The sequence below is a fragment of the Paenibacillus sp. FSL A5-0031 genome, from assembly GCF_001956295.1.
Classification (GTDB): Bacteria; Bacillota; Bacilli; order Paenibacillales; family Paenibacillaceae; genus Pristimantibacillus.
Genome location: NZ_MRTD01000005.1, coordinates 230685 through 346027, shown reverse-complemented (window position 1 = coordinate 346027; position 115343 = coordinate 230685). Strand labels below are relative to the sequence as shown.

Annotated in this window: 94 protein-coding genes (2 of these 94 cut by a window edge); 19 read left to right on the top strand and 75 right to left on the bottom strand. The window is 44.0% G+C overall.

What is annotated here, in order from left to right; translation table 11 throughout:
- Window positions 1-358: the end of a helix-turn-helix domain-containing protein gene (locus BK120_RS11850; protein ID WP_076267692.1), read on the top strand. Its footprint begins 1814 nt before the window's first position; only the last 358 of its 2172 coding nucleotides appear in the window; its start codon lies beyond the left edge, outside the window; it ends in the stop codon at window positions 356-358.
- Between the two features lie 82 nt (window positions 359-440).
- Here the strand turns inward: BK120_RS11850 and BK120_RS11845 are convergent, their stop codons facing one another.
- The 4 genes from BK120_RS11845 to BK120_RS11830 are packed head-to-tail and all read right to left on the bottom strand — an operon-like array spanning window position 441 to window position 5356.
- Window positions 441-1457: a metallophosphoesterase family protein gene (locus BK120_RS11845; RefSeq protein WP_076267691.1), complete on the bottom strand. Its 1017-nt coding sequence runs from the start codon at window positions 1455-1457 to the stop codon at window positions 441-443.
- Window positions 1454-2284: an alkaline phosphatase family protein gene (locus BK120_RS11840; protein WP_083681882.1), complete on the bottom strand. Its 831-nt coding sequence runs from the start codon at window positions 2282-2284 to the stop codon at window positions 1454-1456. The genes BK120_RS11845 and BK120_RS11840 overlap by 4 nt, the downstream gene beginning before the upstream one ends.
- A 21-nt stretch (window positions 2285-2305) precedes the next feature.
- Window positions 2306-3160: a DMT family transporter gene (locus BK120_RS11835; RefSeq protein ID WP_076267689.1), complete on the bottom strand. Its 855-nt coding sequence runs from the start codon at window positions 3158-3160 to the stop codon at window positions 2306-2308.
- Window positions 3161-3217: 57 nt separating this feature from the next.
- Entirely contained in the window at window positions 3218-5356 is a 2139-nt protein-coding gene (locus BK120_RS11830) for an alpha-amylase family protein (protein ID WP_076267688.1), read from the bottom strand.
- A gap of 292 nt (window positions 5357-5648) precedes the next feature.
- Here BK120_RS11830 and BK120_RS11825 point away from each other — a divergent pair, with 292 nt between their 5' ends.
- The 3 genes from BK120_RS11825 to BK120_RS11815 all read left to right on the top strand — a co-directional run bounded on the left by BK120_RS11825 (window position 5649) and on the right by BK120_RS11815 (window position 9792).
- Entirely contained in the window at window positions 5649-7538 is a 1890-nt protein-coding gene (locus tag BK120_RS11825; protein WP_144376735.1) for a DUF6259 domain-containing protein, read from the top strand.
- Between the two features lie 127 nt (window positions 7539-7665).
- Window positions 7666-9159 (top strand): cellulase family glycosylhydrolase, encoded by a 1494-nt coding sequence (locus tag BK120_RS11820; RefSeq protein WP_076267686.1) that lies wholly within the window; start codon window positions 7666-7668, stop codon window positions 9157-9159.
- Window positions 9160-9219: 60 nt separating this feature from the next.
- A complete protein-coding gene (locus BK120_RS11815; protein ID WP_076267685.1) occupies window positions 9220-9792 on the top strand; it encodes a TetR/AcrR family transcriptional regulator in 573 nt (190 codons plus the stop codon).
- A 528-nt stretch (window positions 9793-10320) separates the two neighbouring features.
- Here BK120_RS11815 and BK120_RS35245 read toward each other — a convergent pair.
- The 3 genes from BK120_RS35245 to BK120_RS11805 all read right to left on the bottom strand — a co-directional run bounded on the left by BK120_RS35245 (window position 10321) and on the right by BK120_RS11805 (window position 12405).
- Window positions 10321-10464: a hypothetical protein gene (locus BK120_RS35245; RefSeq protein ID WP_179089783.1), complete on the bottom strand. Its 144-nt coding sequence runs from the start codon at window positions 10462-10464 to the stop codon at window positions 10321-10323.
- Between the two features lie 202 nt (window positions 10465-10666).
- Complete coding sequence (locus BK120_RS11810) at window positions 10667-11905, bottom strand: anti-sigma factor (RefSeq protein ID WP_076267684.1); 1239 nt, start codon at window positions 11903-11905, stop codon at window positions 10667-10669.
- A complete protein-coding gene (locus BK120_RS11805) occupies window positions 11902-12405 on the bottom strand; it encodes a sigma-70 family RNA polymerase sigma factor (RefSeq protein ID WP_076267683.1) in 504 nt (167 codons plus the stop codon). Before BK120_RS11805 ends, BK120_RS11810 begins: the two co-directional genes overlap by 4 nt.
- 282 nt (window positions 12406-12687) lie before the next feature.
- On the opposite strand from BK120_RS11805, the gene BK120_RS11800 reads away from it, so the two are divergent.
- Complete coding sequence (locus tag BK120_RS11800) at window positions 12688-13044, top strand: hypothetical protein (RefSeq protein ID WP_076267762.1); 357 nt, start codon at window positions 12688-12690, stop codon at window positions 13042-13044.
- A 112-nt stretch (window positions 13045-13156) separates the two neighbouring features.
- Here the strand turns inward: BK120_RS11800 and BK120_RS11795 are convergent, their stop codons facing one another.
- Both BK120_RS11795 and BK120_RS11790 read right to left on the bottom strand, forming a co-directional pair.
- Window positions 13157-13363: a hypothetical protein gene (locus tag BK120_RS11795; RefSeq protein ID WP_076267682.1), complete on the bottom strand. Its 207-nt coding sequence runs from the start codon at window positions 13361-13363 to the stop codon at window positions 13157-13159.
- Between the two features lie 123 nt (window positions 13364-13486).
- Window positions 13487-14305 carry a MerR family transcriptional regulator gene (locus BK120_RS11790; protein WP_076267681.1) on the bottom strand — a complete coding sequence of 273 codons (819 nt, stop codon included), beginning with the start codon at window positions 14303-14305 and terminating at the stop codon, window positions 13487-13489.
- 158 nt (window positions 14306-14463) lie between these two features.
- Here BK120_RS11790 and BK120_RS11785 point away from each other — a divergent pair, with 158 nt between their 5' ends.
- Window positions 14464-15975 carry an MFS transporter gene (locus BK120_RS11785; RefSeq protein ID WP_076267680.1) on the top strand — a complete coding sequence of 504 codons (1512 nt, stop codon included), beginning with the start codon at window positions 14464-14466 and terminating at the stop codon, window positions 15973-15975.
- A 154-nt stretch (window positions 15976-16129) separates the two neighbouring features.
- Here the strand turns inward: BK120_RS11785 and BK120_RS11780 are convergent, their stop codons facing one another.
- The 18 genes from BK120_RS11780 to BK120_RS11695 form a co-directional block, all read right to left on the bottom strand.
- Window positions 16130-19831, bottom strand: a complete 3702-nt coding sequence (locus tag BK120_RS11780) for an S-layer homology domain-containing protein (RefSeq protein WP_076267679.1) — start codon at window positions 19829-19831, stop codon at window positions 16130-16132.
- 309 nt (window positions 19832-20140) lie between these two features.
- A complete protein-coding gene (locus BK120_RS11775; RefSeq protein ID WP_083681904.1) occupies window positions 20141-21877 on the bottom strand; it encodes an ABC transporter ATP-binding protein in 1737 nt (578 codons plus the stop codon).
- A gap of 43 nt (window positions 21878-21920) precedes the next feature.
- A complete protein-coding gene (locus BK120_RS11770; RefSeq protein ID WP_076267677.1) occupies window positions 21921-23684 on the bottom strand; it encodes an ABC transporter ATP-binding protein in 1764 nt (587 codons plus the stop codon).
- A 94-nt stretch (window positions 23685-23778) separates the two neighbouring features.
- On the bottom strand, window positions 23779-24213 hold the full coding sequence (locus BK120_RS11765; protein ID WP_076267676.1) for a MarR family winged helix-turn-helix transcriptional regulator: 435 nt from the start codon (window positions 24211-24213) through the stop codon (window positions 23779-23781).
- A gap of 174 nt (window positions 24214-24387) precedes the next feature.
- Window positions 24388-25464, bottom strand: coding sequence for a hypothetical protein (locus BK120_RS11760; RefSeq protein ID WP_076267675.1), 1077 nt, complete (start codon window positions 25462-25464; stop codon window positions 24388-24390).
- A complete protein-coding gene (locus BK120_RS11755; RefSeq protein WP_256710859.1) occupies window positions 25424-27088 on the bottom strand; it encodes a glycoside hydrolase family 3 protein in 1665 nt (554 codons plus the stop codon). Before BK120_RS11755 ends, BK120_RS11760 begins: the two co-directional genes overlap by 41 nt.
- 13 nt (window positions 27089-27101) lie before the next feature.
- Window positions 27102-28127 (bottom strand): zinc-binding dehydrogenase, encoded by a 1026-nt coding sequence (locus BK120_RS11750; protein WP_076267673.1) that lies wholly within the window; start codon window positions 28125-28127, stop codon window positions 27102-27104.
- A 74-nt stretch (window positions 28128-28201) separates the two neighbouring features.
- A complete protein-coding gene (locus tag BK120_RS11745; RefSeq protein ID WP_076267672.1) occupies window positions 28202-29005 on the bottom strand; it encodes an ABC transporter permease in 804 nt (267 codons plus the stop codon).
- 12 nt (window positions 29006-29017) lie between these two features.
- Complete coding sequence (locus BK120_RS11740; RefSeq protein WP_076267671.1) at window positions 29018-29827, bottom strand: ABC transporter permease; 810 nt, start codon at window positions 29825-29827, stop codon at window positions 29018-29020.
- Window positions 29824-30807 carry an ABC transporter ATP-binding protein gene (locus tag BK120_RS11735; RefSeq protein WP_076267670.1) on the bottom strand — a complete coding sequence of 328 codons (984 nt, stop codon included), beginning with the start codon at window positions 30805-30807 and terminating at the stop codon, window positions 29824-29826. Before BK120_RS11735 ends, BK120_RS11740 begins: the two co-directional genes overlap by 4 nt.
- A 16-nt stretch (window positions 30808-30823) precedes the next feature.
- Window positions 30824-31999: a radical SAM protein gene (locus BK120_RS11730; RefSeq protein WP_076267669.1), complete on the bottom strand. Its 1176-nt coding sequence runs from the start codon at window positions 31997-31999 to the stop codon at window positions 30824-30826.
- The gene (locus BK120_RS11725; RefSeq protein ID WP_076267668.1) at window positions 31971-33077 is read right to left on the bottom strand and encodes a glycosyltransferase family protein; all 1107 of its coding nucleotides are present in this window, start codon (window positions 33075-33077) and stop codon (window positions 31971-31973) included. Before BK120_RS11725 ends, BK120_RS11730 begins: the two co-directional genes overlap by 29 nt.
- A gap of 22 nt (window positions 33078-33099) precedes the next feature.
- On the bottom strand, window positions 33100-34575 hold the full coding sequence (locus BK120_RS11720) for an ATP-grasp domain-containing protein (protein ID WP_076267667.1): 1476 nt from the start codon (window positions 34573-34575) through the stop codon (window positions 33100-33102).
- Window positions 34562-34837 (bottom strand): acyl carrier protein, encoded by a 276-nt coding sequence (locus tag BK120_RS11715; RefSeq protein ID WP_076267666.1) that lies wholly within the window; start codon window positions 34835-34837, stop codon window positions 34562-34564. The genes BK120_RS11720 and BK120_RS11715 overlap by 14 nt, the downstream gene beginning before the upstream one ends.
- A 442-nt stretch (window positions 34838-35279) precedes the next feature.
- The gene (locus tag BK120_RS11710; protein WP_076267761.1) at window positions 35280-36632 is read right to left on the bottom strand and encodes a lytic polysaccharide monooxygenase; all 1353 of its coding nucleotides are present in this window, start codon (window positions 36630-36632) and stop codon (window positions 35280-35282) included.
- A 543-nt stretch (window positions 36633-37175) separates the two neighbouring features.
- Window positions 37176-37979: a carbonic anhydrase gene (locus BK120_RS11705; protein ID WP_076267665.1), complete on the bottom strand. Its 804-nt coding sequence runs from the start codon at window positions 37977-37979 to the stop codon at window positions 37176-37178.
- A 271-nt stretch (window positions 37980-38250) separates the two neighbouring features.
- Window positions 38251-39576, bottom strand: a complete 1326-nt coding sequence (locus BK120_RS11700; RefSeq protein ID WP_144376734.1) for a DUF4179 domain-containing protein — start codon at window positions 39574-39576, stop codon at window positions 38251-38253.
- Window positions 39569-40087: an RNA polymerase sigma factor gene (locus BK120_RS11695; protein WP_076267663.1), complete on the bottom strand. Its 519-nt coding sequence runs from the start codon at window positions 40085-40087 to the stop codon at window positions 39569-39571. Before BK120_RS11695 ends, BK120_RS11700 begins: the two co-directional genes overlap by 8 nt.
- Before the next feature lie 304 nt (window positions 40088-40391).
- Here BK120_RS11695 and BK120_RS11690 point away from each other — a divergent pair, with 304 nt between their 5' ends.
- Genes BK120_RS11690 through BK120_RS11675 form a run of 4 tightly spaced genes read left to right on the top strand, consistent with a single transcriptional unit; the run spans window position 40392 to window position 44498 of the window.
- Window positions 40392-41894 (top strand): spore germination protein, encoded by a 1503-nt coding sequence (locus BK120_RS11690; RefSeq protein WP_076267662.1) that lies wholly within the window; start codon window positions 40392-40394, stop codon window positions 41892-41894.
- The gene (locus BK120_RS11685) at window positions 41891-43111 is read left to right on the top strand and encodes a Ger(x)C family spore germination protein (RefSeq protein WP_076267661.1); all 1221 of its coding nucleotides are present in this window, start codon (window positions 41891-41893) and stop codon (window positions 43109-43111) included. The genes BK120_RS11690 and BK120_RS11685 overlap by 4 nt, the downstream gene beginning before the upstream one ends.
- Window positions 43112-43123: 12 nt before the next feature.
- Window positions 43124-43357, top strand: coding sequence for a hypothetical protein (locus tag BK120_RS11680; protein WP_076267660.1), 234 nt, complete (start codon window positions 43124-43126; stop codon window positions 43355-43357).
- Between the two features lie 13 nt (window positions 43358-43370).
- A complete protein-coding gene (locus tag BK120_RS11675; RefSeq protein WP_076267659.1) occupies window positions 43371-44498 on the top strand; it encodes a GerAB/ArcD/ProY family transporter in 1128 nt (375 codons plus the stop codon).
- Window positions 44499-44599: 101 nt separating this feature from the next.
- Here the strand turns inward: BK120_RS11675 and BK120_RS11670 are convergent, their stop codons facing one another.
- The 7 genes from BK120_RS11670 to BK120_RS11640 all read right to left on the bottom strand — a co-directional run bounded on the left by BK120_RS11670 (window position 44600) and on the right by BK120_RS11640 (window position 56632).
- On the bottom strand, window positions 44600-50041 hold the full coding sequence (locus BK120_RS11670; RefSeq protein WP_076267658.1) for a glycosyl hydrolase family 8: 5442 nt from the start codon (window positions 50039-50041) through the stop codon (window positions 44600-44602).
- A gap of 506 nt (window positions 50042-50547) precedes the next feature.
- The gene (locus BK120_RS11665; RefSeq protein ID WP_076267657.1) at window positions 50548-51126 is read right to left on the bottom strand and encodes an LOG family protein; all 579 of its coding nucleotides are present in this window, start codon (window positions 51124-51126) and stop codon (window positions 50548-50550) included.
- A 147-nt stretch (window positions 51127-51273) separates the two neighbouring features.
- Window positions 51274-52074, bottom strand: a complete 801-nt coding sequence (locus BK120_RS11660) for an ABC transporter permease (RefSeq protein ID WP_076267656.1) — start codon at window positions 52072-52074, stop codon at window positions 51274-51276.
- A gap of 15 nt (window positions 52075-52089) precedes the next feature.
- Window positions 52090-53088, bottom strand: a complete 999-nt coding sequence (locus BK120_RS11655) for an aliphatic sulfonate ABC transporter substrate-binding protein (RefSeq protein WP_076267655.1) — start codon at window positions 53086-53088, stop codon at window positions 52090-52092.
- A 12-nt stretch (window positions 53089-53100) separates the two neighbouring features.
- On the bottom strand, window positions 53101-53880 hold the full coding sequence (locus BK120_RS11650) for an ATP-binding cassette domain-containing protein (RefSeq protein WP_076267654.1): 780 nt from the start codon (window positions 53878-53880) through the stop codon (window positions 53101-53103).
- Window positions 53881-53933: 53 nt separating this feature from the next.
- Entirely contained in the window at window positions 53934-55082 is a 1149-nt protein-coding gene (ssuD, locus tag BK120_RS11645) for an FMNH2-dependent alkanesulfonate monooxygenase (RefSeq protein WP_076267653.1), read from the bottom strand.
- Between the two features lie 104 nt (window positions 55083-55186).
- Entirely contained in the window at window positions 55187-56632 is a 1446-nt protein-coding gene (locus BK120_RS11640) for a 4-hydroxyphenylacetate 3-hydroxylase family protein (protein WP_076267652.1), read from the bottom strand.
- Between the two features lie 304 nt (window positions 56633-56936).
- Here BK120_RS11640 and BK120_RS11635 point away from each other — a divergent pair, with 304 nt between their 5' ends.
- Window positions 56937-57539, top strand: a complete 603-nt coding sequence (locus BK120_RS11635; protein ID WP_076267651.1) for a TetR/AcrR family transcriptional regulator — start codon at window positions 56937-56939, stop codon at window positions 57537-57539.
- 186 nt (window positions 57540-57725) lie between these two features.
- On the opposite strand, the gene BK120_RS11630 is transcribed toward BK120_RS11635, so the two are convergent.
- Window positions 57726-58805 carry an ABC transporter substrate-binding protein gene (locus tag BK120_RS11630; RefSeq protein ID WP_076267650.1) on the bottom strand — a complete coding sequence of 360 codons (1080 nt, stop codon included), beginning with the start codon at window positions 58803-58805 and terminating at the stop codon, window positions 57726-57728.
- A gap of 372 nt (window positions 58806-59177) precedes the next feature.
- Here BK120_RS11630 and BK120_RS11625 point away from each other — a divergent pair, with 372 nt between their 5' ends.
- Complete coding sequence (locus BK120_RS11625) at window positions 59178-59660, top strand: CcdC family protein (RefSeq protein WP_076267649.1); 483 nt, start codon at window positions 59178-59180, stop codon at window positions 59658-59660.
- Window positions 59661-59745: 85 nt separating this feature from the next.
- Here BK120_RS11625 and BK120_RS11620 read toward each other — a convergent pair whose 3' ends face one another.
- The gene (locus tag BK120_RS11620; RefSeq protein ID WP_076267648.1) at window positions 59746-60618 is read right to left on the bottom strand and encodes a DMT family transporter; all 873 of its coding nucleotides are present in this window, start codon (window positions 60616-60618) and stop codon (window positions 59746-59748) included.
- Between the two features lie 306 nt (window positions 60619-60924).
- Here BK120_RS11620 and BK120_RS11615 point away from each other — a divergent pair, with 306 nt between their 5' ends.
- Window positions 60925-62634 carry an alpha-keto acid decarboxylase family protein gene (locus BK120_RS11615; RefSeq protein WP_076267760.1) on the top strand — a complete coding sequence of 570 codons (1710 nt, stop codon included), beginning with the start codon at window positions 60925-60927 and terminating at the stop codon, window positions 62632-62634.
- Window positions 62635-62790: 156 nt separating this feature from the next.
- Here the strand turns inward: BK120_RS11615 and BK120_RS11610 are convergent, their stop codons facing one another.
- From BK120_RS11610 to BK120_RS11530, 17 genes are all read right to left on the bottom strand, one after another.
- Entirely contained in the window at window positions 62791-63672 is an 882-nt protein-coding gene (locus BK120_RS11610; protein WP_076267647.1) for a polysaccharide deacetylase family protein, read from the bottom strand.
- A gap of 131 nt (window positions 63673-63803) precedes the next feature.
- Window positions 63804-65555, bottom strand: a complete 1752-nt coding sequence (locus BK120_RS11605) for a glycoside hydrolase family 35 protein (RefSeq protein ID WP_076267646.1) — start codon at window positions 65553-65555, stop codon at window positions 63804-63806.
- A 31-nt stretch (window positions 65556-65586) separates the two neighbouring features.
- Window positions 65587-67248: a DUF4091 domain-containing protein gene (locus BK120_RS11600; protein ID WP_076267645.1), complete on the bottom strand. Its 1662-nt coding sequence runs from the start codon at window positions 67246-67248 to the stop codon at window positions 65587-65589.
- A 15-nt stretch (window positions 67249-67263) separates the two neighbouring features.
- On the bottom strand, window positions 67264-68526 hold the full coding sequence (locus tag BK120_RS11595; protein ID WP_076267644.1) for a Gfo/Idh/MocA family protein: 1263 nt from the start codon (window positions 68524-68526) through the stop codon (window positions 67264-67266).
- 31 nt (window positions 68527-68557) lie between these two features.
- Window positions 68558-69445: a carbohydrate ABC transporter permease gene (locus BK120_RS11590; protein ID WP_076267759.1), complete on the bottom strand. Its 888-nt coding sequence runs from the start codon at window positions 69443-69445 to the stop codon at window positions 68558-68560.
- A gap of 18 nt (window positions 69446-69463) precedes the next feature.
- Complete coding sequence (locus BK120_RS11585) at window positions 69464-70354, bottom strand: ABC transporter permease (RefSeq protein ID WP_076267643.1); 891 nt, start codon at window positions 70352-70354, stop codon at window positions 69464-69466.
- A 90-nt stretch (window positions 70355-70444) separates the two neighbouring features.
- Window positions 70445-72172, bottom strand: coding sequence for an extracellular solute-binding protein (locus tag BK120_RS11580; protein WP_076267642.1), 1728 nt, complete (start codon window positions 72170-72172; stop codon window positions 70445-70447).
- A 116-nt stretch (window positions 72173-72288) separates the two neighbouring features.
- Entirely contained in the window at window positions 72289-73623 is a 1335-nt protein-coding gene (locus tag BK120_RS11575) for a response regulator transcription factor (protein WP_076267641.1), read from the bottom strand.
- On the bottom strand, window positions 73623-75365 hold the full coding sequence (locus BK120_RS11570; protein ID WP_076267640.1) for a sensor histidine kinase: 1743 nt from the start codon (window positions 75363-75365) through the stop codon (window positions 73623-73625). The genes BK120_RS11575 and BK120_RS11570 overlap by 1 nt, the downstream gene beginning before the upstream one ends.
- A gap of 409 nt (window positions 75366-75774) precedes the next feature.
- Window positions 75775-77007, bottom strand: coding sequence for an aminopeptidase (locus BK120_RS11565; protein ID WP_076267639.1), 1233 nt, complete (start codon window positions 77005-77007; stop codon window positions 75775-75777).
- A gap of 17 nt (window positions 77008-77024) precedes the next feature.
- Window positions 77025-77540, bottom strand: coding sequence for a GNAT family N-acetyltransferase (locus BK120_RS11560; protein ID WP_076267638.1), 516 nt, complete (start codon window positions 77538-77540; stop codon window positions 77025-77027).
- 136 nt (window positions 77541-77676) lie between these two features.
- Window positions 77677-78066 carry a MerR family transcriptional regulator gene (locus BK120_RS11555; protein WP_076267637.1) on the bottom strand — a complete coding sequence of 130 codons (390 nt, stop codon included), beginning with the start codon at window positions 78064-78066 and terminating at the stop codon, window positions 77677-77679.
- Between the two features lie 83 nt (window positions 78067-78149).
- Entirely contained in the window at window positions 78150-79136 is a 987-nt protein-coding gene (locus BK120_RS11550; protein ID WP_076267636.1) for an aldo/keto reductase, read from the bottom strand.
- 122 nt (window positions 79137-79258) lie between these two features.
- Window positions 79259-80380: a cysteine desulfurase family protein gene (locus BK120_RS11545; protein WP_076267635.1), complete on the bottom strand. Its 1122-nt coding sequence runs from the start codon at window positions 80378-80380 to the stop codon at window positions 79259-79261.
- A gap of 52 nt (window positions 80381-80432) precedes the next feature.
- A complete protein-coding gene (mnmH, locus tag BK120_RS11540; protein WP_076267634.1) occupies window positions 80433-81488 on the bottom strand; it encodes a tRNA 2-selenouridine(34) synthase MnmH in 1056 nt (351 codons plus the stop codon).
- Between the two features lie 27 nt (window positions 81489-81515).
- Window positions 81516-82565: a selenide, water dikinase SelD gene (gene selD, locus BK120_RS11535; RefSeq protein WP_076267633.1), complete on the bottom strand. Its 1050-nt coding sequence runs from the start codon at window positions 82563-82565 to the stop codon at window positions 81516-81518.
- Window positions 82566-82704: 139 nt separating this feature from the next.
- The gene (locus BK120_RS11530) at window positions 82705-83148 is read right to left on the bottom strand and encodes an Lrp/AsnC family transcriptional regulator (protein WP_256710858.1); all 444 of its coding nucleotides are present in this window, start codon (window positions 83146-83148) and stop codon (window positions 82705-82707) included.
- A gap of 155 nt (window positions 83149-83303) precedes the next feature.
- Here BK120_RS11530 and BK120_RS11525 point away from each other — a divergent pair, with 155 nt between their 5' ends.
- Window positions 83304-84356: an oxidoreductase gene (locus BK120_RS11525; RefSeq protein ID WP_076267632.1), complete on the top strand. Its 1053-nt coding sequence runs from the start codon at window positions 83304-83306 to the stop codon at window positions 84354-84356.
- Between the two features lie 427 nt (window positions 84357-84783).
- Here BK120_RS11525 and BK120_RS11520 read toward each other — a convergent pair whose 3' ends face one another.
- The 5 genes from BK120_RS11520 to BK120_RS11500 all read right to left on the bottom strand — a co-directional run bounded on the left by BK120_RS11520 (window position 84784) and on the right by BK120_RS11500 (window position 91227).
- Window positions 84784-86358 carry an alpha/beta hydrolase gene (locus BK120_RS11520; protein WP_076267631.1) on the bottom strand — a complete coding sequence of 525 codons (1575 nt, stop codon included), beginning with the start codon at window positions 86356-86358 and terminating at the stop codon, window positions 84784-84786.
- A 27-nt stretch (window positions 86359-86385) separates the two neighbouring features.
- Complete coding sequence (locus tag BK120_RS11515) at window positions 86386-87408, bottom strand: FecCD family ABC transporter permease (RefSeq protein ID WP_076267630.1); 1023 nt, start codon at window positions 87406-87408, stop codon at window positions 86386-86388.
- Window positions 87401-88408, bottom strand: a complete 1008-nt coding sequence (locus tag BK120_RS11510; RefSeq protein WP_076267629.1) for a FecCD family ABC transporter permease — start codon at window positions 88406-88408, stop codon at window positions 87401-87403. Before BK120_RS11510 ends, BK120_RS11515 begins: the two co-directional genes overlap by 8 nt.
- Before the next feature lie 34 nt (window positions 88409-88442).
- Entirely contained in the window at window positions 88443-89474 is a 1032-nt protein-coding gene (locus tag BK120_RS11505; protein ID WP_076267628.1) for an ABC transporter substrate-binding protein, read from the bottom strand.
- Window positions 89475-89574: 100 nt separating this feature from the next.
- A complete protein-coding gene (locus tag BK120_RS11500) occupies window positions 89575-91227 on the bottom strand; it encodes a helix-turn-helix domain-containing protein (RefSeq protein ID WP_076267627.1) in 1653 nt (550 codons plus the stop codon).
- A gap of 236 nt (window positions 91228-91463) precedes the next feature.
- Here BK120_RS11500 and BK120_RS11495 point away from each other — a divergent pair, with 236 nt between their 5' ends.
- Together BK120_RS11495 and BK120_RS11490 are read left to right on the top strand one after the other, a co-directional pair.
- The gene (locus tag BK120_RS11495) at window positions 91464-94613 is read left to right on the top strand and encodes a hybrid sensor histidine kinase/response regulator (protein WP_076267757.1); all 3150 of its coding nucleotides are present in this window, start codon (window positions 91464-91466) and stop codon (window positions 94611-94613) included.
- A gap of 180 nt (window positions 94614-94793) precedes the next feature.
- Window positions 94794-95237: an anti-sigma factor gene (locus tag BK120_RS11490; protein ID WP_076267626.1), complete on the top strand. Its 444-nt coding sequence runs from the start codon at window positions 94794-94796 to the stop codon at window positions 95235-95237.
- A gap of 129 nt (window positions 95238-95366) precedes the next feature.
- Here the strand turns inward: BK120_RS11490 and BK120_RS11485 are convergent, their stop codons facing one another.
- From BK120_RS11485 to BK120_RS11440, 9 genes are all read right to left on the bottom strand, one after another.
- Window positions 95367-96980: an AraC family transcriptional regulator gene (locus BK120_RS11485; protein ID WP_256710857.1), complete on the bottom strand. Its 1614-nt coding sequence runs from the start codon at window positions 96978-96980 to the stop codon at window positions 95367-95369.
- A gap of 124 nt (window positions 96981-97104) precedes the next feature.
- The gene (locus BK120_RS11480; RefSeq protein ID WP_076267625.1) at window positions 97105-98139 is read right to left on the bottom strand and encodes an ABC transporter substrate-binding protein; all 1035 of its coding nucleotides are present in this window, start codon (window positions 98137-98139) and stop codon (window positions 97105-97107) included.
- 250 nt (window positions 98140-98389) lie between these two features.
- Window positions 98390-99235 carry a carbohydrate ABC transporter permease gene (locus BK120_RS11475; RefSeq protein ID WP_076267624.1) on the bottom strand — a complete coding sequence of 282 codons (846 nt, stop codon included), beginning with the start codon at window positions 99233-99235 and terminating at the stop codon, window positions 98390-98392.
- A 13-nt stretch (window positions 99236-99248) separates the two neighbouring features.
- Complete coding sequence (locus BK120_RS11470) at window positions 99249-100142, bottom strand: carbohydrate ABC transporter permease (RefSeq protein ID WP_076267623.1); 894 nt, start codon at window positions 100140-100142, stop codon at window positions 99249-99251.
- A gap of 42 nt (window positions 100143-100184) precedes the next feature.
- On the bottom strand, window positions 100185-101516 hold the full coding sequence (locus BK120_RS11465) for an ABC transporter substrate-binding protein (protein WP_179089781.1): 1332 nt from the start codon (window positions 101514-101516) through the stop codon (window positions 100185-100187).
- Window positions 101517-101598: 82 nt separating this feature from the next.
- Window positions 101599-102816, bottom strand: coding sequence for a beta-glucanase (bglS, locus tag BK120_RS35240; RefSeq protein ID WP_179089780.1), 1218 nt, complete (start codon window positions 102814-102816; stop codon window positions 101599-101601).
- 57 nt (window positions 102817-102873) lie between these two features.
- Window positions 102874-104049, bottom strand: a complete 1176-nt coding sequence (locus BK120_RS34885) for a family 16 glycosylhydrolase (protein ID WP_076267622.1) — start codon at window positions 104047-104049, stop codon at window positions 102874-102876.
- Window positions 104050-104412: 363 nt separating this feature from the next.
- A complete protein-coding gene (locus tag BK120_RS11445) occupies window positions 104413-104697 on the bottom strand; it encodes a hypothetical protein (protein ID WP_076267621.1) in 285 nt (94 codons plus the stop codon).
- A gap of 169 nt (window positions 104698-104866) precedes the next feature.
- A complete protein-coding gene (locus tag BK120_RS11440; RefSeq protein ID WP_076267620.1) occupies window positions 104867-105406 on the bottom strand; it encodes an NADPH-dependent FMN reductase in 540 nt (179 codons plus the stop codon).
- 204 nt (window positions 105407-105610) lie between these two features.
- Between BK120_RS11440 and BK120_RS11435 the strand changes: the two genes are divergently transcribed.
- The gene (locus BK120_RS11435; RefSeq protein WP_076267619.1) at window positions 105611-106609 is read left to right on the top strand and encodes an NAD(P)/FAD-dependent oxidoreductase; all 999 of its coding nucleotides are present in this window, start codon (window positions 105611-105613) and stop codon (window positions 106607-106609) included.
- Between the two features lie 39 nt (window positions 106610-106648).
- Here the strand turns inward: BK120_RS11435 and BK120_RS11430 are convergent, their stop codons facing one another.
- Window positions 106649-107302 (bottom strand): helix-turn-helix transcriptional regulator, encoded by a 654-nt coding sequence (locus BK120_RS11430; protein ID WP_144376732.1) that lies wholly within the window; start codon window positions 107300-107302, stop codon window positions 106649-106651.
- Between the two features lie 235 nt (window positions 107303-107537).
- Here BK120_RS11430 and BK120_RS11425 point away from each other — a divergent pair, with 235 nt between their 5' ends.
- Complete coding sequence (locus BK120_RS11425) at window positions 107538-107900, top strand: HesB/IscA family protein (RefSeq protein WP_305953881.1); 363 nt, start codon at window positions 107538-107540, stop codon at window positions 107898-107900.
- 127 nt (window positions 107901-108027) lie between these two features.
- Entirely contained in the window at window positions 108028-108642 is a 615-nt protein-coding gene (locus tag BK120_RS11420) for a superoxide dismutase (RefSeq protein WP_076267617.1), read from the top strand.
- Window positions 108643-108700: 58 nt separating this feature from the next.
- On the opposite strand, the gene BK120_RS11415 is transcribed toward BK120_RS11420, so the two are convergent.
- The 7 genes from BK120_RS11415 to BK120_RS36275 form a co-directional block, all read right to left on the bottom strand.
- Window positions 108701-109474: a polysaccharide deacetylase family protein gene (locus tag BK120_RS11415; RefSeq protein WP_256710856.1), complete on the bottom strand. Its 774-nt coding sequence runs from the start codon at window positions 109472-109474 to the stop codon at window positions 108701-108703.
- A gap of 83 nt (window positions 109475-109557) precedes the next feature.
- Window positions 109558-110259 carry a YhcN/YlaJ family sporulation lipoprotein gene (locus tag BK120_RS11410; protein ID WP_076267616.1) on the bottom strand — a complete coding sequence of 234 codons (702 nt, stop codon included), beginning with the start codon at window positions 110257-110259 and terminating at the stop codon, window positions 109558-109560.
- Window positions 110260-110346: 87 nt separating this feature from the next.
- On the bottom strand, window positions 110347-111183 hold the full coding sequence (locus BK120_RS11405; RefSeq protein WP_083681874.1) for a polysaccharide deacetylase family protein: 837 nt from the start codon (window positions 111181-111183) through the stop codon (window positions 110347-110349).
- A 226-nt stretch (window positions 111184-111409) separates the two neighbouring features.
- Entirely contained in the window at window positions 111410-112300 is an 891-nt protein-coding gene (locus BK120_RS11400) for a transglutaminase family protein (protein ID WP_076267615.1), read from the bottom strand.
- On the bottom strand, window positions 112297-113292 hold the full coding sequence (locus tag BK120_RS11395) for an alpha-E domain-containing protein (protein ID WP_076267614.1): 996 nt from the start codon (window positions 113290-113292) through the stop codon (window positions 112297-112299). Before BK120_RS11395 ends, BK120_RS11400 begins: the two co-directional genes overlap by 4 nt.
- Before the next feature lie 18 nt (window positions 113293-113310).
- Complete coding sequence (locus BK120_RS11390) at window positions 113311-114768, bottom strand: circularly permuted type 2 ATP-grasp protein (protein ID WP_076267613.1); 1458 nt, start codon at window positions 114766-114768, stop codon at window positions 113311-113313.
- A 223-nt stretch (window positions 114769-114991) separates the two neighbouring features.
- Window positions 114992-115343: the 3' portion of a globin-coupled sensor protein gene (locus BK120_RS36275; RefSeq protein WP_076267612.1), read on the bottom strand. The gene runs 656 nt beyond the window's last position; only the last 352 of its 1008 coding nucleotides appear in the window; its start codon lies off the right edge, out of view; it ends in the stop codon at window positions 114992-114994.

Genomic DNA, 115343 nt, shown 5'->3' with positions numbered 1-115343 from the left:
TCTCGTGGCCAAGCGATCCGCCCTGCCGATTACGCCTCTTCTGGAGCAGATCAACCAATATATTGACAAGCATTATGCCAATCCGGACTTATCATTAACGCTAATTGCCGATCATCTGGCTATCACTCACGTGTATTTATCGACATACTTTAAGAAGCACTCCGGCTACAACTTAAACTACTACATGCACCTTGTTCGCATCCAAGCTGCAATCCGCCTTATCCAATCTCATCCGAATATGACCATGAAGGATATCGCGGAACAAGTCGGATACTCGAATGCCGGAACGTTCATTCGGCATTTCAAGAAAATCTCCGGGACGACGCCCACGCAGCATGTCAGGTTACAGCAGGAATAGAAATAAACAGGAAACGATACTAGTAAGGAGGCCGTTGCTTTGAACGGCCTCCTTACTGTTTCGCTCCGGCAGTACCGGGCCTTTATGTCTCGAATTTTATGATCCTGTCTACTCCCGCTCCGAACCGGATAAGGCGCAATTCTCCCTTCGCGTAATCAATGCTGATGAGATCGAACGCCGTCTCAGTCACCGTACCGACCGTCCTTTCGGGGCTTTCGTCATAATTTTTGTAGCTGACCGCATTAAGAGTAGATATCATCGGAATACCGTCATGGTACAGCACCTGATCAATATGAACGTGTCCGAACAGGCAAGCGACGACGTGCTTACGGTTTGTTTTAATGATTTTCCAAATCTTCTCACCGTTCTCAACCTCTCCGTCGACGTACCCTTTAACCCCACGTTGAATAATAGGCAGATGCGAGAATATGACAACTTTCCAGTTTTCGCTTTCCGGTACACCGGTGAAATCGAACACCTTATGTTCGAACCAATCGACCTGCCTGTCCGAGAAGGCGTATTCCCATTGCCCGTTTTGCTGCAGCATCCCGTCCGCTTTTATTTTGTAGAGAATATCGATGCTGTTCAACATTGCGATCCGCGTCTTTTTGTCCGGGATATCATAGTAGTAATAAAGACCGCATTCATTTCCTTTATCGAATGTTACCGTGCCTTCCAACGGTTTAAGCCAATTCTCGTAAGATTCAATCGGAAAGATCACATGCCCTGCGCTTCCGGTTTTTCGATAGAAGTCATGTATGGAATTATCGTCATGGTTGCCTTTCACCGGGAACATGGGACACTTCGGTACTTGAAGCGCATTAAGAATTTCTCTTTGCGATTGCAAGACCTCCTCTTTCGGGCCGTTCTCGCTGAAATCTCCGCCGCACACGATCGCATCAAGTGGAAGCAATTGCGCCAATCGCCTGATGGCCGTGGCCGCTTGAAGCTGATTGCCTCCCGGCATATGATGCGGATCCGTATAGAAGAGCAATCGTACGATCGCATCTCCCTGATCTTTCGTTGCTTTTTGGGCGACTGCCGAAAGCTCGAAACGGAAATACTCTGGCATTTCTCTGTCCTGATTAAGGCGGTTCACTCGACTGCCTCCTTGAACAAGCCTGCGGGAACTTGGCCTGACCAGGTGTTCGGTGCCTCTAAACCGAGTGCTTCAGCGACGACAGCAGCAGTATCTTCTATGCGAATCGGCCTCGCCTCGGTAGGGGTGGATACGTTCGGGCCTGCGCAGCCCCAGAAAATTGTCACATCCTTCGGATGATCGCTGCCGTGATTCATCGGATCCTCGCCGCCCCCGCCATGATCCGCGAGAAATATAATTAGGCTTTCCTCCAACAAGTCCTTATTCCGAAGAAGATCAAGAATGTTGCCCACCAATTCGTCCGTCTCTTCAATGACTTCCAAGTATAGCGGCGACCCATAACCGAAGTTATGTCCCGCCCCATCAATTCCGTCGAATTGGATGAACATGACCTTGAAGTCCGAATGCATTTCGGCAAAGTCGGCAACTTCTCGAACCAGATGCTTATCGGCATGGACGTTTGCAATATACGTCGCAACCCCCTCTTCAATAATTCCGTCATTAATCGGCTTCCATGCGCTGAACGAGGCGATTACAGCAGACGGATCGGCTTCCTTGACGAGTCTCATAAAAGAAGGATAAGGCGAATCGGCTGGATACTTGCTCTTCTCGGCTCTTTCGTTCGTCAGGCCATGCAGCTCTGGCTTTACCCCATGAAACATAGATCCCCAACACTCCCCGCTAATGGTCGGAATCACTGTCTGGGCAGCGTAAGTAATAAATCCGCCGTCCAATGCTTGATCGATATTCGGAGTACGTGCTTGATCGATCATATTTCCGGCGCCATCCAAGCCGATAACAATTACTCTCTTCGTTAATTCCTTCACGTTAATCATCTCCTTTATTTGTTATCCGCTCATTCCAACTACAATAATACCGGCTGTTATCGCGGAAGCTGTCACAAGTCTTCTGAACCCGCTTTTTTCTTTTAATATCCATATTCCCAGCAAAGTAGCCATCACCGTACCCACCTCCCTAATCGGAGCCAGGTGGGACACCGGTGCTAATTCCATCGCAACGAGGAACAAGAAATAAGAACCTGGCATCAGGATGGATCCGAGCAGAATCATTCGTTTATTTCTTCGCCATTCGCCGGTTAGCACTTGTACGTTCAGCATCGTTCGACTATTTCCTAGCATGAACCCAAAGTTGGAAACCGAAATCAGAATCAAAGGAGATACGTATTGCAAAGTCATTTTATCAATGAGCACATAAGAAGTAATACATAACCCTACTCCCACAGCGGTCAATATAGGCTTCATCTGGAAAGCATGACCTGCTGAGGGGACCCTCTTCCATTCACTTAGTCCCAATATGCCGATAAATATAATACTGACTCCAATCCATCCCCATAAAGATAATTGCTCGCCCATAAATATGACGCTAATCAAAGGAATAAGCAGCACTCCCGTACCACGCTGAATCGGATAAACCTGCGACAAATCACCTAACGCGTACACTTTGGATAACATCCATGCATAGGTCGCTTGTGCTGTCATGGACATCAACAATAGAACATAAACCTTCGGCGGATAGCTCCTGCTCACCAATTGTGTCAGTAATAAGGGAATAAGCAGCACGTTCGCCGCAATGACAATGAGGGAGAGATAGGCTTGCTTATGCTTACTTTTCTTAGTGAATAGATTCCATAGAGCATTCATTGTGCCTGAAACGAGAACCAACGATACAGCGATCCACAACATACCCAAACCTTCTTTGCAATTGATTGCCTTAGCAAGACAGCGATGGTCTAATCCGCATCATGTTTTGAAGCTAAGAAAAACTTTTCCACGCTCTGCCTCGAAACGGATGCACAATGTCAACAACCAACCTTCTTCGCAAGCGCTGTCTTCGATCGTAATCGCGAGTCCGATCCCGGAATGCTCCTCAAGCGTGTACGAAGCCGGTACCTTTATCCAGTAGAGCTCTGTCATGCCTCTCGCTCCGCACAGCTCGAGCTGCAAGCGGTTATTGTCCCAGCATTCGTCGAGCACGCTAACCGCATCCATGCTAACGTGGCGGGAAGAACCGATTAATTGTGGTCGGTTTTCGGCTTTACTTAACCCGACAATTTGGCAAGCCCCAAGCTCTAATGGCTCTAATGCGATCGCTATAGAAAACTTGCCCATATAGCTTTGCTTCCAGAAATCAAATGCATGATATGCGTCACTCGGATCCAATGCCAATGCTTCAAGCTCCAGTTCAACCTCAGTTAGCGGAACAATCGCGAATCGGCCAGCTACGCACCAGCGGCGAAATGGAAGGTCGAAATGAATGGCCCAGAGCGATGCCGTCACATACGGTTCCCGCATTCCGTCGTTCAAACCTAATATCGCATACGCATACTCTTCCCTCGTCTGACTAGCATTTTGCTGCGGAAATGATAAATCCAATGGAAAAGTCATATCTAATGGGCCGGTTTCCCCTGTCATCGTCGGCAGCGAAGGGATGCAGCGCTGAATGGAGCGAATCCTCTCGCTATCGTACAGGTCTGTATTATCGCTAATAATCATCAAGCCGCCTGTTAGCGAGACGAGCGAAAGAAGCGTTTGCCCCCAGTCTTTCTCTGTTCGCACGCAAATGTAATCAGGATCGTTCAAAAACAAAATTCGCTGGGTGTGATACCACCTTGCTGTCTCTACCATTTGCTTGCAAATCGCTGTCCAGCTCGCATTGGAATCTCCTGCAATTCTACAAGCATCGACGATTCCAACCGCTTCCGTTAACACACCCCAGCATGCGAGGAAATATGCATCCTCCCCGAGCTGCTCTCGCGCACATTGGAGATACGCTCGCAAGCTGCGAGATGCCTCTTCGCTCGTAATACTTCCTTCATGGACAGCCTTGTGCAAACCTTCGTACAGATAGTGACGAATTTGATCTGTTTTGAAATAGCTGTAGCCTATTTCCTTCAATCCCTTGTACAGTGGCGCAACCTGCTCTGCAAGCGTTTCTGGCACTGCCTTGATTACGTATTCAATCCATTGTCCATATAGCGGATCGCCGTTGATATCCCGCTCGAAACGGTCGCGATGCGCAGCGACGAACTCAGGATTCGTGACCATCGCGCTCGTCCATATGCCCGCCTGAAAATCTCTCCCCACGATGCTGGAAATTATACCATCATGTCCGTCAGGAAAGCGCTCGTTCGTCTGTAGCCAGGCATCAGCAACGATGCCCTCTCTCTCTGGCGGAATTGCCTCACGCTGAAACCCGTCATCAATCTGCATGTGAGTCAGACCATAGGGCTTGAAATGCGTTTCCAAAAATGAAGCCGTATGTTCAATATCTTCCCCGGTTACCTGTTGTGCGAATGCCTCCCATGAACTCCAGCCGGTAATCGGCTGCAATTGCGGACGCCATTGCCAAGGCTTATGGTACTCGTAATGAAGATGCATCCGATAATAGTGCATTCGTAAGTTGACGATCCAAGGCCTTAAGCCCCCTTCTATTTCGAGTTCAGCTTGCCAGTTCCCATCTTCGTTCAGCTCTAAGCGCGATTTTGTCCACTGCCATCCTGCTCCGTGCCAATCGATCAACAAATCCTGTAGAACATCATACAAGCCGTTAACCCCAAAGAGCAGCGGCTTGCCAACCTGTCCAAGTATGGCTTGCCCTCTCATAGCACGATTCGGCCTCATGTTTATCGCTTCTTTACTCAAATAAACGATGACTTTGATCGCAGCTGGCTTATCCAATCCCAAGTAGAGCTGCTGGACCAATGGGCTGCTTTGGATATTGCCGTTCGATACTTCCCGATAATACGGCTTTACCCCTTCTGGAATGCTCATCGACAGTAAGCGACTACCGTTATAATCGTAATTCAGTGACCGAGTGCTGGCATCCCAACTTTGCGATGCATGTGCAACGGGGGGTTCCTTGCCTGATATCAAGCTCATCCAACGACCTCCATATACGATTGATTTCCCCATACTGTCATGCTAATCAAGAGCATATTCAGACACAACATTCATAATTTAATCTGGCACTCGAAAATGCATAAGCACGATATTCAATTATTCATATTCCTTTCAAATTTTTAACCGAACAACCCTGTAGCACCATTTTTTCGTAATGATCTTAATAAAGCGATATAGTTGATTCCCCCTTTAAGTGATAGATTAAGGGACATCACCATCTATTTTAGAAAGGAACAGTGATATGACCATCCAAAATACGGAGCAGTTATTCATGATGGAAAACAATGGCATGAAGGTTTCGCTAGACAAGAGAAGTCTAAGTCTGCGCGTGGATACAGGAGAAACCACGTGGGAAACCGTTCCCGAGGCCGCGAGTATGGCATTAGGATTCGAGGATACTGATCGAGTTCAAATCCCTCTTAGTCAGGCTGAGAACAAAAGTTTCTCACCGATCGTGTCAGGCTACTTCCAAGGCGTCCGCATCCAGCTTAATCATTCTTTCGAAGACGGAATTGCCAGCGGGATTCAAACGGTTGTTACCGTTCTGATGAACACACATCACGGCGAACTCGTGTTTGAAGTGCTTGAAGTTAGCGAAGGTAAAGACGTATGCGAAGTCGTATGGCCTGGTACTTTCCATTACGCCAGTGCCCGCGAGAGTGATTATACGGCCGTGCCAGCCATGCAAGGCTACTTAATTCCGGGAAATTGGCCGCAGCCTATCCGTAGATATCATCAAGGAATGATGTTCAGCAGGGATGCCTATATGCCGTGGTGGGGGCAGGTTAAAGATGGGAATGGCTATCTATCCATCATCGAAACGCCGGCAGACGCCCGATTGTCCATAGAGCATATTCCACTTGTGCACACGCATGCCGAAGTCGTATGGATTCATTCGCTTGAGCGGTTCAGCGCTGCGCGGAGACTGCGCATCCGCTTCGCGAAAGATATGAGCTATGTCGTTATGGCTAAGATGTATCGCCAGTATGTACGCAGCCTAGGAAAATTACGCACATTGACAGAGAAGCAAGTGCAGAATCCACAACTATCTGCATTAATTGGCTCGGCCGTCGTACACACAAGCGTGCATACTCGCATTGCACCGAACTCTTATTATTTTGATAAGGAAAATCCCGAGCTGAACGACTATGCCGTATCCTTCGAAGAGCGGGCCCGACAGCTCACAGCGCTCAAACAAAAATATGCCGGCAAGCTCTATGTCCACGTGGATGGGTGGGGGCATAATGGCTACGACAATCTTCATCCTGACGTCCTCCCGCCAACCCCTAAAGGTGGCGGATGGGCAGGATTCCGAAAGCTTCAAGAGGTTTGCCGGGCGGAACAGATTCTACTTGCGCTGCACGACAATTACCGCGACTTCTATCATGATGCCGCTTCCTACGACCCTAATCTGACGATTAAGGATAGGAATGGAAAGCAGGAATTTTCCGACTACTGGGCAGGAGGCGCCCATAGCTGGCTTTGTACAAGTTTGTCCAAAGGCTATGTTGAGCGCAATCACGATCTGCTGCAAGAAAACGGTATCCACCCGGATGGCGTTTACATTGATGTTTTCGCCGTAGTGCCTGGGGATGAATGCTATGATCCGGGGCATCGGATGACCAGAACAGAATGCTTGGCTTACCGTGCTTCCTGTTTTGAGGAAATCCGCTCTAGAGGGATGCTGGTCAGTTCGGAGGAGCCCGCAGATTGGGCATTACCTGCGCTGGATCTCGTCCATCATGCTCCCTATGCGCTTGATCCGGACCCTGGAGGCGGTAGAAGCATTGGCGTTTCAACCCCTTTATTTTCCCTTGTCTATCATGATGCGATCATTGTGCCTTGGTCTTTGAATAGAGGAGACTGGGGAATCCCAGAAACCGATCTCGGATCACTTCATGGTTTGTTGAATGCCGGCGTCCCTTATCTGTCGATCCAGCCTTCAGACAAAGAGATTCCGATCGTCCAGACGCTAGCTCGGCTTCATCAGCTAGTAGGGGTTCTTGAGATGATGAGTCACGAATTTATTGAAGGAAGCAATTGGCGCAAACAACGCAGCACGTACGCAGACGGTACAATCGTCGAGATTGATCTAGACAAGGACAGCTATACGATCATTCCGGCTAACGAGGAGCCGTTCTCATCAGTAGAACTTCAATAGGCCGATTAACGCCAAGCCGAGCCATAACGAATAACCTTTCTTTCAATTTCAGATTGACATTCCCGGTATCCACCCTTTAAGATTAAACTGACTAGTCAGTACAATTTTAAATAAGGGAGGAATTCATATGAAAAGCATGACAACAAAAGGCTCTCGTTTCATTGATGCTCAAGGACGCCAAGTCATTCTTCACGGCATTAGCATGGTTTGTAAGGACAAAGAAAAAGGATATATCGATGATTGGACACAGACGGATTTTCTAAAATTAAAGCAATGGGGATTCAACGTCATCCGGCTGGGAATTATCTGGGACGGAATCGAACCGTCGCCAGGACAATTCAATGGTCAATACGTAGATAACGTCCGGGAGATGATACGGCTCGCCGATCAATACGGCCTCTACGTCATTCTCGATATGCACCAAGATTTGTATAGCTCGCTATATGCGGACGGCGCCCCTGCATGGGCCACATTGATCGACAACCATGAGTATGCCCGAACCGATCTCTGGAGCGATGCGTATCTGTTCGACCGGGCAGTTCAAACTGCATTCGACCACTTCTGGAACAACACCCCTGCTTCCGATGGCATCGGCTTACAGGATCATTACGTATCGGCTTGGCGTTTCGTCGTCGAAAGGCTTCGCGCCGAGCCTAATCTCATCGGATACGATATGATGAACGAACCCTTCATCGGCTCCAAAGTCGAGGAAATGGTTCAAGGCATGTTTGCTGCATACGGAGAACAGGCAGCAAAACTAACGGGACAGCTCCCCCCTAATATGGAAGAGCTACTGAGCGTATGGCTCGATCCCGAGAAGAAGCTGCAGGCACTAAGTTTGCTGGATTCTATCGATGTTTACCGCCAAGTCATGCATGCGACTGCACCTGCGCAGGTCGTTTTCGAACGGGATGTGCTCTCTCCCTTTTTCCAGAAGACAGGCCAAGCCATTCGCGAAGCCGATCCTGACCGAATTCTGTTTCTTGAAACGAATTACTTTTCTAATCTGGGAGTGACCAGTTCGATCCAACCAGTCGTCGGGCTAAACAGCCAACCAGATGATCAGCAAGCGTATGCGCCGCATGGCTACGATTTGGTTACAGATTCCGATTACGTGCACGTTGCTAATAGCCGTCGTATAGACTTTATTTTCGAAAATCACGCACAAACCCAGAACAGGCTGAACATGCCGATGGTCATCGGGGAATGGGGAGCTTACGGCGAATCCCATTTGGCGGAACAAGCGTGTCTTGATGTTCAGAAAAACTTTGAACGATTGTTATGCGGTGATATTTACTGGTGTTATTTGTACCCCGAGATGGATCAGTTCAGCTCCTTTAACGGCGTGTGCCGCGGCTTTCCTGCAGCCGTCGCCGGGAAAATCTTAAGCTACTCCTATGATCGCAATTACAACCGTTTCGAGATGGAGTGGGATGAGGATGCCGGCGTCGACGTACCGACGAGAATCTATTTTCCGGATATCAAAGCCATGCAGTCCGCAGACTTGATGCTAACCTCCGCTGAGAGTGGATATGAATGGTCTGGCTTAGAAGGATCGACAGCGGGTTATCTTTGCTTGCAGCATTCAGGTGGAGGAAGAAGGACGCTGAGAATCGGTTAATTCCCCGACATATGGTATACTCTAGGGAAAATCAATACCTAGGAAGGGACCGATAGTAAGGTGAGCAGAAATAAAATTATCGATGCCGCAATCAAACTTTTTTCCGAATTCGGTTATCACAAGACGAGCATGGACGATATCGCCAAAGAAGCCAACGTAGCTAAGGGCACGCTTTACTATCATTTCTCGGGCAAAGGGGAGCTGTTCGAGAGAATCGTGACTGACGGACTTCAAATGCTGATGGAGAAAATCGAGGACGTGCTGCAGGAAGACGAGACCGCCGATAAGCAAATCCGGAAAATCGTTAGCAAGCATATCGAGTTGTTCTTACAATACGGTGAGCTTATTCATATTATCTCTAACGAGATTACGAACGGAATCGAGCCAGATATATTGGAGCGGATCGGTGTAATCAAGCAGAATTATATCGTCTTCTTGTCTGGTGTCCTCCGCCAGGGTCATAATGACGGAGAAATAAACAAACTGAACTTCGAGCTCGCAGCTGCCTGCTTACTCGGTATGTTAGAAAGTGCGAGTATCTATGTGGTCCAGCACCCGGAAGCTGTCACAAGCGAGCATTTGCATGAGACGATCAATGCTTTCGTTCTTCCGGCGCTATTGAGAAAATATTAAGTTTCGCTTTGTTAAGAGAAGACTAAGATTGTTGACGGTATCTCTATCATTTGTAATCGAGACGCAATATCCCTATCATCTTCTCTTCATTTTCAAATATTAAGTTACATTCGTGAGCCCTTTTGAAATATAAACTTGAGGCTTGCAGCCCTTTGCCGCAATCCTCTCCATATTGTAGAGGACCTCACGTTTTTTAAAAACGTGAGGTTTCTTTTTTTGCTGGTTGAGGAGAGGCAATAGGTTGTTACACCATGAGTGATTGTTGTTATGGGTAATCCCGAATCACCTTGAACATCCTCTCAGCCATGCTCCACTTGCTGCCGGACAGTGCAATATTCTCAGCCCTCCCATTAAGCAGCCCTTCCTCCCAAGTCATCCAATATCCAATCTTGGCTTTTATTCACTTCTATCAATCGTGCAGATCGTGCTATAATTCCAAAAAAGGGGTGTTATCATTGAGTGGTTTCTTAATTGTTGTCATTATTTTTGCAGTGTTATTTGGTTTTTTCAAAAAGAAGAAGAATTGATTCAATATTCAGCGAATGTTAGTCCGAACAGCCTCATTTGCCCGTCCGCTGAACCAGCGGCCACCTCGTTTATCCAAAGGATTTCGGTCTTGATTTGCCCAGCTTCATCCAATGCTTGCCGCTCTTCTTTATGCCAATGAGACAACGTTAACAGCTGTCAACTAAGCTTATAATACATAAAGGCTCTGCCACAGGTATTATTCCCGGCAGAGCCTTCAATCTTTTTGTTAGATTCCTATGGCTTCATATCACCCATATGTTAGTGAATAAACCCGTAGTGAACCTCTTCACGATACTGGATGATGGTCATCGTTCTTCTCCTTCTTGCTTTTTTAACATCTCCTACCCTACTCGCGCGATTGCCAGTTCCATAGCTGTACTTCACCAACCCTTATATCTCTGACCCACGGCTCCTCACGCAGCTTTAGCAGCTCTTTGACCGGGCCGGTAATAACTGCTCCATACAGCCTTACACCATTTTTTTCCACATAATTGATTGTGTGATCTAACTCTAGAAAAGGAGCTACTTTGGTTGAAATACCTTTATTTTTCTGTAGCATGTATAAGGTTTTCTTGAAGTAGCCATTCCTCTTTTCCCCGTCTCCATAGGATTCGAGTGATGGATAAGATCCTCCACTGGACACCACTTTTCCGAACCATCCCGTCTTTTCTTCTGAGTAAAAGTCCACCGTCATATCATCTGATTGCCAGATCGGAAAATATGGAAAACCCACTGGATTTGTAATGGCTCCACCGCTATCCACCTGCTTCGGATCAAGACCGGTATCCACCGCGAACCAGACTGGTTCCATGTTCTTATGCTCGAATTGCTTTAATAGCTCATCTGTCGAGAATAACCGGTCCAATGATAGATAAGCTTCTGCCACAGTTCCCTCTGGGAGCTTCTCGAGCTTTACCCACTCATTATGGTTAAAGCGCTCCTCTTCCCGGCGGTTAGTCTCCTGCTGTTCGCTTTGATTTGTTAGTTTATAATCGGGATGATAGAAAATACTATTGCCCAGTATAATGTTCCCCTGCCAAGTAATCTGCGGAGCCGAGGCTAGATTCAACAGAAACCGCATCGAAAAATCTGCTACAGCAATCTCTTCGTCACCAACTCTCTTATTCAGCTTACCTGTAAAGTCCATTGTAAAAAAAGCATTGCCTGTTCCATTCATATTGACCTTCAGATTGGGGTGGGAAACTGCGACTGCTGACTCCACAACATCCCGGTAAGCCTTCATCCGGTCCGGCGTGCCGCTCCCATAAAATACGCCAGTAATAATCATACTAATCACAGTCAACACGAGTAGGACTGATAGTACCGTAAAGACATTCATCACCCGCGCCTTCCATTTGCCACGTCGGATAATAACGGCTTCTTTCAATGAAGGTATGCGATTACGCGTCGTCTGTCCATCCTCCCCCTCACGGGAAAGCTCCTGATCTGACTGTGTGACAACTTCCTCCAAATAAGCTTGATAAGCCTCCATCTTCTCCATTTCACGCTCTACTTCCTCACGCTCTTCATTAGTGAGCTTGCCATCAGCATAATCCTGTAACTTCCTTTTGAAATCCTCACTCATTCTGATCCCTCCCCCTTTCTATCCTGCCCCCGTACCGCTTGTCGTGCTCGAAACAGCAAAATCTTCACATGTGATAATCGGATATCCATAATGTCTGCAGCCTCCTGATACGTAAGCTGGTTAAAATCAACGAGCAGCATCGCCTGCTGCTGATTTTCCGGCAATCCGGATAGAGACCGCCCGATTTCGTGCCAACGCTCCTGACGCAACAGCTCATCCTCCGGGGTATGATGATCTGCGAGACGCTGAAAATAATCAGGGGTCTGCAGTGTTGTGCGGCTCTCCTTGCGCTTGTAATCCACATAAGCATTATAGGCAACCCGGAATAACCATGGCTTGATCTTCTCGTCATGACAATTTTCCAAATAAAGATATGCCCGGTAAAAGGTCTCCTGCATTAAATCTTCTGCCGTATGATGGTCGTAGCAGAGGGAGCGCAAGTAGCGATAGACATCCTGCACATAAAGCTGGTAAATATCATCCAGATGGTTTCCCTTCATTTTCTCCCCCCTGCCCTAATCACGAATCAGACGAACTAAAGTTACAGTTTCAGTCAAAAAAACGGAAGTCGTCCAGAAGAATGTAGTTGTGCAATTATCAAATGTTAAGAAATTGTCCTGGTTCATTCCGTTGTAGCTCTCCGTTTTCCCCTTGTATACCTCCAATCAAGAGATAGGATAGACACACTTTAGAAATTGCATTAATGTTGTAGTATGTTACTAGAGGAGCTATTAGAGACAGGACCAAATATATCAATTCAGAATCAGGAAAGGACGTTAACTATGGAAAATGTATCTGATGCTGATAAGTTCGAATCAATAAAATCTTTGCAATCTACAATCAATAAACTCGAGAACGCCTTATCCCAGATGACTCAGAGTGGCGCAAATACTACCTTAGTAAAGAAACGACTTAATGCTGTTTGCATTGGCTTAGCTATTTTAGAGAATGTCTGGAATCAAAAACCTCATCTATACACACAAGAAAATTTAGTAGAAGCTCGCGATGTTCTTTTGGGTTTAACCCCTTCCGTTGAGAACAGTTACATGAAGTCGAAGCCTTGCAGTCCACAAAGAACGCTCTTAGAAAGAAGACTTAAAGCGTTGAGACTAGCTGTTCAAGCCATTGACGAACGATAGTCCAAATAATATGGAATCGAACGACTATTCAAACTTTAATGAATCTGGATATAAAAAAGCCATCTTAGCCCCGTTAACATTGCTAAAATGGCTTATTATTTGCATTCTAATTTCATTCCTCAGATATAAAGCGTTTTGGATAAACCGGAACAATTTTATAAATTTCTTGCCTCGGCAACCAATCCGTACTTTGTGCATTAATTACTTTTACGTAATCTGTGAATTCAGGATCTTTAACATCAAGAAGAACACCCTCATAGGTAACTGTTGAGTCTAACTCTACAACGACTACATGTCCAATAAAATCATCGATCCGCATTAAGCCGCCCTCCTTATTTTAAGCAGTTCGACAAGATCAAATACTATCCTTCAAAGATTGTTGCCTATTTTTTTTACTTTATATCAATTAGAAGTCATTAGGCGCAAAATTCGCAAGCATGTATTAATCAGTAACTTCAACGGAGACCCGAACAACATAGCTATCCGAATCCATCTCTGAGAAGTAGTTGATCAAATCCATTACGTACACATTCCCGCATACTTTCATTCCTTTTCGCTCAATGTATTTTTCAATAATGGAGCAAGCCTCTGAAATGCTTTCGTAAGAACCTTTATGGTCCATAACCGCATAAAAGCCCTTGGGCTTGATAAGCATTCTGTCTCCCAAAATCGGCGCTTTAATCCTATTTGCTACATGGCTCCAAGAAAAGGTGCTGGATTCATAACTTTCTTTGCTTATAAGCGCCCAGATCGGAAATTCGTGATTGATAAAATGTTTTTCACAATAATTGCGATGTTCACTTAACTTAACAGCAAATTCCTCTTCGTCCCCTTTTTCGAGCGGCGTCGCGATTAAATACTCCATTTCACATTCTTCTATAGAAGGATTGTCCCGCAACGTCTCCATCGATGTCTTCGTCATTTGAATGGCATTTTGCAAAATATCCTGCATCCGTTTGATTCGAAGCAGCTCTGATTCCAATTCACGATGCTTTTGATTAAACAGCTCGATGAGACTCGAAGTGTTCCTGTTCTGGATAAAACCTTTGATTTCGTGAAGAGAACTCCCAGCCTTCTTAAGCACATTAATAATATCCAATATATAGGATTGGCGATGAGAATAATAGCGGTATCCATTTACATGTATAAATTCAGGCTTCAAAAGCCCGATCTCGTCATAGTGAAGAAGGGTATGCTTTGTAACCCCGCTTATGCTCGCCAGTTTGCTGATCGTGAGATAACGACCGTTAATATCGGACATGTTGAATATTCCTCCGAGTCTAAAAATCTTATAAACCGATAAATGGATTATCGCTAAATTTTACCTAATGAAATTGGCTTTGACAATAGGGTAACCCTGTAGTTTAGAGTTAAGTCCAGAAGGTTTCTAGCTTTGTATGACATGGAGGGAAAAGCAAGATGAACAGTATCAACCGTTGGATTGTTCTGGCTGTCGTTTCAAGCGCACTTTTGCTCATTGTAATGGATGCGACGATTCTTTATACGGCTATGCCAAGCTTAACTTACGACCTAGGTGCTTCGGCATCGGAAAAATTATGGATTCTGAACGGTTATTCGCTTGTAATGGCAGGTCTGCTCCCGGCGATGGGGGCACTCGGAGATCGTTACGGCCATAAAAAAATATTCGCCCTTGGATTGCTCGTATTTACGGCAACTTCTCTCCTAGCGGCTTTTGCTCCAACTCCGACTGTGTTGGTCGTAGGACGGGTACTCCTTGCTGTTGGGGCATCCATGATGATGCCTGCTACATTATCCATCATTAGAGTCACATTTACCGACCCGCTTGAGCTCGGACTTGCGATCGGCATTTGGGGTTCCATTGCTTCTGGAGGGGCAGGAATTGGTCCCCTTGTAGGCGGACTGCTTATGGAGCATTTTTGGTGGGGTGCCGCCTTTTTGATCAACGTTCCAATCGCGATCTTAGCGTTTGTTTTGACGCTGGTATATGTTCCGAAGCATGAAGGCAATAAGAATACGAAGTGGGATCTTACCGGCTCCATTCAGATTATGATTTCCATGGTGGCGATTGTTTTTTCTATTAAAGAATTTGCAAAGCGCGAAGGGTCCCCCATGCTTGCTGCAATTGCCGCCGTTATCGGGATCGTGGCAATGATTATCTTTATTCGTCGTCAGCTCAAAAGCCCAAACCCGATGCTCGACCTGTCGCTCTTTAAAATATCTCCTTTTATGACAGGATGTATTACAGCTTTAGTCGGTCTATTTGGACAGCTCGGAGTTCAGTATATTGTGACTCAGCGACTTCAACTAGTGGTAGAAATGAGTCCGCTGCAAGCGGGTCTGATCACGCTAAGCGTACCGGCGGCGGCTCTTATTGCAGGTCCACTGATCGGAAAGATATTGCATCGCTATAATGTGATATATATCAAAGGCCTCGCTCTTCTGATTGCCGCTTTGGGAACGATGATTTATGTCTTTCAATTTAATTCCGGCATTGCTGGACAAATGATCGGACTAGCACTCCTCGGAGCAGGCTTAGGAGCAGGAATGACGGCAGCTTCTCACTCGATCATGAGTTATGCACCGCCTGAAAAAGCGGGGATGGCGGCTTCAATTGAGGAAGTGGCCTATGAAGTCGGAGGGGCGTCCGGAATTGCAATCATCGGAAGCATTTCTGGTCTAGTGTATACGCTCGCTATGAATATCCCCGAGGGACTTCAGGTTCCTGCCAATGTAAAAGACAGCCTGGACGAAGCGCTGTTGGTTGCCGATGGGTTGCCTGTTCAGGCATCCGAAGCGTTGAAAGCGGCTGGGCGCTTAGCTTTTGATCAATCCTTTTTCGTCATACTTCTGGGGTTATCCGTATTTTTTACAATAACCTCATTAGTTATATTATGGATAGGAAATCGATCGAAACAAAGTCATTCAGTAAACGTTCAACACAATCATTAAAGTACTGAATAAAGAGGTATGAAAAGATTATATTGTGGAGCAATTAAAGATACATTCCATTCCTACAAACAAAAACCCCGACCTCTTAAGGTCGGGGTTTCACATGCTGATGGCGAACCTTGGTTATGCAACACTACAATTCCATTAACTTTACTTATTGTTCAAGCAATTTATCCAACAAGCGAATAATCATCGCAACTGACTCGGCACGGGAAGCAGATTCATTTGGTTTGAACAATCCGTTGCCTTTACCGCTTACGATACCTGCACTAGCAAAAGCATTAATTGGTTCAGAAGCCCAGTTCGCGACTACATCCGAGAACGGATTGGTTGTACTAGGAACATAGTTCGTCAAACGAGCTAGCATTGCAACGATTTCAGCACGGGAAATTTTTTGATTAGGATGGAAAGAACCATCACTATAACCTGTAATTATCCCATTAGCCTGTAATGCTGCAATCGCTTCTGAGGCCCAATGCCCTTTGGTGTCAGAGAAGGAAGCACCGTCTGAATTCGTTAAACCAAAAGCTTTTGCAAGCATCGTGGCGAACTCGGCGCGAGTTACATTTTCATTCGGATGATAAGAACCATCACTATAGCCTTTTACAATCCCCATCTTAGCAGCACGCTCCACTGCTAAAGCACTCCACGAAGATGCCGGGACGTCCGTAAATTTTAAAGCGGGAGCAGATTTTTCTTTTTCCACGATAGCTTTAACTACATCCACATCGATCTTGTCGTTGAAGACTGGTTTCGTAATCGTTGGTGTAGATGTTGGCGCCGGCGTTGCTTTTGGTGTTGATGTTGGCGTCGATATTGGTGCTGATGTTGAAGTCGGCGTCGGTGTTGGTGTTGGTGTTGGTGTTGGCGTTGGCGTTGGTGTCGGTGTCGGCTCAACTCCCGCTGTTTTCACGACAGTAAACTCATCGATCTTATTACCCGCACTTGTACGTGCTTCCACATGAATCCCGTCCTCAGTAATTTCAATTGCGGAATATACTGGCACGTCCTCATCAAAAATATGTTTCAAATAATTATATTGTGTACCATCATAAAATTTCCAGCCCGATGCACCGCCATCAAGATAAACGGTACCTTCATTTGTATCCTTATTGGGCTTACCATCTTGCATTGGATAGGTACGCGCATACACATGATCATGACCTACTAGAACCAAATCAACTTTTTTCTCTTCTAAAATAGGCGCAAAATACGTTTGTGTATACTCAACAAGGGTTTCTCGACCATTTTCTGTATGGTAAGCAGGACGATGGAACATAACGATAGTCCATTTTTTATCATTTTTATTTAAATCTTCTTCGAGCCAAGCTGCTTGATCTATCATTTGTTCCTCTGTACCCTCTGAGTTCAATACGACAAAATGAGTATCATCAACCTCATAAGAGTAAGCATATTGAAGCTGAGATTCTGGTCCGTTCGTTGGGAAATTCGCCCCTTTGGTAAATACTTCTTTCCCTTCACTCTTCACATCATGATTACCCAATGTTAGAGCCGTTGGAATTTTTGTTGCGTAGACCGCAGATGCTTGCCAGAACTTTTGCCATTCTTCAAAAGCGCCGCCTACATCAACCATATCTCCGCCATGCATAATAAACTGTGTTGATGGATGTTGTTTCAAAGCGTTAGTCATTAATTCTTGATAAGCTTGTATGCCTTGTGATTGATTCGTATGAGAATCTGTAATAAACAAGAATGAGGTCGGTGTTGTTTTATTCTGATCCACTGTCGAATATTCATACCATGCCGACCAATTGCCCTCATAACCTACACGATATTTGTAGGCGGTGTCTGCTTTCAAACCTTCAATCAGAGCATTATGAAACCGGATTTCACCCTTCGTTCCATTTTCCTTCATACTAAGCACTTGAAGCTCACTCTCAGCTTGATGTTGTTTTACATGTTTAATATCAGGGCTTTCTCCTGTTCCCCATTCACTCGCTTCAATGTATTCAAGATAAGTAATGGTTTGGTCTGGCTTGGTTTGCCAAGCAGCGCTCAGTTCAGAAGACATATCTTCTGCCACATAGGTTTGAACATATTGAGGTGTATCTGTACCGTATTGCTCCACGACTTCATAATTGACAACCTTACTGTTCTTATCACCGTTGACCGCTTGAACCTGATAGGTTCCAAGTGCCAATGTAGTTAGGTCTGTCATTAATTGTCCTTTAGCATCTGTTTTACCAAGGCTGCCGTTCAATAACTGACTGCTAACATCCGATTCAGAGATATAACCTGTTGTTTGACCATCTGCGAAAATAATTTCGAATAATCCATCTTCAGCTTTTGCAGAAGCATAGTAACGTTCACCAGCTTTTGCAACCATTAATACCTCAGAAGACGTATCGTCATCCTCATATACATTAGACGTTACGGTGTTAACGGTAACTACTGAGCTTTGCTTTAATAATCCAATGAATACAATGTCCGCACCTTCATACGGCTTGCCCACATGGTCTAATACTGTAAATGTAGAAGGCGTGCCTAAACCAACTCCCGTCATTTCCAGCTGATATGGAAATGCGATGGTATAGTGGATAGGTGCAGCGAGTGGTGAGCTAGTCTGAACTTCGCCAGCTGTTAGATTTGTATTGCTCATGGTTATGGTCTTGTAAGCTTCACCACGCTCCAGCGCAGCATGAGAGCTCACTCTGAAGTTAACCGTAACGGCATTATGGGCTGCTGCTACGTTATTAAGTGATACTTTAACCATCCCGTGCTCATTATCAATATCTGAGGTTAGGGCAACTCCAGTCGCCTGAGTAATGCTTTCAACTTGAAGGATACCTTTATCATAATTTAAAGCAAAATCCGCACGATCTGCATTCAAATAATCTTTGATACCTACTTGCACAGAGTAGATTTCATTGCTTATTGCTTCTTTGTTAGCAGTCATGAACAATCGTTCTCCTGCATTCACTGTGAAGGCGAATGTTTTCCCTGCCGGGTTACCAACCTTATCCTTCACTTCAATCACAAGCTCATGATAACCGCCATCCACATATTTACCTGGATAGGTTAATACCTTTGTATTTTCAGAATAATCCACTTTATCCGTTATATTCGTTCCATCCAAAAGAACAGATAATGTATTCAGATCCAAACCTGATCCGTTATCGTCCAGCTCAACCTTCAATGCATCAAGCGGAGCGTTTAATACTTCATTTGGGGCAGGAGCTATAGGTTTTATGGTTGGAACTTCTTTATCCTCATCAAGTTCCTTATAGATAAAGGTAATATCGTCTACCCAAATCGAGCCTTTATTTTTCTTGCTCATATTCGATTGTTTCAATTGAAAAAACAATTCAAGGACGATCGGACCTGGTTTTCCCTGCGGCACATCCGCCTCAATATATTTCCATCCAGACCAGTCTACACCCATCTGATTTTCACCATAAAATTCTGCTTGAAACGATGATCCGCCTTTATCTCTAAATTTTGTCGTTAGCAAATGTCCTTCATTGTTCCCATAAACCCACATGCCTACTTTGGTAGGGTAGCCTGATACTGGAATATTCCCTGTTTTATACCCGACTTCAATTTGAGAAGGGTTATCTACGATGCCAATCATATCGTAATCAATTCTAGCTGAATATTGTCCATTTCTTACATGCTTCTGGTTGTTCTCCAAGTGCAGCGTTGCCTCATACATGCGTTTAGGATTAAATTTCACATCTGAGATTCCATCTTCAAAATCTTCAACGATAATATTTGGCGATGCTTCATCTACTGCAAAGACATGGTTTTTTTGACCAAAGCCGGTATGTAGTCCCCCTCCTAGCAACGTTATAATGGATGCAATTACTATTGTCTTGCGTAATACTTTTGCTCTCATTACGTTTCCTTCTCCCTTAGTAAAATGGTTAGTCAATGAGAACTATAACAGTGCATTGTAAAATTAAACCTCCTTAACTATTAAGAAATTTTATTTTTATTCACAAAAATTGTAATCAATCGTCCTTTCGAGTTTAGCTGTGATGGAAAAAAAGCGAGTAGGAAATACAAAAAAACCCGATCTCATTCGATCGGGTTTTCTATTTCCGCGGAATTAATTCATCGTACTTGCCCCAGCGCCTCTCTAAGTTCTACACTATGGATTGACGACTATTCCACGATTTTTAGTTTTTTTGGAGTACATGCCCCTTTACAAAGCCGCTTCCGCAGTCTCAAACTGGCTATTGTACAATTCAGCATAGAAGCCGTTTGCCGCAAGAAGCTCGTAATGATTGCCGCTTTCGATAATATCGCCGTCCTTCATGACGAGAATAATATCGGCATTCTTGATCGTAGACAACCTGTGCGCGATAACAAAAGAAGTTCGTCCTGCCATCAACCGGTCCATCGCTTCCTGAATGAGAAGCTCCGTTCTAGTATCGACAGAGCTTGTTGCCTCGTCGAGGATGAGCAGAGGGGCGTTCGCAATGAGCGCTCTTGCAATCGTGATGAGCTGTTTCTGACCTGCGGAAAGGTTCACTTGCTCGTTCAATACCGTATCGTAGCCATTCGTTAAGGTTCGGATAAAATGATCAATACCGACAGCCTTGCAGACGGCCTTCACATCAGCATCGGTAACCCCTTGCTTGTTGAAAACGATATTTTCTTTGATCGTTCCCTCGAACAGCCATGTATCCTGAAGCACCATACAGAATTGTTCATGAACATTTTCCCGAGGAAGCTCATGGATCGGAACGCCATCGATAGCGATTTCCCCGCCATTCAGCTCATAGAATCGCATCAGCAAATTGACGATCGTCGTCTTCCCTGCACCCGTCGGTCCAACGATGGCGATCTTCTGACCAGGCAAAGCACGGGCTGAGAAATCGTGAATGATGAGCTTATTCGGATCATATCCGAAGGAAACGTTCCGGAATTCGACCTGCCCCTTAACATCCTTAAGCACCTTCGATTTATGGTTCTCGTCCTCAAGCTCTTTCTCTTCCAAAAATTCAAAAACGCGCGCGGCTGCAGCTGCAGTCGACTGCAGACTTGTTGCGGCCTGTGCAATTTGCCCCAAGGGCTGCGTAAACAAACGAACATAAAGCATGAATGCAACGATAACACCAAACGAAATATGACCATTCATCGCTAATGCTCCGCCGACAATACAAACCGACACATAACCGAAGTTTCCGACAAACATCATGAGCGGCATCGTCAAGCCGGATAGAAACTGCGACTTCCATGAGCTTTCATATAATTTATCGTTTATTTGATTAAAAGTTTCTTTCGCCTTCCGCTCTCCATTATAGACCTTAACCACATCGTAGCCTGAGTATATTTCTTCGACATGGCCATTCATCGCACCAAGATTCGCCTGCTGGTGGACGAAATGCGTTTGTGATTTTTTGATCATCACGGTCATAAAGGCAAATCCTAGAAACGTCGAAATGATCGCCGTCAACGTCATCCATACGTTCGTATAGAACATCATGACCAAGGAGCCGACCAGCATCGTAACGGAAGTAACCAGCATCCCGACGCTTTGATTCATCGTTTGTCCGATCGTATCGATGTCGTTCGTGACGCGGCTCAGCACGTCGCCGTTGCTCGTGGAATCAAAATATTTGAGCGGAAGCTTATTGATCTTCTGGGAAATGCGCGTACGCAAGCTTTTTGATACCTTCTGGGTTACCGTAGCCATAATATAGCCTTGGAAGAACGAGAAGATGACGCTTAATCCATATAGAACAGCAAGCAATATACCAATGCTGCTAATCGCGTCCATGTCAATTTCGCCCATTAACCCTTTGGTAATATGATCCGTCATATCTTTCAGCTTGCTTGGCCCGACAATCGTAAATATCGTGCCGACCACGGACAGCAGCAGAGCCACGACAATAAGAGGAATGTACGGCTTGCAATAGGCGACAAGCTTGCCCATTGTGCCTTTGAAATCGATGTTTTGCTTGGTAGCAACCTGTTGTTTAGCCAATTTCAAGCTCCTCCTTCGATAACTGAGAGTTCGCGATCTGACGATATACCTCGCAGGTTTGAAGCAGCTCTTGATGCGTGCCTCTTCCTACAATTTTGCCTTCGTCGAGAACGAGTATGAGATCGGCTTCCTTGATCGTTCCGATTCGCTGCCCCACAATCAGGTTGGTAGCTCCAGCTGTTTCTTGATTCAACATGGAACGCAGCTCGCGGTCGGTCTTGTAATCAAGCGCAGAGAAGGAGTCGTCAAAAATGTAAATGTCAGGCTTACGGTGGATTGCCCTAGCGATGGATAACCGCTGCTTCTGTCCGCCGGACAAATTAGAGCCGCCTTGCGAGATCGTGCCCTCATACCCGCCTTCCAGCTTCTCGACAAATTCTTGCCCCTTAGCGATCGCTACCGCTTTCTTCACATCGTCCGCCGAGCCAGCCACATGCCCATTATCACCATAAGCGACGTTGGACGTCACTGTTCCGCTGAACAATACGGCTTTCTGAGGAACATAACCAAGCTTGTTATGCAGATCTTTCAGTGAGTAATCCTTCACATTCATTCCCGCAACAAGCACTTCGCCGTCCGTCACATCGTAAAATCTCGGAATTAAGTTCATCATTGTACTCTTGCCGCTACCCGTGGAGCCGATAAACGCAACCGTCTCTCCCCTGCGTGCAACGAAGCTGATATCTCTAAGTACATATTCATCCGAATCCGCATATTTGAAGCTAACATTCCGGAATTCAATTTCTCCTGCTTTCGCTGCATTAGTTGATTTCGAACTGCCATCCTTGATGCTTGGTTCTGTATTTAATACTTCCATGACACGCTTGGCAGCAACCGACGCCCGCGGCAGCATGAAGAAAACCATCGACAGCATCATAAAGGCCATGACAATCTGCATGGCATAGGACGAGAAAATGACCATGTCGCTGAACAAGCCTAATCTAGCTGCTGTATCCGCTCCATTAATCAGATACGCACCGATCCAATAAATCGCCAAGCTTAATCCGCTCATGATTAGACTCATGACCGGCATCATTAATGCCATTAATCGGCTTGTGAACAGATTCGCATCAGTCAACTCCCGATTTGCGTACTCGAACTTCGCTTCTTGGCTCGGTCCAGCATTATAAGCACGAATGACACGCAGGCCTTGAAGCCCTTCTCTCGTTACTCGGTTCAGTTGATCCGTTAGTCCTTGAATCATTCTGAACTTCGGCATGGCGAACAAAATAACGATCGCGATCATGAGAAGAAGCAGTGCAACCGAAATACCGGACGAGAGCGTCCATTGCCAGCTCTTGCTTGAAATTTTCACAATTGCCCAGCCTGCCAGAATAGGCGCTTTAATCATGACCTGCAGCCCCATCGCCACGATCGTTTGTACTTGCGTAATATCGTTCGTGGAACGCGTAATGAGGCTTGCTGTTGAAAATTGATTCATCTCGGCCATTGAGAATGATTCAACCTTGTCGAAGAGCAGGCTTCTAAGCCTCTTAGCGAGCGAAGCAGCGCTCTTCGCCACCAAATAAACAACGATGAAGGATGCAATTAAGCTTCCAATGGCACACAGCATCATATAGGCGCCTGGCTCCCATACCTCGTTTAAGGAGCTGCCTTCCGTCTGCACCAGCTTTGTGATTTCTGCCAAATAATCGGGAAGCTTGAGATCGAGCCATACCTGGAACACGATAAATGCAGTACTGATGACGATAAACCAAACATTTTTGGGATTGAAATACTTCAAAATCTTAAGCATTTATCAAACGCTCCTTCTCCATGTTGTTAGCCATAGAACTGTAAGCCTACTAACTATATTACAATAATAAAAGCCGCTCTAACAACTTCGACGACTACTCCAAATTCTTTTTGATTTTATCGAGCACATTAAAAAAAGTATCCATCTCCTCTTGCGATAGACCCTTCTTAATTTCACGCTCCAATTCAACGTATTTTAAAATAATGGCTTCATGGTATTCAATAGCTTTTGGCGTGAGAATAATCCTCTTTAGTCTTGCATCATAAGGAACAGACTCTCTCGTTATGAGATTATTTTTCTCCATCAATTGCAAAATCTTACTCGCGGTCGAACGCCGAATCGTGAACTGGCTCTCGAAATCGCGTTGAAAAATCTCCTTGTGCTGGTTCTCAACAAAGTACCTCAGCACCCATCCATGCATGCCAGTCAATTGATCGCCATATTTTTGACTCATAAACCCGCTTACCTGTCTATGCAGCATATTTCTTAGCGTTCTAAGTTCGAGCGCAACCGATCGATCCTTGTTCATTTTCGCCCCCCTTTACCTATCATCTCCAGCTCTTTTCTCTATTTTATCACAATTATTGTTAGTCAACTAACATTAATTATACATTAAAAGCTTTTAACCACAATGAACATCAAAGAGGAGCTGTCCTCGCGGCAGCTCCCTCCTACTAGCTCATCCTTATCGCATTTTAGATAGCTATCTACTTTCTACATAAATCTTATCCGATTTCGATGGCTCTTCTAGAATTTTAATTAATTTACGCAAAAGAACAGGCTCTTCTTCTCGGAATTGGTCAAAGCGGAGCTTCAACCGTTTAAATACTTCCTTATCTTCGCGAATAACATGGCGAATGTATTGATCTCTCAGCTTCATCGCCCGTTTTGTGATATCTTTGTAGCCTTCTACAAGCTCTTCGTCATAAGGGATTATCCCCTCTTCTACAAGATATCCGATTCGCTCGCTCATCATTTTTTTGTGTTCCCAGAGAACGTGAAGATGTCTCGCATCGTTGCGGTCACCGAGCCTAGAATCGTTTTGCTCTACAGCATCAAAGTACATTTGCAGATAGTCATATACCTTGATTCCGAAAGCTTCCTCGTCTGGATTGTAATTAATTCGGTTTAAATGAGTCTCTCCATTAACATAATCGAGCAGTTGGTCGATCGCAGCCGTTTTATCAAATGGATAGGCAGAATGCGGTGCGTATTTATAAAAATACGTATGATGATCAGACGTGAGTTTCTCCTTCAAAAGCTTTCGCATAGAACCTGCAGCATCCTGAAATTCTTGGAATGGGATCTTCACATTACGGTACACCCCTGTATGATCGAACATGGAAGCATCGAACCTATTTTCCTCCCAGTCAAAACCGTACAGAAAAAGATGATGAGGGAACGGCTCCTTCTGATAAGAAGCTGCCGGTGACAGCTTGGCTTCGTCCACAAACACGATGCAATAATAGCCGCTGCGGATCTGATCCGCGAAAAATTTCGGCCAGTCATCCAATGCCAAATTGTCTAGAATCGTATAATTCACAGAGCATGTTAGAAGAAACGGATTATTGAAATTCAACTCGTTTGGCTTGCCCCGAAAAAAATCGATAAAATATTGCCTGCCGTCCTCCAGAAATTTTGTGGTACAGGATAACTGGATAAAATTGCTGTAATACCAAGGGATCGTTTCTTCGTGGACGCTGGTGATTGAAAGGGTGTAAGCCCATCGTAAAAACCCTTTAAGTGGCGGATTCAACACGGGAAGCTGTACCGCGTTCATATGATTCGCCTCCTTCTAATGAGTAATCGGGAAGCGTAACTGGTAAAGTTCCTTCAGGCTCAAGCTTGCCCAGTAAAACGCTTGAAAGGGCCTGCAATGTTAGCGGATGATGCTCATAACAGGCTAGGAAACCTTTAGCTTCTGGAAATGCCGCGAGATCAACGGGGTTGCGAAGGGAGATCGGAATGACTTTGTTCCCTCCTGCCAAAAGCTTGCGAACCAAAACGGTCTGCCCGTGATTAGAAGCCGTATGGAATATTCCCACGATGATCTGCCCATATCCTTCCGCTTCGGAGACCAAGTCCGCAATCTCATCCGTACTAGGACCAGTCCCATACAACCGCTCCATAAACTTTGCTTTCATCAAAGGATTTAGAAAGCTGCCGAGGGTATCATCGTATATCGGTTCGTCCTCAGACTTGCAAGCAGCCGCCATCTGCGGCCAAAGCACAAGCGTGTCGACTTCGGAAGACAACTGGCAAAAATTCGGTTCACGGTTCACCGAGGTGATGCTTTTCTCGCGAAGCAGCTTGATCGTCCGAAGGGTTTGCGAATGATCGAGATAGGTCCGCGTTTCTTCCCAGCTGCGTTCTCGCAGCGCTCCGATGCGGAGCTCCTTCAGGAGAAGAATGCGCTCCACGGAAGCATCAATCCGAGCTTCAGATAGACGCCCGTCTGCTACCGCATGTTCCAGTGCAGCTGCCGCCTCCAGCTGGCTTTCGTACGTATGGCTGACGAGAAGAAGATCTGCTCCAGCAAGTACGGCTCTTACGACTGCCTCCCCGACGCCAATGCCTTGCGTTACAGCGTTCATCTCCATGCAATCCGTCACGATAAGCCCCTTAAAATCCAGCTCTTCCCGGAGCAGACCTGTCAATACTTCATGAGAATGTGTGGCTGGAACAGACAAACCGCCGCTTAGCAATGGAATCCCGACATGGGCAGTCATTACGGCTTCGGCCCCAGCCCGCGCACAGCGCCGAAACGGTACGAGCTCGACAGACCGCAGACGATCAAGTGAATGCCTTACGACCGGCAGCTCAGCGTGTGAATCTACCTCCGTGTCGCCATGCCCTGGAAAATGCTTAATAACAGAGACAATGCCGCCATCCTGAAAGCCAAGCATTGCGGCGATCCCAAGCTCAGCGACAAGTTCAGCTTCGTCGCCGTATGCCCGGACATCAATAATCGGATTTCGCGGATTGACGTTAATATCGACCACCGGTGCGAAATTCATATTGATGCCCAGCAACTTCAGCTCCATTGCCGTTCCCTTTGCAGCTTCATAGAGCAGCAAAGGATCACGTGCCGCTCCCAAAGCCATCGCCGCAGGCAGCTGTGCAATTCCCTGTCTTAATCGAACGACCATGCCACCTTCCTGATCTGTTCCGATCCATAGCGGTATGCCTGTTGCACCCGCAGCCGTTTGTTGGAGTTTCTTCGTTAAAGCAAATGCCTGCTCAGGGTTGTCCAAATTACGGGAAAAGAACACGACTCCCCCGATGAAATGGTTTTGCAAGAGGTTGCCAATATTCGCATCTGGCGTAAGTCCCTCGAAGCCTACCATAAGCATCTGCCCAATTTTCTCTTTCATCGTAAGCTGGCTACAAGCTCTCACCTGCATTCCTCCTCTGACATTACAATTGCGTCCAATCGAATAAAACGCCTAACAAATCAGGCTTACTCCCGGAGAGCCGTGAATAAACCGATACAGCTTCGAGCGGGCTTGCTTCTTCCGTTATGAGACTTGCGACGTCTAGTTTCCCACGACGGATAGATTCGAATATGAACATGTTCATATCCTCCTCAGTCCAGCCTTTAAAACCTTCCATCATTCGGCCGTGAATGCCTAATATGCTGACCGAATTAAAAACGACTTTTGGCCCGATCGTCTGTTTTGAAGGTTCTGTCGAGTCACCTAGCAAAATGACTTTGCCGAGCTCCCGTGTCAGCTGCGTACAGTAGGGCAGTACCGCGTAAGAACCCGTCACATCATATATCGTGTCCAGCATTTTGCCATCAGTAAGTTGTTCTACGCCTCCGAACGCTTCGGCTACCGTAAGATTCAGCAGATCGGTCGCACCGCTTCTGTGGGCTTGGTTCAGGCGGGAGCTTTCCGGAGCAATCGCAATAATCTGCCTTGCACCACTGGAATTCAGATACTGAATGACAAGCTGGCCGATAAGACCGAGTCCAACAACTCCCACTCTTTCTCCAAAAGCGGGTTCTGCGCGCAGAATCCCTAGAAGAGCAACCTTCGCGATCTGCGTAAAAACCGCCTCTTCGTCACGGATTGAATCTGGTATAATTGCCGCTTCCTTATAGTCTGCGAGGAAATATTGTCGGTGACCAGCCGGGCAGATGACCCGATCGCCGGGCTTTATTCCCTCCACTCCAATGCCTGTCTCCAGCACCTCAGCTGCCATCGAGTAACCAGGATAGAATGGGTACCGAACCCAAGAGGACCAGACCGTTCCTTCATCGAAACGCCCCTTTAGACAAGCCAGCTCCGTTCCTGTACTTATTAGTGATTTTTTGGCTGCACATAAAATTTGTCCTCTTCCTGGCTTCGGCACCTGTTCCTCTATAAGCTCAATTCGATCTGGCTCCTGAAAAACGCAATTTATCGAGGTACGGCCTTGCGTTGTCGCCATGTCCGGCATGCGATGACACTTCCTTTTCTAGGCATGGGATATAGATCTTATATTTGTAATTTCCATATGATCGCAAAACCATCTTAACTGCTCGCGCTGCTATATCCCCTCACAGCCTGTTTCCAAAGCAGCCGTACAGCTGCGAAGAGCAGGAGCGATCCGATCAGCGCCATTCCTGCATATAACCAGCTGAGCTGTCCAAGCAAGAACATCGGTCCGAAATTAGTAATAAGGAACAGCGGAATAACGAAGGTCCCGATTCTGCGAACCCAAACAGGATAAATAGCCATAGGGAAATTGTTGGCATCCCAAGCGGAATGGGCGATCTCCGACATAGCCCCCGTCTGGACGAACCAGAATGAAAGCAGCGCTGGGATAATCATTAGACAATACGTGATGACAACGGAGACCAGCAGCATTAAGGCAAATCCCGCAAGTTGAACGAATGACAACGGAATATCCATCGCATGCCAGCCGATACCGATCATAGTGAAACCGACCAAAATATCGGGAATTGGCAGCGCCAGATCGACGTATCGCAATGATGCCATGAACTGCAGGGAAACGGGCTTCGTAATCATCAAATCAAGCGAGCCGTCTTTAATATACTCAGGAATTTTCATGAAATTTGTAAAAAACAACCCGACATACATTCCCGTAACGACGGTGTGCATGCCTATAAATAGAAGCAGCCCTTCGGGCGGTATGCCTTCTACATGCAGATCAGTGCGGAACACGACAAGCACATACAAAAGCTTGGCAAGCAGATAGACAGATTCGACAAGCAGGCTCATCACAAAATTGCCCCGAAACTCCATCTGAGCGATGAGACAATTTTTGATGAACATACCGTACAGGCGCAAATATTTTCTCGCAATTTTAAACATATGGAACGTCTGCTACCCCCCAACCGCCGAATATTTCTTTATGGATACGCGCCACGTCAGACGGGAAATGAACAAGAAGAGCAATATCCATCCACCCTGAATAAACAGCCCCTGATACATAGCCATCGTCCCTGTTTTACCGCTCAGAACATTCACCGGAAAATAAATGGTATACGGAAAAGGAGTATATTGAAGCGCCTTTACAACCGATTCCCCGAAAATTTCCAAGGGGAACATGCCACCGCTCAAAATATTGACTAGCAAACTTGTAATCACAAAAAAGTATGAGATTTCATGCAAATAAAACGCGCTGGCGCAAATGCAGTAGGCGATCAAAAAGTTGAGCAGAAGCGCACCCCAGAGCGTCACAGCGAACAAGATTATACGAACGAATTGGATATCTAGCACTTCCCTAGCGGCTGAAATCCAGATAATACAAATCAGCAAAATTGCAGTAATACCGTAATAGATCGCCTTTTGACCGAAAAAGGACATCAGCCGGTATCCGAAGTAGCTGACTGGCTTAATCAAATATTTGTTAAGACCGCCATTCTTAATATCGTCGGCAATCTGGTGCTCAAACTGGGTAGCAATCAGCTTGGACACCAGCCCTGCCAAGATCGTATACAAAATAATTTGACCATACGAATACGAGAACAACGCCGCCTTGCCGGAATGTTCGTACACCGCCGTCCAAATAAAATATTGAACGAGAATCGGAAAAGCAGCCCCAAGAAGACCAAGAAAGAAGTGAAATCGGTATTCCATCGAATGCTGGACGCCTACCCTAAAAACTGCCATGTACAATCTGCGTCTGTTCATCCTACGGCTTCCTTGCGATAGAGCATGGAAATGCTCTCCTCGATCGGTACGTCTTCTATCGTCCAGTCGATGATTGGAAGCGAATCAAGCAAGGCGCGCGACACTTCCTTCAAGCGATGCTTCGGCAGCTCTAGAACAACGTTGTATTCGTCTCCGCTTACCATTTTCCCGAATTTGGCCAGCCGCTGCTGGGCAACAGGTTCGGAGAAGTGCAGCCTTACAATTTTCTGCTCGCCAAACAGATCGTTGATCTTGTGAAGATCGCCATCGTACAGAAGGCTTCCTTCATTAATAATGATCGTCCGCTTGCAGAGGTCCTCCACATCCTTCATGTAATGGCTCGTAAGCAAAATCGTCGCAGCAAACTGCTCATTGTAGTATTTCAGAAACTCTCTAACCTTCTTCTGGGAGGGGAAATCAAGCCCGATCGTCGGTTCATCGAGATAAAGCAGGCTAGGGCGGTGGATAAGTGCGGCGATCAGCTCCATTTTCATCCGTTCGCCCAGCGACAACCTGCGCACCTGCACGTTCAGAAGATCCTGCACATCTAGCATTTCCGATAGCTCAGCAAGACTCCGATGGTAGAGAGCATCCTCGACGTCATAAATGCATTTGTTCAAATAAATCGATTCACTAGCTGGAAGGTCCCACCAGAGCTGATTTTTCTGCCCCATCACAATGGAAAAAAGCCGTTTGAACTCATTCTTCCGCTCCCATGGCACATAACCAAACACATCGGCTTCTCCGCCTGTCGGATAAAGAATGCCAGACAGCATTTTGAGCGTTGTTGTTTTACCCGCCCCGTTAGGTCCGAGAAATCCGACGCATTCGCCGGGGCCTATGTCAAAAGAAAGAGATTTGACCGCTTCCTTCACCAGCGACTTGCGAGCAAATAAATTTTTCAACGAATTTTTAAGCCCCGCTGCTTTCCGGTAGTACACGAACGATTTGTGCAGCTCCCGCACACGGATATAGTCCATCCCCGTTCCTCCTGGCTTAAACTCCATTGTTGTACAGCAGCACACACTTAGAGCATATCGGCATTAAACCGCAGGCAACAATTTCGCGCTGTTTACGAAGATCTTCACCGTGAAAAACATCGGCTACACTTTCTTCATACAAATTGCCGACGCTGAATTCCGGGAAAAATTTGCATGGATTCACTTTGCCGTCCGGCATCACATCCATCCGATTCGAGATCGAAAAGCACTTCGTACGATTCATAGCCGGTTTCTCGCTGCCCCGAATAAATCCTTCCACCTCTTCGGGCTCCAGTGCAGGCTGATAACGGACACGCACATTCCAAATTCGAGAATTTACGCGTTTAAGCTCTTCGAGCAAAATATCAAAATTGTCTGGCGAGATGTGAAACGTGAAGGAGTGCCAACTGTTCTTGTGAGCGTCTGCAAAGCGGGAGGCAAGGTGCGGGAAATGAGCATCGAAGTAAGTGTCCATTCTATCCGCCGTATCAGAAGGGATATACCAGGGGAAGCAGAAATAGACAGAATCTACGCCCATCTCTTCAAAAAATTCCATAAAGCTGTAAAGCTTGCCGACCATCTGGTCGTTAACCGTCAACGCCACAGAAACCTTGCCTTTATATATACCCTGCTTTTTCAGATCTAGCAGCAACTGGATTGCATGGATTACTTTTTTAAACGTGCCTTTACCTCGGATTGCGTCATTTTCCTTCTCGAAGCCTTCAAGGCTGACCAGCATAACCAGATTTTCTGACATTTTCAAAATGGAATCCAGCTTCTGCTCAATGAGAATCGCATTCGTGCAAATCGTCGTGTACCGCTCTTCTTTGGATAGCAGCTCTGCCAGCTCATCGAATTTGGAGTAAAATAACGGTTCGCCGCCCCACAGGAAAACACGTGATTTGCGTGCTCTTGTTTCAGCCAAAATCTTCTCCACGACGGGAATATCGATTTCATCTTTCTTCACTTCTTTGGCAAAACCGTGATGAAAGCCATCCGGATTCCACTCAAAGCAGTGTGTGCAGCGTAGGTTGCAGCCATTATTAAGCTTGATTCCTATCTCATAAGGCACAGGGGCTGCATAAGTTGGATCATCTCTGCGCTTCCTTCCGGTTTCCGCCAGCGGAACCAGCGTTCTTTTCATATTACGAAACGTGATTTGGTCAAACGTAACTGCTGTTTTCGGCTGCATAGGTGATCCTCCCGAAATGGTTAATTTTTGACCGCTGCTCTAACAATCGTCTGCAAGTCTCCTCGAGCAAATGCTCCGAAAAACGTTGAGTTTTCCACTCCGTAAAGCGGATTCCGAGTCCACATGATTCCCAATAGGTTGAATTATGAAGCTCATGGTCGCCGAACGGCTCCAACATGACAAAAGGGATTCCAAGCGACAACGAGTCGTTCAAAGTCGCTCCCCCTGGCTTACTGATGATCGCCCAGCAATTGCGCATCAGATCGGTGTAAGCTGAGTAATCCTTGAGGGGATACTCCCTGAGAATTCCGTTTTCACGGATATACTGAATCATAGGCGGGAAAGAATGTCTCCCTTGTTTGTCCCTGCTCCACGGGTCCCAGGAGACCTCCATCCCAAAATATCGCATGGTCCCGTCGTCCTCCTCCACCTCTGAAGGATCGTAAACAATGACATCCAGACGGTGTCCGAGCATTCGAAGCTCTGAGATCGTCTTGGCGTAGGTGCCGATTCCCCAGCCACCGCCATGAATCAGAATGCGTCCGGCGCGGTGCCAGAAAGGCAAAGGCTCCGCTTCGTCTGAAGCAATGTAACTGCCCGGAGACATTTTTTGAAGCTCGTAAAACCAAACGTTCTTATAGACGGGGTACAACTGCTTATGCACCTTAAACGATGGGGTATCCCACGCATCCAGTCGGATCAGCCGGATGTCCAATTGCTTGTTAGAATCTGCCTTGTAACGCTCCAGTATAGGCAGCCAGAAACCCGTAAACACCGCAAAACGGGTGACATCGGCCTGTTTCCAAGCGTTCAGCAGTATTTGAACCTCTTCCTCGTCCAAGGAATTGTCAACGGGTTTGGCCAGCTTATGCCCCATAAGAGCAACGGCGAAATCCGCATGAAATGCTTTTTTGGTGGATCTGATCTTGCTTCGCACTTTTTCGTCATACAAGCTCTCCAGAACGTAAATATCCGTTTCGACTCCTATGCTTTGCAGGTACGTATGCAGATGCATAGCCGGAATGTACGCGCCGAGCGAATTACCCGACGCCAGCAAAATAACTGAAGATGAATTCATGCTCAGCTCCCGCGTTCCAAATTTAGTTGTACACTTTAACGGATAAGTCTGCGAGCACCTGTCGCAAGCTGTTAATCAGTTCGCTGCGGTGTTCATCATCTCGGCCTACGACCGAGACATAAAGCCGTCCTTTCGGCATGCCTCGTTTGTTCTGCGTTCCCTCCGCCATTCGGCGGCGAGTCAGAATCTCATTTATCATTACGGTATTGGATGATAGAGGAACAACCCCGTACCCTGAGGGGGTTGTCAACAGAAGTTCAGATGCGTGCAATGCGTGCAGTAGAGTGCCAAACTCGAAGCCTTCCGGTAATCCGAGGGATAAAAACGTAAGCCAGCCGCTATGTCCGTACGTTTCCCAACATCGATCGAGATACGCGTTAATAAGACCCATGGACTTGCGGGCGTTAATTTCTACAATCGATACGACTTTTTCGTCCTCCAATATCATGGAGTCAAAGCAGACAAAGCCGTGGTAGCCGTCTCCCGCCAGCAGCCGGAGCGCCTTCTCCATCACGTTGAAATAGCCAGCGTTCTCCAACATGCTGATAAAAACTTCATCCGCTTTGATAGACCCGCTGTAGTTTTGCTGGTGATTAATCATCCGCTGAACTGAAATGAACGCCGCCTCGCCACTCTCCTTGATGAACCAGTGAGAGCTGAAGTCGGTCTTTTTCTTTAGCAACGGCTCAAGAAGGAATTGAGAGCGCAAACCTCTTTCCTCCTGTTTATGCAAGTGATCCGTTATTCTTCGTTGCATGGATTCGCTGTCAATGAGCATATTGCCTTTGCCAGCAACGCCGAAGGGATCTTTCAATAAATAGTGCCCCTGCTTCAATAGAGCACTTCCGATCGTCTCTATTTCTGCTGCACTGTTCGCCTCCATGCCGTAACACTTCTCGCCTATTCTAGCCAAAAGCTCGTTGGAGTACAGCTTTGAGTTCACACGTACAACCGTCTTTAGATCTGGCAGAGAACCGCTAGATTCAACCGCGTGCAGGTATGCTTCCGTATCCGATGTTATGGCGTACGGGGACACCATTTTAGCACCGCGTGAGAACACCTCTTCACCCTGTGATTTCATCTGCTGCAAAACCACACCCTCGGGGAAAACGGAACCGGTTGTCTGAAGCACTTTATTTGCCGGTTTGTTGAGCCTTGCTTGATCGGCCGCAAGTCTGAACATGCAAGATTTGAATAAGTCCGGTTCGGGCAAGGGATCCTTCTCATCATTCAAATCATAGTGATAGCGAGTTCCAAACGAAAAACCTAGCTTATTTAAATACTCATGCAGTGCTGGGTTGATTTTGCAACGGCTATAGAGGATATCATTAGGCCCGCAAAACGGAAAGAGCAGCTCATCCATGCACAGCACAATGGACTCACTATCCTTGTCCGGCATAGCAGGCAGCCGGGCCAGATCAGGATCTCTCCACCTCGTTTCGGGGTCGAAGGTACCCATAACCATTTTCACAATCACGTCGGCTTTACGACTTAGCATCTTCGTACAACGGCTGGCCTTGCGGCTGGCAGCTTTTCACAAACTGAATAAAAGCTCCGATCGACTGGAGATGCTCATAATCGAATTCGTCATAGTCAATGGCCACATTCAACTGATCCTCGACTTGGAGCATAAATTGGATCATTTGCAAAGAATCAAGGCCAATATCATTGTTCAGATTCGTTTCAGGGGAGAGGGAATGGCGGAGTTCCGGCTGGTCTTCTTTGATCGTGCACAAAATATCAGCGATTTTATCGAACATTACTACACTCCTTTAAAGGTTAAATGTATGAGGACCATCCGAATCCTCACTTTCACAAATTCCAACCAAATAAAAACTAATTCTTTTTCATCCCTCCAATTCCTATAAATTACAATTATTATCATGCTCTAGCAAGAATCTGTCAACGAAAACAGAGTAGATCATTTACACTATTTTTCTATATAATTTCGTGAACACCCTTCGAATAGGTAGCAAGAATCATCTGATTTTGAACCTTGACATTGGAATACGACAAATTCATACATCAATATTGATTGATTATACTCAAAACCGACCACACATTTAGGACTTTTTAACCTAAAATTCAAAAAACTTATCTAAACATTATTTTATTGCAACTATTTTTAGTTTTTTGTACTATTTTCATCTAAAACAAAAAATCCCCCCGGAGCTCCCATTCAACTCCGAGGGCTTAATTCGTTTATAGCTGTAGCTGCCACAACGCGGGAACGTTGCTAGGCTCCCAGCCTGCTAACGAAGTGTGCGGTTGGATACATTTATACGTCGCACCATTGTATGAGACTAGAGCATTCGCTGCATATGCCGTGTTAGCAGCCCATGGTGTAGCGCTTGGTCCTTGAGCCGTCGTAGCGGTAACTGCGTTGCTGTTGCCGGATTCGTTTTGAGATGGATCAATAGCACGAACCGTGAACGTATAGGAAGTATTAGGAGTAAGACCGGTAACGAGCTTCTCAGTAGCTGTGCCCGTTACGGTTGCAACGACATTTGAACCGACATAAATGCGGTAACCAGCGATGCCAGAAGCATCCGTTGAGGCGTTCCACATCAATGTAAGTGAGTTTGAGCCAGCCGCTCCCATGACATGAAGTCCAGACGGATTAGTTGGTGGAGTCGTATCGTTCGGGATCTGAACCGTCGTTATTTGTACGCTATTGCTGGCTGGAGATCGATTACCGGAGGAATCAAACGCTTTGACGGTTAAGTTATAGGTGGTTCCGGCAATCAAATTGGTCAGGTTGACATTTAATTGATTTCCCGGAACGGTAGCTATTGGCGAGGTGTTAGAGCCGGAATAAATCTCATAACCTGAGACACCATTATTGTCCGTTGAAGCTCCCCATGATAGTGAAGCTGTTGTTGTCCCGACTGTACCTGCTGTAAGGTTCGTTGGAGTAGTTGGGGCAACGTTGTCTGAAGCGCCAAACTGAACATCAATTACGTTATACCAAGCGTTTGGCGTATCATAAATATCCCATACGGCAAGGATGATTTGATAACCAGTTCTCTCTGGTACACTACAGGTATGGGACAATGTTGCAGGTGGCTGTTGACCGTTCCCCTGTACCGTACAGAACGGTGTCAGATCAAGCTGTGCACGTGAAAGCGGAGCATTCGGATTCCAATCTTGCTTGGTAATAAAATAGCGATAACTTGTCGTCGCATGACGCGCTGTAAACTTCCAAGTAAATGTATTGGTACCGCTGCTAATATTGACCTTATTCCAGCGTGTAGCTGTTTGTTGGTCAAGATTTGCGAAGGCAGCAAGGCCGGCACTGGCGATTTTACCATCTGCAGGTCCAGCTGCTGGAAAACCTTTTAATCCTTCGAGGCTTTGCGGTTCATAAATAATTGCACCACAGTTCGTATTCAGTCCGTTTTTACATTGTATCGCCCGACTTGCAGGATTATCGATATAACCATGAGCTGAAACTGGCTTAACCAAAGCAATCATACTGGTTAATAGGAGCAGCAGAACAAGACAAGCAACCATCACACGCTTTTTCAAACTCGAACTCCTATGAATCTGATTCATCATCACATTACCTCCTAGGTTTTTGGTCTGGTTTTAGAATCCATCCATTTCCTAACAGCATGCGGATATCAGTATCATTTCCCCCCTCTCATCATAGCTGCGACGTCTATAAAGATAGGTTCACTTTAAGCAACCAACTCCTTTAAAATCCGAATTTATATAAACTCCTAAGAGCTTATACACGCATTAAAAAATGAGCAGTGAAAGCAAAATGGGTATGGTTTGGATTCATGGGAAGGTGTGAGGTTTGGTAAAAAGCCAAAACTTTCCGGATGTTTGTACCGAAGTGTGGTGGAGATGAATGGCCCTAAAATCGGATTGTAGCTGAGGAATGTTCTATGAATCAATCATAATGTAAACGTTATTATTTTGCACTGCTATTTTAGAACTAATATTTTTTACGCTCAAAATAGGTCTTGCACCCAACCCCAACGACCTAAGCTTATGACACAAGGATGTATTTATTACCATTTTTTGTGTTTAAAGACCTAAATTTGTTTTCGCCATTGCAGCGTATTAGGATACTTGCATTGTTCTCCTATGTTAAATTGCTTTTACTTCTATTTCAGCAATGGTACGCTTATTTTGGGGTTGAACAGGACGATGATTATCAGGGAATATCGCTTGAAATGCTTTTATTTGAGCTTTCGACATTTCGATAGGCTTCTCTAGAACAGTCCACTTCACGCCCTCGGAGCAAGGCGGAGTCGTCAGTGATCCTTGGTAGCGATAAGCGTCCAGATCACTAGGAAGCAGCTTGCTGAGAACAATTTTGTTTTTCAAAACGAAATCAACAGCAGTCTTTGTTTTTGGCAGCTTGGACCAAATTTCAGTCAAGGCCGGGTTTCCTTTACCCTCCTTAATAAGTACGCCTAGCACAGCTAAATTTCCAGTCTTGTTCTTATGTACAAAGTGCAGCTCCAAGGGGGATGCTTTTCCGTCTATTAAATGTTCACTCGGTGTATGGAAATGAAATTGAGCCAATGTGTACTTAGAATCGCCAATTGTCAACTGATTGGCAGCTGAAGCTGTATTGGCTTGAATGGTATGTCCGCTATTGCCGAAGGTAAACGAGGTTGGTTTATAATGGACGGTCACCTTCGTTTTGTTGCCGTTTTTATTAGCTTCGTCACTATGGATATCGATTGGTGATTGCTCCACTCCAGCACTGCAAGCCGCATATTCCGCTGTAAGATGAGCCCAATGCTCCGGTCCAGTACTGCCTTCATAGCTCCAATGCGGTGCTTCGCTCTCGGATTTTGATGCTGGTGCTGCATAAGCGACAGTTGAAGCTAGCAGAACTAGCATAGCTGCGCTTGTGAGTAATTTAGTCAAACGTGTGCTCATAAATCAATTCATCTCCTTAATAAGTTATGATTGAATGATACAAATAACGGTACGCTGCTTCGAACACCTCCTACAGTATAGTACCAACAACTTGGCGCACTGTAAATAAATAGAAATATTTTGTGCGTATTGAATATTTTGAACATAAAACTCATATTTTCGTCATGATGATTACTGGCAAATATAAATAATGGAGCAACTGCCGCAGCAGTTGCTCCACTCTCCCGTTTATCATCTACTTTTTAAAAAACTCTTTATCTTACACCAATCATTAAAAATCGATTTCCACACCGTCGATAGTGATGGCTTCAATCTTTGAAATATCTAAAGGCAAAGTAGGTATGAATTTCGCTTTAACCTTCTCATTATCACTAAAGCTAGTCATAGAATCAAATGTTTGAACTGTGCCGTCATACATTTTAGCAGTTACTGCAATTTCACTAGAATTATTTAATTCACCAATTCCGTATAAGGTTACTCCTAATGGTGAAACGGTCATACGATTGGCCATCCACGTCCCAAAATCCTTGGAAAATGCTGCATTTTTCTCTTCACTAACCGACCGCATTTTAAATATAGTATTCCAGTCGCCTACTGTGTAATTGTTATTAGATACAAAATACCCCATTAGTTTTAGATCGTTTATATTTAAATTATCGATGTCAAAGATATATTCGACATATTCGTTCCCGTAATTCGTATTTCCTAAATCATCAATTCCAAAAGATACATTGGAAGTATGTATCTTATTTCCTGAAGGATCAATAAAATAAAAATATCCATGACTATCTATATCATCTCTGGTCCATTTCGTTTGGATGTGAAGTCGATTATCAATAAAACCTAAATTAGATATATGCATAAACTTTATTTCTGGAAGATAAAGTTTGGTTTCATCTGGCTTTAATACCCGTATTATCCCTTGTTCCTTTAATTTTCCAAAAATCTCCCCACCGCCACCAGGACTATTATTTAAATCTAATAATATCGTTTGAGGTGTATTGTTTTTTGCTTCCATAAGATTAGCATTAACCTTCACTTCTTCAAATGTTTGTTTATGACTTAGGAAAGAGTTGAGTCGAAAACTTATTTTTTTATTATTAAGTCGCTCGCCACCGTTAGCTTGCATTCGTAATGTCGCAGTATGAGTGGTTTCATCGTAACCTACCATTTGAATATTAAACATATGACCTTCAGAAAATGAGTAATCATCATAAAGATCAAGAGTTTCATCTATTCTATTGCCTGTAAGATCTTGCATAGTCACATATATAACTGCCATTTCATCATCATTCATCGCAGCGACTACTTCCATCTTAATACCATCATCTTCACTACTCATTTCGATAGGTTGGAGCATTAACGCAATTTGTGGACTAACGATAGATAATAAATTATTAAAACTTGGCATAGTGGCTGCTCCTACTCCAATCGAAAAAACTAGAGATAAAGAAGCTACCACGGGAAAGACTAACCGCTTTTTAAATTTCCTTTTTGGATGTTCAGATTTCGCCATTTTCACCCCAAGTTTCGCTCTCTCATGTAATTCTTTTGGAATCTCGATTCTATCTAATTCTTGCTTTACTATATTACTCACAAATCCCAACCCCCTTAGCTTGTTTACGAAGCTTATCTAATGCACGATATAATATTGATTTTGACGTCCCTAATGGAATATTTAACATCTCGGCTATTTCTTTAAATGAATAGTCTTCGTAAAATTTTAAAATGACAATACTTTTTTCATCTTCATTTAACTCATCCAATAATTGATCAAGTGTTAATGATAGAGGGATAATTTCAACATAAGGATCAATTAACTCCTCATGCTCTGGTCTTAGTTGAACCACCTTGTTGTTTTTTCTTAAACAATCAATAGCACAACTAATGGAAATTTTAATTAACCATGTTTTAAAATACTCTGGTTTTTTTAATGTATCTATCTTTTTAAATGAACGATATGCCACTTCTTGAACGATATCCAAAGCATCATCTTTATTTTTGACATAAACATAAGCCATTCGAAATATATCTTGTTCATATTTTTGGAATAGCTTTAAAAAGGCTTTATCGTCACCCTTTTGAGCTTTTTCTACTAATCTAATAATCGAAACCCACCCTCTTTATTTTTCTTCTTATACCTATTAGACAAAGTAATTAAGCATTTGGCTTAAATTTTATAAAAAAATATCCCTTCTCTAGTAAGCAAGGGTAGGAATGTAAACGGCAGATTTCCTGTTTTATGGTTAGTTGGGATTTTAATCGTGTGGGTATTCGTGAATTTGAGAAATGGATTTGACCTCCTCACTTCCCTTAATAATCCTGTTGCCACAACAAATATGTATCTATATGGGAAATGAGGATATCCTAACTAAACGATACCATATTAACCATCAGATCAGAGGTACTCAGATGATTAATCCAACAAACAACATTGATGACCAGCCGTTGCATTCGGATTTAAAGATGAATTTAAAAATGCTGCAGGATAATCTCGGGCACAGCCCTGACTTGGTTTCACGTCATTTCCAAGTGAATTCAGCAAATAAAATGCCTATCCATGGAGCTATTGTATATATTGAAGGGCTATCAAGCTCAAGCTCTATGCTTCAATCCGTCTATATGGGAAACCATGAGAGCAGTCAATATTTTACCCCGACAGAATTAATGGATTACTACAAGAATAGTGTCATTCCTGAAGGAGCCGTATTTACACTCACTTCATTTAATGAATTATTTGATATGCTGCTTACTGGAAACAGTATCCTTCTTCTTGATAATTGTGCTCAAGCTCTTTCTGTTGACACAAAAGATATTAGAGCTCGCTCGGTTGAAGAACCTAACGTTCAATCCGTGGTGCGCGGTCCCCGTGAAGGTTTTACTGAAGTGTTAAGTTGGAACACCGCTATGATTCGCAGAAAAATTAACAGTCGGCACCTATGGTTTGAGAACTATAAAATAGGAAGTGTCACAAAGACAGATGTTTCGGTCATTTTTATCGAAAATCTCGTTTCTGATAGCGTGCTTGAAATGGTTAGAGAACGATTGCAGAAAATCGATATCGACGGCATTCTTGAAAGTAATTATATAGAAGAACACATTCAAGATAAGAAATATTCACCTTTTCCAACCATATTTAATTCGGAGAGACCCGATGTGGTAGCTGCTGGTTTGCTGGAGGGAAGAGTCGCGATTATGGTCGATGGAACTCCGTTTGCACTTCTGGTTCCTGCACTGTTTACGCAATTTTTCCAATCAAGCGAGGATTATTACGAACGGACGGATTTCAGCACGCTGATTCGTTTGCTCCGCTTTTTTTGTTTTCTTATAGCTACCATTACACCCTCTTTCTATATTGCGATTACAACGTTTCACCAGGAGCTGCTTCCAACGACATTGCTCTATAATCTAGCCAGCCAGCGAGAAGGCGTCCCTTTCCCAGCTTTTATAGAGGCGCTCGTCATGGAGATTACCTTTGAGATTCTCCGTGAAGCCAGTGTACGAATGCCAAAAACGATTGGACAATCGATCTCCATCGTAGGAACACTGGTTGTTGGACAAGCCGCTGTAGAAGCTGGCCTCGTCAGCGCTGCCATGGTAATTGTGGTTTCCATAACGGCCATTTCGAATTTCGTACTCCCTGCTTTCAATCTAGGAATCGCAGCTCGGATTATCCGTTTCTTGCTGATGATCATGGCAGCATCCTTTGGATTGTACGGCGTATTTATCTGTATCATTGGGATCATTTTTCATCTATGCAGCCTCACGTCATTTGGCGTTCCTTATATGGCGCCGCTGGCTCCCTTCAACAGTACAGATCAGAAAGATACTCTATTCCGTATGCCCTTGCGCTCCATGATTACACGCCCCAAAAGCCTTAAACCAAAAAATCTAGTGAGGCAGAAAAAATCATGAAACGTTCTACGTCATTTGTCAGGCTAGTTCTCGTCGTCATCGTTCTTCTAATTTCCGCCATTCTCATGACTGCTTGCTGGAGCAGACATGAGTTAAACGAGCTTAGCATCGTGGTAGGGCTTGCTATCGATAAGAAAGGCGACAAATACAATGTAACCGTACAAATTGTTAATCCAGGTCAGGTAAGCAATAAGCAAGCAGAATCAAACAACTTCAGTCCAGTAGTCTCTTATGAAGCAACAGGCGTTTCAGTACCGGATGCACTCAGCAGAATGACGGTTAAGGCAGCACGACAGCTATATTACCCACACCTGCGGATATTAATTATAGGCGAGGATGTGGCTCGTAGCGGAATCAGTAAGCCGCTTGATTTTATCGCAAGAAACCGTGAGATGAGAACAGACTTTTATCTCATCGTAGCTAAAAAAACAACAGCAAGTGAAATCCTAAACATGTACAGCCCTATTGATCCGATTCCTGCGAATAACTTGTACACCAAGCTGGAGACCTCTGACCGATTATGGGCTGCAACCGGAAAAATCACATTGGACAAGCTGATTCAAGATTTATCCCAGCAAGGAAAAGGGGCGACTTTAACCGCTATAGAAATTGAAGGCAATCCTTCAAAAGGCGATAAAATAACTGATGCTGTAAATGTTGAACCAGAGGTCATCCTCAAATACACCGGTATGGCCGCTTTTAAACGGGATCGTATGGTAGGCTGGCTGAATGAAAACGACACAAAGGCGCTCAATTATCTTCAAAATAATATCGTCAAAACAACTGGCACGATTGCATGTCCAGATAGCAAAGGGAATGTAAGTCTTCAAGTCGTCCATTCTCATACGGATATACGCGTAAATACGAAAAATGAAACTCCTGCATTCGAAGTCATTTTAAAAACGGAGCAGGATATAACAGACATTAGCTGCGAGCTTGATATTACTCAGCCGGAGACGTTAGCCAAATTAAACAAGCTGGCCGATAAGACACTGGAAGAAATACTGAGCCGCACGATTCACAAATTTCAAAAGCAAGTTAAAGCAGATATATTTGGCTTTGGTTCAGCACTTCATCGTTCCAACCCGAAAATGTGGCATGGCATTAACGATTGGGATAAAATATTCGAAAATGTGAATATCACCGTTCAATCTCAGTGCACTATTCGGCGAATTGGAACTACGGTACAGTCTATTAGAAGCACAATTAAAAAATAGGTGGCGGCAGCTATGTGGTTATGGATAGGTGTAATCGGTGCATGGACGTGGGTTTCCATTGTTGAAATCCCTCCCCTATTCGGCAAGCGCAGGATGAAAGAACTTCTGCTGATTGTATTCATTATGATAACAGCAACCTCTGGCAGTCTGATTTTCATGTATATGCACAATCCGCCTAACCCTTTGGAATGGATAGAAAAAATAATATCTCCTTACGCTCGTGCAATCTACTCCTTGATGTCCTGAAAGGAAAAGACCGATGATGAAGCAAGATACTTTAAGTGTTCGCACATTCACGATATTAGTCATTTTCTTCATGATTGGCACCTCCATCCTCATTACGCCTGCAGGACTTACTTTGGTAGCGAAACAGGATGCTTGGCTCGCAGCCATTGTAGGAATCGGACTCAACATTCTAAGCGTCCTTATTTATGTCAGTCTCGGTAACCGATATGGGGACAAAACACTCATCCAGATGTGCCATCTTGCTTTTGGAAAGTGGATCGGCAATGTATTCGGTCTTTGCTTTATCGCTTTTTTCTATTTGCTCACCTCTCTAATGATTGGGGATCTCGGTTTTTTTCTAACCACACAAACCTTGCCGGAAACGCCGATTGAAATATTATTAATTATCTTTGTCATTATTGTTATATTTGCCGTTCGAGCAGGCATGGTCGTTTATTCCCGTGCGGTACAAATATTTTTTCCGATCCTATTTTTTATGCTCTGCTTTCTTATCATACCTATCTTCCCTCAAATAGAAGTTCTAGACTTTGAACCCATACTGGAGTATGGCTTTAAGCCCATTGTAAAAGCTGGCTTCTCCTTTTCCGGATTTCAGGAAATGATTGTGCTGCTCATGATTTATCCTTACGTAGCGAAATCAGCAAAAAGAGGACGAGGCTTTGTATGGGGAACCCTAATCGGTGGAATTGTACTGATCATCATAACTGTGGGATGTATAGGCGTAATGGGAGCTGCCGTCACCGCTAATCAATTATTTCCGGCCTACGTGCTGGCGAAAAATATTAACATCGGCCATTTTCTTGAACGTATTGAAGGGATTATGATGTTCATTTGGATTTTATCCATCGTGATGAAGATTGTGCTGACGTTTGATGCATCGTTGATTGGGTTCAGCCAGCTATTCAAATTGAAGGATCCGAAACCATATGTCATTCCGATGGGATTTGGCTTGATCGCTCTAGCGCTGTTATGTTACACAAATACAATTTCCGTCAATGATTTCCTCACCAAAAACTGGACACCCTTTGCTACGATTTTCACGATTTTTGTCCCCCTGTTCATTCTAGGTATATTACTGTTTCGTGGATCGGGCGAGAGTACAAGTAAGCAGGAGAATACTACTGAGAATGAGCAAGCATAGCTGTGATGGAAAGAAGACAAATCGGAGGTTTGTTTAATAAAACGGAGCCGCCTCAAAAGGCGGCTCCGTTGAAAAGCATAAATAACTGTAAAGCTCAGACATTATTCCCCCAAAACTTCTTTCAATTTCAGCAGCACAGTAACCGCTTCAGCACGGGTAGCAACGCCAGTTGGTTCAAATTTGTTACCGCTGCGTCCTTGTACAATTCCTTGCTTCTTCGCCGTTTCTGCAGCCTTCTTAGCCCATGCAGGTATAGCACTGTCATCAGTAAAGCCTGTTTTACCGGTTGCCTCTGCATCAAGGCCTGTAACTTTTGCGATCATAGCAACCATCTCGGCTCTTGATATGCTTGCATTTGGACGGAAGCTGCCATCCTCATAACCTGTAAGAATACCAGCCTCAACAGCCTGAGCTACTGCCTTTACCGCCCACGCGCCAATAGCAGACTTATCTTTAAATTGCAGCTCACTTCCGCTTGTTTGCGGCTTCAACATTTGCATCATCATCACTGCAAACTCCGCACGTGTTACCGAACTATTCGGCTTAAATGTACCGTCTGAATAACCATTTACAAAGCCTTCTGCCACTGCCTTTTGGATATTCAGCTGTGCCCAGTGACCATCAATATCCTTGAAGTTCAGTTGATTTTTATTTATTGCCATGACAGCAAATTTCGTAAAGTGATCAACTTCAACTTCAATTTTATTACTGTTTATCTTGCCTCCAATGGATACCCATTTCTTGCTCGTCTCATCGAAGTAGAATACAGCTGCCGTTTGATTCTCTTTAAGCAGCGATGAATTAAATTCAAAGACGAGTGTAACATTTTTGCTGAATTTACCCGAACTATTTTTCAACACTTCAAAGACTGAGCTGAGAGAAATATCGTCTTTCGAGAAAAGCTTAGCCGTATCCAGCAGCTCTTCAATGGTCAGCATAATTTCCTGAGCTGTTGCTCCAGCTGGGATCGTGACTTTAATTTTCTCACCTAAACTCACCTTTGCTGAGTAACCAGCCGGTATTGTTGCTTTTCCATTCGTAGATACAATCTCTGTTATACCAGTACCGCCGCCTGAATTACCGCCAGTTGGCGCTTTAGGTGTCGTAATATTTCTCGCATTGCTTGCCTTGGAGAAATTATTCGCATGATCGAATGCGATGACATAATACTGGTAAGCTGTTTCCGAGCTTAACCCTGTATCACTATAAGATGTACTTGTTGTTGTCGCCAGCTCAATACCATTACGGAAAACCTTGTAGCCTGCTACTCCCAAATTGTCAGTAGAAGCAGACCATGTCAAATTAATTTGAGTGCTGGAAACTGCTTCTGCTTTTAAATTCGATGGATCAGTAGGCGCATCCGTATCAACGATAGTTGGTGTCCACCAGTTGCCGGATACGACAATCATACTGAGCAAACGGAGGTTATTGCCAAAATATAAATCATCTTCCGTTTTAACAGCCGTATTATGATCCCAAAGCTTATTTAGCCATTCTTGATTGGATGAATCGATCATTGCACTAACCATTAGCGGAGCTGAGAAAGTGATATCTTGATAATCAGCTATCGCTTCCGAGCCATCCAATTTATAGCCTGCTAAAATATTTTGTGGATCGTTATCCGTCTTTTTACGAATCCACTCATTTAATGTACTTAACTGATCTTTGGCACGTTTTTCCCCTGTAATGAGATAGTCTGTGCCTATGCGCCATGGTGTACGGGATGAATTGTAGCTGTAATCGCCGTCTGTATCTGATTCTAGGAAGGAAGGCGGTGCAGGTATAAAGCTTCCGCTGTCCGTATCCTTCACGACAAAGTCTGGGAGCAGACCAGCGTTCGGACTGAAATTTTTATAAAGGCTTTCCATCACGTTATAGGTTTTGTCGACTACCTGATTCCAACGGCCATCGCCGGAAACAACAGCAAAATCCTTCATATGCTGCAGCATGAAATCCGAAGGACGGGTAGCATTTTCATACTCGCCGCTAGTTGCCCAATCGGCAATTCTTAATACCCAATCCTTTTGGTTGACTTCACTATCCATAATGGCTTTTATTACTTTACGAGCCTGAGCCAAATAATCAATTTCCCCATCATTTCCCCATTGTTCACTCGCAAGAAGAAGCGCATAGGCAATATCCATATCTCCATCCGTAGCTGAATCCACGCCGTTAATATCAATAATTGCTTTGCCATTATCAGCTTGCTGCCAAGCCATGAGGTCTGGATTAATTTCGCTTGGATGTGCTCTGAAATAACGATACATGCCGTCAAAATACTTCTTCGCATCTTTATCATGGCCTGCCATTAAAGCGGTGATCAGCATTCCATAACCATGAGCTTCAGAAACGGTAATCTCATTCTCTTCAAACCAGTCTCCATCCGCATACCACACATAATATTGGCCTGACGTATATGGATTCTCTTTCAAATATTTCGTTTTCCACTCGTCATATAATCTCGACACGGTATTATCCATATCAGCTTGCGTGATATGATTTGGCTTAATTGTGCCGTCCGCATAAGCCGTATGCTGAGGGAAAGCTTTAAGTGGGCCTTCACCCGCAGCAGCTGGCTTCGTCTTCACGCTTATCGAATTACTTGCAAGCGATTCTAGTCCCTCTTGATTAACTGCTTTCACTTCATACGTATAAGTGCTGTTTGCAGCTAAACCTGTATCGGAATAGGATAGCTTTGAGCTTGATGTTGCGCCAACTTTCACGCCATCACGGTACACACTATAGCCTGCCACGATGATGTTCCCAGAGGATGCCGCCCAAGTCAATTCGTTCTGATACGGGGATACGGCTTTTCCAGTCAAGCTTGTTGGTGCTGAAGGCGGCTCATTCTCGGCACCATTTTCAATCGTTGTGACTTCCACCGGAGCGGAGTTGTCTCTCGTTCCAACAGCCTTAACGATAAAATCATATTTCTTATTCGAATTGATGTCTTTAATTTCTAAGCTGTATTCCGTTTGATTGCCAGTTGCCGAAATATATTCGCTCCAGTGTGCTGCTACTTTGTCGTTCTTCTCGTAGATTCTAAATCCTCTAACCGGCTCTGTTCCTGTAGAAGGCTTCTTCCAAGATAAAATCGCTTTATCCCCTTCCACCTTCACCTTGACGTTCTCTACCTTCTCCGGCTTCGTATCCGTTCTTCTGATTCCGTAATCATCATAAGCTTTCAATCCCTTGCCAACTGTATTTTCAGCTTTTTCGTCTGCAACAGCTGCTGTAAATGCGGTAAAAGCAAGTACTTTATCCGAAATAGACACATCCGTAAACATTTTTTTGAATGGTTGAGTGTCTATCTCAGCAAAGTAATCATCATAAGGAATGGGATTGCCGTTCTCATCCTTTACTTCTTGCGCATCCCCATTTTCATCAATATAATGCTGATTATTTTTTTCGTAAAACTTATTTCCGAACGCATTAGACATCAGGTAGACTGTCCCTTTAGGATCGATAGCATTGCCTTCCTCATCGATTTTAAAGTCTTTAATGATCTCATCATTTAACATTTGGAATGATCTCATATACATATGATCATGGGCTTCGAACACCATATCGATTCCCATTTCGTCAAATTCAGGAATGAGATACTTTTTGTAAAATTGAACCCGCTCATCTTCCCACTGCGCTGAATTGTCACCAGCTCCGTAAGGTCCTTTATGGAAAGTGACAAACTTCCATTTCTTATCGCTTTTCGCGACTGTGTTTTGCATCCATTTCACTTGATCCCAGAACTCTTTATCCGCCCATTCTACATCTTTCCCATTCGCTGCAAGTCCGCCTTCATATTGGGAATTGAATACCATGAAGAGCGCGTCGCCATACTCGAAGGAATAAACAGAACCTTCATCCGTACCCGCTACCGTTTGCTTAGGCAAGTTGAAGTGGTTATAGAAATTATTATTAGGCGTCGTTACATCACCGTCATAATCATTCACTTCATGACCGCCAAGTACAGGTACATAAGGAACATTTGTGAGAGAATCCTGTGCTAAGCCCAGCATCCACTGCCATTGCTCCTCCAAATCTCCATTGTCGACCAAATCGCCCGCACTGATCAGAAATTTAGGTTCGAGAGTATAATCGACTGCTTTCCTAAACGTATCTGCCCACGGTTCAAAATCAGACTTATTAGAAGCCTGCGAATCCGATCCTGCAATAAAGCGGAAAGGTTGGTTAGCTGCTGTATCCGTTGTAAATGAGCCAATAATGCTCCAGCTGCCCTCTTCTCCATTACCCACTCGGAATTTATAAGCTGTACCTGGTTTCAGCTCTCTTGCGATTGCTTTATGACTGATGAATTTCGTGAAGGTTTTGGAATCACGATCAGCTTCTGTCATAAAGGTTTCAATTTCCTCCGCCGTTCCTTTATAGCTGACTACTCCAGCTGCCGGGAAGACATTCCCTGACATTTTCGAAGCCTCAACGACTTGAACGACAGAGTCTGTCATCGTATCGGTATACCATGCTAGAGCGATACTCGTCTTGGGATCACCGTTAAATGTCATATTGATCATTTTCGGCAAGAAAGGCGATTGTTGTATGCTAAAGCTCCATGTCAAATCACGAATCTGAGTCACTTCGTCTGTACCTTTGATTAATGATTTCGGAACAGAGATCGTATACGTTTTGCCATAACTAAACTCAGGATGATTAATCTTAAGCGTGTTTCCACCAACAACTTCCAGTGAAACACCGGCTAATGATTTATTCTCATTGTCGACAATGCTTACAGCAGATGCGGTGTCTAAAGAGATGGCCTTATTAAACTTGACGGTCAACGGCGCATCCACCGATACATTTTCAGCCTTGTCCTTTGGAAGCTTAACCAGATCAATAGTCGGTACACGAATGGCCGAGTTATCTATACGCTCCCCTTGAACCAGAATGTTTCTGATTTTGCTGGAGCCTCCGCCTCCAATTCCATCACTATTGCCATTTGTGTTCTGTCCCGAGCTAACGACCCAGCGAAGATACAGAAGCTCCTGATCATTCGCTTCACTTGGAATCGCAACGTTCTTCAGTTTGCATTCATCGTTAGGCGGGCAACTATATACTCCTTTAGTCATTTTAACCGCACCGTTCGGCACATCCGTCCATGTCGCCCGATCCGTACTCATCTGCAGTTTAAAATCACGCGGTCCGGAGCCGGAAGAGGTTTGCTCCGATGACAAGGTTAAATTTTTAAAGCCTTTGGTCGAGATCGTAGCAAGCCAATATTTTTGGCTAAAATCACCGCTCCAGCCTTGATAACTAAGATCCTTGTTGCTCCCGCTATAGTATTCAAACGTTCCACCGACATTTTGGAACAAGGAAGCCGCTCCGTAAGCACCGCCTGTTGCTATGGAGATGCCATTATCCCCTTCATTCGGAAATATCCATTCCGCAACCTTCTCTGCTCCGTTACTCACAGCTGCTGGTTCATCCGCGGCAGCAACAAAGTTAGAGAAAGTGGTGGTCAACATGATGAACGTTAATAATATACAAGTCATTACATGAAATGATTTTTTCCGTTTGTTTCTGCTATGCATATACTTAACCTCTTTTCTTTTCCATAATGAAAACGAATGATCAAAAAGCCCAATTCTTTGAATGCGCTATCATAAATATTTGGTTTTCACAATCACTCTTGGCTCCACCCCCTCTTTCAGGTCGATTTACATTGTCTAAAAGTTTAAACGCTTTAATCTTCAAAAAAGAGTTTATCCTGTAAGGAAAGCCCTGTCAATCACTTCCAAGGATTTTTCTACGAATTTAGTAGTTATTCACCTGTCCAATTCAAATTTTTCTCCTTATTTCGCACTTATCCTCCCCGTTCCTATAAGAAAAACGAATTCATTAATCATTTTAAGTATAAGCGCTTAAATTATTTGTAAATTTGAATAGTGTTGATTTTTCAGATGCATAGACTTCCTAAAATGCATAAAATATACATTAATTAGACTTTGCATTTCCGAGAAAAAGTCAAAAAACCCGATCTCATTGGATCGGGTTTTCCATTTTCCAGACAGCTGGTTCGAAGGGCGGACGCCTCCCTTTAGTTAAGCTGCTTCCATTTTTGTTCAAGCGTTTGAGGAATATAGCTTTCCAATTGATGTAAAAGTTCTAATGGTTCACTGGAAACATTGATAAGACTGAGATGTGAATCATTGGAGAAGCCTTCTTTAATGCTATGGTTAATCAATTGAACGAAAGGATCAAAATAATTTCTAATATTTAGAATACCTACAGGCTTTTTATGTATGCCAATTTGTGACCAGCACAAGACCTCGAAAAGCTCCTCATATGTCCCAAAACCGCCGGGCAAAGCAATAAAACCATCTGCTAGTTCACTCATTTTAGCCTTGCGTTCATGCATATTTTCCACTTCTATTAACTGAGTTAATTCTCTATGCACCACTTCTCCTCTAAACAATCCTTTAGGCATAACTCCGATCACTTCACCGCCACCAGTCATGACAGCATTAGCGATTTCACCCATTAAACCTATTTTAGAGCCGCCATAGATTAATCGATAATTTTTCTTAGCCATGTAATGACCAAGTTCAGCAGCTTTCGCTTTATAATCGTGATGCTCCCCTAAATTTGATCCAGCAAAAATACAAATTGATTTCATATATCCATCTCCAAACTATATATTGATAATTTACATAGTCTAATATACTATATATTGACGATAAATCAAATTAGTAATTCTGAGTTTCACAAACCGCCTCTCAAATTAAAAAAAAGGACAGCTGCTCTCAGCTGCCCTTCAATGAACTCATCCATTACGCGCTTTGTCGTTTCCTGTTCCGAAATCGGTTTGCCAATACAGCAGCTTGGAACCTATCCAAACCATCCCCATATCGGTTAACTTGCCGAATATTGCAAACAAAATTAAGCTTGTCATTATAATTGCCGGACGTCCCGTCGTTTGACCGTCGGTCATGAGAAACCCGAGCCCTTTGCTGGCACCCATAATTTCCGCTGCTACGACGAACATCCAGCCCATGCTGAGCCCGCTTCTCATGCCAACGACCAAGGAAGGCAGCGTAGCCGGCAGAAAAAAATGCCAGATTAATCGGAAGCCTTTGTACCCATGTACCCATCCTACCTCGATCAGCTTGCGATCTACATTTATAATGCCTGTCAGCAAATTCAAATAGACGGGGAAAAATACCCCAATGGCAATAAGAGTGATCTTCGAAGTCTCGTAAATACCGAGCCACAAAATAAATAGCGGAACCCATGCCATAGAGGGAATATTTCTGAGTGCTTGAAGCATCGGATCAAACAAATAACGGAAAAACCGAAAGTATCCGTTTAGAATGCCTAGTACCAACGCGACTGCCAAACCTGCAACAAAACCAGCGAATACCCGGTACAATGTAATAAATAAATGATCACCCAGCTCGCCCGATGCGAGCAGGTCGGTGAAGGTGCCGTAAATCCGGGTAAGCGGCGGCAGTAAGTTGGGGGCTGCATATCCTGTAACGGAAGCATATTGCCATGCGCCGAGTAGGAGTATAGGAACTAGGAATCCCAAAGCGATTTGAAAAATGCGACTGTCCGTGAATTTCAAATCGATGACCTCCGTTTATTGTGCGATCTTTGTGAAGTATTCCGAATCGATCAGTTCATCTACAACTTTGGCAACATCCGTATTATCAGGAATAATTCCACTCTTCAATAAGACGCTACCCGCTGCATTAAGGGCATTCTTCTGTGTATCGCCGATAACAGGATTAGAAAGATCAGTTCTTTCGATCACCTTTTCTACGACTGGCAGCGTCTGCTTGGATTGCTCGCTTACAATTTTTTTGAATTCCTCTACATTGCCGATGGCCCATTTCCGAGCTTGTTCATAAGCTTCAATCACTTTTTTCGTCAACTCCGGGTTATCGTTCGCGAACGACTCTCTTACATTAAGCACCCCATAAGTATTCAAGGAAGCGTCGCGGATAACGAGCTTAGAGCCCTGCTCAACTTCGGTCTGCGCCATAAACGGATCTAATCCCGCCCAAGCATCGACTTCACCTTTTTCCAAAGCTGCTTTTCCATCCGCGTGCTGCAGTTGAACGAGCTCTACATCTTTTTCACTCAACCCCGCTTGATCCAGAATACGCAGCAGGAAAATATACGGGTCCGTCCCCTTAGTAACCGCGATTTTCTTGCCTTTCAAGTCCTGAGCCTTGGTAATCGCAGAATCAGCTTTTGTGACAAGAGCTGTCCATTCCGGCGTAGAATAAACGTAAATCGACTTGATGGGATTTCCGTTTGCTTTGCCTAATAATGCCGCAGCGCCTGCCGTAGAGCCGAAATCTATGCTTTTGCTATTCAAATACTCCAATGCCTTATTGCTTCCCGCGCTAAGTACCCATTCCACCTGAATGCCATCTGCTTTAAGCGCCTCCTCGAGAAAACCTTTCTCCTTCAGCACAAGGCTTACCGGATTATAATAAGCATAATCCAGCTTAATCTTCGTAACACTTGCTGATGCTTCCTTCGACGTGCCGTTGCCGCAGCCCGCCAACTGTAATATGGCCAAAACCATAACAATCGCGAAAGCGATTTGCTTGCCTTTTCCTATTCTCATGTTCATATCCCCTTAAATGGTATAGTTATCGTTTTTACCTGTATTTCCACTTGGCGATTCGGGTTTCTCTTTAGTCAGAATGCGGTCAAGAATCAATTTCTCGTAATAGGCGAAGCCGCTGTCATGCTCTCTCGGTCGCGACAACGTAATCCTAACGTCGAATGCGATCTTTCCGTGCTCAATGAGAATAACCCTATCCGCCAATTGCACCGCTTCCGCAACGTCATGAGTGACCAGCAGTGCCGTAAATTTCTGCTCCGTCCATAATCGCTCTATTAATTGCTGCATTTCGATTCTAGTTAAGGCATCCAGTGCGCCCAGCGGCTCGTCAAGCAGCAGCAACTTGGGATTCCCTGCTAAGGCGCGGGCCAGCGCCACCCTTTGGCGCTGCCCACCGGACAACACGCCCGGCCACTCGGATGCGCGACTACTTAGCCCCACTTGTTCGAGGGCTTTCTCCGCTTTCTGAATGACTCCGTCCTTGACGCCGACTCTGACGTTTTCCAGTACACTTTTCCATGGGAGCAGTCTAGCATCCTGGAACAGAACCCGAGTATCCGGGTGTATAAACCGGATTTCCTCGCTGTCGATATATACGCCGCCTTCTGATGCCTTCTCAAGACCCGCCACCAGTCGAAGCAAAGTGCTTTTCCCGCAGCCGCTCCTTCCTACGATGGCAATGAATTCCCCAGGTTTCCCTTCAAGCTCCACCTCTTGTAGAACCTGCTTATTTCCGTACCGCTTAGCCGTTTTCTTGATTTGCAGATGGCTGCCTAAAGTAGTTTGTTCCACGCTTTACCCTCCTTGATATTTTCTTTTCTCCAGATTCGAAAGAGCGGTCATGCTTAGCGCGAGGAGGTCGTTGTACTCTTCGGAATAATCTGATTGGCAATCATTTCGCCGAATGGACTTATGAAGAGCGGTTGATCCATCTGCTCCTTCTTTTGCAATGGAAGCTTCGGAAACAACAATTCCGCGACCCGGTAAGCCTCCTCCAAGTGGGGGTAGCCAGATAGAATGAAGGTTTCAATTCCGAGCTCTTGATACTCCAGCATGCGAGCGGCTACCTGATCGGGATCTCCTACAAGCGCAGTGCCTGCTCCACCGCGAACCAAGCCGACCCCAGCCCATAGGTTAGGACTTACCACAAGCTTGCTTCGGTCCCCTCCATGCAGCTCAGCCATCCGGCGTTGTCCCTCCGAATCCATCTTGGCAAAAGAGCTCTGAGCCCTCGCAATGGTTTCATCATCGACATGTGAAATAAGTTCATCCGCCGCTTGCCATGCTTCTGCTTCTGTTCTACGTACAATAACATGCAGTCTTATTCCAAACTTAATCGTTCTTCCGGCAGCCTCCGCTAGTCGTTTCATTTTGGTGATTTTCTCAGCAACCTGCTCCAGAGGCTCACCCCATGTCAGATAAACATCGATGTGGTCAGCCGCTATCTCCATTGCCGCATCCGAAGATCCCCCAAAATAAAGTGGCGGATAAGGGGCTTGAAGCGGAGGATAAAGCACTTTCCCGCCCTTCACGCTCAGATGGTCTCCCTCTAAATCCACTTCTTCTCCTTGCAGCACTCGTTTCCATATTTCGAGGAACTCACCGGTTAAGCCGTAGCGATCCGAATGATCTAGGAAAACGCCATCTCCTTCAAGCTCTGCCTTATCGCCGCCGGTCACAACGTTGATAAGCAGCCGTCCATTGGAGAAGCGATCCAGCGTTGCCGCCATTCTTGCCGCCAAAGTAGGAGACATCAAGCCCGGTCTTACTGCAACTAAAAACTTCAGCTTCTCCGTAGCAGGAACTAACGTTGAAGCGACAACCCATGCATCTTCGCATGAGCGGCCCGTTGGAAGAAGTACGCCGCCAAACCCCAGCTCGTCAGCTGCTTGAGCGATTTGTTTGGTGTATGCATAGTTAACCGCTCTAGCACCTTCGCTAGTGCCTAGAAAATGTCCGTCGCCGTGTGTGGGAATAAACCAGAAAACTTCCAAAATATTCAATCTCCTCTCAAATAGAAAAGACACCTGTCCCATGTAGCTGGAGAAAGGTGCCTTTAGTGGTCTAATCGGCTTGTATTTTGATATAGGTTGATCATCTATCCCTTGCTCGTTTCCTGTAATAGCTTCCATATCGGATCGATATAACTGCTTTTATTTGTGTTCAAATACTGATTCGCGTACGAGCGAACGGGATCACCCGCGTAGAAACGTTCATACAATTCATGGCGCGAGCCGAGCGGACTGCCGATTAAATCCCATGCCAGCTTGAACAACTTTACCTTTTTTTCCGAGCTGACAGAGGCGCCTTCGAAATACAGATGCATGAATTTGGAGATCGGACCATAGAAGTCTTCCATACTGGACGGGGTTTGAACGAACCCTCCTCCTCCGACTTGCTGCAGAATCTCAATCGCTCTCGGATAAATTTTCGTTCCAATATTCCTTGCCGTATCGATGAAGGAAATCTCAGGCAACCAAACTCCCGAAGCATTTTGCGCAGCCTTCGTCTCAGAAGCGATCACCAGCGCGCGCATCGTATCGACTTGCGTCAGCAGCTCGCCAAGCTTCTCCTGAATGTGTAGAAAGCCAGTTACCCCAATGGATTCCGATATTGCGAAAGCAAGCCCTGTTACGAATTCAAGCTTTGCGACGGACCTCACAACCGTTTGATGGAAAGCGAGCGAATTCGCCGTTTTGTTGTTCCGCAGACTCAATACAGATTCTGAGTCACCATAAAGCAATACGCGTTCCCACGGAATCAGAACATCGTCGAAAAACAGCACGGCGTCCATTTCCTCATATCGAGAGCTCAAAATATGTTCCTTTTCTCTCGAATCTGCGAACGATTCCCGGCAAACAATATGCAGCCCTTTTGAATTTGCCGGAACAATGAGTACATGCGAATGCTCCTTGTTCTCCTTTTTCAGCTGCAAAAAGGAGAAAATAATGAAATCGTGAGTATAAGGCGCTCCTGTCGCAATCATTTTCGCTCCGCGCACAATAATGCCTTCGCTCGTTTCCTTCACGACATGAAGGAATCTTTCTGAAATACGCTCATCGCTCAGTTCACGGGAACGATCGATCTGCGGGTCCAGTATAGCCGTCGTAAGAAACAAGTCGTTATCTCTGGCCGATTCGTAATACTTCTCGATCTTCGCTTGGAATCCCGAATCCCTCTTGCTGATTTCCTCTCTATCCGCGTACCATCCCGTAATCATGGACCTTCCGTAGTCGGATAAACGACTCATAATGCCATTTGTTTCTTTCGCCCAACAGGTAAAAGCTTTACTTCTTGTTAAAATATCTTCCTTCGAATAAGGCACTAGAAACGAACTGTGAACATATCGGCCTAATGATGGCTGCAAATATCCAACTTCATCTCTGCGATGCGGATCATCCAGCAAATCAAATAGTCCTGTGATGGTTTTGAGCGTGCCTTGAAACGCGGGATGTGTGGGCAAATCATCCACCGCTTGGCCTTCAAGCCAAACCTTTCGACCATCCTTAAGGCTTTTTAGAAACTTTTCACCTCTCGTTGTCATTGAACGGATTCTCCTTGACTTCTTTTTCCGATAAGAATACTATGTTTTTATTCCTGTTGTGATATTATCCAATTTCTTCAATGTTTTCAACCATCAGTTTTAGTTCTTATGTCCTTTAAACAACAAAACAACGATCTATGTTTGATTACTCAAAAACAAACAACAATAGAATATATCTATTCGACCTTTTTATTACTGGCAAGATTTAAAACCATGGAAATTGCTCGCTTAAACATGGATTTCTATTTGTTGGTTAAACAACATATATGACCATTTTGTTTGTTATCTGAAGGAGGATAAAAACATGCTGCAGCCATCGAAAGAAGACCGGAGAATTATCCGATCACGGAAGGTCATAACGGAAGCTTTCGTTTCCCTTCTAAGAGTAAAAGGATTTCCTGATATTTCTGTAGCCGATTTAACGGAACATGCCGAAATTAATCGATCAACCTTTTATGCCCATTACAAAGATAAATTCGATCTCCTTCATGCCGTTATTGAAGAGAAGCTAACCTTGTTATCCGAAGAGCTTGAAGCCTCTAGAGTAAGCCATTCCGTACTTTCTAATACGATAGACAGTCCTCATCCTTATTTCGTCACGTTGTTCGATCATCTTCAAACCCATGCAGGATTTTATACGATCATGTTCAAGCGAATCGAGGATAATGCAGTTCGAAGCCGTATGCTGGAGGTTATTAGAGAAAGCCAGTTCATTATCATCTCCCATTTCAAACTCGAACAAAAGATGCTTATTCCCATGGACGTTCTATTGGATTATCTCTGCTCTTCTATTATTGGGGTAGTAGAGAAGTGGTATGACAACGGAATGAAATACAGCGCTAATTACATGGCTCTTCAGTTGACGAGAATTAGCATGCTCGGCACGGATAAAGCTATGGGGTTATAGAACCGGGGATCAAACTGGAAACTAGAATAGCAGGCAGCTCCAGACAAGGAATAAGATTCATGGATATGAGGAAAAGTGTAGAGTAACTCTAATACATGATGTTTCAGCTGATAATAACGTCATGTAATTGAACAAAATCAAAGGCCGCTTCAATTAAGCGACCTTTGATTCGAGGGACTCATTTTATTATTTATTCGTAACCGCAGCCACTACATCGTCAATGACTCTGCCCTCAGCATTTGGTCCCGAAGACATCCAATGTCTAGCCGATACTTTGAACACATGATTTTCCTTGACAGCAGGCATCGACTTCCAAACACTAAGCTTCTCAACTTCCGCTGAAGCAGCTTCCTCTTTCGCGAAATCCTCCGCTGTGTCGATCGATCCACCATAAATGGCAAATATGTAATCTGCCGTAATCGTAGGCAACTTCTCCAGCGACGTATTTATTCCCCAATCATCGGATGATTCCTTCTGAAACGCTGCAATACTCGTGTCAGGAACTAAACCCAATTGCTCATAGATCAGTTTGTTAAAGCTAGGGAAAAACACCTGCAGATCCTTGACTGATGGACGAATAAAGACTACCTTGTTGTCCGCTCCAACTGCAGAAGATATCGTTGCTTTAGCTTCATTTATTTTATCGTCATACGCCTGAATTACCGCCTGTGATTTTTCCTCCAGCCCCAATATTTTTCCGATTTCAGTTATATTGGTTTTCCAATCATCTGGAGTAAAAGGAAGCGTTGGAGCAATTTTACTAAGTTCATCGTATCCCGCCTGATCGGTAAAATACTGTTGAAGCAGGATTAGATCCGGCTTTGATTCCAGAATCTGCTCCAGATTCTGATTCGTATCTGAGCTGCCAGACATTGGGATTTTCAATTCTTTTAACTGATCTTCTAAATAATAGCCGTTGAATCCATACGCATATACCATCGGTACTCCCAATGACAATGTAATATCTTCAAGTCCGATTACAGCGATCCGTTTTGGGTTTGACGGAACTTTCGTCTCTCCGTACGCGTGCTTGATCGTTTGCTGCTCTTTCTCCTCCGCTTGTGCGGTAGACTGAGGACTGTCCGTTTGTACAGGCTCCGTGGCTTTGCCAGAGTTAGCCTTCTCACCTGCATTCGTGTTATTGCCGCAAGCGCTGATCATTACTGCCAACAGTAATATAATCATTAACCCTGCGAATTTCTGATTCCTTCCTTGATTCCAATTGCCACCCTGACTTACATAATCCGTTCTCTTTCTTTGAAGCATCGTATTCCCTCCGCAATTTATATTGATATTGATTCTCATTATCGACAAATCATTATAGCATACTAATTACGGCTATGAATACAACAAAATTCCACTACTTTGAGCTCTATAAAACTGTTTCTCAACCGAGATTTCTATCGGAATTTCACTTTATCCAGTAGTTTAGCTCTCTCGCAGTGCTTTTACTTCTGATGATGAAAAATAGCCAGAAACAGCCATAAAACACCATCACACGTTGAGATAAGAAATATACTCCAAATGGCTGCCCCATAAAATGACTATCGTCATATTAAGAAAATTACCTTTATCACTAATTAAGGCATGTCAAAACAATTAAGATAAAAGTATCAAATCGATGAGGTGAGCGAGAAAATGAACGGAAACACTTTTTATATGATGATCGCTTTTATAGCCGTTTTAGTTTTGTGGAGAAGGACGAGAAGCATGTACCGTCCAATACGGGGGAACGGGATTCGATTACTGATTCCACTGTTATTCATAATCCCTGGCCTGTCTTTAATTATTAATCCTAACGTGAATGAACCGGCTTGGGCTTTTGGAATAGCCTTCGGGCTTGGCGTTATATTTTCCATCCCATTGATTTGGACTACTAATTACGAAGTGAGAGAAGACAATTTGATTTATTCCAAGAAAAACTGGGGATTTATCGCAGCTTTCATAGGTATTGTGTTCATACGGTTTGCTCTGCGTCAAGAATTGTCCGACTTGGATCCTCAAGGTAAAACAGCTTTATTCATGCTAGTAGCTTTCGGTTATATCATTCCGTGGAGAGTTTTTTCGTTTATCAAATTTCGGCGTGTGGCCAACCAATTGCAATTGTCTAAAATAAACTAAAGTTTGGTTGCCTGCGAATACAAAAAAGAAATTCTCACAATAAAAAAAAGCTGATCGGCAATAGCGCTGATCAGCTTTTTTCGATTCATTGTTCGCGAATGACTAATAACACACCAATAAAAATGAGTATAGTACCTATCCAAAATGATAAACCAATTTGTTCACCTAGCAATAGCCAGCCTAAAAAAGCACCGACTATAGGTTGGAAAAAGAAAAATAATCCGCCACTCGAAGCATTAAGCATTTGCAGCCCACGATTCCACAGTAAAAAGGCACAGGCTGTCGAAATAATTCCCAAGTACAATAGTCCGCCCCATATAGATGGATGCATCAATGCTTGAAAATCAAGCTCTGGCAATCGAGTAACGGTGAAAGGTGTAAGTAAAACAATGGCTACAAGGGTTGTATAAAAAGTTACAACAATTTGTGAATAGTTCCTGGGTACCCGCTTAATAAGAACAGACATAAGCGCCCAAGTAAGGGCGGCAATAAGCAGTGATACACCACCAAGTTGTAGGGATGAATCGATATTGGCGTTTCCGACAATAATGCTTACCCCTATTGTAGCTAAAATAATTGAAATTGCTTTTTTTAACGTAATCTTTTCTTTTAAAATGATACGCGCAAATAGCACCATGAATGCTGGTGTCGTTGAAGTAATAATAGCACCCATTTGTGCTGTAGAAAGCATCGTACCTACTTCTTGGGTAATGATAGAAATGGTATTTCCAATAAGTCCAATGAAGAAAACTAATAATAAATCACGCTTTTCAATCCGCCATGATTGTTTCGTTACAACGCCAATAAATAGCAATGCTAAAATCGCAATTACATAACGAATCCACACTAATTCAAGTGGTGGAACAAGGTCTACCACATGTTTTACAACCACATACATCCCGCCCCAAATGCTAGCAGCGAGTGATAAATATAAAGAACCTAATAAGGTGTTTTTCATTTTGTACCCTCCGTTTTCCTAGACAGTTCCTGTCCTTAACGGAGTTGTAGTTTTCTGCCGTTAAGGAAGAATAACTACAGGTACATCGTTTTCAAAGAGTGGTGACCAGATCATCCGTCTTCAGCTCACTTTCAAAAGAGTAATTTTATTTTATATGAATTTTTTTGATAAGGCTATTAACTATTTTAATTATAACGATGTACCAGCGTATTAGAACAACCCTTAGTGAATAACCAGTCCAATGAAATGGGAATCTTATGCAGGATCAGACTGAAAAGAAATGGGAGTGAGCGGAAATTGAAAACGATGACAGCGGCTGGCAGTGCTAACCTGCAAACTGGCACGACTCAAAAAACAGTAGGCCAGTACTTGTTCGATTGTCTACAGCTGGAGGGCATTACCGAAATTTTTGGCGTTGCTGGAGACTATAACTTTACACTATTGGATACGCTGGAGCGCTATAAAGGCATACGGTTTATGAGTGGACGGAACGAATTAAACTCAGGTTATGCGGCGGATGGTTATGCAAGAGTTAAAGGCATATCCGCTCTTATTACGACTTTCGGAGTCGGAGAGCTTAGTGCTTGCAATGCGATAGCGGGAGCTAACAGCGAGCATGTGCCGATAATTCATATCGTAGGTGCGCCTCCCGATAAGGATCAAAAGCAACATAAGCTGATGCATCACACTCTAATGGATGGGGATTTTGACGTCTTCCATAAAGTGTACAAGCAGATTACGGCTTATACTGCAGTACTGGCACCGGAAAACGCTGAGATTGAAATTCCAGCCGCCATTCGTATTGCGAAGGAAAAGAAAAAGCCAGTGTACCTCGTTGTGGCTGATGATTTAGTGACAATGCCGATCATTACACGAAGTGAGCCGATCCCCCCGCGTCCAATGTCCAATCTGAAAACTCTTCAGGCAGCAACGGAGCATGCCCGCCAACTGCTGGGGCGTGCCCATCGGCCGGTCATTTTGGTTGATGTCAAAACCATGCGTTTCGACCTCGTAACCGCAGTTCGGCAGCTAGCCGACGCGATGAACGTACCTGTTGCAACAATGATGTTCGGCAAAGGGGCATTTGACGAAACCCATCCGAATTATATTGGGATGTACGAAGGTTCATTCGGAAGTTCTGAAGTACAAACCGCAGTAGAAAATGCAGACTGTGTCATTGCGGTAGGCATGGTATGGGCGGACAATAATACCGCGAACTTCACTGCGAAGCTAAACCCGCTCGTGACAATCAATATTCAACCGGACATGGTCAAGGTCGCAGAAGCGGAATATCCGAATGTGTTCGCAGCCGACATGCTGCTTGCGGTGCAGAATATTGGATACATAGGCCAAGGTTTAGCGGGAAAAACAACATTCCCATACGACCAAATAACTGGCAGTGCCGGTGACCCACTAACTGCGGCCAATTATTACCCGCGTTTTCAGAAGATGCTGAAGGAGGGGGATATTGTGGTCGCCGAGACCGGCACGTTTTACAACGGGATGGCGCAGGTGAGACTGCCGCGCAATGCAACATATATTGCACAAGGTGGCTGGGAGGCGATCGGTTATGCCACACCTTCCGCATACGGTGCCAACGTCGCTGCGCCTGATCGGCGGGTGTTGTTATTTACAGGTGACGGCTCTTTGCAATTGACAGCCCAAGAGATCAGCACCATGCTCTATTATGAATGCAAGCCTATTATCTTCATCTTGAACAACGATGGCTACACCATCGAGAAATATTTAAATGTCAAAACAGAGAATCAGCAATATAACAAAATTCCGCGCTGGTCATACACTAAGCTTCCCGAAGTGTTTGGAGGCGATGCGTTTGCCGTGACAGTACAAACCTATGGAGAGCTTGATCAGGCTATAATCCAAGCGGAGAGGGAATGTGCAGGAAGACTCTGTATCATTGAAATGATAGCCGCTGACCCTATGGACGCACCAGAAAATATGCGCCGGATGCGCAATTATTTGGAAATGCAGGAGAAACAACGCAGCCAAAACTAGAATAAGCAGCATCCAGTTTGCTTCTTCTTCCTTCATAAACACTATAAATATTCTCATTATGAGGCCCGGTAGACTCTAGAACCAAGCTATCGGGCTTTAACTTTATTCATGGAATGATCAAAGCTAAACAATACGCTGTTGCCCATTAATTGATCGTTATAGGTCACGAATGTCCTTCCACGAAATGAGCTTGATGTTTTCCTTTAGGAAGAGCTGCTTTAAATCCCAATCACAAAGTAAGCGGAATTCAATTTCCCTTTCCATACAACAGTTTGTGAATTGCTTTAGTTCATCAGTAATGATAGACGGATGAACAGTTAACTGGGTGATACCAGACTTTAGGTTTTTGATCATGGATACAAGCTGCGCCTTCACCGTCTCGTACTCTGCATTCGTGCTACGGCAATAGGGAAGGGAAATAATATCATCAATGAGGAAAATACCGCGCCTGTCCGCTGAAGAAATTCGTTCGGAAAATCTCTCCTTTTGCTCTTCGTTTATAAACGGCTGCATTAGAATTCTTCTAGGCAAATTAAAGGGCAGTTGATACTCTTGGCATAAATCTAGTGCTATATCTAGAAAATCACGTCCTGTGTTTAGACCAAAGATGCTCCCTGCATGACTGTCAAGATGAGTGGGATCAATCCCTTGAGAAATCGCATATGTAATTTGAGCTTGCATTTCAAGCCTAACCTCATCCAGATCAGCATTGGACTCTAAAAATGCGATATCTGTAAAAAATTCATTAGCTGAATTAACAAGGCTGTGGAGCGGATTCTCAAGATACACAAGCTTATATCCTTGATGCTCTGAACTTGATAATGTCAAATGAATTCCGGCGTGCTCGATAGTCTGAATATCACCCCTGCTTAAAGCTTCTTTGGCTGCTCGGCAGGGAATCATTATTGAAGTTGAGGTAATGGCAGCCTGTTGAAATAATGTATGAATAGCCTCATTGGTTCCCCATGTTATTCCATAATCATCCGCATTAATAATTAATAATCGATCTGATTGTTTATATCCTAATTTGGAATTCATTTGCTCTCCCCCTAATTGAAGTTGAAACATAAACAAGGGCGTAAGCACATTTGTGCCTACGCCCTTGCCCAAGTCATTTATTTCCGTTCAATATATACTGGTTATCCAATTCAAGTTATAGTCGTCTTATTTTAAGAGCCTAGATCAGGTTGATCCAAGAAGCTAACGGTGCTATCAGTCGTTCCATGCAATTCAAAGATAATAATCTCATTATTGCCTTGCTTCAATAATGGACCTGGCACATACAATCTCTTCTGCGGTCCAATATCCCAATAACGACCCAGATTGAAACCATTGATGAACACGACCCCTTTGGTCCACCCTTCCAAACTAAGGAAAGTATCACATGGCTCATCCACAATTAACGTTCCTCGGAAGAAGCTCGGACCTGTTTGTTCCGTGATGCTCCCGAATTGCAGACCCGATAATTCCGTTAGAGGTAACGTGTACGTCGTCCAATCCGACAAGAACTGGCGCCCAAAACGTACCCCTTCGGTAATCCCTTTCCGGTCTTTCATATAAGGTCCATAATTAACCCGGCCTAAATTCTCAACAAGGATAGAGACCTCTACTCCTTCAGCAGGCACTTCAAATTCTATTTTCACATCAGTATGGACGCGGTCCAGAACACCAGCCGGCTGTCCGTTAAGGAAAATTTGTGCACGGTCATGCACGTCTTGCAAGAAAAACTGATCTTTAGGACGAGGTCCGCTAATAAACGTACGATAATGGATAAATCCGTAATCCTGCCCCAGCTTTTCCATTGTCTCAGGGTATGCCGTATAAATAGGTGCAGAGATGTTGTCCAAATTAGCCGTTAATGAAGCTTGCTCGGTCATTTTCACTTGTCCATACGCTTTCTTAGCGATCGGAGCTGGCAATTCACATGCAGGTACATCCACATATTTGGAGATAACATCGCGCACCGCATAATATTTAGCGGTCGGTTCACCGGATTCATTTAGCAAAGCATCATAATCATAGCTAGTCACTGTAGGTTCATAGCTATCCGCTGTATGGCCGTTCGCTCCGTTGTAGAAACCAAAGTTTGTTCCGCCATGGAACATATAGAAATTAACGGATCCGTTCAGACTAAGCATTTCATCAAGCACACTCGCGACATCCTCAGCGGGACGGGTATGATGCTCCTCCCCCCAATGATCAAACCAACCGTTCCAATATTCCATACACATAAATGGCGCATCCGGTTGATATTGCTTAAGCTTCTCGAACGCTTCTGCTGGCCGAGACCCAAAATTCACCGTTGCCAGAACACCATCGATCATACCGCCTTGCAGCATCGCATCTTCTGGTCCATCGGAAGTGAATAGCAAAACGTCTATTCCACGAGCAATCATGCTTTCTTTTTGATGAATCAAGTAGCGTTTGTCATTGCTGTAGCTTCCATATTCATTCTCGACCTGCATCGCGATGATCGGCCCGCCACTCGTGCATAGGAGCGGTTTTAATTTCGGAAGCAGCACATCATAATAAGCATCTACATGATCTAGAAACGGCTTATGGTAGCAGCGCAGACGCATATCAGGGTCCGCCAGCAGCCAAGCTGGCAATCCGCCAAATTCCCATTCCGCACAAATATAAGGCGCTGGGCGAACAATCACATGCAGCCCGATTTCTCCAGCCAGCTCAATAAAACGAACGATATCCGCCATGCCTTCAAAATAAAATTGGCCTTTCTTCGGCTCGTGAAGATTCCATGGGACATATGTTTCCACGGTATTGAGACCGCAGGCTTTTAATTTTGCAAGTCGATCTTGCCAATGCTCAGGTACAGTTCGAAAATAATGAAAAGCTCCTGAGAGAAGACGTATCGGCTGATCATTATAATAAAATGAAGATCCAGAATAATTAAATGTAGTCATCTATTTCCCGCCTTATAAAATAGTTAAATCATTAAGCATAATGACTCGCTATAGCCTGATTGATTCTCTCTCTTGCCGCTAACAGCCATTCCCCACTGCCCTTTGGATAAACAGAGAACGTCAATGGTTCTTGCAAACCCTCTTCCAACAGCTTTATCGTCTGTTCTTTGCCAATCTTCTGCTCTAGCAGCTCGAGTGCGCGCAAGTCTTGCATCGCCTCATAGAGAACTTCCAAGCGAATTGACTCGATTGGACCCTCTTCGCCAGGATAAACCAAGAAGGAATCTCCCGAAGGAAACGCAAGCTTTGCATCCGTTGACCGATAGGGATCCAGCTTCTGATCGATGGAGTACTGCGAATACCAGAAATTAAAGCCCCAATGCAGGAAGCCCTTCAATCCAAACTTATACAACTGAAGCCCAATAATCCGGTTTCTAGAGGAAGGCATGTTAAAAAAACGATTGGATACTTCTTGATGCTGCGCACAGCAATAATAAGTCCATAAATCCGGAACGCCATACTCCAGAAACGGTTCGATATGATTGTTTCCCGGAATCGGTCTTTGCACTAGACCCCGCTCATACATATCCAAATCAGACAGCGCGTCCATAATAGGATAATCAGACAAATGCTTACGCACGATCTGGCTGGCAGCCTGATAGGATTCCAATTGACTGAGGTCCGGCTCATCCGAAATATGGAACCAGCTTTGCTCATCCAGTCCATTTTCTTTCAAGTAGCGATCAAGGCTCGGCAAGAATTGATCCAAGAAGCTGCGATATTCTTCTGAAGATGCATCCGTCTCCCAGCCGAATAGCTTTTTCTCTTCTCCTTGTACCGTTCCCATAATTTTCGGAGCGCACTTTGCTCCCCATTGCGTAAACAAATGTGAAAACTCAAAGTATTTCACATCCAACTTCTTGCACATCTTTACCCACCGCGTAAGCTGATCAAAGCCAAATGTATAAGTATCTCCCTCCACATCAACTTTCACCAGTTGGACAGTTGGACGTTCTCCTCCAACAAGGGTATCGAGCGGCGGCGTGAATAGTGGCGTCAATACCATGTTCATGCCGTGCTTGACCATCGCGTCCACATAACGTTCCAGAAGCGTCCAATGCGCTTCACTAAAGACTTCGACACCATACTGTGTTGCAATACAATCCACATGAAACCATTCCGTGTGAATTAACTGCTGCGCGGGCAATGCGGCAGGGATGACTGTCAACTGAAATACATCGGATACCGCTAAGGACTCCCCTTCCTCTGATTGGAAGGAGAATTGAATGGAATGAACACCCGCAGCGACAGATTCATCAAGCTCCACACTCACCCAAATGGAACGCCACTGCTCGGGAACCGCATTAACGGATTGTTGATTCAGCTCATACAATGGATCTGGATATAGTCCCGGTGTCGTGCGCAGGACGTTATCATCAGGATTTTGGAAACAAGGCATCTCCGAAGGAGCCAGACCAACAGATCTAATCAAAATACGGTCTGCAAGGTCGGAGTCGATGTTTACATTTATATTTTTTAAGAGCGTATCTGAGGTGTATGCGACTTGGAAGGAATAGGTTTCGCCGAAAAGCGCAGAAGCGCTTTGAAAGGCTTGTTCGGTTGGCGTCTCATCTGCGAATACTTTTGTCAATGAGCTTAGTAACTTCGTCTCAAATTGAACTGGATTATTCATACATCTTGCACCTCTTTAAATTAGAATGCTTTCTGCAAAATCTTTGAGATTGATACTGTTTCCATCCACTCTAGATTGCTCCGCCGCGAAGGCCATTAAATGGCTTTGAACGGATTGACTTGCCGAGGTAAGCCCCTCACTCTTGCCATCTTCTCTTACCAGCTTTAAGAAATCCTTAAGTAAACCCATATCACCGCCGCCGTGGCCAACATGACCTCCCATGTCTTCAAATGAGATTCGTTCAATCTTGCCGCTGCCAAAATGAATTACTTCAATTTCATTTTTCTCCATGGCGCCGCGGATTTCACCTTTGGTTCCCATAAGCTTGATTGTGCGGCTGACATCTCTAGTAAATGCGCTCATCGTAAATGCTGCTGTGACGGAATTCGCAAACTCCAAATTCACAACCTGGTGGTCAACCACATCGTTGTCACAATGATAGACGCATCTGCCGTAAGGTCCTTCCTCAAGCGCCTTATAACGCGCACTATAGCTCAGATCATTACTAATTGCCGAAGTTGGCCAATTCGTATCCTCTGTTAAATAGTAATTAGGCGCGTAGTAGAGACATTCGTCTGCCACTGGACACCCGTCTAAGCAGCGTAACGGCGCTCCTGCCGGCGCTTGATCGGCTGTAAAATGGGAGAGTGATCCGAAGGAGGATACACGAACACATTCCGAACCAGCCAACCAGAGCAAGATGTCCAGATCATGACAGGACTTCGCTAGAATCATTGGACTGGAATCCTCTTTCCGGCTCCAGTTTCCTCTTACGAAGCTATGCGCTTGATGCCAGAACCCTACATTTTCATTATGCGTGATAGACATTAATTTACCAATTGTTTCTTTTTCTAATAATTCTTTAATGGTAGAGAAAAAATTCGTATAACGAAGCACATGACAAATCGAAAACACTCGGTTTAACTGAGATGCCTTTTCTCCCATAAGTAAACATTCTTTGGCATCGGGAGACATCGGCTTCTCAAGCAGCACATGATAACCTGCTTCAAGTGCTTTCATTGTCGGATCGAAATGCTGTTTATCTTGCGTGCAGATGAGTACGGCATCCGCTAGTTTTGGCATAGCGAAAAAATCATCCCAGTTCTCAAAACACATATTATCTGCAATGTTATGTCTAGCTTGGAAGCTCTCCCTGCGCTCTGCAACCGGCTCTGCAACAGCTACAACTTGCAGCTCATTGGGATGAGCAAGAGCATACTCCAAATAGTTGACACCCCGCAAACCCGCTCCAATTATGGCAACCGTAACTTTTTTCATAATTAATCTCTCCTCGATGTTGTAAGTCTTTCTATTCCTTGACGCTTCCTACGGTCATGCCTTTAACAAAATACTTTTGCAAGAACGGATATACGAGCATAATGGGCAAAGCACCCATAAAGATTTGCGCATTTCGAAGTGTCTTCTCGCTTAAGTTGTCCATCACTTTAAGCTGCTCAATAGACATGGAAGACATTTGGGCATTAATCGACATAATTAATGTAGACAGATACGTTTGCAATGGGTACTTTTCTGGTGAATTCAAGTAAAGAATGCCATCGAACCAAGAGTTCCAATGCCCAACAATCGTGAACAAGCCAATCGTTGCGATCGATGGAAGCGATACAGGCAAATAAATTTGCCAAAGTACACGCCAGTGTCCTGCGCCGTCAATTGTCGCTGCCTCATCCAGTTCTCTTGGAATGGATCTGAAGAAATTCAGCATGAGCACCATATTCCATACATTCAAAGCACCCGGCAAAACGAGCGCCCAAATCGAATCAATGATGCCTGTATCTTTGACAATGATATACGTAGGAATCAACCCGCCGCCGAAAAACATCGTTATCGCAAAGAACCATACATAAGGGGTTCTAAATTTAAACTGATGATTAGATTTCGCAAGCGGAAAAGCAGTTATAAATACAAGCAGCATATTAACAACCGTCCCAAGCACGACCCGCTGTACGGATACCCATAATGATCGGAAGAACTCAACCTTCTCCCCCAAGTATTGATAGGCATCCAAGGAGAAGCCGACAGGCCAAAGCTTAACTTCTCCTGCCATCGCAGCCGTATTCGAGCTAAGTGAGATGGAGAGTAAATGAATAAACGGGATAATACCAAGCAGCGTGATCGCTGTTAACAACAACGTATTGAACACGACAAAAAGCTTTCTACTGATTGATGGTTTGTGTATCACTGTATTACCTCCGTTCTAGAATATTCTGTAGTTGTTAAGTTTATAAGCCGCATAGTAGGTAATGGATACTAACCCTAATGAAATGACCGATTTAAAGAGGCCGATTGCTGCTGCCGGTCCGAATTGCTGGCTGAACATCCCTAGTCGATAAACGAATGTATCAATGATATCTGCGCCTTCATAAACGGTCGGGTTATACATAATTAGAATTTGTTCGAAGCCAGCATTTAGAATTCCGCCTAAGCTTAATACGCCAAGCAAAATGAGTATGGGGGAAATGCCTGGAAGCGTAATGTGCATCACTTGCTTCCACTTGCCTGCTCCATCAACCTCTGCTGCTTCATAAAGCGTTGCATTGATCCCTACAATGGCAGCGAGCATAACAATCATATTGTAGCCCATGCCTTTCCACACATCTGATCCAATGACGATGCCTCTGAACCAGTCATTGTCGAGCATAAACATAATCGGCTGAAATCCAATTTCGGTTAACAAGCCATTAACAGGTCCGCTCAGCGAGAACAATTCAATGACGACTCCGCCAAGCACAGTCCATGACAGAAAGAACGGAAGGAAGATGGCAGATTGAATGAATCCTGAGAACCATTTTCTTGTCACTTCATTTAGCAATAACGCAAGAATAAGAGGAACTAGCAAAAACAGGATCATTTTGAAAATCGCAATAATGATCGTATTCCAAAGCACTTGACCGAAATCCGGCAACGCAAATACGTAACGGAAATTGTCAAAGCCTACGAATTCAGATTTAAAAAAACCGGATAATGGTTCAAATTGTTGAAAAGCCATCACTAGGCCAGCCATAGGACCGTATGCGTAGATCAAAGTAGCGATAACACCGGGCAGTAACATCAAATGTAGTACATATTCTTTTTTCAGCGTTCTCATAGATGACCCTCCTAACCAGCTGCTAATTTTAAAGCGGGAGGAGTTGTCGACTCCTCGACTCGTCTCTCCCGCTTTTGATTGATTTAAGATTTAATTTTTCGCTTGCTCGCCGTACCATGCATTAACTTCTGCTGTAATATCATCGCCGCCTAGCGATTTCCAGCTTGAAACGAACTTATCAAATTCATCAATGGAAGCGCCCATAATGATTTTTGTAAAGGATTCCTGCATAAGCTTATCAAGCTGAGCACCTTTTTCTACTTGTGTTTTTGTAGGAAGGCCATAGAACTCATTGTTTACAAACGCTCCGCTTTCTTTAATTTTACGCGTCGTTCCCCAGCCGCCATCTTTTGCTGCACGGCTGTAATATTGACCCCAATTGACGCCTTTGGAAGCATCTTTTGTATTGCCTGCGAGGAAATCGGTTCCTGCTTTGAATACATCCGCTACATTCTTGTAGTTCTCGTCATCCAGCGTAATTTCAGTTTGTTTAGCGTCGAGCGCTTTGTTCACTTCTGTATAGATGGTTTCAATTTGAGCCGGGTTGTAGATACGTGGATTAAACCAGTTGTATACATAACCATTCTCGGCTTTGTTTTTCTCTAAATATTGTTTGTTGCCCATTTCGATATAGAAGTTGATCATTTTAATTGCAGCTTCTGGATTTTTCGCTTTTTTGTTTACAGCGAAAACCTTGCCAGCGCGAATTTTCGGAACGAGTGATTTTGCTGGACCGTCCAGCCCTGGAATTTGAACAGCAATCCATTCAGCCTTCGGATCTTTGTCAATATTTAAATTAAGCGGCCAGTTCGGGTACCACCATTCTCCGTAGGAAATACCTACCTTGCCCGAAGTAAGATCTTCTACTGCTTTGTTCTCATCCTTCAGCGCAAACTCCTTATTGAGAATGCCATTTTGGTACCAAGACTGCAGCTTGCTAAGCGCCGTCTTCACCTCAGGTTGAATAAGGCCCGGTATTAGTTTATCTTCACCATTTTTGATCCAAGCCGTCTGAGCATCACCAATGGATGGGTAAGCTCCGAATCCGTTAAACAATCCTCTTACATCAAAGCCCCAGAAAAACAATGTTTTTTGCAATGAAATACCATAAGTATCATTTTGCTTGTTTTGATCCGGATCGTTTTTCACAAATGCTTCTGCAACCTTCTCCAGCTCATCGATTGTCGTAGGCGCTTGCAAGTTCAAATTATCCAGCCAATCCTTCCGAATCCAAAGCAATTGCGTGGATAGGAATGGATCTTCAAAAGCTGGAATGGCCAGCTGTTTGCCGTCTGCGTTATAAGTCTTCATTGCAAAGCCGCCATCAGACTCCATATATTTCTTAAGTGTAGGAGATGCATATTGCTCATATGCTTCTGTCAGATCAGCGAGCATATCTTGCTTTTTCAGCTTCTCGAAGTTTTTCGGGTCCAGCTCCAAAATATCAGGCAGGTCGCCCGATGCCATCGCAAGTGAGAACTTTTGTTCAAATTGGCTGGAAGGCACGGTCCATTTATATTTCACTTCGATGTTCATCATCTCTTTTAAATCTTTAAAGTAAGCATTTTGATCTGGTGTAATTCCTTTTGGCGTTCTTGAATCCTCAGGCGGATTAAATCCAAGCACTTCTGTAACCGTAACCGGTTCAGCGTATTTACCGAATGGATCTGGCGGAGTGACTTCAGTCTGGTTGTTCTCTGTTGACGGTTTAGATGTGGATGTGTTTCCTTTGTCATTTCCTTGGCTGGAGCATGCTGTAATGGCTGAAGCAGACAGCGATAACAACAAAATCATCTTCATTGTTTTATAATTTTTCATATGGAACACTTCCCCCTTTTGATAATGTTAGTAGCCCTGATCCCTGTGTTTATTATATTTCGAGAGGGAAAGCGGTTTCAATTTCACTTTTTTTACATCGCTTTTGAATTTTTTACTTATTGCGAATTTCGATACTCTTGAGGTGAAAGACCTGTCATTTTTTTGAAAAAAGTCGTAAAATACGAAGCCGAGTCAAAACCCGCCTTACTCGCAATTTCATTTAATTTCAAGGAAGTATTCATCATCAGATCGATGGCAACGGTCATTTTAGTAGATTGAATGTACTCTAATAGATTATGTCCTGTGATCTGCTTGTAATAGCGAGACAAATAGGATGGATTAAAATGAACCTCGTCCGCAATAGCCGTTAGAGACACATCCTTGGACAGATTGTTATGAACATATTGATGAATTTGTTCGATAAGCAATTGTTTAAATTCTTCTTGCTTCATCTCTCCGCTCAAATCGGATTCACAAGCATTCGATTTCTCGTAATCAACAATAACCATTTTTTGGCCAAATGCCGCTCTTTTCTGAATCATTGCACGAACAGCTTCCACTTGGAGATGGAGCGTATCCCACTTTCCCAACAAATTCCCAGAAATGCCAAATGAAACCGAAGCCGAGAGAACCTCAACGCATTCATTCTGTACAAGCTCAAGAATGCCTTTCATATAGGATGCGATGCCTTGCTCCTTCGTATTCTCATCTGGCTGATTCCCTCGAAAACGTCCCAATAACTCCTCATCCGCTTGAAGAATCCATAAAAGTGAGCTGCCATTGTAGATAGCTTTCTCTCTAGCTATGGAAGCCGGCAAATGATTGTCAAAAATCCGCTGCACCGATTCCAGCACCTTTAAATTTTCAACCTCAAGCCGATCCACTTGCCCTACCAGGAAGAATGCGGGGCGCTCAGCAGCAATGCCAAATTCCACTTCTGCATAAATGGACTCGGTCAATAGAGAAGGAAGCGGCTCTCTGCCAAGCATAGCTTCCATCATTTCTTTTTTGAGATAAGGCTCGGCGATTTGAATATGTCTTTGCGCCTTCTCCTGCTGCAGCTTAACGCTTTTCTCTTCTTCCAGCTTACCTATTACCTCTTTTACCGCTTGGAAAATAGGCTCAATGCCTTCTGTTTTCAAAATATAGTTTTCTACGTTTTTCTTTAACGCTTCGTATACGTAATCGAATTCGCTATACCCTGTAAGAAAAATGACTCGGCATGCAGGCCAATAATATACCATCTCATCCACCAATTGCAGGCCATTCTTCTGAGGCATACGAATATCGCTGATCAAAATATCCAGTTTCGTTTTTTTTGCTATTTCAAGCGCTTCACCAGAGGAATAGGCTTTGCATATATCCAGCTCAAAGTCTTTGTTTCCCTGAAAAAGCTGCACTAGCCCATTCACAATGACAGGCTCGTCATCTACTATTAACAATCGGTACATTATTGTGCCCCCTTATTCTCAAGATGTATGATAAGCTCCACTTTTAATCCGCCGTATTGGCTTCGGGAGACAAATAAGCCGCTGTCCGCTCCATAAATTAATTTTAGCCGATTGCTGACGTTAATTAATCCCGTTTTCTCAATCTGTTTCGTTTTGACTGCAAGCTGCTCCTGCAACTGCTCAATTTTATCATCTGTTAATAAACTGCCGTTGTCCTCTACGGTGATGCGTACGATATCATCCTGATAGCTGGCTCCAATATAGACAACTCCGTTCATCGTACCATCTTCAAAGGCATGATCAAATACATTCTCTACGATCGGCTGAATGATAAGTCTTGGAACGTAAACGGTATGCAATTGATCTGAAATCTCCGTGTATTCATAAGAAATGCGGTTGGAAAAGCGAATACATTGAATCTCACAATAATCGAGCGCATGCTGAAATTCTTTGTTAAGCAGCACTTCATCAGAACCGCTCCTTGTAATGTATTGATAATAGCTTCCCAGCTTTTGGGAGAGCTCCGCCGCACTATCCGAATCGCCTACCTTACACATCATATAAATGTTAAAAAAGCTGTTGTATAAAAAATGAGGGTTAATTTGAGATTGCAGCTGCTTTAATTCCGAGTGCTGCAGCGCTATCTTTTGTTCATAGTTTTCCTTTATGGAAACCTTCAAGCGATGTGCCATCCGATTAAAGCTTTGAAATAAATAATGAAATTCATCCTTTGTCTTGGATTCGATAACTAAGTTTAGATTATCTGTTTCTATCATACGAAACGCCTTGCCTAGATTGGACAATGGGCGATGGATCATGACGTTTACAGAGAATGAATAAAGCAAAAGAATGATAATGGTAATGCTGAACAGCAGATAATACAGCGTATAAAACTGGCTTAATGATCTAGTGATCTCGTTCTGATTCACATACATAATTAATGACAGATTTAAAGAGCTTACAAAATTATGGATAACAAAATAACGGATGCCGTTTACCTTCTCCATTTTGGACATATTGTCATCTTGCTCATTAGGTAATTTAACCAGCTGTTGCTGTACAGAAATAGCTTGCTCATCTTGCGTCGTCGCAAACACACTCCCCAAACCCTCGCTCCCAAGCAAAACCTCTGACTCCTGATAAAGGGTAGTAATGGTATGCAGCTCTTCCAGCAGCTTCACTTTAGAGATTTCGATATACGACCAAATGCCATCATTATTTGCCGTCTCAATAAAGAAGATCCGATCACCATCCAGGTAAAAAGAGGGCTTAATCGAAACGCCTATAAGCTTTGAAATAAGCTCGTATTCATCATTTGGCGTGTTGGTAACGCCATTCGAAATCGAGATGGTTTTCCCCTCTGAAGCAATATAAACGCCTGCATTAAGTACGTACTCGCTCGAATTCATAAGAAAGCTCAATCGATCCTTCACTTGCTCAATGAGTCTAACCTCATCATATTTCCCAAGACTTCCTCCCCTGAAGCTTAGCTTTTGCAAATCTTCACCGTTAATAAAGCCTAATTGCTGATTGCGAATAAAATACATTTCCTTGTCCAGCTGCTTCGCGTAAAAGGAAGCTCCCGCTTCGGCGGAATCCAGCATTGTATTTTTCGAAAACGACATGCCCTTGTAATTGACCCAAATATTCATCGAAATGAGGGGAACAAGAAACACGATAAATACGATGACAATTTTCTGATAGACGAACCACTTCGCTTTGCCGGCAGCCTGCAATTTCATAGGATATCCCCTTCTTCACCATCTAGGAAAACTTCTCGATGCTAATTAATATAACCAGAATAACAGAGACTCTGATCAGATTGTTCAACTTATTAACAGAGAGCTTTTGTCGTTAACATTCATAAAGGAATCATACCAAGATTTTATTTAGACGCAATAGATAGTTCAACTATGCGAGTCACCTTTTGAATTTAAATGCTATAGTTCACGCCAGTTTTTGGCTACAACAAATAAAAACCCGACCTTTTATGGTCGGGTTTTTCCATGGTAGAGGCGAGGGCTGCTGGTTCTCCTTATTCTAAATTAACTCAGTAATTAACAAAAAAAGGTTAGCACTTCAATTGATATGCTAACCTTTCTCTATAGCGCTTTAAGAGCGCATGAACCAGTCACTTCCCGCACTTTACATCTAGTAAGCCCAATTCCCTTGACGAAAGACAGGCTCGATTGTGCCGTCAGGCAGTTCTCCATCAATATCGAGATCGGCGCAACCAATCATGAAGTCAACATGTGTAAGACTTACGTTAGCGCCTCGCTCCAGCAGTTCCTCTTTGGAGAGCTTCGTTCCACCTTCCAGGTTGACAGGATAAGCACTTCCCAGTGCAAAATGACAGGAAGCATTCTCGTCAATGCCTGTATTATAAAATACTCTATTCAAGTTCGATATTGGCGAATCATGTGGCACCAATGCCATCTCTCCGAGATAGGATGCACCTTCATCCGTTTCGAGCAATGAAGTTAAATGTTCAAGTCCCGATTCGGCATCATAAGCAACCACTTTGCCGTCCTTGAACGTAAACGTGATTCCTTCAACTAACCTGCCGTTCAAATTGAGAGGCAATGTGCTTTTTACTGTGCCGTTCACACCGGTACGATGAGGCATGGTGTACACTTCTTCAGTTGGCATATTCGCAACAAAATAAACACCTTTCTCATTTTCACCGCCGCCGCCACGCCATATATGTCCTTCAGGCAGTTGTACTCGCAGATCCGTTCCTGCCGCGCGATAATGCAGACTCTTATAGCGTTTCGCATTAAGAAGATCCTGGCTTGTTTTCAAATGATTAATGTGCTCACGCCAAGCGGCAATAGGATCATCTGTATTTACACGCACCATATGGAAAATAGCTTCCCACATCGCATCCACGCGCTGCTCCTCCGGAAGATCGGCATACACTTTATCCGCCCATGCACGAGTTGGCGCCTTGATCAGCGACCAGCTAATTTTGCTGTTCCGCGTATACTTTGAATATTCTTCTCGCGCGACAGCAGCGGACTTGACCGCAGCCGATACTTTTGCAGAATCGATGCCGCGAAACAGCTCTGGATTAGGCACTTTAATATGCAGTATAGCTCCGCCCTCTTCAGCAAAATGCACCATACTGTCGGCAAGCCACTGTGGATAATAGTCGAAAGAATCATCCGATGCCTTCTCATACCGAACGCGAGTAATCGCATCGTCATCCCACTCTACAATGACATATTTGGCTCCTGCCTCATAAGCTTTTGCTACAATTAATCGGGTTAGTTCAGCCGTTTCAATCGGAGCATGTACGATAAGCACTTGCCCCACTTGAACGTTCACACCAACCTTAATGACTAATTCAGCATATTTGTTCAACATGAACTCAAACTTCTCCATTCACCAAAACCCCCTTGTTACTCGACTTCTTCCAATCCAATTTCTTTTTCCATTATAAAATCATCCATCACAAAACCATTACCTATATCAGCCACCTGAGTACGAACTGATTTAAACCCTTTTTTCTCATACACAGCAATCGTTGTATCATTATAACGATTTACCGTGAGCCATATCATACCTAACCCTCGATCTTTGCATATCGCTTCCAAGAACGCCATAGCTTGACTTGCATAACCTTTTCCGCGATGCTCTTTGCGTATATAAAACTTGCTTAAAAACAACTTGTCTTCTTCTTGTTTTATCCCCAAGTAGCCGATATTATGGCCATGTATATTCATGAAAAAATATTCATAACCTTGATTTTCAATTTGATTCGTAATCGCATGATCCGATTGGAATTTATCCACCATATAATCAATTTGTTCTTTTGTTATAATGCTTACAAAATATTCATTCCAAATTTCCGATGCCAATTGCGCTAAAGCCGAGACTTCTTCCACTGTCTCTACCTTTGGAAAAACGAGCTCCATAACGTTTTCAAACCACCTTTTCAAATGCAAGTCATAATTAATAAATTATCACATTCATCTGAATTTTTCTATTAACCGAATATTTTAGCAAAGCCATACATGAATCAATGTCAGTAAAACGAGGGGGTTCAATGGACTATTGCGTCTTAGATCTACTTAGCATTTTTTCTTTGTTTAATATTGTCTGTTCATATCTTGCAATTTTATCATCCATACGTTCCAATCCTTTTTTCATCTCTTCCATTTTTTTGGCTAGCAGTTTATGCTGCTCGATTAAAAGCTCTTTCCTAGTCCCGATGGTTTCATCACCCTGTTGATACAAAGCAACATATTCAATCAAAATCTCAATAGGAAGACCTACACCACGCATGCATTTGATATATTCAACCCATCTGCAGTCTTCCTCCGTATAATCCCTGATTCCGCTTTTATTGCGGTTCACCCGTGGAATAAGACCGACCCGTTCATAATAGCGGAGCGTGTCCGGTGATAATTCAAATTTCGCGCTTACTTCGGCTATCAACATGCAGATTTCACTCCCTAATTTAAGATCAAGAACGCCCGAAAAAACAATCGGGCGTTCTTGTTGTTCCTTATATTAAACACTCATTACATCGTAATAGGCCCAACGACTGGATGTGGAACATAAGGCTCTTCCAGCGATGCCATTTCTTCTGGTGTTAGCTTAATGGAAACAGCAGCTGCTGCATCTTCGAGATGCGACATTTTTGTAGCACCAATAATTGGTGCGGTTACAGGATCTTTATGTAATATCCAAGCTAATGCAATTTGAGCACGGGGAACGCCATGTTTTTCGGCAATGGCTGCAACCCGCTCTACAATTAATCGGTCAGTATTTGCAGTCGCATCGTATTTAGATTTTTGAACTTGGTCGGTTTCGAAACGATGCGTTGTTTCTGACCAATCACGTGTCAATCTACCTGATGCGAGCGGGCTATAAGGAATGACGCCAATTTTTTCTTCCTTACAAAGCGGAAGCATTTCTCTCTCTTCTTCACGGTAGATGAGGTTTAAATGATTTTGCATCGATACAAACCGCGTCCACCCATTTTTTTCAGCTACATGCAATGCCTTTAGAAACTGCCATGCGTACATGGCTGAAGCGCCAATGTATCTTGCCTTTCCAGCCTTCACAACATCATGTAATGCTTCCATCGTTTCTTCAATGGGGGTATTGTAATCCCAGCGATGAATTTGATAAAGGTCTACATAATCCGTTCCGAGTCGCTTAAGGCTCTTATCTATTTCACTCATGATTGCCTTTCGAGAAAGACCAGCACCATTTGGGCCTTGCTGCATTCGAAAATGAACCTTTGTCGCCAGAACAATTTCATCTCGATTGGCATAATCCTTTAAAGCTTGACCCACAATTTCTTCGCTTGTTCCGTCTGAATATACGTTCGCAGTATCAAAAAAGTTGATGCCTAAATCCAATGCTTTTTTTATGATTGGACGGCTGCTCGCTTCATTAAGTACCCATGGATGCACCCACCGCTCCGCTACACCAAAGCTCATACAGCCAAGACAAAGCCGAGATACATCCAAGCCTGTATTACCGAGTTTCACATATTCCATTTAATCGTTCCTCACTTTCAAATAGATATTGTTTCCTTCAGCTGTAGTGTACTCCTTGGAGTTAACTCCAAGTCAAGCGATTGTGCACGATAGTAAGTGTTTAGAGTATTTCCTGCATCAGCTTAGACGATAATGGCTTCTTCCAATAGCATAATTGCTTGATCAATATCAATCTTATTCGTATACCTTCCTAGACTAAATCTAATAGCGCCTCGGGCCACAATTTCATCGATCTGCATTGCCTTTAATACTGGGGAGATTGTTGTCATACCAGCATGACAGGCTGATCCAGTGGACGCTGCGATTTCGGGAATCTTGTTCAGAATTTCATTAGCATCCAAACCTATAAAGCTTATATTCAAGGTGTTAGGCAATCGGTTAGTCGGATGGCCATTCAGCTTGATAAGATGACCAAATTTCGCAACCAATTGCTCTAAGAAGTACTCGCTTAATCTACTCATTTCATTGTTATCTTGCATAAGCATTGCCATTTCTGCGGCCTTTCCCAATGCAACGATGTAAGGAACATTTTCGGTTCCTGCGCGCATGCCATGTTCATGACCGGCTCCATGACTGTAGGGTTCTATCTTGGTTCCCCTACGCACATACAATGCCCCAATCCCTTTCGGTGCATATAGTTTATGTCCCGCTATCGTTACCAAGTCGACACCTAATTGATCAACATGTACCGGGATTTTGCCAACGGATTGAGCAGCATCCGTATGGAACAATACGCCATGTTTTTTTGCTATTTCGGCTATTTCACCGAGGGGCTGAATCGTCCCAACTTCATTATTCGCATGCATAACCGAGATTAAAATAGTACGCTTGTTAATGGCTGATTCGATAGCTTCCGGCAATATGCGGCCAGTTTCATCTACGTTTATATAGGTAACTTCTGCTCCCAAGCGCTCTAGAAATGAACAAGGATTCAAAATGGCTGGATGCTCAACTGTTGTCGTAATGATATGATTACCCTTTTCTTTAAGAGCAAAGAATACACCCTTTAAAGCATGGTTATTGGATTCGGTTCCCCCGCTAGTAAAGATCACCTCGTCTGGAGAACAACGGAGTAAAGCAGCAACTTTTATGCGTGCTTCCAAAATAGCTTGCTTTGTGGAAACGGACGCCCAATGACTAGATGATGGATTGCCGTAGCTTCCTTGCAGGTATGGATACATTTCTGCAAGAACTTCTGGAGCGATTGGCGTACTTGCGTTGTAGTCCAAATAAATCTGGTTCATAGCTTTCTCCTTGCCCCCTCGCCTGCAATCATTTGCGGCAACCTTTCATTTGCTATTGCTCCATCGATTTTCGTTCCATTAACGAATTTACTATCTGTTCAATCTTGATCGTTGCCTCAGTCGTATTTGCTGCCTTCACAATAGAAGAGATTTGTTCATCATGTTCGCTCGTCGAATGCGAATACCTTGGGTCATAGTAATAAGTGAGAAGCAACTCGACAGCAGTATCATATTTTTCACTCATCAAGCATGCTTCTATTTCCGCTGCAACAGGGGTATGAATACGTGATTTAATTTTTCGGAATGACCCCATACACGCATCTATATTTTCCCAAGGCTTGTAGTCTTCCATGATTTGATTAACGCGGGCTTCAAGAGGCATTTCCAAGCTAATGTGATGTCCCTTAGCTCTCAACTCCATCATGAGGTCCGGAACCGTAATATTGCCAATTCGGCGGCTTTCCGCTTCAAACAATAAATAGGTAAATTTCTCATTCTCATGTATATTATCAAGCAGTAACGAATCAAACGTTTTTTGGTTATGCGCTTTTAAACCTATTCCACCAAAAATCGACCCTCTATGACCAGCCAGCCCTTCTAAATCCAAAACAGGATGGCCATTTTGTTTCATTTTATGCAGGATAGCGGTTTTTCCACTACCTGTATTTCCATGTATGATGAATGACTGAGGCTCGTAGCAGATATCATTCAATCGTTCAACAACATATTGACGATATGCGCGATATCCTCCAGCTATTCGATGGACTCTAATTCCCATAAGAGACAATACAGTCGCTGTTGTTTTACTTCTCATGCCACCGCGCCAACAAAAGACAGCCTTATTTTCGGATATGCCAGCAAACGTTTTGATGAAAGTTGGAAGCTTTGCTGATACGATTTCCAAGCCTCTTTCTTTAGCAGCTTGTACACTTACTTGCTTGTACAGCGTTCCAATTTCAGCCCGTTCTTGATCGTTAAATATGGGAATGTTAAGACTGCCAGGAATTGATGCTTCATTGTATTCGGATGGGGATCTTACATCTATAAGAACAAGTTCTCCCTGTTTCCGAAGCTTTGAACATTCCTCGATCGTGATGTCTTGAAACATAGTTTAATGACTCCTTAATGGTTTATCTTAAAGCACCACGATTTGGCCAGCATTACTTTCTGTTGCTTCTCCTACTATACTTGCTTCCACACCTGCTTGCTTAAGCTCATCCAGCATTTGCTCAGACTGGTCTGCCGCAACCGCAATGAATAAACCGCCTGAAGTCACCGCATCACATAGAATCCATCGATCAACTTGGTCCATCGCTTGTGGGAAAATAACATCATTTTCAACATGCTTAAAATTGTTCTTCGTGCCGCCTGGTACAAATCCATTTTCTGCAAGTTCCCTGACACGAGGCAATTTGGGTACCGCTTCGTTTACAATCGTTATTCCTACTTCGCTGCCTTTAGCCATTTCCAGTGCATGTCCGATTAAGCCAAAACCCGTTACGTCAGTACAAGCATGCGTTTCATATTTATTCATTATTTCTGCTGCCGTCTTATTCAATGTAGCCATGACGCGAGTAACACGCTCGATTTCCTCCGCACTTAATTGTTCCTTCTTAATCGAGGTTGTCATAATGCCCACACCAATTGGCTTCGTCAAAATCAGCTTGTCTCCAGGTCTAGCACCTGCATTGGTTTTAATTTGATCGGGATGAATTAAACCGGTTACTGCTAGTCCAAACTTAGGTTCCTTATCGTCAATGGAGTGTCCGCCTACAAGGGTAGCTCCAGCCTCTTTCACCTTATCTGCTGCTCCGCGTAAGATGTCTGTTAAAATGTACTTATCTAGTGTTGCGATGGGAAAAGCAACAATGTTTAATACCGTTAATGGCTTACCGCCCATTGCATAAATATCGCTTATTGCGTTAGCCGCTGCTATCTGTCCGAAAGAATAAGGGTCATCTACGATTGGAGTAAAAAAATCTACGGTTTGAACTAATGCTAAATCATCGCTTATTCGAAATACACCTGCATCATCGCTTGTTTCGATGCCCACAAGCAAATTAGGATTAAGTTCCGCTAGCGGGAGGTTTCCTATGACTTCTTTTAAATCAGCCGGACCGATTTTGCAACCGCATCCTCCCTTGCTAGATAAAGATGTCAGCTTTATGGTTTCGTTTGAGTGCATTAGATTCGTCCCTCTCTTACTCTTCATTGATAATTAATAATAAAATCGTACCTGATGTTTAGTGTGAACGCAAATTTATATTGGCTTATTTAAAGCTAGTGTCAGGAAATGTATCCAAAACGAATATATGGGTTCCTATCTATTTATCCTGAATATTGGGAACGACCTTACTATGCTCTATAGGTGAGGAGAGGACGATTAAAGTTGTCGAATCTCCAAACTTTCCCATTTCATTAATAACATTTTCCATGGAATGCAATGATTCGCTAATCACCTTAACCAAAAAATTGTACTGGCCACTTATACGATGCATTTCAAGCACATCAAGCGAATTTTTGCAATGATCAACAAAACTTTCGCAGCTCTTCGTATGAAATAATAAGTAGGCAACAATCGATTTGTTTAATTTTTCAAGAGAAACAACAGCACGATAATGATCAATAATGCCTTTTTCCTCCAACCTCCGCACTCTTTCTGTTACTGCTGGCTGCGACAATGCAACGGCTTTTCCTAACTCCGTCATTGAAATTCTTGCCTGATCTTGAAGAATCATAATAATGTTTTTATCCAGTCCATCGACCAAACTAGTCACTCCTTTATTTTCAATGTCAAATAACACTAATAAAACAATTTTAAAGGATATCATGATACAATACCTTGAATTTATTATGTAAAATTGAACGATTCCATTATAACATTAATGAATAATCAACTGTTAAGCACTGAGGAGGCATAAAGATGGAATCTAATAAATTGCTTGAACAAGTTACGATTGAAAATTGGACGCTTCAATCACGTGTAGTCATGGCGCCTATGACTCGTTCCTTTGCCGACAATAAGTCAGGTGTGGTTGGTCCAGATGTCGTAGAATATTACCGTAAACGGGCTGCTGATGGTATTGGTCTGATCATTACGGAGGGGATAAATCCAAGCCCAAGAGCCAAAGGAACCTATGGTATATCAGGGCTATACAACAAAGAGCAGATCCAAGCATGGAAAAAGGTGACTGATGCTGTTCATTTGGAAGGTGGAACAATCGTGGCGCAGCTTTGGCATGTTGGCAGGCTGACCCATCATGAATTAACGGGAGGGCATCCTCCTCAAGCGCCATCTAGCATTGCAGCAAATGGACTCGTACATCGGTTACGCAAACCTTATGAGATGCCTGAGGCGATGTCTCAGGACGAAATTTCCGAAGTGATTGAACAGCATGCAGCTGCTGCGAGAAATGCGATAATTGCCGGTTTTGACGGGGTTGAAATCCATGCAGCCCACGGGTATTTAATCGATCAGTTTAATTCAGAGGTTACAAATGCTCGGACGGACAAATATGGCGGGGACTTATCACAGCGTCTATCATTCATGAAAGAGCTGCTAACTGCCGTAGTAACAGAAATAGGTGCGCCAAGGACTATCGTTCGTTTTTCAGAAATAAAAGATGATATTCCGAATTATAGATGGGATAATCCCGAACAAACATTGGCTGCTTATATACAAATTTTCAAAGCATTAGGCCTTAAGATTCTTCACCCCTCAACCAACCAGTTTACTAAGATATTCACCAAAGGAATGACATTTCATCAAGCTGTTCGCGAATATTGGAATGATACAATAATCGGAGTAGGAAATTTAGATTATAAATCTGCTGCCGCTGCTATAAAAGCCGGATCCATTGATCTAGCGGCTTTCGGGCGGCCTCTCCTCGCCAATCCTGATTTTGTTCAGCGTTTGAAGGCCGGAACCAGCATAATACCGTATGATGCTGCACTTCATCTAAAATATCTGGTTTAATACGTTACTATGAAATCACTATAGATTAAAAAATGCAAACTAGAATATGCGTTTGCGATAAACAGTAATCCCCCTATCCTTAACCTCCATAAAAAAACAGAAGCCGCCAGCTCATGTCTGACGGCTTTCTTCTCTGAAGCTGATCTCTATTAACATCTTAAACTCGCGCAAATCTTTCAGCTGATTACATTCATAATAAGCAACTCAATGCCCCTTTGAAGGGAATCCGTATTCTTTAGCACGCTAATTGATAATTGTTATCATTTAAAATTGTAGCAAGTTTAATGAGAAAAGAAAACAATTATCTCATGCATGCAAGCATAACGATGCTGCAAAAAAAAGATCGCAGCTGCCAGTTCATGAAGAACGGTTGCGCGATCTTTTTCCGAAATGGAATCATATTTTTGAGCGACTTATTGATTTATTTTCAAATAAATTTCAACAATTCATTAATGAGCGGCGGCAAGACGGAAATATGGCCCGCCCCTTCAACCTCTCGGTACGAAACAACAAACCTATCTCCTGAATAAGGCAGCATCAGCTCGTATAGCTGTTTGGCATCCTCAACCATTCCGCGTTTCTCTTCTGCGCCAACGACGATTAATAGATTTGCTTCAAGCTCGCTGTCTTTCAATCGTCCTTCCACACTCGGCCATCTCTGCAACAAATCATGCTGCTTCCACCAAATCGAAGGGCTACCTGCTATATAGGTGCTGAATGCATCGGTTTTGGTGAACAACGTATGAAGTGCGAAAAAACCGCCCAGGGAATGACCGAACAAAGATTGCCTGTTCCGATTAATCGGTACGATTCGTTCTATTTCCGGTTTTAACTGTTCCTCTATAAATGTGATAAAATCATCAGCACCGCCCGTCTCCGGCCATTCGGAGCCGTCCGGTCGTTGTCGCAGCTCTTCTGAAGAAGCTTTTATGGTGTAATCATAAAAACGCTCCGGCGAAACAATCGGCTCATCCGAGTCATACCCGATTGCTACGATGACCTGAGGTTCTATGCCATGCGGCTTGCGTCCTTGAAGACGCATCGCTTCCGCAAGTGATCCGAACGATGCATTGCCGTCTAGAGCGTACAATACAGAAAACCCATCTTCCGGAGGCTCTGTCTGCGGCAGCCAAACAAAAATACGATACTCTCTTCCCGTTCGCACTGAACACATAATGAGATGACGAGTGTGCGGAATCGTGAACTCTTTCGTCCATCTGGCATGTGATAGGGCTTCAACAGCTAACGACTTTGCGGTTGTCACCTCCTCATAGAATAGCCATTTCAACGCCTTCAAATAGTTCTCCGACATATATAACGAATCGTGCGTTCCGCCAGGCTGAAGCTCGAAATGCAGTAGGTTCGCCGGTAAACCTTTTTCCACAAGCAATGTAGATGCCTCGATTGTTTGATCAACCATATTGCGCTGAATGTTCTGTTTGTAAATGCCTTCGCAATCACCAACAGACATGTAAATACGCAGCCGATCGGATAGACCGGGCTGCTCCCTCATGAATGGCAGGACATCTTGAAACCAGAACGACGCCGAGAGCAAGCCTAACCGCCCGAACGTATCCGGCCGCCAGTATCCTGCAAATAATGAGATCAACCCGCCGAAAGAACCTCCTATAATGGCAGTATGGTCGGATTCCGTTTTTGTACGGTAACGCTCGTCGATGTACGGTTTCACAACGTCTGCCAATTCATCGACGTATGCCCGGCCTTTTCCCCCAAACGCTGGATAGCTATCCAGCAGCGAGGGAGCTGTCCACGGCGTATATTCATCATTTCGATCATGCGGTTTTATACCTATCATAATCACTTCCGGCAGCTTCCCCGTTAACATGAGATGCTCCAACTGGTTGGTTACATGCTGAAACAGCCCTCCACCGTCCTGAACATATGCTGCGGGGTATCTGCGCTTTGTATCGTTTTGATACGACGGTGGAAGATAAATCGTTAGTTCACGGTTCTGCACGGTTGTTTCTTGAAAATGATTCATACAATATCACCTTTCCCCCTGCAATGGCTATTTTTTGGACCGAATGAGCAGGTATACAAAATAGGGCACACCTATAATGGAAATAACAATGCCCACCGACAGCTCAGCAGGGGCAAAAATTGTCTTTCCAATAAAATCGCCAAACACCACCATTGCCGCTCCGATTAAGGCGCTCACCGGCAAAATTGATCGATGCCGAAGTCCTACCAATCTCCGTGCTACATGTGGAGCGATTAGCCCGACGAAGCCAATACTGCCAGAGACAGCGACGCTTGCGCTGACGAGACCGATGCTGCCTATCAGCAATTGATTTTTGACACGCTCCACAGGTACACCAAGTCCTGTCGCGCTATGCTCCCCAAGCTGGAACAAATCTAAAGACCTCGCCTTCCACCATAGGATGGGTGGCAAAATGAGCAGCCAAGGCAGCATCGTTGCAACGAATTTCCAATTCGCACTGTAAATACTGCCTGCGAGCCAAACCGCTGCCGTCTCAAAATCATTTGGATTCATTTTGAGAGATACATATAAAGTAAGCGCTCCGAATCCTGATGCGATTGCAATGCCAACAAGCAGCAATCGCTGGGGATCAAGCCGCCCCTGCTCCCTAGCGAACATATAAATCAGCACGGTAGCGAGTAGTCCCCCGACAAGCCCGAACACAGGCATCATCATGACAGCTCCCCAGCCTGTAAGCTTCATTTGGCCTTGGAACAAAAACAAAAATAAAACAACCGCCATTCCCGCTCCCGCGTTAATGCCAAGAATACCAGGATCGGCAAGGCCATTACGTGTGACGCCTTGGATCACAGCACCCGCCATGCCAAGCGCGCTGCCTACTAAGATCGCCAGCACGATACGCGGCAGCCTAAACTGGAAGACAACTAAGTCATGTTCCCTGCTGCTGTCGATTCGAAGCAGTGTCTTCACAATATCTTGAATGGAAATATCGAAAATTCCGTTCGTTAGGCTGAGGTAAGCGCCGATGAGCGTCACCAGTAACGCACCCGCCATAACCGACCATAAGCGGACAGTCGTAGTCTCAGGCATTTTTGCCGCCCCCTCTCGTCTTAATGAGATAAAGGAAAAAAGGAACGCCAAATAACGCCGTCACGACTCCGATCGGCGTCTCGAACGGCTGGTTCACGAACCTTGACAATATATCGCAGAAGGCCAGAAATAATCCCCCAAGCACCCCCGACACCGGAATAATCCAGCGGTAATCGACGCCAGTCAGAAATCTAGCAATATGCGGCACGATCAGCCCAACAAAAGCAATCTTGCCGGCAAGCGCTACAGAAACACCAGTAAGAATGACCACAGACAGAATAGTAAGAATGCGGACCACCGTTGTCCGCTGACCTAAGCTCGCAGACACATCGTCGCCCAGCGACAGCACCGTAATTGACTTGGACAACCCTAGTGCGAGTGCCAGCCCGACAACCGCGAACGGTATGGACAGCTTAATAAGCTCAGGGTCCATTTGATGGAGCCTTGCATTGTACCAAAAGCTGAGCCCTTGTGAGATTTGAAAATAACTGGACACAGCTGCCGATACCCCGCTTAGAAATGTGCCTATTATGGTGCCCAAAATGGCAAGCCGTACCGGAGACATTCCGTTTGGGATGAGCCACGCAATGCCGAATACGATCGCTGCGCCAAGCGCTGATCCAATCATTGACAGCGTGATAAGACTTACGGAACCTCCACTTGGCAGGAATACCATGGCCAGTGTTACTAGAAAAACCGAACCATCGGATACTCCCATCATCGAGGGGGAGGCTAGATAGTTTCTCGTCATCCCTTGCATTAGTGCGCCCGACACCGCAAGGAATGCACCAATGAGCAATGCGCCAATGACTCTAGGAAGCCGAGACACCCGGATGATTTGATGATCTACGTTATTCGGGTCAAAATGTACGATCGCCCCCCATACATCTCCAGGCGTAATATTTTTTGCCCCAAAGGATATGGAAATAAGTATCATACATACAGCTACTACCGGCGCCATCACGAGGATAGCCACCGGTAGGGATTGTTTTAATCGCATAAGAACACGCCTTATTCGTTTCTATTTGGTAAATCTATTTGTTTAGATGCTCGGCAACTGCTTTAAGAAATACGATCTTGCTGTAAGCCGTTCCGCCTTGAGCCAGCGGATCAACGATGTTTACGAATGCCTTTCCTTCTTTAATGGCTTTCGTATTTTTCATGATTGGGTTAGCTTGCAGATCTTCCAGCGCATTTGGCGTATCCTTGTTCTCGTCCTGCGAGAATTGAATAAAGAGATAATCCGGATTCATTTCTGCGAACTTCTCAACGGACAATGCCTCCTGAGCTTTAGCCGCCTTAATTTCCGCAGGAGCTGTTAAACCAAGTTCGGAATAAATAATCGGATTGAAGAAAACTTTTTCCGGGTATACGAACATTTGGCCTTGACGGATACGCACGACAACAACCTTCTGATCTTTTAGCTTATCGCCTAAAGAAGCTCTCGCCGCATCCAAATCCACTTTATATTTTGCGATGGCTTCTTCTGCCTGCGCTTCCTTGCCGCCAAGCTCTCCGAGCAGCTTCAAATTCGCTTCCCAATTCGTAGAGATGTGCGAGTACAGAATCGTTGGCGCAATGGTAGCCAGCTTCTCAGATACTTCGGCTGGGAATTTCGTCGAACCGAGTATGACGTCCGGCTTAAGCGATAGAATCGCCTCAAAGTTTGGCTCCATTTTCTCGCCAATCGAAACCGCATCCTTTGTAATGGACTCGAACATAGGTGGGAATACTCCCCCGAAGCTAATTGCCCCTACCGGTTTCACATCCAGAATAATCGAATCCTCCATTGCTTCTACCGCTCCAACAATGACAATGCGTTCAACCTTGGCCGGCAGCTCATACTCTTGGTCCAAGTAAGTGATTTTTCGTGTAGCTGCTTCCTCAGAGGCAGGCTTCTCTGTTTTTGCTCCGTTATTGCTTTCCCCAGCTTGTTTCTCTGTATTGGCTGCTGCACCGTTACCGTTTGCCGGCGCCTTCTCTTCCTTTGAATTACCCCCGCATGCCGTAATCATGACTGCTATTGCTATTGCCATTATGACGCTCAAAAAACCTTTCTTCTTCATGCTGTATAGCTCCTCTCACTCTTTCTTTAATTGATAATGAATATCATTAGCAATTATAGGCTAAGAGCTGCTTCCCGACCATGGACATAATCCTGAACCATTATGGACGATTTCCTGTTAATAAAAGCGCAGTCTCATCCACGATACGACTCAGCGCAACGGGAGAATATTCCCTCCATGGCTCCGATGGAATCATTTTGACTCGATTTTCCCTTACAAAAGGAAGCGACATCCAGTCCGTTGACTGCTGCAGCTGCGTCCAATATTGAAGCGTCTCCGACTCTTGGCAAACAAGCAGCAGCACATAGTCGGCGTTCAATTGTTTCAGATTATTGAAAGACATAGGAACATTCCATATTGGTCCCTCTTCTTTATGCAGCGGAGATATCCCTAGTCCTTGATAGATAACATCATCTATAACGAGGTCACTGTACATATAAACCGTATTTCTCAATACCTTCAAGACGGCTACATCTAAAAGTCGCGATTGATGTATGAGCCGTATTTTCTCTGCCATTTCCCCTTTCTTACGTTCAAATTCCTCCAACCACTTCTTCGCTTCAGATTGCGCTCCTAATGCTTCTGCTAATACGTCAAACTTTTTCCGCCAGCCCATACGATCATCAGGAAGTGCAAAAATAGGCGCCACCTCGGATAATCTTGCTCTTTCCCAAGGCTCTAGCTCATGGTCGCATAAAATGAAGTCCGGGCTCGTAGTCTCCAGCCTTTCGATATTCGCTTCTTTAAAATGGTTTTGGCGATAAGCATCCAGATGGACAGGAATTTCAAGCCCATAACGATCACAATAATATTTGCTCCATTTCGGATGAAGCGGCGCCGCATAAGGAATAATGTCGAGCGGAAGCAAGTAACCGATTAGTGCAGTCGAGCCGTATACTGCGATCCTCTTGCCGCGCTTCTTTAAATAGGCCGTTGGGGACATGCCGACCAACTGCTTGAACTTTCGACTGAAATAAAATTCGTCTGCATAACCTACCTCATGCGCGACTTCTTTCAGCAGCCGATCGGTACGCAGCATCAGCGATTTGGCAAGGTCGATTCGGGCTCTCGTCAAATAATCAAGTGCACTGACGCCATATGTTTTTTTGAACAAATCCACGAAATATTTAGGGCTTAGCTCCGCCATGTTGGCCAGCAGCTCTATGGTCATTTCCTTATTGCAGTTTTCTTTCATAAAAGCTCTGGCGCGCTCCAGCGCCTCCTTTGTCCCTTCCTTGGAAGCCATTTTTCCCGAGGTAATCAGCATATACAACAGCTCCGAGCAATCGAGCTTCGCCCTCCACTTCTTTATGCCGTCATCACTTGCGAAGCCGTCATAAATCGTTCGGCCCTGTGAAGACAAGTAGCCTGCTGGCCCTAAAGACAAACCATCTATGTTAGAAAATAAAATTTGCAGCGCTGACTCATCCAACTGGAAATCTACCCTTTCTTCATTCCTATCAGCTAGTTTCAAGCGGATAACAACAACGGACAAGTTCCCTCCCAGATCGGATGTCAGGCCGAAAGTACTGTCTGGCGGACATGCATAAATGTGATCACGCTCAAGCGTGGTGTATCCATCTTCTCGCCTCATCGTCCCACTGCCGGCAAGCGAAATAATTAAGGTACCCCATCTCGTCACATGCTGCTTCAAAATTTCGCCAGAAGCACCCGTATATAGCTCAACTGACTTGATTGTCACGTCTAAATTACTGAAATTAATGATGCTTTTATTTGTTATTGCTGTATCCATAACATCCATCCTCTAATCGATAATGATTCTCATTTACTCATACAGTATATCAAAACTAACTACCTATGAGAACTTATTCTACTAATTAGCTCGATGAACATAACTAGAAGCACTTTGCAGCTGTTTTTATTGATATTTTTCCAAGCTGCCAATCGTATACATTACTCGCTTCAATCATAACAATCACCAATAAATGTTAAAGGATAAACGCGTATTATGTCGAATGTCAATGTATGATGATGCAAATGAAAAATAAAACCACCTTCAAATATGTAGCTATTATTCTATTGTTTCTTAGCGCTCTTCTTGCCCTGCGGTGGGCATGGTCTGAACTATTTTCTACTGCTGAGCACCCTCGTGCTGTGAATGGCGTACTCGACATTCGCGGATGGGACATAAACAACTCAGCTACCATTCCCTTGGATGGCCAATGGGAGTTTTACCCTGCAAAATTAATCCATCAACAGGATGTTCAGCCGTTGCAAAATCAGTTCCGCTATATTCAGGTTCCGGGTGACTGGGGCAGCGTACTGACCAAAAAGGCTGACACCTCTATCGGGTACGGAACGTACCGATTGCGAATTCTAATCGATCCGCTTGAGCAGCCTGTCGCATTTTGGCTGCAAAAAATACAAGCCTCATCAGGCGTAGAATTAAATGGGCTTGTTGAGAACGACTTCGGAAAACCAGCCGACAACGCTGAAGAGTACAAGCCCAAGAAATTCTCTTACACCGCTTCTTATTCTGTAAAAGGCACCACAGAACTTGAACTGCTCATTCGTGTTGCTAACTATGACGATGCTTACAACGGGGGAATTTTACACTCCATTCAATTTGGTTCACAAGCAGCGATTGATTATGTTCGATGGTACTCTATCGGCTTTCAGCTCGTCACATTTATCGTTTTGCTGCTTCACGGCTTGTATGCTACGACCCTTTTCTTATTCAATCCTCAAGAAAAGAGTTTGCTTATCGTTGGTTTGTTAACGCTCGCTACCGGAATTACGATCGTCATCGGCCATGATAACCTGCTCTTGCTATGGCTGCCAATTAACTATACATGGGCGCTGAAGCTCAGGCTGCTCTCTCTGCTTTGGCATTCCTTTTTTATTTTTCTACTATTTAGAAGATTGTCTTCGGCTCCTCCGAAGAACCGATGGCTGCGAATATTTACAGCAGCGCTCATTGTTTATTCCTTGTTTCTAATTGTAGCAAGCGCACAGCTTGTAAATGGATCGGTAGCATTAAAAATATTTTCATTTTTTTATCTATTGCCCTTTGCCTGGTTTGTTTATACAACAGGAACGATGGTCTTAAGGAAGCAAACAGACAACAACGACGTTGTCTTCCTGTTGTTATCCGCGGCAGGCGTTATGTCCAGCTTCCTTTGGAGCTTAATCAATTCAAATAGCCAGGTTTCGGTTGTCTATTATCCAATAGATATCATAGCAGCTATCATTGGTTTTTCTACGTACTGGTTAAAGCAATTTTTCCGTAACACGAAGGAAAACAAAGTGCTGAACGAACAGTTAAAAAAGGCTGACAAGCTGAAAGACCAATTTCTTGCCAATACTTCACATGAACTGCGAACGCCGCTGCACGGTATTATGAACATTGCTCAAACCGTTGTAACGAAAGAGAAAGGGCAAATGAATACAAAAAGCGTTAATGATATGGAGCTGCTTATAAGAATAAGCAGCCGTATGTCGCATATGCTCGGTGATCTTCTAGATGTAGCAAGGCTGAAGGAACACCGAATCGTGCTGCAGCAGGAGCCTTTACAAATTCAATCCATCGTGCCTGGCATCGTTAGCATGCTGAAATTTATGATCGAAGGCAAACCTATTCAACTTCATGTGAATATCGCTGAATCGCTGCCTTGGGTCATGGCAGATGAGAAAAGGCTTGTACAAATTTTGTACAACTTATTGCACAACGCTCTAAAATATACGGAAGAAGGATCAATCACGATTTCTGCGGAGATTCAGAATGGGATTGCTGTCATTCATGTCTCCGATACGGGAGTCGGCATGAATAAAGAAACGCAGGCGCGCGTCTTTCTTCCTTATGAACAAGGGATTTATGGAATCACTGATGGAAGAGGAATTGGGCTTGGTTTAAGCATTTGCAAGCAGTTGGTCGAATTGCATGGCGGAGTGCTAAGCGTTCGCTCTGCGCTTGGCAAAGGTTCTATTTTCAGCTTTCAATTACCGCTTGCCAATATGTTCAGCCTACCTTCAGCACAGCCCTTGTTTCCTATACACCAGACAACGGAAGAAACAGAAGAAAGCCATGGTGGATTGATTTTTCCAGACATCGCAATCGACGAAATAGCAATCTCTTCAATTAACACGCCATTTCTGAATGATGGGAAAATGAATATTCTTGCAGTGGATGACGACCCGGTCAATCTGAATGTGCTTGTTGGCATTTTATCATCCGAGCCATATAACATTACAACAGCCAATTCAGCACGTGAAGCGTTAGTGTTGCTAGGCAGTGGGCAGTGGGATCTATTAGTTGCCGATGTTATGATGCCACAGATGTCCGGCTACGAGTTAACGAAGAAGGTACGGGAGCAATACTCTGTATCGGAGCTCCCCGTTTTGCTGTTGACTGCCCGTAGTCAGCCTGCTGACATTTATACCGGATTCTCGTCTGGAGCAAATGATTATGTTACCAAGCCTGTAGATGCTCTAGAACTCAAATACCGAATCAGGGCGTTGACTATGCTGAAGCAGTCTATTAATGAACGTTTGCGTTTAGAAGCCGCTTATCTTCAGGCACAAATCCATCCGCATTTTCTGTTCAATACCCTTAACTCCTTAATGGCGCTAAGCGATATTGATACAGACAAGATGCGTAATCTGGGCGATTCTTTTGTATCCTTTTTACGGATTAGCTTTGACTTCTTAAATACAGGGGAGCTTGTTGAGCTCTCTCACGAGCTGGAGCTTGTAGAAGCCTATTTGTATATTGAGAAAGAACGTTTCGAGAACAGGTTGACTGTCGTATGGGAAGTGGATGCCAACATCAGCTTGCTTATCCCGCCCCTTTCTATACAGCCGCTGGTTGAAAATGCGATCAAACATGGGCTTCTTAGTCAGAACAACGGCGGCACGCTGCATATACGAATCAATCGCCAGGACAGCTTCATACGAGTTGAAGTCATTGATAATGGCATTGGCATGAATGAAGAACAGGTCATTCAACTGCTCAGTCCAACGATGAAAGGAAAAGGCGGAATAGGGATAGCTAATACGAATCGACGATTGACTCAAATGTATGGTCAAGGCTTATCTATAATCAGTAAGCCTAAGGAAGGAACCACCGTGTCGTTTGTCATTCCAAACAACCGCAATCAGCAGGCTATGGATAATGATTGATTTTAGCAGCTGCTAAATAACTTCCATCGATACAAAAAAGACGGACAAATGGTTTCTCATTTGTTCGTCTTTTTGCTATTCGAAAATAATTCGAAATAATAGTGATCCAAAATTTCATTAACTCCGTACGCAAAGCGTCGAAACTACAATATCTGGTTAAATATTGGGCTTGCGGCAGCGGTGCTTCTATTGTGCGTGTATATTTTCACATTAAGAGATCAGGTATCTGACCTCAGTAATGAGCTCACGCTCGCCCAGATGAATGAGCCTCCACAGGGCTTGCAGACAAATCAAGCTGTCAGCTTAAGCTCGGCGGCGCAAAATATTATTGCCCAAGGCCTCGCTACCATCGTCATTGACAGCAAAGGAACACATCTGCTCGTGCAGGCCGAGAAGCTTCCGCAAATCAAGCAAAACGAAGCATTTCAGGTATGGCTGATGAAGAAAGGCCAGGACGTCGTAAACGCAGGAACCTTCTACCCAGTCGATGGAAAAGGCGGCTTGTATTTCACACTCGACCAGAATTTGAAGGGTTATGATCAAATCGCGATTACCCAAGAACCAGATGCTTTCGGTAAAATGCCGCGAGGGACTGCCGTCTTGACTGCCGAGCTTCGTCTATAAGACGAATAATTGAAAATAAGCCAGCTTATTGGACTCATGCGAAGTCCTTAAGCTGGCTTATTTTTTGTTTAAACACCGTTTTTTTGTACTTTTTATAATCGTTTCAGCCTCCTTCACGCTCTTCCTTATCTAGCCAAGCGCACGCAGGACATCATCGATTTTCAGGCTATGGGCGAGGACGCCATAATTCATCCAGCTCAAAAAATCAACCTCGAATACACGGTTATGACGTACTGCGGGAAGCGATTGCCAATGGGGCGTCGCGTAAAGCTTCCTCTTTTCTTGTTCTGAAATCTCAAAAGTGACGAACACATTATCGGCATCGACCTGCGCGAGCAATTCTGGTGTTAGCACCGCTGTCCTTGTGCTCTTTGTCAATTGCTTTACAAGCGGATGAGGCGTCATTCCCAGGTCACTATAGAGAATAGGCCCCGTGTATCCCTTATCCGGACCGCCATACAGCAATATTCCATTAGCTTGAATTCGTAGAAAAACGGTGGTTTGATGATGAATCGGGCGAAGCTTTTTCCGAGCAGCTTCTGCTTTTTGTTCATACTTCGCTATAATATCAACGACCTTTACGTTTTTTCCTCTACCGATTAGATCTGCCATGATTCGCAAGGTCTCCTGCCAATCTTCTCCCTCATTGGACATTTTGTAGAGCGGAGCCTGTTGCTCCAAGAGATGATGGTCCCATTTATCTGGAAATCCGTTGTCTACCAAAATAAAGTCCGGCTTTATCGGCAGCTGAGCAGCATATTTATCGGAAATCTCAATTGCGGGAATGTGCTCAAGCCCCAAATACGACTGTTTTCCCCAATTCGTTATGGAGCACTGCAGGATAGGCGTAACGCCAAGCGTTACCAGAAAATCTTCAAGAAACGGTGCGAATACACGAATCTCCTCTCGGTAATGTCTTCGGTATTGCCCTGGCGATATGCCGACCGTCTTCTTGAAGCGGCGGTTAAAATAAAACTCATCGCCAAATCCGGCGTTCTGTGCAATATCGGACAAACGATCATCGGTTGCTTGCAGCAGGTGCTTCGCTTGATTCATTCGAATGCCGGATAAGTACTGCAGCGGCACCTGACCCGTTATCTCTTTGAACAAACGCGAATAGTGTGTACGGCCAACATCGGTCAAATTCGCCAGCTGGCCCACCGACCATTCGTTGCGATAGTCATGGTATAGCCGATCAATTGTAGCTTCAACCGCTTTCCGACTGCTCTGGGCATGAGAAACGGTCAGATTGTGCTTGAGAATATGTCGGAGCAATTGTTGAAAACATATTTGTTGATCCAAATCGTCCAGCTCATCACTAGTGTCTGATAAGCTAAAGCTATATAACCTCTCAATCCACTCCAAGCACTGGGAAAATGGGTGGCACACCACTTCTCCTGTACATGGAAATGAAGTACTCCATTTGCTATTCGAAGCGTCCCGACCATCTATTCCAATGTAAACAATCTCAAAGCTCAGTTCATAATGAATGAGTCCGCTGCTGCCGACTTCATTTGTAATGGTTGCCCCTGGCTCGGAAATAAAACATTTGCCGCGCTCGAGCTGATAACCGCATCCATCTAGAACGAGGCGCCCTCTCCCGTCCATAATGACATACAATCGATAGCAATCATTTTTTCTCGCTTTTTGTTGTTCATGAGGTTCAGATTCCTTATATTTCACTCCGATTAAGCGATAGATTTTGCTTGGAGATGTATTCGTATTGGCGTTTATCTCTTGCATAGATTCATAAGCCCTCCTTTCCGTGAGAATGATTATCAATAAAATTACTATAAACGATAAAGAAGAGCACTTCAACTGTTCGTTGAAATGCTCTTCCGATAAAATTGTATTTGCAGCGTGAAGGTTACTTCAGCAAAACTTTTTCCAAATCTTTAATCTTAAGTTGGTTAGCCGTGAAAGCGCCCGTCTGCCAATAGGTACGATCCACTTGATAAACATTTCCTTTCTTTATAGCAGGAACGCTTTGCCAAATTGGACTATCGAATAGATTTTTAATGGATTCTTGATTCTCGGGCGATGACCAAGATCCATTTGATGTTAAAATAATGATATGGTCTGCATTAAGATCAGGAAGCTTCTCCATGGAGATCGTTTCTATAAAGGCTTCCATATCCGCAACCATCTTTGGCGGAGTTAAGCCTAATTCTTTGTAAAGGATAGAACCAACAAATTTGTTCTTAATTCCAAGAAGATTAAGGTCAGTCTCACCGATATTAAGCCGCAACACAGCAACTGATTCATCTCCAATCGCTGCTTTCAGCTTGCTTTTTGTATCCGCGATTTTCTGCTCATAGTCCTTCACCAGCTTCTCGGCTTTCTCTTGTTCACCAATTAGATCAGCAATCTTAAGAAGAATATCGGAGGAACTGCTCATCAAAATGTCGTCAGGCATCCGAAAGGTTGGTGCTACCTTAGAGTATTTTTCATAGATAGCTTCATCTACAAAACCATCTGTAATAATAAGATCCGGTTCTGCATCTAGCAGTGCTTCAATGCTTCCTGTTATATCAAATGGAGGAACGTCTAAATTCAAATATTCCTGTTTGCCCCACATTGGATGGTACCACTGTACAACAGGCTCCACACCAAGAGTGACTAAATAATCCTCCAAATAGATAGCTGCTATTCGCTTCGGTTTAACCGGAATTTCAACCTCGCCAAAAAAATCCTTCACTACGTGTGTTTCGTTCTCATTCGTTTTCACTTCTTTACCATTCTCTGCGGCTTTGTCTGTTTGCGTATTCACAGCATTTCCTTTGTTCGCTGCTTCTTTTTTCTCTTCTTGCGCTGTACTGCATCCTGTGAGTGCCATAAAAACAATCAGTAAAGAAATGAGACCCCTTACGATAATGCTGCGTGATCCTGTATGCCGAAACATATTTTACCCACTCCTGTATATGTATTGTCGTAACGAAATGTTTTCATTGATTATCATTCTCATTTCGTTCATGAGCAATTATATCATTACGGTTTTGGGATACAATGTCCATTCTTATGCGAATTTTTTATCCAAACATGAGATAACGAACACGATTCAATCCTAAAAAACATGTCATCTTTATATAAAAAAACAACCGCCTCTAGGCAAAATGTTTCGCCCAAAGCCGATTGTTTGTCGCAAATATTCATTATTTTACCGCACCGGCAGTTATACCAGCTACAATGTATCTTTGAAAAAAAGCATAGACGAGTACAACAGGCACCATTGAAATTAGCAGTCCTGCGAACAATGGCCCCCATTCGGTTCTGTACTGCATCTCCCCCTGCATGATCGCAATTCCAACAGGCAGTGTGTACTTGGAAGGCTCATTCACGAAGATCGTCCCCATGATGTACTCATTCCAATTGTTCAAAGCGTTCATAATCAAAATGGGAATCATACCGGAACGAGCCATTGGCAGCATAATTTGAAAAAAGGTTCTAAAATACCCCGCCCCATCAATATAGGAGGCTTCCTCCAATTCCTTCGGCAGCGATTTGAAAAAACTGACCAAAACAAAAACGCCAAACGGCAATGACCACGCTGTATATACAAGTACTAATCCGTTTAGTTTATTTATTAAGTACAAATCGTTTAGTAGAAAGAACAACGGTACCAGCCCCAAAATAAGAGGGATCATCATTGAGGACAAATAGACCATATACATCAACTGGCTGCCGCTGAACTTGAAACGTGCTATAACATATGCAGTTGTAGCCGATAACAAAATGGATAAGCATGAGCTCATTAAAGTAATGTATACGGAATTCAAAAAATAGTCGCCAAAATGATAGGTTTTCCACACATAAGAAAAATTGCTCCAGTAAAGCGGAAATTCAGGCATTGACCAAGGTTTGTTCGTTAAAAATTGCGGATTATTTTTTAAAGCACTTAGTAATGTCCAAAGCAGCGGATAAAGCACAGCCGAGGTCCACAGAAGAAGAACGAGGATGGCTGCTGTCCTAAATATTCGTGAAGGCTGACTGAAGCTCATACATGCATCTCCTCTATGAAAATTCAATGCTATCGCGTCGAAGCACTCGCTGTAAGACTAGCGTTGTTGCTAGAGATAAGATCAAGATCAATACACCAAGTGCTGCAGCGTAACCCATATGAAATTGACGGAATCCCATTTGGTACAAATAGGAACCAAGCACTTGCGTTGAATTATCTGGCCCCCCTTCCGTCATCAATAAAACCATTACGAAGGAGCCGTTTAAAGTCGTCATCACAATATGAAGAATGCTGACCTTAACCTGCTCCCAGATCAAGGGAAGCGTAATCCTCCAAAACTGTCGATTAGGCGAGGCTCCATCCATTTCAGCCGCCTCGTACAAAGAAGCAGGTATGCTAAGAATACTGGCAACGAGCAGCAGAAAATAAAATCCTACCCCAGCCCAAATCGAGGGCCATAAGATCGACCATAACGCCGTTCCTTCTTCCCCTAGCCAAGGCCTATTGTTATGGACATTCGTGAATATCCCAAGAAACGAATTCAGAAAGCCGATGCTCGGATTATAAACAAATCGCCATAACACACCTATAACCACAATTGAGATCAAATTCGGAAGAAAAAAGACTAATCTAAAAAACTGCTGCCCTCGTACTCTGAGTCTAGTAACTGCAACAGCGAAGAAAGTAGCTAACAGAATGATTCCAATTACTTTTCCAATGACTAGAAAATAATCATTGCCAATCGCTCTCCATACGATGGGATCCTGGATCAGAGCCTTAAAGTTGTCCAAACCAATATAAGTCATATGCTCAGAACTGCCAGACCAGTCAAACAAAGAGATGTATATGCCTTTGGAAATGGGAAAGAGTGCAAAAAGGCAGAAGAAGAGGAACGTTGGAACAAGGAATGTAATAATGAATAGCTTTCTTTGTGCTTGACGCGACATTGACGCTCATCCTTTACCTGAAATAACTAGATTGCTCATCGCTTACTTTCTAGCCTTGGCTGCTGCTGCCTCAACCCGCTCCGTCCACTCTTCCGGTGTGATTTTGTTGATCGTTAAAGCTATCGTTGCATCACTCATCACCTTGAATACATCAGCATTAAACACAACTACAGGTGCGACAATCGTATTGTCGCTATTGTAATATTTCATAGCATTTTTGGCCGTATCTCCAGCATTGGAAGATTCCAAATCTACTTTCACGTTCATGAGAGCACCGGTTTTCTCCGCCCAGTTCAACGACGCTTTTTTGGTGAAAATAAATTCGATGAACGCTTTGGCAGCTTCAGGATTTTTCGCTTTTTTGGCAATCGCCATCGTACTTGTGTACGGCAACGCTATGAATTTCCCGCCCTTTGCTTGGGTTATTGAAGGAACGAACCCATACTTAAAATCAGATGGCGCATCATTTTTCATTTCGCTTTCCAGCCATAGCCCATTCGGAATCATAGCAGCCTTGTGCTGTAGAAATTGCATCTGCGAATCTGTATGGTTAAGCGCAGGAGCACCTTTATCAATTAGACCTTTAGCGGAAATCTCGCTTAATTGACGAAGCGCTTTAAGAACTGGCTCGCTTTTGAAAATGCCTTCTTTCATGTCACCCATGTCTTTCAGAATTTGCCCATTATCACCGTTCGCCGATATAATCGCTGGATATACGAAGCCGCCAAGAATGTAATCCGGATATACGCCTGTATGAATATAGGGACTAATACCAGCAGCTTTTATTTTCTCGCTTACCTCCATGAAACGATCAAAGTCCGTCGGAACAGCCCATCCATTTTTCTCAAACAACGCTTCATCGTAGAATGTGCCATATGAGCCGAATACAAGCGGAATATTGTAGGTTTTGCCGCCGTATTGCTCAGGACTTGCAATCATAACATCAGTAATTTTCTCTCCGTCTACGTTGCTCACTTCATGAATCCAATCCGATAGATCCAGAAGCTGGTCGTCTTCTACCATCTGCCTCGGATTTGATCCAGCTCCATCTATGTAAATAAGATCTGGGGGATTGCCTTGAATCCATCTCGGTTTCATTTGATCGTTAATTTTTGGGCCAGCCGATTGCTTGATTTTCAGATCAGGATTTAGCTTCTGGAATTGATCAATAACATCAATCCACCAAGCATCCCCATAACCCCCGACAAAATATTGGATTTCAAACTCTCCCTTAAGTCCATTAGCCACAGCGGATGGCGTGTCAGAAGCTGCTGGCTTTTCCGCCTCAGCACTCCCATTATTTGAACCGCAAGCAGCAACGATCAATAATATCATGATGAGCAGTGTTACAAATACCGGCCTTTTCATGTTCATAATAAATCTCTCCTTTTGTCATTACTCCCTTTTGAAAATAGATCCTCCGCAACAGATTTCGTCACGGAGGATCATACTGCCATTAATTCAAATACAATCTATTTTGCGGGATGATTTGTTTCGCTTGAAGCGGACTCGACCAAGACAACTTAGCGATGGCGTCTTCCGTATTGTCGTAATATTCAAGCTTAATATCATACTTCTGCCCCGCTGTTAATTGAATCGTTCCAGACCATTCGGTCGTTGCTTGATCCACCCACTTATTAATGATGAGCTGATTGTTCACCCATAGTCGAACCCCATCATCGCTACTCGTATAAAAAGTATAGGTTCCTGTATATTGAGGCTTCACTTTGCCCGTCCATCTTACGGAGAAGGTATCTGCATCCATACTAGTCATAGGAGCCCCTAAACCCCAATCGAAGTTCACAGTTGCATCGGTTCTAGTCGCTTTTAACGAGGTGAAATCCATGTTGTTGAAGTAATTGGCAGTAAGTCCCGTTCCTTCAGCCTCTCCCGGAGGAAGCTCGCTTGCTGGCGTAAATTTAATCCAATCGTAATACGCCCGAATTGGCGTGCCTGGATAGACAAACGGTCCAGTCCAGACTTCAGCAGGTCCTGCACCTGACCATAAATTGGCCATAATATGACCTGGACTTGTAGGAAGCGCGCCTCGCGAGCCGTTCTCCGTATGCACCAAATTACCATCAACGTACCACTTAATATACGTAGGAGACCATTCGAAGGCATAATTATGGAAGGCCAAGGAAGAATCGAATCCAAGATCGATAATCGTGCTATGCTGGCCTACACCGTTTGTGAAGTAGTTCGCTTCCAGCTTGGTCGTATCCTTGCCTAATATTTCAATATCAATTTCATCGTTTGACGTGTTTGTCGCTTGACCCGAATAGGTAAAGAGTGCTGTCACTAGCCCTGTACCCTTAGCCGCTTTAATGCGCGCTTCAACACGACCGTATCCATACTTCACATTCGTTGCATATTCGCCGGAAGCATAATTTTTGCCTGCGCAATTGGTAGGGCAACCCGTATTGTCCAAACGAAGCGCCATAATTCCATTACTAAACTCTTGGTTTACTGCCCGCCAGCCAACGCCAAAGTCCACTCCATTGCCCCAGCCATCCGACGTATAGAACAAATTATTGTTAATCCCATTCAACGGTTCATCAAACGCAACATCAGCAGCAGAAGTAACAGTCGGCATCATTAATGAGAGAAGCAGCATACAGGATAAGAGCCATACCATCATTCTTTTTTTGCTATTGCTTGCCATGTTCATCATTACACACCTCTTTCTCAGATTGGTATTGCGAAAAAAAGTGGTAAACAGGCTTTCAATTTACTCGTTTCCTCTGCTAATGCTTACTTTTCCATCCTTCCGAATAACGTCAGCACCAATCCCATCCGTTAAAACAAGCAGCGGTACGTAAGCATGGCCATTATTCAGGATGACTGGATTTTTCATCATCGTTTTTAACCCATTAATAAAAGCAACGTTCGAATTCACCTTAAAGATCATTTCGGATTTGGACAATTTGTCATTGACGATGATTTCTTGTTTAGCTGCATTCCATTTCACCGTTGCATGTAAGCTTTCCATAACAAAACGAAGCGGTGCCATTTCTGTTTGTCCGATTTTGAATACTTTTAGTTCTCGTGCATCTTCAACTAGCAAATCTACAGATCTCCCTTGTTTTACAGGTGTTGAAGGATCTACATTAGTTTCAGGCTGCTGCTTTGACAGTGTATAAGCGATTCGATCCACCTCAGCGATCTGGGTTTTACCTGGATACACATACTCGTTCGCCCAACCATTGGTTTTGGTAGCCGGCCACATGTTCGCAATTATATAGCCAGGTGCTGAAGGGAGCTCTCCTCGCGAGCCGGTTTCCGTATGAACGAGCTTGCCGTCTACATACCACTTGATTGAATCCGGCGCCCATTCAAAGGCGTAATCATGGAAATCATCCGCTGCATCAAACCCTAGAGGAATGATCGTCGAATGCATGCCAACACCTTTTGTAAAATAATTCGTTTCGAACTGCGTCGTGTTTTTGCCTAAAATCTCAATATCGATCTCGTCAGCCTTACCGTCTGAATCAGCGCCATAGGTGAAAAAACCGGTTACGACTCCATCGCCTTTAACCGCTTTCATTCGAACCTCAAACTTACCGTATCCGTAACGCTGCGTTGTAGAATATTCCCCTGAAGCATACGGTTTATCGGAGCATTGCGCTTTATCCTGTGCACACGGCTTGTCGTCTATCAACAATTTCAATTTCCCGTCTTCAAAGATGACATGATCATCTCTCCAGCCGCTCAGAAAGGTTCCGCCATTGGACCATCCGTTAGAAGCATACCAGCGATCCGAATCCTTCTGGTCCAGCAAATCTATAAATGTTTTACCTAAAGCTTCTGGTGCTTCAGCTTCCTCTGCCATAGCAGCAACCGGCATTGCGCAGAGCATAACAGCGATTATGAATGTTAGCAGCGTGGATTTGAGATTTTGTTTCACAAATGAGCCTCCCATAATAAATTGTGCTTTTCTCCATTTTTAACCCATCCTAATTGCCGTTACCTGAGGCCCCACCTCCCAACGTAAAAGCTTAGTTTTACTTCGTTAAGTAGATGAAAAACATTCTTTACAAACGCGTCATTCCCACAGTTAGCATTTTGCAATAATAAGTTCTTTACGGTTAAATTTTACAAATAAAAAATATGCTTTTCTCCTCTTTAACGATTATAAAATGGCACTATCCAACTGTTATTTGGCATACGGCCAGATGAAGCGTAGTTTTTAGGCATAAAAAAAACCGTTCGAGCGCTGAGCTCGACGGTTTAATATTCATATAGACTTTTACTAAGAAAACAAAAGCATTCACTGCACACTTATTTCATTGCTGCTATCCTCAGCCTTCTTAACAGGTAGTTCCATATAAATAGCAACAGCATAAAATATTATTCCGATAATCATGAACAAAATGCTGATAACATGAGGCGCTGTCATCATCGTCTCATCCATAGCTATTGCGAATTTACCGGGCGGATCACTCCATCCCGTCATTTTTCCAGCAAAATTAGCAATGGCAAGAAAGACAATACCAAATAGTAGAGTTCCAGATAGAAGGAATGTTGATCCCGCAATTAAACATATTTTTTTCACACCTGATAACCTCCCGATCTGTTATGAAAAAAAAAAGAGAACCGCTCCAATCAAGCAAAGATCAGAATCAGCTCTCCTTTCCATGTTACCATATATCGGAAGTTTATCCAAAGATCAATGCATAGATCATTTGTAATTTATACTTTTATAACAACGAGCTGTACTTTGCTTAACCTTTTAGCCTAGTCTGCATAAATACTACTTCATCGGCTAATTTCTCGATACGCGCAATGATGTCCTCATTTGCAATTTGCTGCTGCTCATTAAAGTGTTCATCATGAATATAAACATGTCCCGGTGCTACATAAGCTCTAAAATAACCAGCTATCGGCTTCAGCTGATTTTCAACTACGAGGTAATGATGACTGGTTCCTCCAGTAGCGATAAAGCCCATTACTTTGTTCGATATTTTGGGAACGGGAACGAGATCAAATAGATTTTTTAATACGCCGGTAATCGACGATTGAAAAATCGGTGTGCCGATAATATAGAAATCAGCAGCTGTTATCTTCTCAATTACCTTTTGTGTATCTTCATTGTAATCGGATATGTTGCTTCCGTCGCAAAATTGTACGTTTTTGTAATGCCGCATATCCAGAAAATCGACTTCAATATCCGGATATTTATTCCTGACAACGTCTAAGCTCGCATCTACAGCCGCAGCTGTTTTTGATCCCAAAATAGTACCTGAAATGCCCAACAATTTCATCCTTTTTCACGCTCCCGCAAAATTTATAATGTTTTTTATTCCATTTCTGATTAGACACTTTTTAAACTATAATGTATATTATATTGAGGTCATTTGTTCTTTGTCAATGACCATATCCACAGCGTTGACATGATCTAACAGATAAGATACATTTATTATATATTTTAATATACTATATATAAATAAAAAGGGAGAGAACCTTTCGTGAGCAATGAACAACCAGATCTATTTACAGATATAACGATTATTGGCGGCGGTCCAACAGGGATGTTCGCTGCGTTTTATGCTGGGATGCGGCATGCAAGCGTGAAAATTCTGGACAGTATGCCTCAGCTTGGCGGGCAGTTGGCCGCTCTATACCCTGAGAAATATATATATGATGTTGCTGGATTCCCTAAGGTGACAGCCCAGCAGCTTATTCATAATTTACAAGAACAAATGAATCATTTCCCTGTGCAGGTTTGCCTGGAAGAGAAGGTTCAGTTGGTGATTAAGAAGGACGAGCATCATTTTGAAATTATCACCGATAAAGGAACACACTATAGTAAATCCGTCATTATTACCGGCGGCATAGGCGCATTTGAGCCGCGTCGATTAGAGCTTCCAGAAGCCAAACCTTTCGAAAACACAAACTTGCAGTATTTTATAAGTGACTTGAATCAGTATAGCGGCAAAAGGGTGATCATTAACGGAGGCGGCGATTCCGCAGTCGACTGGGCACTTATGCTTGAACCGATTGCTGAAGAGGTTACGCTCATTCATAGGCGGGACAAGTTCCGCGCTCACGAGCACAGCGTCGAAAATCTTCTAAAATCGAAAGTGAATGTCATTACACCAGCGGAGATTACGGAGCTGCATGGGGATGAACAGATCGAGAAAATAACGATTACGTTTGGCAAAACAGGAGAAACACGCGAACTCGCATGCGACGCGCTCATCGTTAATTTTGGTTTTGTTTCCTCGCTTGGTCCCATTTTGGAATGGGGATTAGAAGTGGAGAACGGCTCTATCGTCGTTGATACCCGAATGGAAACGAATATTAAAGGGATCTTTGCAGCTGGAGACATTACAAGCTATCCTGGTAAAATAAAGCTTATTGCCGTTGGTTTCGGAGAAGCTCCTACTGCCATTAATAACGCTAAGGTTTATTTGGACCCTACCGCTAAACTCTCGCCCGGCCACAGCAGCAATCTGAAGCTTTAACCACAGAAAAAACAAGAACAGTGAGATATAAATGCTATCTCACTGTTCTTGTTTTTGTCTCTTTTTTATGGAATAGGTACATCTTTGTCCACCTTTGGCAAGACACTCGGATCTCGAAACCTCTACATCGCCCAGCATCGTTTCAAACAGCTTCAATTCACATTGGCAGGCATGTTGATATTTGGTCGCTACTTGCTCAATTGGGCAATTATTTTCTTTCAAAATAAATTGTTCGTTGTTGATCTTTTCCCATTCCACCATATATCCATTCTCGTTCTGAATTTCTGCGAGTGCCTTCACTCTATCCTCAAGCTCTTTGCTTTGCATGCTTGATTCGTATTTTTTAGTCATTTTGTTTTTGCGGCCTTCAAATAACGAATCTACCGCCGACGAGCCAAGCTGATCGGTAAGCTCATCCAATAATTCAAGCGTTAATGTATGATATTTGCGCGGGAAAAATCCGTCTGCATGCTCCGTTAAACAATAAACCGCTGTTGGTCTGCCCATCGCTTGTCTTATGGTCTTTGATGAGATAAGGTTATCTCTCTCCAGCGATTGAATATGACGTCTAACGGCCATTACCGTAATTCCCAGCTCTTCCGTAAGATCCTTTGTACTTAAATTACCCTTCGTCTTCAGCAGCTGAAGAATATATTCTCTTGTAGAAAGCTGTCCTTGATCTATGTTGGTCATTTCTAATCACCTTCCGATAATTGTCATATGAAATATTTCATGTCTGAAATGAATACTGCAATAATAACATTTTCTAAAATCAATGTCTCCACTCTGCAATAATTCATCCTTGCGTTCATCTTCATTTATCGGAATGGATCATCAAAATTAGATTTGATCTTTTATATACTATTATATATAATAAATTTAATAATTCAACTCCATCCTTTTTTCCAATTCTAAGCGAGGTGCATACATGATGATAGAAATAAGCGAAAAAGCAGAGTCCATTATTAATCAGATGGTCATCGATTCAGGAAACGATCGTACGTTTTTGCGAGTAGGCGTTGAAGATGGCGGCTGCAGCGGATTATCCTATAACATCAAATTGGATGATACCATTACAAATGATGACCATTCTTTGCAAACGGATCATATCAACGTGGTGTGGAACACTCAGAGCGAGCCTTATTTGGCGGGGTTAAAAATTGATTATGTGGAGCAAGGCATGACTGGCGGCTTCACAATTGATAATCCCAATGCCAAAGCAACCTGCGGCTGCGGAGCTAGCTTTCGTACGGCGACCTTCAAAGGCAAACGCGAAAAATGCGATGAATAACCCTCTCCTCCCATTCGGAACGAGGTATTTTTTTATCACACTTATTATACATTTATATTGACTAAGTATGAAATATCAATTAAGCTGTAAGTATAACTTACCAAATCAACTTATGGAGGAATGAACCATGTCACATCAATTACCTGAACTGCCTTATGCAAACAATGCTTTGGAACCGCATATCGACGAGCAAACGATGATGATTCATCATGACCGCCATCATAATACGTATGTAACAAACTTAAATGCCGCTTTGGCGAACTATCCTGAGCTTCAGCAAAAAAGCTTAAATGAGCTGCTTCAAGATTTAAAAAGCGTCCCTTTAGATATTCGGACAGCCGTACAGAACAATGGAGGCGGACACGCCAACCACTCTTTATTTTGGGAATCGATTGGACCTGATGGCGGAGGATTGCCTGCTGGTCATTTGGCAGAAGCTATCGATAAAGAATTAGGCGGCTTCGACTCGTTTAAGGAGCAGTTTACGAAAGCAGCTACAACTCGTTTCGGCAGCGGGTGGGCGTGGTTAAGCGTAGATCATAAAGGCCATTTGTTCGTTTCGAGCACGCCTAATCAAGATAGTCCGCTTATGGATAATCTGACTCCTATTTTAGGTCTCGATGTTTGGGAGCATGCTTATTATCTCAACTACCAGAACAAACGCCCTGATTATATTTCAGCATTCTGGAATATCGTGTTATGGGATGTTGTAGCGGATCGATACGAAGCGGCTATAAAATAAGATGACAACGAATTATAAAAAGCTAGGCTGCTGCATGGCAACCTAGCTTTTGTCATGCTTATGGCGACTCCAAAATGCTGCCGTCACTGCCGTCGTCAACCTTTGATTCTACGCTTGTCATTGATTTCATTAACTCCGTTACGGTCACGAATTGAAAACCCCGTTTATCCAGCTCGTACAGTATCGTCTCCAAGGCTTTGACTGTTTGCTGAGAACCAGGAATGTAATCATGCAGCAATACAATGTCTCCGTTTCTTGCGTTATTCAAAACTTTGTTTACAATTTTGTTCACGCCAGGGCTTCGCCAATCATTTGTATCTTGATGCCACGACCACAAAATCGTTGTGTAACCTAATGTTTTCGCAACCTGAATTGAATTTTCATTGTAATAGCCTCCGGGCGGGCGAAATAAAAGCGGCTTTTTCCCCGTCAAGGCTTCTAACGCATTTTCAGTTTTTACAATCTCATCTCGAATAGTCGCTTGGCTTATTGATTTCAAGAAGTAAACATGATTAAACGTATGATTGGCTACCTCATGCCCTTCTGCAATTTCTCGCTTAATTGTTTCCGGGTAAAGCTTCACCTTGTTGCCCAGTACAAAAAAGGTTGCTTTCGCATTGTATTTCTGCAACAAATCGAGAATAACTTCCGTTGTTTTCGGATATGGCCCATCGTCAAAGGTTAAAGCAATTTTCTTATCCTCCGTAGGAACCTCCCACACAATTTCCCCCCGCTTCTCATAAAAAAAACGGTCCTTTTTAATTGGTGCTGAGAAACCTACCAAAAAAACGAACATGAGCAGCAATAGCAGGCCACGCTTACTAATGGACAACGGTTTTCCTCCTAGCGGCTTATCGATATGTATGACGAGATTGATTCGGCAGCTCCATAAGGAGCTGCCGATATCAAGTCTTATTAACGGAGCGGAGCGGTTACAGCATTGCCAATATCGCGAATCATGATGGTCACGTCATTCGCTAACGTCTTCAATGGATGACCATTAGTCATGCTCGTGTTCATCGATTGTATCTTCTTATGCATACCTTGATCGGATGTCACATGAATGTTGTACTCCGGATATTGACCTTTTAAGGCAGCATGCACTTGTTTCTCAATAATTGCTTTTTTGCCGATGTTATCAACATCTAGGCCTACGATTGCATCTTTATTATGAATGACGACTGTTGCTTTTTTCACACCGCTAACTTGCTTAGCACGATTCGCTAATTGACCAGCGCTTTTATTATGATCCATTCCGAGGCGATGTACCGTTCCATCGGTGCCATTCATTCGATTTGTGCCATTGAGACTGTTGGTTCCATTCATTCCATCACCGTCAATACCGTAGGTGCGGTTAGCACTATAAGGATTGGCGCTATATGAATTGTTATTATTCACTAAAGGATCGACACCATATGCTCTATTATCCAAATTGTTATATCTTCTATCCGTCATATTAGTGCCGTGAGGAACCATTTTTGATTCAATACGATTCATGTCGTTTTTAACTCTCATTGATTTTTGGTTCACCGTATGGTTTTGACCGCATGCCGATATCGAAAATCCAATAGCAAGCACCATAACTGAAGTTAGAACCGGTTTTAAATGTTTTTTCACTACATAACACCTCCTGTTTGATGATAATAAGTTGTGCTAAATGTGATCATTCATACATGGAAAAAATAATTCAAGCAACAACGGCATTTAAGATAACCTTTTTATTCGTTTATAAAGCACATCAGGCGTAATATCGGGACTGCCTGCATTAATGCGCGGTATTTCCAATTTATTAATCCCTTTTTTGGCCAAACCAGGTTTTGTTGTATAGCCATAAATAACGCCTGCCCCCAGCATCGTTGGAAACAAAGTCTTAGAATAGATGCCAAAAGGATAGCTGATCGAATCCGGATTTTTCACCCCTGCTTTTCTCAGAAGGTTTATGCATGCTGCAGTGTCCTGCTTGACGCGTGATTTATGAAGCTCCAGTGCATTTTTCCCTCCGGCTTTTTTATTTACATAAGTTAATGCGCTTTTCTCCCCAACCTTCTGATGCAATTGATTGGTATGGCATTGAAAATCGATACTTGTTGATTTAGCCATCATTTGTTTTATTTGTGCGTAAGATAAATGCGGTATCGTCTTAGATGGCTTCTCTAAATAGCTTGTAATCGTAAAATTAACTGCTGGAATAGATAATTCTTTTAGGATCGGATAAGCCACTTTGTAAAAACTTTCATATCCGTCATCAAACGTAATCAATACGGCATTGCTCGGTACGGCGCCGCCAGCCAAAAAATGATGAAAGTCCTCCAGTCTAATGAACTGGTAGCCCTTGCTCCTTAAATAAATTAGCTGATCCCGAAAGAGCATCGACGAAATCGTCGAAGAACTTGAATCTTTATCGTGAACATGATGATACATTAGAACAGCGACTTTATCCTTATACACACCAGAAGAGCTCTTTGCCGAAACAGAGGAGGAACTTATAAGTATTAGAAAAGCCAGGCTCAGCATGAAGGTCATTCGAAAAATGATGTTCATTTTGTCGATTTGCTCCTTTCTAATGAACTCAGCTGTTCTCAAATTTTTGCTGTATCCTTTGGAGGGTCATAGTCATAAGGTCTGCAAAGCACCAGCAATCATACATGGTAAAAGTAGCTTCCAATCCTCCCAAGCAAGGATGGTTTTTTTTGCACGCAAAAAAGGAACAGTATCCGCATTCTACATAAGCGGTTAACTGTTCCCTCTACATTTGAATTTCCATCGTTTAATCCTCAACATTTCTTACATCTACAGATACATGCAATATTTGCTCGCCCGTGCCTCTATATACACCTTTAACCGGCACAATATCTTTATAATCCCGTCCGTGCCCAAGCTTTACATAACGCTCTCCAACAGGATCAACGTTAGTCGGATCAAAGCTGCACCAGCCTAGTCCTGGTACAAACGCTTCAACCCAAGCATGCGAAGCTTGCTCGAAATCAGCGCTTCCTCCCTGCAAATCACCAACAAAGTGATAGCCGCTTACGTATCTGGCTGGGATGCCAAAAGCTCTGCAGCTTGCGATCATTAAATGCGCAAAATCCTGACATACGCCGCGTTTGCTCAAAAACATATCCGATGTTTTCGTCTTTACATCTGTCGCTTCAGGATCATAAATGAACTCGCTCCTAATCTTTGTAGACAGCGCACTTAGCCAATCGAGAACGCTTGCTTGACTGCTCGAGCTTGCGCTCAAAATTTCACCAGCAAATTGCTCCACCTCAGACGTTACAGCTGTATATTCGGTCGTAAGCAAAAACTCGGTGAAACGGTTGGCAGCTTCATCTGTTCTTAACCAGTTCCATGCCTGCTCTGGCGGCCGCTTGCTTAAGTATTGTTCACGTTCCTCCGACGTTGGCGCCTGCTTCGTAACAACGGTCATAGATGTTCGAATGGTAAGCCGCTTATGGGGACCATTAACCGAGAACGCATGAACACGATTGCCAAAATAGTCCTCATAGGTGAACAAAGAGGCATTCGGTTCAATCGAAATCGCTTGCTGGTAACAGGACTGTCTTTCATTGGTGCTGGGCGTTAGTCTAATTTCATTGACACTGTCCGTCACTGACTCTGCATACTCGTACTGCGTGACATGTGAAATACTGAGCTTCATGCGCTTGCCTCCCCCATACGAAAAAAGGTTTTGGCAAAAGCCATCCCAAGCTGCTGACAAGCATCCAGCAAATGAGCAACGATCGTTCCATTCCGATCAATGACCATATCCTCTCGCTCAAGACACGCCAAATCCGCTTTCACCTTGCTCACTTGGCGGATTACTTTCTCATGTGCGGTGCGAAGCTGTTTATCCTGCAGTTCAATATGCCGCATATGCTCATCAAGGGTATGCAGCGCAAAATGAAGAGACCGCGGAAATACGCCATTAAGAACAACAAATTCAACGATCGACTCCACAGAGATGCCATCAGCATAATAACGACGAAACGCTTGATAGCCGCTAACCGAGCGCAGTACGGCCTGCAAATAAGGATATGCCCTTGCATTGTCCCAATCCTCGCCGCTAGCTGCGTTGCCCACTGCCTTAATGATGCGCAGCGTATTCTCAGAGCGCTCCAAGTATCGCCCGCATTCAATGAAATGCCATTCATTTTCCCTTGGCATGACGGATTGGCTGACCCCTTGAAAAAGCGCCGTCCATTCCTTGATTCTCCCGAAAAACAAATGCGGAGATTCACGCAGCAAATCATCCGGCTGCTTCTCCCGCAGCCACAAATAAAAAGCATTTGTTGCATCCCACATTTCACTTGGCACCTTCTCGCGCAATGTACGAAGATTGCCGCGAGCATGACTAACGCAGGAAACTAAAGAATTTGGATTATCACGATCAAGCGTCGTGTAGAACAGAACATCACGTTCATTGTAGCTGCTATATTGCTGTTCATAAGCCTCTCGGCTGCCAAGAGCATCTACGATTCTTGCCCATTTCGAATAAGAAACTATCTCGTCGCCCTCCAGCTTTCCTTTTAGGCTTGGCGTGTCGTCATCAACCTGAAGGTGGTAATGAACATCAATTAATCTAGCATGATTCTCAGCACGCTCCATGTAGCGGCCTATCCAAAACAACGCTTCTGCATTCCGGTTCAGCATAGCAATCCCTCCTGTTAATTATCGTTTTAGGACCCACGTATCCTTGACTCCGCCGCCCTGAGAAGAGTTGACTACAAGTGAACCTTCCTTCATCGCAACACGTGTTAAACCGCCCGGAATAACGTGCGTCTCTTCACCCATCAAAGCAAAAGCGCGCAAATCAATATGCCGAGGCGTCATGCCGCCATCCACCATAACCGGCGCTCGCGAGAGCTTCATCGTCGTCTGGGCGATGTATCGCTCAGGTTCCCGCTTAATAGCTTCAGCAAATGCATGAATCTCGGGCAGGGAAGCGCTTGGACCAATCAACATGCCATAGCCCCCCGAAAGCGATGTCTCCTTCACGACGAGCTGATCCAAATGTTCCAGCACGTAATCACGTTCCTCCTTGCGCGTTAAAATGTACGTTGGAACGTTATGCAAAAGAGGCTCTTCTCCCAAATAGTAACGAATCATGTCTGGAACATACGCGTAAACAGCTTTATCGTCCGCCACGCCTGTTCCCGGCGCATTAGCGATCGCTACATTTCCGGCACGATAAGCGTTCATGAGTCCAGGTACACCAAGGAAGGAATCCGGCTGAAAGGCAAGCGGATCAAGAAAATCATCATCGATGCGTCGATAAATAACATCCACTTGACGAAGTCCGCGCAAATCACGCAAATAAATTTTGTGGTCTTTGTATACGAGGTCCCTGCCTTCAACGAGGTGAATGCCCATCTGCTGCGCCAAAAAGGTATGTTCATAATAAGCTGAATTATAAGCACCAGGAGTGAGCAGCACGATCAGGGGGTCACGCTTGCCGCTTGGAGAAAGCGCGCGAAGTGAGCTTAGAAAACAATTTAGGCTGCGGTCAATACTTTGTACTGAGCTTGATAAATACAAATCATGAAATAGCTCATTCATTAACGTTCTGCCTTTAAACAAATAAGAAAAGCCTGATGGAGATCGCAAATTATCCTCCAGCACATAATATCGACCCTTCTCATCACGAATCAAATCAATGCCCGATGCTGTAATATATACACCGCCTGGAACATGTAGACCAGCCATTTCAGGCCGAAAATAAGTATTTGAAACAATCATTCTACGAGGAATGATACCGTCTGCTACAATTTTTTGTCCGTGATATACATCATGAAGGAATGCATTCAAAGCTTTGATTCGCTGCCTTACTCCTCGGTCAACGCCATCCCATTCATGCTTCGGTATGACGCGAGGGATATAATCGAACGGAATCGTTCGCTCAAGCGGCTCATTTTGCGCACCGCTGTACAGCGTGAAGGTAATGCCCTCCTCCATCATTCTTTGATTAATCGCGTTTTGCCTCACTGCAAGCTCAGTTGGATTCATTCTTCCGAATAATCGATGAACGCTTTCGTAGTGGTTACGAACAGAAAAGTCCTTATCGAACATTTCATCGTAAAAGGTCTGAGCATCGTAATATTGCGATTGCGACTGTTTGGCCGTCGACATGACAACCGCCTCCTTCATGATGGCCGCTATACCAGTTTGGTACTAGCTAGGGGGAAATCGATCAAATTTGTTGATTTCACGTTAAAAAACTTAACATTAATTACATATTTGTATCGGAATGTTAGGATAATCATACTAAATTCTGAATATTGTGTCAACTTATATAACACGAAAGCAGGAACCCTCAAATGAGAGAATTCCTGCTTTTTCTGAGCTGCATTTCCTATTCGGATTGGTTTAATTGCTGCAAATCCTTTGTAACTTTATCAACCATATTAACGAATGAAGCCAGTTCTTGGGATCGAGCTGCTTGATTACGGGCCTCAACCGAGGTTTGCTCCGATTCAAGGCGCACTGCGGATAGCTTCTTATCGATTTCCTCAAGCTTTGACTGTATCCCTTCAAGTGCGTTCCTTGATGAAGCGGCCAGCTTGCGCACTTCATTCGCAACAACCTCGAAGCCTCTCCCATTTTCGCCAGCTCTCGCAGCTTCTATCGCAGCATTAAGACCTAACAAATGCGTCTGATCCGATATGCCTCGAATCAAAGTTCCCATTTCGTTAATGCCTTCAAGC

Coding starts and splice junctions, on each gene's coding strand:
- BK120_RS11835 (WP_076267689.1), bottom strand. CDS start 3,160: ATGTTGTGGATCGCTGTATCGTTGGTTCTCGTTTCAGGCACAATGAAT.
- BK120_RS11830 (WP_076267688.1), bottom strand. CDS start 5,356: ATGAGCTTGATATCAGGCAAGGAACCCCCCGTTGCACATGCATCGCAA.
- BK120_RS11825 (WP_144376735.1), top strand. CDS start 5,649: ATGATGGAAAACAATGGCATGAAGGTTTCGCTAGACAAGAGAAGTCTA.
- BK120_RS11820 (WP_076267686.1), top strand. CDS start 7,666: ATGAAAAGCATGACAACAAAAGGCTCTCGTTTCATTGATGCTCAAGGA.
- BK120_RS11810 (WP_076267684.1), bottom strand. CDS start 11,905: ATGAGTGAGGATTTCAAAAGGAAGTTACAGGATTATGCTGATGGCAAG.
- BK120_RS11805 (WP_076267683.1), bottom strand. CDS start 12,405: ATGAAGGGAAACCATCTGGATGATATTTACCAGCTTTATGTGCAGGAT.
- BK120_RS11800 (WP_076267762.1), top strand. CDS start 12,688: ATGGAAAATGTATCTGATGCTGATAAGTTCGAATCAATAAAATCTTTG.
- BK120_RS11795 (WP_076267682.1), bottom strand. CDS start 13,363: ATGCGGATCGATGATTTTATTGGACATGTAGTCGTTGTAGAGTTAGAC.
- BK120_RS11790 (WP_076267681.1), bottom strand. CDS start 14,305: ATGTCCGATATTAACGGTCGTTATCTCACGATCAGCAAACTGGCGAGC.
- BK120_RS11785 (WP_076267680.1), top strand. CDS start 14,464: ATGAACAGTATCAACCGTTGGATTGTTCTGGCTGTCGTTTCAAGCGCA.
- BK120_RS11780 (WP_076267679.1), bottom strand. CDS start 19,831: ATGAGAGCAAAAGTATTACGCAAGACAATAGTAATTGCATCCATTATA.
- BK120_RS11775 (WP_083681904.1), bottom strand. CDS start 21,877: ATGGGCAAGCTTGTCGCCTATTGCAAGCCGTACATTCCTCTTATTGTC.
- BK120_RS11770 (WP_076267677.1), bottom strand. CDS start 23,684: ATGCTTAAGATTTTGAAGTATTTCAATCCCAAAAATGTTTGGTTTATC.
- BK120_RS11765 (WP_076267676.1), bottom strand. CDS start 24,213: ATGAACAAGGATCGATCGGTTGCGCTCGAACTTAGAACGCTAAGAAAT.
- BK120_RS11760 (WP_076267675.1), bottom strand. CDS start 25,464: ATGAACGCGGTACAGCTTCCCGTGTTGAATCCGCCACTTAAAGGGTTT.
- BK120_RS11755 (WP_256710859.1), bottom strand. CDS start 27,088: ATGCAGGTGAGAGCTTGTAGCCAGCTTACGATGAAAGAGAAAATTGGG.
- BK120_RS11750 (WP_076267673.1), bottom strand. CDS start 28,127: ATGCCGGACATGGCGACAACGCAAGGCCGTACCTCGATAAATTGCGTT.
- BK120_RS11745 (WP_076267672.1), bottom strand. CDS start 29,005: ATGTTTAAAATTGCGAGAAAATATTTGCGCCTGTACGGTATGTTCATC.
- BK120_RS11740 (WP_076267671.1), bottom strand. CDS start 29,827: ATGAACAGACGCAGATTGTACATGGCAGTTTTTAGGGTAGGCGTCCAG.
- BK120_RS11735 (WP_076267670.1), bottom strand. CDS start 30,807: ATGGACTATATCCGTGTGCGGGAGCTGCACAAATCGTTCGTGTACTAC.
- BK120_RS11730 (WP_076267669.1), bottom strand. CDS start 31,999: ATGCAGCCGAAAACAGCAGTTACGTTTGACCAAATCACGTTTCGTAAT.
- BK120_RS11725 (WP_076267668.1), bottom strand. CDS start 33,077: ATGAATTCATCTTCAGTTATTTTGCTGGCGTCGGGTAATTCGCTCGGC.
- BK120_RS11720 (WP_076267667.1), bottom strand. CDS start 34,575: ATGCTAAGTCGTAAAGCCGACGTGATTGTGAAAATGGTTATGGGTACC.
- BK120_RS11715 (WP_076267666.1), bottom strand. CDS start 34,837: ATGTTCGATAAAATCGCTGATATTTTGTGCACGATCAAAGAAGACCAG.
- BK120_RS11710 (WP_076267761.1), bottom strand. CDS start 36,632: ATGAATCAGATTCATAGGAGTTCGAGTTTGAAAAAGCGTGTGATGGTT.
- BK120_RS11705 (WP_076267665.1), bottom strand. CDS start 37,979: ATGAGCACACGTTTGACTAAATTACTCACAAGCGCAGCTATGCTAGTT.
- BK120_RS11690 (WP_076267662.1), top strand. CDS start 40,392: ATGATTAATCCAACAAACAACATTGATGACCAGCCGTTGCATTCGGAT.
- BK120_RS11685 (WP_076267661.1), top strand. CDS start 41,891: ATGAAACGTTCTACGTCATTTGTCAGGCTAGTTCTCGTCGTCATCGTT.
- BK120_RS11680 (WP_076267660.1), top strand. CDS start 43,124: ATGTGGTTATGGATAGGTGTAATCGGTGCATGGACGTGGGTTTCCATT.
- BK120_RS11675 (WP_076267659.1), top strand. CDS start 43,371: ATGATGAAGCAAGATACTTTAAGTGTTCGCACATTCACGATATTAGTC.
- BK120_RS11670 (WP_076267658.1), bottom strand. CDS start 50,041: ATGCATAGCAGAAACAAACGGAAAAAATCATTTCATGTAATGACTTGT.
- BK120_RS11665 (WP_076267657.1), bottom strand. CDS start 51,126: ATGAAATCAATTTGTATTTTTGCTGGATCAAATTTAGGGGAGCATCAC.
- BK120_RS11655 (WP_076267655.1), bottom strand. CDS start 53,088: ATGAGAATAGGAAAAGGCAAGCAAATCGCTTTCGCGATTGTTATGGTT.
- BK120_RS11640 (WP_076267652.1), bottom strand. CDS start 56,632: ATGACAACGAGAGGTGAAAAGTTTCTAAAAAGCCTTAAGGATGGTCGA.
- BK120_RS11635 (WP_076267651.1), top strand. CDS start 56,937: ATGCTGCAGCCATCGAAAGAAGACCGGAGAATTATCCGATCACGGAAG.
- BK120_RS11630 (WP_076267650.1), bottom strand. CDS start 58,805: ATGCTTCAAAGAAAGAGAACGGATTATGTAAGTCAGGGTGGCAATTGG.
- BK120_RS11625 (WP_076267649.1), top strand. CDS start 59,178: ATGAACGGAAACACTTTTTATATGATGATCGCTTTTATAGCCGTTTTA.
- BK120_RS11620 (WP_076267648.1), bottom strand. CDS start 60,618: ATGAAAAACACCTTATTAGGTTCTTTATATTTATCACTCGCTGCTAGC.
- BK120_RS11615 (WP_076267760.1), top strand. CDS start 60,925: ATGACAGCGGCTGGCAGTGCTAACCTGCAAACTGGCACGACTCAAAAA.
- BK120_RS11610 (WP_076267647.1), bottom strand. CDS start 63,672: ATGAATTCCAAATTAGGATATAAACAATCAGATCGATTATTAATTATT.
- BK120_RS11605 (WP_076267646.1), bottom strand. CDS start 65,555: ATGACTACATTTAATTATTCTGGATCTTCATTTTATTATAATGATCAG.
- BK120_RS11600 (WP_076267645.1), bottom strand. CDS start 67,248: ATGAATAATCCAGTTCAATTTGAGACGAAGTTACTAAGCTCATTGACA.
- BK120_RS11595 (WP_076267644.1), bottom strand. CDS start 68,526: ATGAAAAAAGTTACGGTTGCCATAATTGGAGCGGGTTTGCGGGGTGTC.
- BK120_RS11585 (WP_076267643.1), bottom strand. CDS start 70,354: ATGAGAACGCTGAAAAAAGAATATGTACTACATTTGATGTTACTGCCC.
- BK120_RS11580 (WP_076267642.1), bottom strand. CDS start 72,172: ATGAAAAATTATAAAACAATGAAGATGATTTTGTTGTTATCGCTGTCT.
- BK120_RS11575 (WP_076267641.1), bottom strand. CDS start 73,623: ATGTACCGATTGTTAATAGTAGATGACGAGCCTGTCATTGTGAATGGG.
- BK120_RS11570 (WP_076267640.1), bottom strand. CDS start 75,365: ATGAAATTGCAGGCTGCCGGCAAAGCGAAGTGGTTCGTCTATCAGAAA.
- BK120_RS11565 (WP_076267639.1), bottom strand. CDS start 77,007: ATGGAGAAGTTTGAGTTCATGTTGAACAAATATGCTGAATTAGTCATT.
- BK120_RS11560 (WP_076267638.1), bottom strand. CDS start 77,540: ATGGAGCTCGTTTTTCCAAAGGTAGAGACAGTGGAAGAAGTCTCGGCT.
- BK120_RS11555 (WP_076267637.1), bottom strand. CDS start 78,066: ATGTTGATAGCCGAAGTAAGCGCGAAATTTGAATTATCACCGGACACG.
- BK120_RS11550 (WP_076267636.1), bottom strand. CDS start 79,136: ATGGAATATGTGAAACTCGGTAATACAGGCTTGGATGTATCTCGGCTT.
- BK120_RS11545 (WP_076267635.1), bottom strand. CDS start 80,380: ATGAACCAGATTTATTTGGACTACAACGCAAGTACGCCAATCGCTCCA.
- mnmH (WP_076267634.1), bottom strand. CDS start 81,488: ATGTTTCAAGACATCACGATCGAGGAATGTTCAAAGCTTCGGAAACAG.
- selD (WP_076267633.1), bottom strand. CDS start 82,565: ATGCACTCAAACGAAACCATAAAGCTGACATCTTTATCTAGCAAGGGA.
- BK120_RS11525 (WP_076267632.1), top strand. CDS start 83,304: ATGGAATCTAATAAATTGCTTGAACAAGTTACGATTGAAAATTGGACG.
- BK120_RS11520 (WP_076267631.1), bottom strand. CDS start 86,358: ATGAATCATTTTCAAGAAACAACCGTGCAGAACCGTGAACTAACGATT.
- BK120_RS11515 (WP_076267630.1), bottom strand. CDS start 87,408: ATGCCTGAGACTACGACTGTCCGCTTATGGTCGGTTATGGCGGGTGCG.
- BK120_RS11510 (WP_076267629.1), bottom strand. CDS start 88,408: ATGCGATTAAAACAATCCCTACCGGTGGCTATCCTCGTGATGGCGCCG.
- BK120_RS11505 (WP_076267628.1), bottom strand. CDS start 89,474: ATGAAGAAGAAAGGTTTTTTGAGCGTCATAATGGCAATAGCAATAGCA.
- BK120_RS11500 (WP_076267627.1), bottom strand. CDS start 91,227: ATGGATACAGCAATAACAAATAAAAGCATCATTAATTTCAGTAATTTA.
- BK120_RS11495 (WP_076267757.1), top strand. CDS start 91,464: ATGATGCAAATGAAAAATAAAACCACCTTCAAATATGTAGCTATTATT.
- BK120_RS11485 (WP_256710857.1), bottom strand. CDS start 96,980: ATGCAAGAGATAAACGCCAATACGAATACATCTCCAAGCAAAATCTAT.
- BK120_RS11480 (WP_076267625.1), bottom strand. CDS start 98,139: ATGTTTCGGCATACAGGATCACGCAGCATTATCGTAAGGGGTCTCATT.
- BK120_RS11475 (WP_076267624.1), bottom strand. CDS start 99,235: ATGAGCTTCAGTCAGCCTTCACGAATATTTAGGACAGCAGCCATCCTC.
- BK120_RS11470 (WP_076267623.1), bottom strand. CDS start 100,142: ATGTCGCGTCAAGCACAAAGAAAGCTATTCATTATTACATTCCTTGTT.
- BK120_RS11465 (WP_179089781.1), bottom strand. CDS start 101,516: ATGAACATGAAAAGGCCGGTATTTGTAACACTGCTCATCATGATATTA.
- bglS (WP_179089780.1), bottom strand. CDS start 102,816: ATGATGAACATGGCAAGCAATAGCAAAAAAAGAATGATGGTATGGCTC.
- BK120_RS11440 (WP_076267620.1), bottom strand. CDS start 105,406: ATGAAATTGTTGGGCATTTCAGGTACTATTTTGGGATCAAAAACAGCT.
- BK120_RS11430 (WP_144376732.1), bottom strand. CDS start 107,302: ATGACCAACATAGATCAAGGACAGCTTTCTACAAGAGAATATATTCTT.
- BK120_RS11425 (WP_305953881.1), top strand. CDS start 107,538: ATGATGATAGAAATAAGCGAAAAAGCAGAGTCCATTATTAATCAGATG.
- BK120_RS11420 (WP_076267617.1), top strand. CDS start 108,028: ATGTCACATCAATTACCTGAACTGCCTTATGCAAACAATGCTTTGGAA.
- BK120_RS11405 (WP_083681874.1), bottom strand. CDS start 111,183: ATGAACATCATTTTTCGAATGACCTTCATGCTGAGCCTGGCTTTTCTA.
- BK120_RS11400 (WP_076267615.1), bottom strand. CDS start 112,300: ATGAAGCTCAGTATTTCACATGTCACGCAGTACGAGTATGCAGAGTCA.
- BK120_RS11395 (WP_076267614.1), bottom strand. CDS start 113,292: ATGCTGAACCGGAATGCAGAAGCGTTGTTTTGGATAGGCCGCTACATG.
- BK120_RS11390 (WP_076267613.1), bottom strand. CDS start 114,768: ATGTCGACGGCCAAACAGTCGCAATCGCAATATTACGATGCTCAGACC.